Source organism: Psychrobacter proteolyticus, from assembly GCF_039762275.1.
Taxonomy (GTDB): Bacteria; Pseudomonadota; Gammaproteobacteria; order Pseudomonadales; family Moraxellaceae; genus Psychrobacter; species Psychrobacter proteolyticus_C.
Genome location: NZ_JBDLOB010000007.1, coordinates 57,672 through 161,961 on the forward strand (window position 1 = coordinate 57,672; position 104,290 = coordinate 161,961).

The following is a 104,290-nucleotide window of genomic DNA, read 5'->3' on the forward strand; positions in this document are numbered from 1 at the left end:
TCTGGACGGACATTACTCTCTACCGTCGCATCGTTTGTATTTGAATTGGCTATATCTACATTGGCTGTATTTGAACGGTTATCTAAGTGATTATTTGACATGGTTAGTTCCTCATCCTGAGTGTGCTACTTCCTTGACTGATTATCTCAGCCATCCTTTTAAAGGAATCATTATTTAAAAGTAGCACACTCAATATGGAACAACCAATTTGAATTATGTTAAGAATTAAGACCTTACAAGCGGTCTAAATCATTAAGTACAACAGACCTAAAACAAACAAAGCGGCCATGATAAACAGCAGGAAACTTAACACTTTGGTTGTGGTTGACGCAGTGCCCGTGCTCTCTTTTTTGATTTTGTTTTTCTTAGCAACGTATAGCACCATTTTCACATGCTCGATATTGTCCTCGAGATAATGCTCGCCTTCAGGTACAAAACCTAACGACTCATAAAAACTAAGTAAGTAAACCTGTGCCGAGATGATAATCGGACGCTTTTTACCATACTTTTTGCGGCACTGTGCAATAGCCTGATTCATCATTTGCCGTGCTAGACCATCACCTCTATGCTCTGATAGCACAAGCACTCTACCGATGGCTGGCATCGCGGTGTGGTTGGTCTTAATCGCAGGAGTAGCTACTGATAGATTGGATTTTAGCTTATTAAACTCAGGTGGAATGATACGACAATAGCCAACCAATGCTGCATTTTGATGAGCGATTAGGTGCAAGCAATCAAAATCCACTTCATCCATATCTTGATAGGCACAGTTTTGTTCGACGACGAACACTTGCGAGCGCGCCTTTAAAATATGATAAAGATCAACTGAGGTCAGCTCGTCAAAGGTTTTTAAAGAAAATTCACAAGTCATAGTGGGCTAGCTTCTGGCAATAGGCAGTAAAAGATTGGCATTATAACGATTTAGGCAGGCATTAACCATTCCTAACCGTTTAGGGTCTGGCTGATTTTGTCTAAGTTTAGGCTATCAGACATAGCGCTAAAGATTTCAAAGTACTTGCCGCGTTGGGCATAAAGTACCTCATGCGTACCTGTCTCAACCACTTCGCCATTTTCTATCACCACGAGATCGTCGGCATCGATAATTTGGGCAATATTGTGCGAGACCATAATGACGGTACGGTCTTTTTTGATCAAATCTAGGCTTTTTTTGACCTGCTGACTGGCGATAGCGTCTAGACTGGCTGTCGGCTCGTCCAAAAACACAATAGGTGGGTCTTTTAAAAACATCCTTGCCAGCGCAATACGCTGCTGTTGACCGCCTGATAGGGATTTGGCAGTACTCTCGTAGCCATCTGGTAGAGACATGACTTGCTCGTGTATAGAGGCTTTTTTTGCAGCAACGATGACGTCATCTTCGCTGGCATTCATATCCCCATAACGGATGTTTTCACTGATCGTACCCGAAAAAATATGATTGCTCTGTAGTACTAGGCCGATGCGCTGACGCAATTCGTGGGTATCACAGTCGGCCAAATCATGCCCGTCTAGACAAATAGTGCCAGCGTCTGGCGCATAGAACTTGACCAGTAGATTGATGATGGTGCTCTTGCCAGCGCCAGAGAGGCCGACCAGCGCGGTGATACGATTGGGCTTGATGGTAAAGCTGACGTTTTTTAGCGCTTGCGTGCCATTAGGATAGGTAAAATCAACGTTTTTAAGCTCGATATGACCCTTTAGGTTTTCGCTACTGATGCCATCGATGTTTTCGACTTGTTTATCGTCTTCTAAAATATCAAAAAAACCTTCGGCATAGGTCAATGCATTATTTATCTGGTCGTAGATGCGGTGCAATTGACGGATAGGGGCCGCGACGTTCTGAAACAGCATGACATGAAACAAAATCATGCCAATGGTCATCTCACCTTGTAGCACAAAATAAGCGGTGAGAAGGATGATAACCACCACACCAATCTGCTCGATAAAGGTTTTGATGGCATCATAAATAAAGCCAATACTACGAATGCGTAATTGGTTGTCGGTCATCTCTTTTTGAATGACTAGGTGTTTCTCAGCCTCGATGGACTCACGGACAAAAGATTTCACCACGCTGATTGAATTAATCAAAGAGATTACCAAACCGCTTTTGGCTTCTCGAAACCCGCGCATCTGCCGACGAAAACCTTGCAGACGGCGTGCTTGCTTTTGACTAATAAAAAAGTAAATGGGTATGATAATAAGACCGACCATGCCAACCCAAAAACTGGTCGAAAACATGATGATAAGTGCCACAATTGCATTGGCAAACAGCGGTAGCATGTCGATAAAGAAGTTTTGCACCAGGCTGGTTAAACTGCTGACACCGTAATCGATACGGGTTTGCAATTTACCACTGTCATTTTCACTACTGGTATAAAACGCCATCCGGTAAGTAAGGATGCGCTCAATGATTTTTTGAGACAAGTCACGAGATAAGTTGATACGAATCTTTTCACCAAAAAAACGCTGACCAAAAGAGATAAATATCGACAGTATCTCTTTGGTCAACAAGACCGCACTAATAATCCCTAGCATTCGCAGACCTGCCTGCCATGGCTCGGTAAGCGTGGCAATTTCGGTCAACGTATCAACGGTATAACGCAGCACAAACGCATTAACCTGAGCGGTAAAAGAGCCTAAGGCGGTCAGTGCTAAGGTAGCGATAATAAGCAGACGATAAGGTTTAGCAAATACCGCTAGTTTTTTGAGGATGTCCCATAGTAGCGCCCGCCGTTCTTTTTTCTCGACTGGCGGTTTTTTGTCTAATTGCACACGGCGGGGTTGGGGAGATGTTGGCATAAAACTCTATCAAAAATTAAAATAAGCCATGACTACGCTTAAAACGCATCCGCTGGCACAAAAATCTCACCGACCATGATACGCCTTGCTGAGCGGCTCATCGACACTTTTTTGGCTTGCCAGCGCCCATCGACCAGTTCGGTTTTTCCGCCAACGAGCAATGTACCTGATGGATGGCCAAAACGCACCTCTGTCAGCTCACCAGCGCCTGCTGCTTGATTGACGAGCGTGCCTTGTGTGGTTGCCGCAGCGGCAATAGCGACTGCTGCTGTACCCATCATAGCGTGATGCAATTGACCCATACTCATGGCACGTACGACTAAGTCAATCTCTCCTGCATCGACCGACTTACCACTAGAGGCCGTATAGCTCTGTGCTGCGCCAACCCAAGCAACTTTAGGAATATGTTGACTGGTCTGTGCTTCAGAGACATCTTTAAATAAGCCCATCGCCACGCCGCCTGTAGCACGAATTTTCTCAAGCTTGGCAAGTAGCTCACCATCGCTATTGATGTCGCCTTGTAATTCAGTACCGGTAAAGCCCAAATCTTCTGCTTTCATGAAGATAGTCGGGATACCTGCACTAATAAAGGTAGCTTTGATGCTATCAGCCTCTAGACCGCAGCCGGTAACATCGAAGTCATCGACCAAATTACCCGTAGGGAACATATCGCTGGTAGCATCTACAGGATCGATAAACTCAATTTTGACTTCAGCCGCTGGGAAAGTTACACCGTCTAATTCAAAATCGCCCGTCTCTTGAACTTGTACTTTGTCATTTGCGTCTTTATAGACGGGAACATGGGCAATAATCGTTTTACCGATATTTTCTTGCCAAATGCGTACTTCACAAATACCGTTTTTAGCATCTTCATCAATGCTGTTAGTAATCTTGTCAGCATCAACTAGACCCATATTAATGGCACAGGCACCGACGGCGGCGGTTAAGTTGCCACAGTTACCCGCCCAGTCAATCATAGGTTTGGCGATATTGACTTGTCCGAACAGATAATTCACATCGTGATCTGGTCTGTCAGAGGCCGATAAAATAACCGTTTTTGACGTACTAGAGCTGCCATTGCCCAAGCCATCGATTTGCTTGCCGTAAGGATCTGGGCTGCCGATGACACGTAGCAGAAACTTATCACGTGATTCGCCAGCGACTTGACAACGCTCAGGTAAATCAGATAATTTAAAGAACGTACCTTTTGATGTACCACCGCGCATATAGGTAGCAGGAACAGATATTTGCGGAGCGAAGGAAGGTTTTGATTGAGAATTGGTTTGAGCCACTGTATTAAGTCCTTTTTATATTGTTATAAGATTGGATATGGTGCCATCAGCAAGTAAACATACATGACTAAGAACGCTCGTTAATAATGATAGCGACAAGAGATAATCGTCAGATAGTTATCATCGACGGCATATACCAACCGATTGGCGTCATCGATGCGTCTTGACCAAAATCCAGATAGATTTTCTTTTAGGGGTTCAGGTTTGCCAATGCCTTCAAACGGATTACGCTTACATTCGGTGATGAGTTTGTTAATACGTTTGAGTGTTTTTTTATCTTGCGTTTGCCAGTACAGGTAGTCTTTCCACGCAGCATCTGTCCATGCTAGTTGTTCACTCATTATTAGACCCTTTGGATTGATTAAAGCCTTTGAGTTCAAGCACTTTCAATATCGCTATCCGTATGCTCATTATTATCGCTGCTACCATCACCTTTATAACTATCTTCTGCCGTATCTATTAGCTCACGCGTAACCGTTTTGCCAGCTTTATATTGGGCAATAGAGTCCGCTAAGTGCGCTGCATTGGCAGGAGATTTTAGTAGATAGACGGTTTCCATCAGGCTATTGTAATAATCAAGTGACATCACAACTGCATCATCAGCGTCACGGCGGGTCACGATAGTGGCGTTGGCATCATCATTTACCGTATCTAGGACAGACTTTAAATGCTTTCTGGCTTCTGAAAAACTAACGACTCTCATGGCTTACTCCTTTCATGATATTCTGCATAACTTGTACAATATATAGTACATATTACGCCATTAATTAAGTAAACTCAATATTTAGCTATTATCTAGTACTTAGGAGTAAGTGACAAAACTCAGTGTATAGAACGCAAAAGCAAATAAAAGCCGATGTCATATAAGGTTATACAACATCGGCGACTTTTATACTTTGCTACTTATCATACTAAAAACTACAGGATAGCCTTAGACGATATCAAGCGTACCTTCGATAAACTCTTTAGCAAAGCGTTGTAGCATACCGCCTGCATTGTACATTTTTACTTCGTCAGCTGTATCTAAGCGGCAGATAATAGGCGTCTCAGTGGTACTACCATCGGCACGATGAATCATTAGAGTCATCAACCCGCCAGCAGAGACTTCACCTGTGACATCAAAGGTTTCTGTACCATCGATATTTAGCGTATGGCGAGTCGTACCTTCCTTAAACTGTAAAGGCAGCGCGCCCATGCCGACTAAATTTTGACGATGAATACGTTCAAAGTCTTCAGCAACGACAGCTTCTACACCAGCGAGACGGACGCCTTTGGCAGCCCAGTCACGGCTTGAGCCTTGACCATAACCATCACCTGCGATGATGATAAGCGGCTGCTCACGGTTCATGTAGGTCTCAATCGCTTCCCACATACGCATTACTTGACCTTCTGGTTCAACGCGCGCCAGTGATCCTTGGATGACTTCACCGCTGTCGTTGAGTACCATCTCGTTCAATAGTTTAGGATTGGCAAAAGTGGCACGTTGCGCAGTTAGATGGTCGCCGCGATGGGTCGCATAAGAGTTATAGTCTTCAGCAGGCAAGCCCATAGTATCGAGATATTCGCCAGCTGCCGATGCACCAAGAATAGCATTCGACGGTGACATATGGTCAGTGGTGATGTTGTCACCCAATACTGCTAATGGACGCATACCTTTTAGTTTGTTCATCGCTGCCATTTTGCCTTCCCAATACGGTGGGCGGCGAATATAGGTCGTCATTTCACGCCAGTCATATAGTGGGCTTAACGCTTTACCTGTGTCTTTTTTAGCTTCGTCAAACATTGGGATATATACGGCATTGAATTGCTCAGGCTTAACAGCCGCCGCAACAATGGCGTCAACCTCATCATCATCAAACCAAATATCTTTTAGATAGACATCATTGCCGTTCTGATCTTTGCCCAATGAGTCTTTTTCGATATCAAAGCGAATATTACCGGCGATGGCATACGCAATAACAAGCGGCGGTGATGCCAAAAATGCTTGCTTAGCATACGGATGGATACGACCATCAAAGTTACGGTTACCAGACAGCACAGCCGTAGTAAATAAATCGTTATCAATGATTTCTTTTTCGATATCAGGGTCTAGTGCACCACTCATACCATTACACGTCGTACAGGCAAAACCAACCACATCAAACCCGATTTCTTGTAGCTCAGGCATCAGCCCTGCTTCTTCTAAGTACATTTTAACCGTTTTTGAGCCGGGCGCGAGTGAGGATTTTACCCAAGGTTTGCGCAATAAGCCTTTAGCATTAGCATTACGAGCGACAAGGCCTGCAGCCACCATGTTGCGTGGATTTGAAGTATTGGTACAGCTGGTGATAGCAGCGATAATCACTGCGCCATCTGGCATGAGACCATTTTTTGGTTCAGGAAGCTTTTCGTCAGCGCCATGAGCGATACCTTTGGCTACCAAATCCGTAGTTGATACACGGGCATGTGGACGCGACGGACCTGCCATATTACGTACCACTGATGACAAATCAAACTCAAGGACGCGTGTGTATTCGGCTTTTTCCATGCCGTCAGCCCATAAGCCAGTTTGCTTGGCATATTGCTCAACCAATTTAATCTGTTCCTCAGAGCGCCCCGTCAGACGTAGATAGTCAGTGGTTTGCTCATCGATATAGAACATCGCGGCGGTGGCGCCATATTCAGGCGTCATGTTTGAGATAGAGGCGCGGTCACCGACACTGAGCTGGCGTGCACCGTCACCAAAGAATTCGATATAGGTAGAGACCACACCTGCGTCGCGTAAAAACTCAGTCATCGCCAGTACGAGATCCGTACCAGTAATGCCTTTTTGCAATTTGCCAGTGAGCTTAACACCCACATAATCAGGCAGGCGCATATATGATGGGTTACCTAGCATGACGCTTTCGGCTTCTAGACCGCCAACACCGATTGAGATCACACCTAGTGCATCGACCATCGGCGTATGGCTATCAGTACCAACTAGCGTATCGGCAAACGCGACTTCTTCACCCGCTTTATTGTGCACAACCTGTACGACAGGTGACATTTTCTCTAGGTTGATCTGATGCATAATGCCGTTACCAGGCGGCACGACGTTTACATTGTCAAAGGCATACTGACACCAGTTGATAAAGTGAAAGCGGTCATCGTTGCGACGCTCTTCAATCGCACGGTTTTTCTCAAACGCATCGTCTTCAAAGCCTGCGTGCTCAACGGCCAATGAATGGTCAACGATAAGCTGAGTTGGCACGATAGGATTTACCTTAGACGGATCACCGCCTTGCTCAGCGATAGCATCACGCAAGCCTGCCAAATCAACAAAGGCCGTCTGACCCAAGATATCATGACAAACCACACGGGCAGGGTACCACGGAAAATCTAGATCTTGCTTACCCTCGATATGCTGCTTTAGCGCATCGGTTAACTCTTCTGGTGGGCAACGGCGTACTAGGTTTTCACACAATACTTTTGAGCAGAACGGTAGCTTGTCATACGCGCCAGCTTCGATACTCTCGACAGCCTCGCGGGTGTCAAAGTAATAAAGATCAGTACCGGGCAGGGGTTTTTTAAATTCATCGTTCATGGGTTGTACGAGGGCGTTGTCCATAAGTCACCTTTGGCTGTTGGCTAATTATAATAAGTAGTTAAGCGTTGATACTGGGTAAAAATTCATTCCTTTAGCAAAATCATCGTTCGTTATCATAGGCTTTGCTAAAGAAGCGATATTGAAAATTAAAAGGGCGTGGTCTATAAAAAAGATAGCATATGACGATTAAACCTACAGAGATCATAGCAAGACTCAATCATCATAGCTGTATCAGCTAGCACTGCCGCTAGCTGATAGTAAGTACGTAACAATAGCTACTTAAAAAAAGCAACTTAACGAGCACTCATATCTGGTACTGGACGCAGATCTTCACCCGTATATTCTGCACTTGGACGAATGATACGGTTGTTAGCACGTTGCTCAAACACGTGAGCGGCCCAGCCAGTCAGACGTGAACAGACAAAGATAGGGGTGAACAGTTTGGTTGGAATACCCATAAAGTGATAGGCTGATGCATGGAAAAAGTCAGCATTACAGAACAGTTTCTTCTCGCGCCACATCACTTCTTCACAGCGTACCGATACTGGGTATAGCACTTCATCACCCACGTCAGCGGCCAGTTTCTCAGCCCAACCTTTAATCACCACGTTACGTGGATCTGACTCGCTATAGATCGCATGACCAAAGCCCATGATTTTGTCTTTACGAGCCAGCATACCCATCATTTCTTCTTCGGCTTCATCAGGTGAGCTAAAGCCTTCAATCATATCCATCGCCGCTTCATTCGCTCCGCCATGCAATGGACCGCGTAGTGAACCGATTGCACCAGTAATACAAGAATGAATGTCAGATAAGGTAGATGCACACACACGAGCGGTAAAGGTCGACGCGTTAAACTCATGCTCTGCATAAAGGATAAGCGAGACGTTCATTACTTTTTCGTGCAGCTCGTTTGGTTTTTCGCCTTTGAGCAAATGTAAGAAATGTCCGCCAATAGTGGCATCATCTGTATCGGTCTCGATACGTACATTATCGTGGGTAAAACGATACCAATAATTGATAATCGATGGGAAGGCCGCTAGCATACGGTCAGTTTGATCGTTTTGCTGAGCAAAATCAGTTTCGGTCTCAAGGTTACCAAGCATAGAGCAGCCCGTACGTAGCACATCCATTGGATGCGCATCAGCTGGGATACGTTCAAGCACGTCTTTTAACGCTTGTGGTAGGCCGCGCAGGCTTTTGAGTTTGGCTTGATAGGCATCAAGCTCGCTTTGAGTAGGCAAGTTGCCGTATAACAGCAAATAAGCCACTTCTTCAAAAATACATTTATCTGCCAGCTCTGATACATCATAACCGCGATAGGTCAGACCAGAGCCTGATTTGCCAACGGTAGATAGAGAGGTTTTACCAGCGACTTGTCCACGTAGACCTGCGCCTGAAAGTTCTTTCTGTGCTGCCATGTTTACATTCCTTTTGTTGGTAGCTTTTTTGAGTGAAAACGATGTTTCTGATAATAAATTTATTGGTTAATGACTATAGCGCCAGTTTAGCGTTATGCAGGCTGTTCAGGCTGTGGACCGTCTAAATCGACGTTACAACGCTCAAATTCAGCTTCAATAGGGCCATTTAAGACTTCCATTGCGCTGCCTTCGCCTTCTGCATTGTTGATCTTCATATACTTGGCACCCAGTGGTGACTCCATAAATGTCTGAATTTCAGTCATTTCTTCAGGGGTAGGGTCAGCCATTGGCGTTGCTACTTCTTCGCCATTCATGACGCGCAATTGCTCATTGCCAAAAGCAAGCAGTTTTTTACCCACATCCGACGTATAAAAGTCATCCAATTCTTTTAACTCTGCATCGGTAAACTGACTCTTATAAAAACGATCGACTTCGGCTTTGCCCAAATCTTTGTCGCGTGACTCAAGGCAGCTGACTTGCTCTTCACTGAGCGCGCCGCTATTGATGATTGGTGCAAACAATAGGCTGTTGACGGTATCTAGCGTAATCGTCGTCATGATCAAATCATTTTGAGCATCAGTCTCTGATGGCGCAGTTTCGCTTTCGCTAACAACAGTTTCGCTCGTATCACTGGCAGTATCGTCGACGGTTTCTGGTGTTTTATCACAGCCCGTCATGAACAACAGCGCCGCAAGCGTGCTACTAAGTAGTGAGGATTTGACAACCGTATGAGCAGTAAAAAATGGCATAAATAACCTAAAGGTAAATAAAGACGGGTTTTGAAACGATAAAGCACACAGAGGTGGTTTATCGTTTCGGCGTTGCTACTTGGCAATTATTAGTTGTTAACTACTTATTATCAGCAAATAGCTTGTCTAGTGTCTGCTCAAACTCATGATAGTTCAAGAAATCGTAGAGCTCCATACGGGTCTGCATAGTATCGACGACTTTGTCTTGTGTGCCATCATCTAATAAATGCTGATAAACGTTCAATGCCGCTTTGTTCATAGCGCGGAAGGCTGATAGGGGATACAGCACCATCTCGACACCCACACTATACAACTGGTCAGTGGTATATAGATCTGTTTGACCAAACTCTGTCATGTTTGCCAGTACTGGAATATCGAGTACATCAGTGAACTTACGATACATCTCGATATCGGTCAGCGCTTCTGCAAAGATCATATCTGCGCCCGCTTCTTGAAATGCGACGGCACGTTCAACAGCAGCGTCCAAACCTTCTACCGATAGGGCGTCTGTACGAGCCATCACTACAAAGTCAGGGTCAGTCTTTGCATCCAATGCCGCTTTTAGACGATCAACCATCTCTGAGATACTAACGATTTCTTTATTAGGGCGATGACCACAACGTTTTTGTGCCACTTGGTCTTCGATATGTACTGCCGCGACGCCTGCTTTTTCCATCTTTCTGATGGTTTGAGCGATGTTAAACGCGCCACCAAAGCCCGTATCGATATCGACAAGCAGCGGGGTATCGACTGCATCAGTGATACGACGAGCATCTTCTAGTACGTTATCAAGGCTGGTCATACCTAGATCAGGCAAACCAAATGAGGCATTGGCCACGCCAGCACCAGAGAGGTACAACGCTTGATGACCAACTTGGGTCGCCATCATCGCTGTATAGGCATTGATAGCGCCTGCAATCTGTAATGGTTGGTTGTTATCATTTTTTTGAGTGAGGGCACTGCGAAAGCGCGCGCCTGCTGAAGATGAAGTCATATGATTGTCCTTACATGGAGGGAAAATATTCTAATTGTTGTAGCTGATTATACTCAATTATTCATGCCTGAAAAGTTTGGGTTCTTGATTGGTATTTAATTTAAATAATAATTGAATGTAGTATTTTTAATATTATTCATTATTCAAATAGCATTATGCAGTTATTGGTAATTTCTCACAATAAGTATTCATATCGCTTAAAATCACAGCTTTTAGAATCTTCTATTTTTTACATTTAGTTACAATTACTAAAGCTGCCTTGTCTTATTTATATAATTACACTCATTAAAAAGCCCCAACAGCTAGGCTATCAGGGCTTATGTTTTGCTTGAATAAGATTGTTAAGTGGTGAGTCTTATATTAAGCAGAAGCTCAAGAAAATAGACCTGCCATATTGGCCAAGAACAATAACGCGAAACCTGCTAAGAATATCAAGCCTGCGATAGACAAAGCATTCATACCTGCTGACAGTTTCTTATGCTTTTTAACCAATGAGTAGTTTAACCAACCAAAAATAGGCGCAGAGACGAACGCCGATATCATGGCAAACTTAAGCATAGCGCCTAATTGTCCTGTGAAGAAAGTGATAATTACTAGCCCGCCACCGATGGCATAGGTCGTCCAAAAAGCGATTTGCTTTTTATTGATTTCGCTTTCACCTTTTAGCAGGCGCCAGCATTCAGCATTAGCACGTCCATAGCCATCAGCACAGGTGATGGTCGTGCCGAACATACACATAAAGGCGACGAAAGCGACTAGCAATCTCGACCATTCACCAATGGTTGCGGTATACATATTGATCAACTGGTTGATATAAGCACCGCCGACCAACTCAATCTCTTGTCCTGATCCATACTGGACAAACACACCTAACGATAAGAAGAACAATGCCAATATCGCTGAGACGGCATAGCCAACGTTAAAATCTAACAAGCCTTGGCTATGCGTGGTGTGATCTGCTTTGACTTTGGCAGAGGTCCACATAGAGGTAATTGCAGCAAACTCAAGCGGTGCTGGCATCCAGCCCATGAGTGCTACGATAAATCCCAACGTGGCTAAATTCCAAGGAGAGGCCGCTACAAAATCTACTGCCATAACGGTTGGCTTGCCAGCAGCAATGATAACTGCAGCAACAGTAGCCGTGGTAAGCGCAATCATAATCCACTTAGTCACACCATCGAGCAATTTATAATGCCCTGCAATCAAAAAGAACCAAGAGACCGCGACGATAATGAGAGATAACGCCATTGTCGACAGACCAAGTGAGGCTGGCAACATAAAGCCCAAAATTACGGCCGCAATAAGTGAGACCGCACCCGTACTAATAACCGCTGACAAGATAGAAAGAATAAAATATACCCAAAGGTATACCTTTGAGCGTTTGGCATAGCCTGCAATCAAACTCTCGCCAGTATCGTAGACGTAGTCAGTTGCAAAGCGAAAAAACGGATACTTAAACACGTTAGCCAATACAATCATAATAGCCAATTGCCAGCCATAGATAGCACCGGCCTGTGTTGATGAAATCAAATGCGAACCACCAATGGCAGCAGTTGCCATCAAAATTCCTGGGCCAAAGATGCGCCAGCTAAAGCCCTCTTGTTGCGAGGCAACGCTATCGTCAGGGGCACTTGGGTTGTTGAGTTGTTGTGTGGACATGAATACCTCGAAATGGTTAAAACAGCAAATTATCACTTACCTGTGTCAGCTTGCCAATGATCATGAAAGAACGTCCTATAAATCGTCTAAATATAAAACGATTTACATCGTATCGACTTTATCACACCAACACTGTCTAGGAGAATGATTATTCTAGTTATTATTACTATTTGTTTGCATTGCTATTCTTGTTAGTTAGCATACTTATAAAATAATATCAATATTTAAAATGAATTATTTTTGGCGGTTCTTTATAACACAATATTCATCGGATATCTGCCCATTTAGGTCTGTGACACAAAATTTTGCTGCCGATAAGTAATGCCGCGCTGTTCGTAGACGTGATAAATGGCTGTGAGCAAGTCAGGTATTTTTGGGTGTACGAAGTCTTTAAGGGTGTGCAAATAAATAGGGGAGGTGACATTTTCATGAACCAAACGTTGGTAGCTGATCTGTTCCGTACGTACGGTTTGCAAGCTGGCAGGCACCAATGTAATGCCTTCTCCTGCCGCGACCAGTCCCAATGCTACCTGCAAATCACTGACTGTCGTAGTCATAAAAGGTGAGATGCCATACTGGGCAAAAAGATGTAATAAAGGCTCAGTAATAGGCTCGCTAGACGCTGCGTCATGAGTAGCAGCACGGTTGACTCTACTTGTAGATAACTTGTCGTTTGCTTGGGTCGCTGTTTCTGTCGTCACCGTGGATGAGACTGGCAAATGTGTTTGATGGTATAAAATTAAGCGATTGTTCGCTAGGTCTATCAAGCGCTGCTTGCGTACATTGGCAAGCGGATGTGATTTTGGTAATGCCACCACATAGCGTTCATGACGTAGCAGAATCTGCTGAATCCATGGGTCTTGATGGGCAAATCGGCCAAAACCAACATCAATCTCACCAGACTTGAGGGCATCCATTTGTTGATATGAGCTAATGTCTTTTAAATTAACGTCGATATCAGGGCTGAACTGTTTAAGCGTGGCAATGATTTCAGGCAACAGGCCATATAGTACTGAGGGCACAAAACCTATATTTAAAACGCTGCTGGGTGCTGATAGACGTTGAGTCATACTAGTCACCGTATCAATCTCGGTCAGTATGGTGCTTATTTTATCGTAGAAAAAACTGCCCGCTTCTGTCAGATGTAGTGGCCTGTGGTAGCGATCAATAAGCACCACGCCCATGTCAGTCTCTAACTGTTTTAGCAAGCGACTCAGGCTCGGCTGTGACAGTCCTGTCTTGGTGGCGGCAGCGCTAAAGCTGCGCAAGTCGGCAACCGCGATAAACGCATTAAGCTGTTTTAAATCCATACTATTGAGCCTGTCATAGTCTATGCTATCTCTACATAGATTAGTTCTTAAGGTTGATTTATCATATTATTTAGAATAGTTCTTATCAATATTAGCGTTAACCCATAAATTGTGCTTGAAGATAATAGGTCGAGCAACTATATTGTTGGCTAATAACACTGTTACACTATAGTAAGAAAATTCATTCTAGCAATCATTTAACACCAGTAGAAAAACTGGTTTGGTATTATTCTATGAGCGACGAAAAAAAAGACGCTGGCACCGATTTTGATGAGAAATTGGCTAGAATTATTGACCAAAAATCGCGTAAGCGTAATAACAATGACATCTACGAACGCTTTATCAATCGAGTCCATGGCTCCGAAGAGAACGATAAGGCTGAGTTTGAAACACTAGAAAGTGCAAAGAACCTTGCCGCTTTCGAACCCTTGAGCACAGAAGAGTTGCAACTGTTTGAAGATCAAAGCAGTGAGCAAGAATTATTGCTAGAAACAGAAAATGCTACAGCAGCAAACACTACCTCTGAAGCTTCAGATACAAATGTAGTATCTGAAAATTTATCTAAAAATAATGTGCTGAGTATCGCTAATGATAGCGACAGTATTAGTATTGATGTCAATGATGTCAGTTCAGATACAGAAGCCTCAGAATATATAGATCGCAACAATATAGATAGTAGCAATCAAACAGAGTCACCCTCTACGATTGACCATAGTGAATCTACCATAAATGAGGTATCAGATGATGATTCTTTAAACATCCCTTTAAACATTGAGAATGTGTCTGAATCAGTTATCGAAGAGCCAGTCATAGACAATAAAGTGATCAAAAGCAAGAAGTCAATCGTGATGGCTATGGCGATTGGTTTAATCGTATTGATTGCTATTGCATTAATGCTTGTGTTTTCAGGAGTCTTATCTACTTCTGCGGTTGATGATAAAGATAACAATGCTGATGGTAACGTAGAGACAGACAGTACACCAGCTGTTAGTGCTGATCCAGTACTGTCTACTGACAGTCGAACAACTACGGATGGCGTTGACCCTGTAAGTACGCAACCAGCCACTACTCAGAAAGATACTTTGGACAACAATAGACAGGACCTGCCAGCTGCTAATGAATCAGAGTCAACTTCTGAAGATCCTACACCAGAAAATGATGCCACTGTTATAGCTACTGAGGAAGCTGCCATAACTTATGAGGACTTTAGACAAGAGTCGCAGACTACCTTGTACCGCGAAACCAATGATTAAAGAATTTATATTTTATACCATTTTTAACAGTTAGATAACCGTCTATCAATTTATTCGAGACGTTCGTACTAGAAATTGTTGCAATACAATATAAAATTCGTATCATTATGTAAAAGGCACGGTTATGTGCCATTGGTGATATAAATTAGACGGTACGTAACTATGAATGAATCAGAAAACGTGAATAATGATATCGAGCCAAAAAGCATCAGACCACGTAGTCTTGTTTTTGCTATTATCAGTGTCATCTGTATTGTTCTAATATCCGCCTTCTATATGTCTAGCCGTATTTCTTCCACGCTATCTCAAGCATCGACTAATAACGGTTTAGCAGTCAGCAACATTACTAAAGAGGCTAATGCTAATCAGGCTGCACAGCAGCATTCGAATAGCCAAAACCAGCCTAGCAAACCTATAGTTATTGACGGTCATGAAGATGACACCGCTATTAGCTATCATGACTTCAAGCAAGAAGCGCAAAATGTGCTATTTCGTGAGGAAGAAAAGATCATACAAGCTAAATACAGTGCACATGGTATAACGCCTGCTGTCAGCGCTGCAGACTTTAGAATAGAAGCATATAAAACCTTATATCGTGAATCCAGTTATTAGGGCCACTATTAGCACTATAAGATTATGTTGATAGCTATAAGTCAGTAAGTGAATAATATTAAGCCCCATTTCTCTTCTCTCATGTTTAGAGAGGAGATAAATGGGGCTTTTTTTGTGGGCTCAGTGCTCCATGCTTTAGCTAGCTTGTGAGTCGTCTTAAGCCAGTTGCTTTTTAAGCGTTCGTAAACGGCTTTTAAATTCTGAGCGGTCAACATAACAGCCTTTGAGACAACGCTCACCGACGTTTTCATCAAATGCGTTACGCCCATGCAGGACGCGGCGGTTATCAAAAACCACCATTTGACCAGCTGCTAATTTTAATTCAATTTTATAGCGACTGTCTTTTAATCGAGCCATTAGCTCTCGATAAGCAAGGTAGTAGTCGTACATAACGTCGCTTGGTAAATCAAAGATATCTGCAAGATGCGCGTTGTATTTAATTTCGACGATATTGCCAAAGTTGTCTAAATTGATGACAGGGTGGTGCTCACGGATATCATGGGCAGTGTCATGAAAACGAAAAGGGATAGCATATTCGGCTAGCAAGCGAAAATATTCAGGCTGCTCTTCTCGTAACCCTTCTAACACCTTTAACCCATCTACGAAAGTAGATTCGCCACCTATGCTTTCATTACTCAAAAAATGCAAAAATTGATAGCCTGGAGGCAATTCCTGATTTGGCAAGTCGGTATGCAAAGGTAATGAGAGCGAGGTATAAGCTAGATTAATCGGCGACTTTTCTGATATGACATCAAAGGTCATGCCAAAATTGGTCTGCCGTAAATAATCGACTCGCATGGCGGTCTGTACGCCCGAATCAGCGTCGTCTGGCATATTATCAATAATGGTAAGCCCATATTTATCCAGCGCACTCATCCACTCATATAAAGCGCTGTCACTGGTCATGATGCTGTGTTGGTCATACATCGGAATGTGGTCAATAAACGTGCCATCCCAGCTTTTATAAGGACTGCTATGATCCTTGGCCAATGCACTAGAATACCCAAACTCACGTAACCAACTCTGATCAAAGTGGCTGATATGTGCTTGTTCTGACCATTCAATCGTCAGCGTTGTCTCATCAAAAGAGACAGAGAGTGGATGGATATCTTTTGAGACACTCAGTAAATCAAAGCTACGCTCGCCAGTGTGCGGGTGAAAAGCCGATGGGCAATTATCACGCAGCCAGATATAGTGATAGGTGCTGTCGATACCATCATTCCAGCGTATTTGAATGGCGCGATCAATGAGCGCAACGGATTCTATTTGATAGTCAGTTGCTACGGCGATGTCTAGAGATGATGCTGATTGAGGCGTTTCCATTGGAGCAGACCCTACATATACTTGAAGTAAAAATATATTTTACGGTATCTTGTTCGGATCGGTTATTCAAACAATGAATTACGAATCACCTAATAGGCAATATCAATCAACGCAGTACTAAACTGCGATTGATATCTGGCGAGATATTTTTTGAAGGGTTTTGAATAATATTAAGGCTTCGCGAACGAAGCCTTAATATTTGCGATAATTGGTATAAGCTTTTTATTTATCCGAAAGCTACTTATCGAAAAGCTACCCTAACCAGTATTTCGTAACCCTGCAGCCAGCGCATTGATACTACGGATTAATGGATCTTCTACGTTAATGTCGCCAGCATCGGCACTGCTCACAGTATCTTGCTGTCTAGCACGCTTCAACAGCTCAATCTGGATATAGTTAATAGGATCTAGATAAGCGTCTCGCCACTGCAGGGATGAGGCAAGGTTTTGCTGATTGGATAATAAAGAATCTTGTTCAAGCAGAGAGTTTAATCCTGAATTGGTCAGCGTGTGTTCATCGGTGACCGCTGTCATGATTTTTTCGCGTAACGGCTCATCATCACATAGTTGGCTATAGGCCTCGGCAATATTCATATTGGCTTTGGTAAAAGCCATCTCGATATTACTGATAAACACGCTAAAAAACGGCCAGTGCTTATTCATCTCTTTCATCAATGCTTCGTCTTTTTTGACGCTATCTAGCGCACTACCGACGCCATACCAAGCAGGTAAGGTAAAGCGTGCTAACGACCAGCCAAATACCCAAGGAATCGCTCGCAAGGTGGTCTTACTTGGTAGGCCTTTTTTGCGATGGGCAGGACGTGAGCCAATGTTTAATAACGAGATTTCTTGTACTGGGGTGACCTCGGAGTAGAATTTATAAAACCCTTCGGTATGATCGGTCAGCTCGCGATAGCGTTGTTCACCTGCGTCCGCTAAGCGTGCAAACAAGGATTCATACTCTGGCAACTCAGTCGGTTGTACCACAAACCTTGTAGAGCAGGCTTTGAGTGTACCTGTAATAGCCATGGTCAGCTCAAACACAGCGGTATCTGTATTGGCATACTTGGCATAGAGCACTTCGCCTTGCTCAGTTACCTTAATCTGCCCATGTAGCGTGCCTGCTGGCTGTGCCGCAATTGCTTTGTGCGTTGATCCACCACCACGGCTTACCGAACCGCCACGACCATGGAACAAGCGTGTTTTTATGCCATATTGCTCAGCAATGTTATTAATGGTTTGCTGTGCACTATAAAGCTGCCAAGCAGAGGTGATAATGCCGCCGTCTTTTGATGAGTCTGAATAACCCAGCATAATCTCTTGCGTGTTGTCCGTGTTTTGTAGCAGTCCACGATACAGTGGATTGTCTAACACGGCAGGCAAGATTTTATCGATATTTTTGAGATCTTCGATGGTTTCAAACAATGGTGCAACTGGCAAATCAGCAGACAACTGGCCTTCGTCATCAATTCTGCATAAGCCTGCAAACCGCATGAGTAGCAATACTTCTAGTAGCTGGCTAGCATTATTGGTCATCGAGATCACATAGCTACCAAAAGTAGCCTGACCCACCAGTTTGCGTAGAGTGGCGACCGAATTCATCAGTGACAATTGCTCACGCGTTTTGTCTGTCAGGTTATCAGTATAGATAAGCGGCGTGCCTGGTTTTTCTAGCAATCGTGTGAGCCACTCTTGACGTTCGGTTTCGCTTAGCGTCTGATAATCAGGCAGGTTGGAGGCACTAGCAAAGATATCAGCAATCACTTCGCCATGGTATGACGACTCTTGACGGATATCGAGCGCCGCCAAATGAAAGCCGCAAGTTTTGACCAAACGAATGACATCTAGCAGTAACCCATCGCTGTGTGCCGTATCGTGTGTATTGACACTTTGACGGATAATGCGCAGGTCTTCTAGTAATTCTTCTGGATTGGCATAGGCATCTTTTTCAGCTTCGATATCCGTGCCTTTGCTTTGGATGCGGCGATTGGTTGCTTTGACTTTAGTCAGAATGATAGAGAGTAGGCGACGATATGGCTCATTGCCATAGTCATCGAGGTTATAGTCAAACACACGCTGATCGAGCTCATCATAACTTTTGATTTTGGCATATACGTCAGGTGAGACGGTGACAATGGTGTCACTATGAATCAGCTGTCGGCGCAGTTTTTTGAGTAGCACTTGATAGTGACGCAGCACGGTATCAGCATGCATCAATACAGCAAGTTCTGTGGTCTCAAAAGTCACAAAAGGATTGCCATCTCTATCGCCACCAATCCATGAACCAAAGCTCATAAACGCAGGCAGTGGATAGTCTGTAAGCTCTGGATAGATATCGACAATGGCTTTTTTGATATTACGATATACTTTAGGAATGGCATTGAACAAACTGGCATTAAAGTAATGTAAGCCATTGTTAATCTCATCATATACCAGTGGCTTACGGGTACGTACTTCATCAGACGACCATAACAAATCAATCGTTTGCGCCGTTTGTTCTTTGGCTTGCTCGTAGGCGAAGCTGTTTTCAGACACGTTGTTTAGGGCGTCGCTATGCGTGAATAGACTTTGTAAGATATTCATCGTTGTACGGCGACGCGCTTCGGTAGGATGCGCCGTAAATACAGGCGTAAATTTTAGCTGATCAATCAGCTCTTGCATTTGAGCAGGCTCGATATTACGTTCACGACACTCAAGTAAGGTACGACGAAATGATCCTTCCCAGCTTTGCTCAGACTGCATACGCAGCTCATGACGCTGCTCACGCAAATAATTCTCTTCGCTTAGATTGGCTAAGAAAAAATAGATAGAAAAGCCGCGTATGACGTTTTTTAAGGTTTGATTGTCTAAAGAAGCAATAAAATCGATAAGCTGCTGTTTATGTGCCTCATTCGGCTCACGACGCTGTTGAATAAAGCCTTTGCGCAGCGTCTCAATCGTATCTAGCGTCTGCTCACCAGATTGGCGAGAAATAGCATCACCTAATAATGAACCCAACAAGCTGGTGCGTTTACGTAGTACGTTGTTATCTAGTGTCATCTTCAACCTTCCTATCAAATGAATGGATACAATACTATGGTTATCTTATACGTAATATCCTTATGATTTTTTGCAATTTAACATAAATAGGTGAGGCCTGCTTGATATTGATAGCAACTTTTTTACTAGTAGATACTGACAGACCTCTAATGCACTATTATTAGAGCGATTTTTTGTGACCATGCTCATTGCTATATTCTATCCAAAAGTCCGCATTATCCACTCCAGCCTTTCTAGGGTCAAAGACAGGGTTTATACCTAATTTCATCTGCTCGTCGTAGTCTTTTAGAACTTTTAGAGCAACTTTACTTAGCAGTAAAATGGCAATGAAATTCAAGTAGCACATACTGCCAAACCCTATATCACCTAACGCCCACATCATACCGATTGACTGAACACTACCAGTGAAACAAACGATTAAAAAGACCAGTTTGAGTACATGTTTGAGAATGGGGTAGCGCAGTTTATTGTCCAAATAGACCAACGTAGTTTCGGCGATATAGTAATAAGCAACCAAGCATGTGAAAGCGAATAAAAAGATAGCAATCGCAACAAAGCCACTTCCATACTGGTTAAAGACAGTAGATACAGCCGCTTGGGTAAATGCCGTGCCAGCTTCAATACCCGGCATATTATCAACTAGGGTTATACCTTCAGGGGTCACCACGTTATACATGCCAGTTGATAGAATCATTAGCGCTGTTGCAGTACAGACAAGCACCGTATCGATGTAGATAGAGAAGCTTTGCACTAAGCCTTGTTTAGCAGGATGTGATACTTCGGCTGCCGCTGAGCTAAAGGTCGCCTCGCCAGCACCCGCAACGTTTGAGAAAACAGCACGGCGTACGCCCCAAGAGATAGCAGTTCCAACCATACCACCAAACACTGCATCCATGCCAAAAGCGCTCTTAAAGATAAGAGCAAACATTGCAGGGATATTTTGAGCGTTAAATGCCAATACAATTACCATCATGAGGATATAACCAATTGCCATGACAGGTACGACTTTTCCTGCAAAATTAGCAATACGCTTCACACCGCCAAATATAATGATACCTAAGAGTACGACAAGGATAATTCCTGTTACAACAGGCGGTATATTAAATGCTGTATTAAAAGAGTCCGCAATGGTATTGGCCTGAACACCAGGCACTAACACGCCGTAAGATAGACAGGTCACGATAGCGACGATGATAGCAAAAGGTTTTAGCTTCAATCCTCTTTCAATATAGAACGGGGAGCCGCCACGATATTGATCACCGACCTTATGTTTGTATACCTGCGCTAAGGTAGACTCAATAAAAGCGCTAGCACCGCCTAGCACGCCCATGACAATCATCCATAATACCGCTCCAGGGCCGCCTGCTGCAATGGCTGTTGCAACCCCAGCGATATTACCCACACCAATACGTCCTGATAGCGCCATACAGAAAGCTTGGAAGGAGCTAATCCCTGCTGATGAACTTTGTTTGTCGAACAACAGCCTAATCATTTCTTTGAAATAACGGATTTGTACAGCACGAGTCATAATCGTAAAATATATGCCGACACCTAACGCAAGATAGACTAGGGCGTCACTCCAAATATACCCGACGATAGTATTGATGATATTTTCCATAACTTTACTTCCTTGTAGTGTTTTCGGTTATGCTGACTTGGGCGTGGATAGCGGACAATATCAGTTTTTAGTTCACCAACCAGATAGTTTTGGTTTGGGTATACTGGGACAACGCCTCTAAGCCATTGTCACGACCGCCGAAGCCAGATTGTTTATAACCACCAAAAGGTGTCGTAATATCGCCCTCAGAGAAACCATTAATCGAGACGGTACCAGCTTTAATAGCGGATGCCACGCGGAATGCGCGATGGATGTTTTGTGTATAGAAGGAAGCGGCAAGCCCATAATTACTCTGATTGGCGAGCTGAATAGCTTCCTCTTCGGTTTCAAAACTTGTGACAGCTAAAAGTGGACCAAAAACTTCTTCTTTAAACAGCGTCATATCCGGGCTGACATTATCAAAGACGGTAGGCTCGATATACCAGCCACTACCGAGTTCATCGTGGATACGTCCACCTGCGATCAAACGAGCACCCTCCGTTTTTGCAGTATTGAGATGTGATATTACTTTCTCAAAATGCGCTTTTTCGATCATTGGGCCAATAGCGACCTCGGGATCGTAAGGATGACCAACCTTCCAAGACTGAAGACCTTTTTTTAATAGCGTTAACAATGCTTCTTTTTGGCTAGAATGGACAAGTAGACGCGAACCACAGCTACAGTTTTCGCTCATATTCCAAAACGCAGCGGATAAAATATGCCCGATGGTTTGTTCGTTGATAATGGCATCTGCAAAGACGATTTGAGGGCTTTTGCCACCACACTCTAAGACCACTTCCTTGAGGTTGCTTTGTGCAGAGTACTGTAGAAACAGTCGACCGACTTCGGTTGATCCTGTAAAAGAAACCATATCAACATCCATATGCTGACCGAGTGCCGCACCTACTTCTTCACCAAGCCCACAGACTAACTGTAACGCCGCTTTTGGCACGCCAGCCTCGTACGCCAATTGTGTTAATCGATATGCTGAGAGCGAGGTCAATTCAGCAGGTTTAACAATGACTGAGTTGCCAGTTATTAATGCGGGTGCAACTTTCCATGCATACATTTGCGCTGGGAAATTCCATGGTAGTACTGCACCCACTACACCAATAGGCTCTTGTACCACAAGGCCTAGTGCATCTGCGCCAGTAGGAGCAACCTTGCCAAAAACTTTATCAGCTGTTTCGGCGTACCATTCAAAAGTTTCAATCGTAGCGGGCAGGTCAGTGTTGAGGCATTCAGTAATAGGCTTGCCTGCATCGACGCAATCTAAGGCAGCTAACTCATCCATATGCTCATGCATTAACTGACACCAACGCTGCATGATAGCTTTGCGCTCTGCAGGAGACATCCGTCGCCACTCACCATGTTCAAAAGCGTCTCGGGCTGCCGTTACCGCCGCATTAACATCTTGCTGACTCCCATTAGCAATGCTACCTATGCAGGTATTATCAATAGGGCTGTAGTTAGGGAGTGTTGTCTCGGATACTGGTACTGTAGTATCTATTAAATGGCCTGCCCAAAGCTGTTGGTTGCTGGCGAGTTCAAAGACTTGCGCTGTGGTCATACTCATTAGATTGTCCTTTTCTATACAATGGTAGGAACGATAAGAATGGTGCGATGTATCAAGACAGAAGCGCTAAAAATGACTGAGTCTCTTCTTTTGACATATCAGTCAAAGGTAGTCGTACTGACCCAACATTGATGCTCCCGTTAATGCAGCCTGCTTTGGCTTTTTGGTTATAGTTTCCAGACTCCATAGAGTGGATAGCAGGATACATGGCTGTCATCAGCTCTTTAGCACGGTTCCAATCACCTTTTTGTGTGGCTTCAAACAGTGCGACTTGTTCTGCTGGGAATACGTTAGCCGCACCAGCGATCCAGCTCTTAGCACCCCAAAAGAAGAAATCTACTGGTTGGTCGTCACAACCACAAACCACTTCAAAATCTTCAAAATTAGCCTGTAGCATACGTAATGCATGGCTAAAATCGCCGCTGCTTTCTTTGACACCTACAATATTTGGATGTTTGGATAAATGCGCGACGGTTTCAAATTCAATACTCACACCGACGCGTGCTGGAAAGTTATACATAATGATAGGTAGGTCAGTGGCATCAGCGACGGTTTCAAAATGCGCAATAATACCGTCTTGGTCTGGTAGGCTATACGGATTGGCTGATAACATTAAGCCGTCGTAGCCCAAATTTTTGGCTTGATGAGCAAGTTCGATAGAATGATTGGTCGATAAACTGTTGATACCTGCAATCAGAGTGACTTTGCCTTTGGCAGCATCAGCGATAGTGGTCAAAACCAGTTCGCGCTCTGCAGGCGAGAACGTGTAGTATTCACCAGTTGTACCGCAAGCTACGATTCCGGTAACGCCTTTTTCTATGAATACATTGACCAGTTCGGTTAACTTTTGAGTATCGATATCTCCATTAACATCGAAAGGAGTAACGATAGGGACTAAAACGCCATGAATGTTCATATAAATATCCTTATTTGGAAGTAAAAGCCGTTAGTAAGCCATGAGCTGTTAGCGACGTTGTTGGTTCTATGAGTTGTCATAGAGATAAGATGTTCGATTATTATTTAAAAGACTTAAGTTTGAAGCGATTTAGACGATAGGCAGTAGGATCTACCATGGCAGTATCGCCAAAATACAAAGCCGCGATCATCTGTGCGCTTACGACAGCTTGGGTCAGACCTAGATGCTGATGACCAAAGTTTAAAAAGACTGAATTACGTCTATCTATGATGGGTAGTGAGTCTGCTGTAGAAGGTCTAAACCCCATCCATTGCGTATTGCTATCACTATCTAGTGGGGTCTTTAGCATTGCTTGAGCTTGTTTCAACAGCATATTCGCACGGTTCATGTTTGCTGGCGCCTCAAGTCCTGCATACTCAACAGTACCAGCCAAGCGCAGCCCTTTTTCCATTGGTGTCATAATAAAGCGGCGATCCATGCTAGAAATAGGGATGTTGAGACGCTGACTTTCGTTAGGAAGCATCAGGTGATAGCCTCGCTCTGTATCCATTGGTACTGAAACGCCTGTTAGCTGTTTGGCTAAGGCTTTAGAATGCGCGCCTGCTGCGAGCATAACTTTGCTGGCATGAAGCTGCTTTTGTGTCGTCGTCAGACGAATACCATCAGTGATTACTTCCGCGCTCAGAACACGGCAATTCTCATAAATTTGACCACCAAGCGATCTAAAAATAGTGCTTAATTTATGGGTAATGGCTTCTATATTGGTGATATGACCTGTCTCTGGAAAAAACAAAGCACCCAGTTGATTGTCTTTTAATGCAGGCTCAAGATCTGTCAGTGCTGACTGTGAGAGTAGGTTGTTAGAAACCCCTAAACTATTTAAGCGTTGACCGTGTTCAGTCAGAATTTTTAGGCTGTTGGGCGTCTCTGCAGTTAAGACAGAGCCTTGTATTTGTACCCAAGAATGTAACTGCCACTCTTTGGCAAAATTTTGCCAAGCTTGAAGGCTCTGTGCATTTAATGCCAAAAGCGCTTGGTGACTGCGTGCAAATGGTTCGGTACGCATGTTAAGTAATAACTTAAATGCCCATGGTGCTAAGCGTGGAAGGTAGCGCCAATCTATCCGCAGAGGCCCTTCAGGGTTGAGTAGCATGGCAGGAACATGTCGTAAGATACTGGCATCAGCAATAGGGAAAACCTGTTCAGTGGCAATGTGACCTGCGTTGCCATAAGTTGCACCGCGAGCAATTTTATCGGCTTCCAAGATTGCAACTTTTACCCCACGAGACTGTAGGGTAACCGCAGCACATAGTCCGATAATGCCACCACCAATGATATGTATATCAAACACTTGTGTGTCCATGAGAGTCTCGCTTTTCTGACCTTGCTGAGCAGTGATTGGTTACTTCCTAGAAGCCATATAAACTGGTATTTATAAAGAAATACCCCATTTGAACGGATCGCTGTCTTGAACGATGAGAGAGATCTCTGCACATACGTAGGCGTACCCTCGGATCGTGGGGATAATAGTATTGATATGGTGGTTATGAAGAGGGCTATGATTACTAAGCACATCAATAGGCTGATAGCTGGCACTAAAGACACTGCCAATGATGCTTTGCTGATACCAAGTCTCACCAGGTGCGAGTACATTGTCTGCGGCTAAGCAAGCCAATTTGGCACTGGTTCCAGTGCCACAAGGAGAGCGATCGTAGGCAGATCCAGGGCATAATACGAAGTTTTTGCTGTTAGTGCCGGCGAGATCGCTCTTGCCAAACAGTTCTATATGATCAATTTCGCCATTGTTAGCACCCATAATTCCAGACCTATGAAGTGCCTCCTTAATCTGTATGCTAAATTGAGTAAGCGCCTCAACATTATTGGCTTCAATAGCTTGCTTATGATCGTTGACTAAGAAAAACCAATTACCACCCCAAGCGATATCTCCATAGATAGGACCGATATCAGGTACTTGAACTTCTACTTGTTTTTGGTAGCGATAAGAAGGGACATTCTGGACGCTACAACTACCATCATCATGTAAGGTTGCTTTAACTAGGCCTACGCTTGTTTCTAGATAGTGATCACCAGCGGTTATCTTTTGTTGATAAGCTAGAGATGCAATAACGCCGATAGTGCCATGGCCACACATACCTAAATAGCCATGATTATTAAAGAAGATCACGCCAGCCGTGGCACGAGGATCAGAAGGCGGGCACAAAAGCGCTCCGACAAGCACATCATTACCACGAGGTTCTAAAATAATGCTTTGACGCAAATGATCGAAATTCTGTCTGAAGTCTTGAAGTTTTTCTTGAATAGTTTGTCCACTAAGCTCAGGAAATCCTGCATATACCATACGAGTAGGTTCACCGCCAGTATGCGAATCAATAATCTTAAGAGTAAAAAGCGTATCAAACATGACTGCCTACCTGATTCATCCGTGAGTTAATATACTGTTAGCGTTATTCATAAATGAACAAGGCGTAAATATAGAATGACGTTTTTCAGAAAAGCAGTCTTGATGTTTTTATATGAATAAATGCGCATTTCTGCACAGGTTATAAAGGTATTTAGGAGTATAAATATTGTGTAGCACCCTAAAATACCTGAAAAGCTCAACGACAAGCTTGAGATGCTATATGGGAATATACCGATGCGGCCGTTAGTATTAGAAACACCTACAAAACAACTGTCAAAACACCTACAGGCTTATCAACCAGCCAATTTAGATGAGTTTGTTGGCAATATATCATTATTGATGCCTTTGTTTGATACTATGAAAAATGTGGTGTTTTTTGTTAAAGATGACCAAGCATGCTATCGATTAGTCAGTAAAACGCTCATTAAACGTAGCGGGCTCAAAAACAAAAAAGCACTAATAGGACTGACTACAGAGCAAGTGTTTTTGAAGTCTCAAGGCAAGGATTATCTCAATCAGGATCTGAGAGTGTTAAGGGAAGGCAGGGAGATTATTGATAAACTAGAACTTCATAGTTATGCATCAGGACAGCTGGGATGGTGTATCACGCAAAAAATCCCCGTCTATGATGTAGAAAATCATATTGTAGCAATGGTAGGTATATCAGTAGATATTGATGAAGATAACGAGCGGATATTACGCAAACACGCTCGATTGGCAAGCGTAGATCAATACGTACGAGACAATCTTGATCAAAAAATCAATATTGGTCAATTGGCGAAATTGGCAAATCTTAGTCAATCGCAATTGGAGCGTACCTTCAAAGCAGTGCTCAATATGTCACCCATTCAGTTTGTACAAAAAATGCGCCTAGAGCATGCCATTCGACTACTAGCGAATCATAAGCTAACAGTAACTCAGGTCTCTTTAAACTGTGGATACGGTGATCATAGTGCCTTTAGTCGACAGTTCAAACAATTTACTGGGATGTCTCCTGTGAACTTCCGTAAAGTACATTTTAAAGAAGCATAAATAAAAGCAAAAAAATATGGTTTTTGACTCTAAAATAATCTCTAACGACTCCGAAGCTCATCTATATAATCTGCCCAATCTTGCATCATCTGTACCCTAGTATCGATTTCATCGAGTCTGTTGTAAGCCCCGCCATGTGTGTCTTTTATCCTGTGACCTAGCTGTAACTCTGTGACGATGTCAGAATAGCGTAGCTCAGGCTGTTCCATGAGCAAAGTTTTAGCGGATGCTCGAAATCCATGCGCACATTGCACGTATTTGTATCCAAGCCGGTGGAATATCTGCACCAACGTCGCTTTACTAATATAAGCATTGCTTGAACCGCGCATCGACGCAAATATATGTTCCTTATGCCCAGTAATTGATTGGATGTTTCGTAATCGCGCAATTACTTGCGTGGCTAAGGGAACAACTAAGTGCGAGACCATATCGTCACGACCTTCGCCCTTAGTCGGGGAGAATGCCCATATATTATTATCCCAATCGATGTCATCCCAACGCATCGAGCGCAGATCGATACTACGTACAAACACATAAGGCAATAAGTTCATAGCTTCTAGTGTGATTTTGCTTGCGCCTTTAAAATTGGACATATCCTTTAAGAGAGTCGCAAATTGATCTGGTTTGGTGATGGCTGGCAAGTGATGGCCTGAATTGGCAGGGGCAAGCTCACCACGGGTATCGACAGCTACATTTCTATCGCACAACCCTCGAGCAACAGCGAATGAAAAGACTTTTTCAGTGTATAGCCGAGTGCTCGCACCAACGAAAGTCGCTTGATTGCCATTGTTTTGAATCGACTCGCACACACTCAGTATCATCTCACTGGTGATATCGTCCATTCTTAAATCACCAATCTCTTGGCACATATATCCTAGACATAAATCCCAGAACTTGAGGGTTGACTCACTGTATGACGGTTTTTTAGATTTACTTTGATTGCGACCTGCTGTTTTGTGTTCTCGCCATGCTTTTGCAATCTCAGAAAATGGTGCGTTTTTTAGGTGAGTATATTTATTGGTTTGTTCTTTTTGCTGGATAGCTTTAGGGTCAGAGCCTTTTGCGACCATATCAAGAATGGTGTCTGCTTTATACTTAACCTCATGGAGACTGACATCCTCAATCTTACCCAACATCATCCTAGGGCGTTTGCCCTCGATATGCGGATGGGAGTAACGTAAGTAGTATTCCTTTTTGCCATTTGGATAAATACGAAGACTTAAGCCAGCTACACCTGAGACACTGACAGAATAATCTTTGTCTCGGCATTCGAGCTTGTTGATATCGTTTGCTGTGTCGATAGCCATAATGTATATCCGTCATATGATAATTAAGGTTGATGATAGGTTTATGATTGATGACTTATAAAAAGTCTCTTCTGTAGAAAAATATAGAAGTATTGGACACTATCATGGACACTGGTATTCGTTAGTGTTGTTAGTAAAGCCTTTTAGATAATAGTTTTTAAGACGTAATTATCCCCAAGGTTAACTTGGGGATAATTATAGCATATTGGCCAAATAGTGAGTAGGCCATACGCTGAATGGGTTACACGGTATTTCTACCAGCTATTTCGATACATAGTTAAATGCGATTATGGTGTCCATGAGTGATTCGGCAAGGAGTTGAGCATATTCTCTACAAAACACATGCTCCTGTACTCGCACAGAATATAAAAATCAGGGTGATAGTACTGTTCTGTGCAAATTTGGAATGTACCAATTTTGAGGGGTATATAGAAAATATATAACGATAGGCTAAATATATTAAAAAATATCAATAGATAGCTCATTCATCTTAAAAATGGCTTGATAATAATAAATAAAGGACTGCTGTTTATAGGTAGATAAAATTTATCGCTACGTAAAAGAAAACAGAGTCAGTTCTAATGATTTAAGTTTAAAAGGTTATACGTGATGATTTAGGTATAGCGCTTGAAGACTAGATAAGATTAGAAATATTTGAAGGAGTTATATCGTTTGGCTGAGTTTTTGCAATTTAATCTATTTTGGCAATATTAGAAGATATCTAACCATACAAATGATGGTTATCAAAAATAGGCTATTAGCATATCTATATTAAAGACTTAGCCGGTGGACACGGATAATAAATAAGCTATCGCAGACGAATAGCCATGATCATGTCGAAGAAAAAGCTAATGATGCGTTTGGATGAAGCCATTCGTATTATCGCAAATCATAAAATATTAATAACCAGTCATACAGAGCATTCAAACCTTAACGTCTAATAAAACGTTAAATGATTGACGTAATAATATACCTGTCAGAGATGTTTAGAAGTAAAACTGATCAAGCGTAAAATATCACCCAAAAGATTCCGTTGAATTAGATAGGACAGAGTTAGTCGGCGAGAGCTGAACATTTTGGTAGGATGTTTATATCCAGTAGCATTAGAAGTATATGATAATCCTGATTCTATAACCAGTAAGACCTGAGCCTACTACTTAATAGACCTTATTTAACATAATATACATTATGCGAAAACAAACCAACGGTTTTAGTAGTTAAGCGTAAACCATTTACACCATGTCATTCTTATACTTTAGCTCAGATTTGATATTAGCTATAGACTTTTACTAACGACAAGTTTCAAGTAAATGCTGACGCAACGTTTTGCCATCCTGATCTAAAACCACGTCTGCAACTTGGCAATTTTTATCATTATCGTCACATGACAGCTCATAATAAATATCGCTACCTTGTGCCAAGCTAACATGAACCAATCCTTGATCAGTTATTGAAAACTTTTTGTCTTGCGTATAGTCAGGATCTTGCGAACTCCAAAGCACATCGTAATCTATATTGCAGGACGTCTGAGTTTTATCAAAATATTCTTGCTCAAGTTGCATCGCTGCTTGCAAGTCATCATCAGCGTATTGCTGCAGCACGACAGGATTACTCATACCTTGATCATCAATATCTTGTTGGTACATTTTTGTGATGGTCGCAATCTTGATATTAGCCATGGCATTTTGTTTCTGATCTACTTTTGATACATCCGCTATAGCGTGACCGACAGGCATCAGTCCTATGGTCAATAGTAATGTCAGCGATTTATATGTTGGCATCTTATTCTCTGCGAGCTTTTATCCCATAAGTGTTACCGACTATTACATCATACCTATATTCGGACTCTGCTGTATTATCGTATCATTCAGGTTTACTTACCAAAATATCGATTACATAGCGCTTTTATGGTATTTTTTACCGGTTCCCATGACAATTTATAGTGATGTTTCTTTCGCTAATAACTGTGCTAAGGATGATTTTATGATGACATTACCTGCTTTTTTTAAGGAAAAATCTGCGACATTAGCCTCTAGCAGCCTTCTATTATTTACGCTAGCTGCGACGGGTTGTCAGTCTGCTTCTGAGTCCAGCGAAGCCATTGTCTCTCAGCCAACCAGTAGCTCATCAACACCTATTAATGCTGATATCAGCCAACAAACTCTTAGACAGCAAGCGTTACGTATACAGCGCGCACTGGCAAATAAGGACTTTTCTAGAATCACTAATGATATCCATCCAACACGTGGCGTTCGTTTTTCGATGTACGCTTATGTACGGCCTGAGTCAGATAAAGTCTTTAGCCGCGGGCAATTTGCACAGTATTTACAGCAGTCCAACATTCAATTTACTTGGGGCGAAAAAGACGGTACTGGCGATCTGTTGGTCACGCCGTTGCCTACTTATTTGGATACTTGGGTGGATGGCAAAAAGTTCAATAATGCTAGCATCAATGTTAATGAATTTAAAAGTAACGGCAACTCTATCAATAACTTAAAACAGATATACCAAACATCAGATTTTGTAGAATTTTATTATAAAGGCACGGATGAGTATGATGGTATGGACTGGCGTGTTTTGCGCTTAGTATTTGATGAGTATCAAGGTAAACGGTATCTGGTAGCTATCATTAATGATCAATGGACGGTTTAAGGCGTAGAAAAATATTGCCCGACTACTTCTATAAGACTTGTTTAAATGGCAGCCTACTCTATCTGGTTATAAATGCTATATATATTCGAAAATATATATATAACAGCTTGTGCTACATGGTTTTTGTTATCGTTTTTAATGACAAGCTTTGTCAGTTCTAAGCTCGGGGCTTATGCGGTTTTTTTTGATTAATTTTAGCGCTTGTTGTAGCTCGCTTGAGTGTTTATCGAAGCGCTATTGATTGAGCGTATAGCCTTGTACTAAGTATTCACGTAATCGCTGCGTTGCCCAACGCCTGAATTGCATGTCTTGATGAGATTTGATGCGATAACCGACTGTTATAACCACGTCTAAGTCGTAAAAAGTCACCCGACGGTCTGAATTTGTAATATGTATTTTTTAGCGATTTCTTCATCGTTTATGGCATTAGTAATATGACGAGAAATTACTGATTGATCACGACCAAACAACAACGTACATCTACTTGCGCCTTTCCATCAGCACTTTCATAGATCTCTACTTTTGCTACATTATCACTTATAGTGTTGATCACCTAAGCTTTCCCAATTCCAATATGCTGTCTTGAATACAGCTTACTATCACCATCTCTATAAATATCATTTATAACGGCGTCTGACGAAAGAATTTCACCATAATCTCATAAATATCTGGATAAGCATCGATGAGCTTTTGCGGGGTTTCAAAAAACACTTCACTCAGAACCGCAAAAAACTCCGCAGGATTGGTCGAACCATAACGATCAAGCCCTGATTTACGATGGGTTTGAAAATCTTCAAAATCTCGCGACATAATCTGTGTCCACCAAGCAGGATCCATATCAGGTTGCATCGGTGGAAAACCATTGGCGCGGCCGTTCATCATATCGAGCTTATGGACAAATTCATGAATGACAACGTTATGCCCGTCACGTTCGCCTGAGTGCTTGGCATCTTTCCATGAAAGAATAACAGGGCCCCGCAGCCATGCTTCCCCGCTACGGTGTTGACTGCCTTCGTGGACGATACCGAACTCATCTACGGTGGTGCTGTTGCTTTTGTACGAGCCAGGATAAATAATAATCGATGACCAGCCAGCATACCAGTCAAGGCTTAAGTTCAAGATCGGCAAACACGCTTGCAGTGCAATCGATTGTCTGACAGTATTGGTAATCTCAAAACCTTGTGCACCCGTGATAGATTTATCAGCTAAAAATAATGTTGCGAGCTCAAACAGATGTGATAGCTCATCGGTACTTAATCGATCCAATATGACAATACGTTCGGCTGCCTGCATCCAATCAGCATGGGTAAACTCGCTATTATCTAGTATGCGCTGCTCACGCCAGTCTTTTATGATGCCAAACATATACGCCATCCCTATTATTTTAATATTTTGCACATATTGGTATTACTGAATCTGGTTACTGTAGCGGCAATCAGTAATACGCCCTTATAAGTAATATATTGACATGCATAAGCAAAAAACGCTGCTCATAAATTAATTGTTGAGCAGCGCAGTCTGACATTCATACATTAAGATTTAAAATTGATATTGCAAGCCTAGTTGTACTGAGCTGTCTTTATCGTCACGTGCAAAGGTGGTATCGCCATTCAGATACGCGTAGACATTGTTGTGAACCTTGTTGCTCACACTCAGCTCGAAACGTCCATAGTCATCATCTTTATCTGTTTGGGTAATACTAACGTTTCTCGTTTGTCCATCAGCTAAAGACGTTATCGATAAACTATCTGTTAAACCATCGTCGATCACATGTACATAAGCGATTTTACCTTGAAGTTTGGCAGGTGTACCCATCAAATTAAAGCCATACTGTAACTGATAACCAAGCTCTGAATCCCATGCCTCGCTAGAGGTGCTATCAACCTTTAACGCAGTGCGAGAGTTTGCATTGCCGCTAGTATAGCCATCTATATCTGTATCACTGTAATTCAGACCCAAAAAGGCGCCATGCGCGACGTTTTTCTTGATAAGAAAATTATAGCCAAGCTCATTGTATGCGCTAAACACATCGGCATCCGCATCACCACGTTCGCTATTGTTGATAATATTGATGCCGTCATTACCATCCAGTTTTACAGTTCTATTAACGTCCAAGTCATGTTTAAATAAGCTCAGAGATGTGGTGTTCCACCAAGCCGTGTCTTTTCCGCCCAGTAACGAATAGGCTTGAATACCATAGCTTGTATCTTTTTTAATACCGCTTTCTACGCTTTTATTGTTTTGATTGGCAGCTTGTACACCTGCGCCAACACGCCAGCTCGGCTGTACCATATATTCGCCATATAGACCAATATTGGCGCGAATGCCTTCTTGTGCGTCCTCAGTATCCACGTAGCTTTGGGAGCCATCTACCCAAACCTGAGTACGCGACTCGGTATCAAAAGGCTGCGCATCATCGAGAGTATGTAATGTCAAAGCATTGGCGCGCTCAAGCACCGCTGAGTGCGAGTCAGTAGCATTGTCCTGCAAAGCTAAGCCCATCGTATTTTGAAGATTGAGCGCACTTTTGGTTGATACGATGATATCAGCATTGGTTTGCTCCACAATCAATCTGCTAATGATACGTGAGTAGTCGCGCATTCTTTGCGCTATGCGCTCTTCACCAAAGGCCGCAGTAAGTACTTCCTCATTGTCTAATGCAGGGTTATGCCACGTATAGCCACCTGGAATATCTGGGTTTTCAGTTTGTGTGTAACCATCATAATCAGGCCCAAGGCCCCAGTTAGTAGCCTCAAACCCTACGACCTGCATGATACTATCAAAAGACTCCTGATCGCTACAGCAGCCAACGCCATAAGGCTCGTATGGCTCTGTCTCACCTGGTGCAATAATGGCTGGATTAACTTCTAGTGTAATACCAAGCGCTTTAGCAATGCGCAGCGCGTTTTCACGCAAGCTTACATTGGCTGTTACTTCATTGCCATCATTGTCATAAGCGTTTCGCCCTGCATTGGCGTACATTTTATCGCCTGTAATCAGACTGTCTAGGTTAATCATGCCTAGTGCTGTTGATTTTTCTGCGTCCGTGAGCTGATTAACAAATGCTTTTGAGCCATTGAGACCGCCCTCCTCTGCACCAAATGCCACAAACTGAATGTCATGCTCTGTCTCAATGCCAGTCAAGTTTCTGGTCAACTCAGTTAAGACGCCGGATCCAGAAGCATTATCGTCCAGTGCCTCTAGATTTGCATAGTTTGGATAGGCGACGGCAGAATCATAATGTGCGCCGACAAATAACGTTCTGTTGGTGTCAGCACTGCCCTTTTGGGTCACGACAACGTTATTACTCGTTAACGTTTGACCTCTAAATAAACCACGAGGCGCTACAAAATCAAAAGTTTGACGATTGACTTGGTTGTTACTGCCATCGATGGTCATGCGCTGCTGCATATAATCAGCAGCTTGAACTTCTTTATCGGAACCTGTATAACGACCAGCATAGTCACGGGCAAGCGTCAGCGCCGTTTCTGTCCCATAATCACCGTACTTGGCCTCTGCAAATACTTGCGAGCCTGTAAGCAGTGTCAGCGCCGCAACCACTGAAATCTTAAGCGGTGATAAGTTAGTATCCAAACTGCTTCTCCTTGGTTAAAGAACGGTAAACGATACTGAAAAATAACCTAAAATAATGCGGTTTACAAGATAAAAGACATATGTTTGCTTATTTGATTTTTAAGTATAGCGATGGATTATTTAAACGCTATGTACATGTCTATAATCAATACTTACAAATCGCTGTTCGATATTCATTGCCACCTTCATACTGCTGATTTACTGGGTTGTTCGGGAAGGCTTTGTTAAGGCTTAGCTTTGGTTAGGTCAATGGCATCCAACTGAACTTCAACCACACGAAGTGCCATCGTCTTCCAGTCTAGCTCCAGTCCATCGGCGAACACCACATGGTGACTGATACTTACGTACCCATGTACAATTGCCCAGATATCTAACGCTATTTGCCGACGTTCCGTCACGCTAGCCTCTTCTGATAAATAAGAACCCGCCACCCGAACCAACTTTGAAAATGCGCTATCTCTGGCTGCAATGGCCTCGATTGAGGGCTGATATCCTGCGTCAGATTCCCCAAAAATCAGCCGATAATGCGCTTCATATTTCTCGCCTACATTGAGATACCCTAGACACGCCTCTAGCACTTGCTCTTTGTTTGCTCTACCCTCTGGAATGACATCCATGGCTTCACGGACGAGATTAAACCCTTCTACGTACAGCGCATCTAGTATACCTTGCTTACCTTGGAAGTGACTGTATATACCGATGGTGGACAGTCCTGCCCGCTTGGATATAGCGCGTACACTCAAGGCGTCCCCACCCCCTTCTAAGAAAAGCTCAGACGCGGCGTTTAGTATTTTGGTTCTGGCATCCATTAGATTCTCACTATGTCTTGACAATTATAACAGTGTTATTCTAGTATATAACACTGTTATGCACAAACAATTATGAATTGATTGTGTTGATAGAAACTCAACTTAAGAGTAAGGACGCTATGAGTATTCAACAGCTAGAAACGGATTATTTAATCATTGGTAGTGGCGCGGTGGGCATGGCTTTTGCCGATGTGCTGCTCACAGAAACTGATGCTAATATTATTATCGTCGATAAACATCATAAGCCAGGTGGTCATTGGAACGATGCCTATTCATTTGTCACCTTACATCAGCCGTCGTCTTTTTATGGCGTTAGCTCACGTGAGCTTTGCGGTGGTATGGTTGATAAAATTGGTTTAAATAAAGGCTTGTCCGAGCTGGCGTCAGGCGCAGAAGTCATGGCGTACTTTGATAAAGTCATGAAGCACACGTTTTTACCAAGTGGCCGCGTAAAGTACTTCCCGATGTGTGAGTACAAAGGCGACGGCAAGTTTTCATCGTTGCTGTCTGATACCAGCTATGAGGTTAAGGTCAATAAGAAAATCATTGATGGTACTTATTTTAAAACTTCAGTACCAGCGACCCATACCCCAAACTTTGAGATTGCTGAGGGAGTTAAGTTTGGCCCGTTAAATGACTTGCCGAGTTTAACCAAACCCCGTGATGGTTACGTTATCATTGGTGGCGGAAAAACAGGTATAGATGCGGTTTTATGGCTATTAGAGAATCAAATTGACCCAGACAATATTACGTGGATTATGCCAAGAGATGCTTGGCTGATCGATCGTAAAAACACCCAACCCTCTCGTGATTTTTTCACCCATACTATTGGAGCACAGGCTACTCAAGCAGAAGCGATTGCTGAAGCTAAAAACATCGAAGACCTTTTTGACCGTTTAGAAAAAGGCGGGGTATTAATGCGTATTGATCCAAATGTACGCCCGCAAATGTTCCATGGCGCTACCATTAGCAGTGAAGAGCTTAATCAGTTACGCCGTGTTAAAAACATTGTGCGTAAAGGGCGCGTGACTCGCTTAGATACTGACAAGATTTATTTTGATGGGGATAGCATCTCTACCACTCCCAACACCATGCATATCGACTGCTCTGCACGGGCAGTACCAGTGACAGAGACGTACGATGTATTCAAAGGTGATACTGTGGTGGTGCAAACCGTACGTACCTATCAGCCTGTGTTCAGTGCGGCATTTATCGCCCACATTGAAGCCAATTATGATGATGAAACCATCAAAAATGAGTTATGCCAAGTGGTGCCAATCCCAAATCATGATACGGACTTTTTGGTTGGGCTTGTTAAACAAATGCAGAATCAAATGCGTTGGTCAAAAGAGCCTGCGCTACGTGAATGGATGATTAACAATCGCTTAGATGGCTTTACCAAATTGGTACGAGCCAGCGAAGACACCCCGCCTGAAGAGCTTGCCATCCTTAAGCGTTTAAAAGAAGCAGGACCAAAAGCCGCTGCAAATATGCCCAAGCTCATGGGTGAAATTATGCAAATTACGGCAGCACGTCAAGCCAAAACTGCTAATGCTTAATCCGACAACTATAAAATAAAAGAGGAAATAACCATGCAAGAATTTCAGACCAATAAAGCAAACCTAACCCAAGCTCGCCTGCAAGAGACGCCTATCCATACCCTAGGTGATGGCGAAGTACGTGTCAAAGTTGACCGCTTTGCTTTTACTGCGAATAATATTACTTATGCAGTCATGGGTGACCAATTACGCTATTGGCAGTTTTTTCCGCCAAATGGTGACGAGCCTGAGAAATGGGGTATTATTCCAGTCTGGGGTTTTGGTGATGTTGTAGAGTCCAATAGTGATGCGCTACCTGTCGGTGAGCGCTTATTTGGTTACTTCCCGCCCGCCAATGAATTAATCATAACACCCAAGCGAGTCACCCAAACCAGCTTACTAGATGGTAGTGCCCATCGTGCCGAACTGCCGCATGGCTATAATTTATACCAGCGCGTCAGTCATGAACGAGACTATGACCGCGCCAACGACGATCAGCGGATGCTATTGTTTGTCTTGCATCTGACCTCATTTTGCTTATATGACCTATTGAAGAGTAATGATTGGTTTGGTGCAGAGCAAGTGGTGATTATCAGTGCCTCTAGTAAAACCAGTATTGGCCTAGCCTATGGCCTCACTGATGATAAAGATGCACCGCACGTTATCGGTCTCACCTCAAACCGTCATATAGATTTTGTTCAGTCAATTGACGCTTATAACAGTGTGCTTAGCTATGACACGCTTGAGCAAATTGATGCCACTAAGCCTACGGTCATTGTCGATATGTCGGCCAATACTGACGTGCTCAGTCGTATACATAGACACTTAGGCGATAACATGCGCTATACCAGTAATGTCGGTATCACGCATTGGGACGAACCGCGCCATGTAGACGGTATCATTCAAGAACGTAGCCAGCAGTTTTTTGCGCCCAGTCATGTACAGCAACGTATGAAAGAATGGGGCCCTGAAGAATTTAATAAACGCTCTATGCACTACATCATGAATAGCACTACAAAAACTAGTGCGTGGTTAAAGATTCAAGAGCTTGATGGAGTCAATGGCTTACTAGAGGTTTATAAAGATATCTGCGAAGGTAAGATAGCTGCTGATGAAGGTTTGGTAGTCGTCATGGGTGACAATGAAAAAGACTAGACTATAAAACTGGCTATAAAATTTATCGACTATTTGTCATTAGCAAAATGAAAATTAAAAAGCAGAGAGCCTAATTAACAAGCTCTCTGCTTTTTTTTGTGCGTTATCTACTGACTACAGACATGCGCCCTACTCACAGTTTTTAAGTTTAAAAGTTTTTAAACTTAAAAATTATGGTTTACATTGCGGTTTAATGCACCCACCCTTCGTCTTTTAGATAGTCATGCAACCCTTCAGCGAACTGTCTGTAGCCCGCAGCATTGGCATGAATTTTATCAGACTTTAGAGCCTCGTCTGACAGTACAGTTGACCAGCCATCAGAATACAGAGGTATGCCTTCAGCTTCCGCAATATCTTCATACAGTGGATTATCACTTGCCTTACCAAACAAAGCACTAGTACTGAGATGCGGCTCAGCGATTAGGACAACATCAATATTTTTGGATTGTAAGGTGTCTAGAGTTGCGATGATATTAGCCCGTGTCGTATCAGGCGCAATGCGCTGCAATACATCATTACCACCCACACCCAGTAAAACCAAATCTGGGTTTTGCTCAGTGATCTCATTCACTCGAGTAAGCACATCTGCAGAAGTGTCACCATTGACCCCTGCATTAACGACGTTCCATTTGCTTAGCTCTGCTAGCACCGTAGGATACGCTGTTTCATCATTTGCGCCATAACCATAGGTCAATGAGTCGCCAAGTGCGACCACTGTGCTACCAGCGGGCAAGGCCGTCTGTGTCGGTTCGCTACCACAGCCAGTCACACTGATAGTCGCTGACAACCCTATACCTGCCAGCATTAAGAACCTACCACGTAGCTTCATCTCTTCTTTCCTCCTGTTTTTATTGAGTTAAACTTATTGGAATTAGGTTCAAGTTTTTAAAAATCTATTATTTAACTCTTGTTGTATATTGCTCATTAACCGTTGTATAGTCAATACAGGAGATAGACTACCTGTTGGGCGCAGTACAAGTGCTACTCTACTTAGCATAGACAGTGTATTCATCATAAAGTATAACTTTACCAAGGATACGTGAGGTATTTATGAATAAAACAGCATCTCAAAGTCAGTCTAAAGATGGAAACCCAGACAAAGAAAAATCTGCAAATCAAAGCCAGAGTCAGAGTCAATCCATCAAAGTGCCCAATGACAATACTAAAAGTCCCGCGTCAACACCAACCGAAGATACCTTAAGAAAAGACACTTCAGAAAAACCTGAGCAAAAAGCACAAAGTTTCGATGAATTGCAGATAAGTAAGGGTAAGTATCGCCCAGTGGCACAAGCTGTTGGTCATTGGCTTGATAACATCAACATGGATGCCCTCAATTATCTAAACGAACAAGCAGAAAATATTTTTTACCGTAAAGGCGTCACCTTTACTGTCTATAGCGATGCCAAAAACATCGAGCGTATGATTCCGTTTGATATCATTCCACGCATTATTGCCGCGAGCGAATGGAAACAAATAGAAGCAGGTTGTAAACAGCGTATCACTGCTCTCAATGCATTCTTACATGATATCTACCATGACCAAGCCATCATGAAGGCAGATATTGTACCTGCCAGCTACGTCTATGCCAGTGGCTGCTATGAGCCGTGGATGATGGGCATTGAGCTCGACAAACCTATCTATTCGCATATTAGCGGTATTGATTTGATTCGAGACGAGACAGGTAAGTTTTGTGTGTTAGAGGATAACCTGCGCACCCCCTCAGGCGTCTCATATATGCTTGAGAGCCGCAACATATCAGAGACCCTCTTAGCTGATATCTTTGCTGACACCCCTATTATGGGCATCAGTGATTATCCCAACCGTCTCAAAGCCTGTCTTGCCAGCTCAACATCCAAATATGATCCACAAGTCGTCATTTTAACGCCAGGCCGTTTTAATAGTGCCTATTATGAGCATGCCTTTTTAGCGCATGAGATGAATGTGCCACTCGTTCATGGTTATGATTTGGTCGTTGAGGACAGCAAAGTCTATATGCAAGGCATTCGCGGCAAGGTACAAGTCGATGTGATCTACCGCCGCATTGATGACCCTTATATCGATCCTTTAGCATTCCGCTCAGATTCTATCTTGGGTGTATCGGGGCTCATGAGTGCATATCGTGCTGGCAACGTGGTGATTGTTAACGCCCCAGGTACGGGCGTGGCCGATGATAAGAGTTTATATCCTTTTGTACCAGATATGATTAAATTCTATTTAAATGAAGAGCCTATCCTACCTAATATCGAGACATACCAGTGCCGTAAGCCTGACGATCTCAAATATGTACTCGACAATCTAGACAAGCTGGTGGTAAAAGAAACGCAGGGCTCAGGCGGCTACGGGATGCTTATTGGTCCAACATCAACCAAAAAAGAAATCGAAGAATATCGCCTGCGTCTGCTTGAAAACCCAGCCGGGTTTATTGCTCAACCGACTATCTCACTATCTACCAACCCTACTGCTGTAAGCGACGGTATCGCACCGCGTCATATTGACTTGCGTCCCTTTATCCTCAGTCATGGTGATGGCACAGTAGATATTGTACCCGGTGGTCTGACACGAGTGGCCATGGTTGAAGGCTCTTTGGTCGTCAATTCATCACAAGGCGGCGGTATCAAAGACACTTGGATTATTGATGACAGTGATTTAGACAGCCAGCAAACCGACAAGTGCTCGCCTTTATCATCAGTGGGTGTCAATGCTTCAGGGCACGCGAATTACTATGATCGCGTCCAGCCTTTAGAAACAGGTTACGAGAGTTTAGATGATGCGCCCATGATACTGCTATTATCTACCGCCAGTCACTTGATATGGCTAGGCCGATATAGTGAGCGCCTGTATTACTACGACGATGTTATGAAACAACTTATCAAAGGCGATCTCAAAAAATCACAGATCAGACATCTAATTAGTCACTTAGGGTTTGCCGTTGATGGTGAAGTGTCACTGACCACCATGAAAGCACAAATGATGGCTGATTTGGAACAAAACATCATACCCAATATCGTGCAATCGATTGAGGATAATGTCCAAGAGGCCAAAGGTGTCATTGGTAAAGATACTGCTGAGTTATATAACTTGATCAAGCGTTTATCGAGTGCTGGCACGTATCGAGCAGCGACTTTGCAGCTACACGCGTGTAACGCTGCGATGAAACAAGAAAATCCGACAGTGACTTGTTTTTGGCAATTAGGGCGTCACTTTGAGCAGCTTGAGCGCGCCGTCTTGTTGGGAGAGGATTCAACAGAGATCAGTTTTGAATTCAGACACTGGATTAATGAATTGCCGGAGAATACGCGCTGGCGTGAACTTATCCGTTTGACCAACCAGATGATCAGGTCAAAGAAATTTAGTGATTTTGCGCTGATTAGCAAAGAGTTCAATCTCATATTGCGTCAAGGTGTATAGAAGGTGTCTAGCCAAAAACCAATAACAATGGCTCATGAGACATATGGAATAAACAGAAAATAGAAAGATGCTATAAGGAAAATGCCATGAAACTTCAAATCAGTCACCAAACCAACTATTATTACGATGAGCTGGCGCAGCGCAGTGTACAGTATATACGCATGACCCCCATGCAAATGCCGCATCAGACCATCCATAAATGGGATGTGATGCTCCCTAAAGTGGCGACCAATCAAAAGGACGGCTTTGGTAATGCATGGCTCACGCTCAGTCGTAACGAAGCACATAACAACTTACAAATGCAGGCGTCGGGTATTGTTGAGATCAATACCGAAACCGAACGACTAGAAGATATGGATCATGTCCCCTACCTGCTATTTACCGTACAAACCCCATTGACCAAATGCTCACAAGAGATGCGAGAATTTGCAGCGCCATATCTAAAAACCCCTACTCATGACAGCTTAAAAGCAATGGCGAATGCCCTTATTATGAAAATGCCTTTTGTTAAAGACGTCACGCATGTGGGTACGACCGCTGCTGAGGCGTTTGCGACAAGTGCCGGTGTGTGCCAAGACCATACGCATGTATTTTTAGGTATCTTGCGCGATCAACAGATTCCAGCGCGTTATGTGTCCGGTTATCTGTATGACGATACCGAAAATCACATGGCCAGTCACGCATGGGCTGAGGTTTGGCTGGATGGTTACTGGTATACTTTTGATATCTCAAATCAAGCATTTACCCCAAGCTCACATGTGTATGTGGCTATTGGGCGAGATTATCTAGATACGGCGCCTGTCCGCGGCGTGCGTATGGGCGGCGGTTACGAAAATCTTTACAGTTTGGTATTAGTCAAAAAGCTATCATAGCGTTTGCTATTTTCTATTACTTTTTTCATCAAGGGTATCTTATGACCTATTGTGCTGCCATTCGTCTAAAAGACGGTATGGTCTTTGCCAGTGACACACGCACTAATGCCGGTGTTGATCACATATCAACATTCAGAAAGTTGTATCAATACGGCGTTGAGGGCGAGCGCTTTATGGTATTACAGACAGCTGGTAGCTTAGCGACATCGCAAGCAGTGTTCAATAAACTACAAAGCGACATTGACCAGCGTGCTGAGAGTAACCTCAATACGGTAGCGACGTTGTTTGATGCTGCGCAAATGGTTGGTGAATGTATGCGTGAAAAGATGAACCATGCAAAAGCAGTCGCTAACTCTAGTCGCGATGGCGCCTTTACCAGCTCATTTATGCTTGGTGGTCAAATCAAAGGACAGCCACCTGAGCTATACCTAATCTATCCTGAAGGCAATTGCATCAAAGCCACTGAAGATACGCCCTTCTTTCAGTTAGGCGAAAGCAAATATGGAAAACCTATTTTGGATCGTTCTGTCAGCTATAACACGGATGTAAGGCACGCGGCACGTGCGTTGATGCTGTCATTTGATTCTACGATTCACTCAAATCTATCAGTCGGTATGCCGATAGATTTTGTACTTTATGACAATGACAGCCTAGCTCTGCCCAACGGCCGACGTATTGATGAGCGTGATGAGTACTTTAATACCATCCGTCATCAATGGTCAGATGCGTTACGTCGCACTTTGGTTGAATTGCCTAAATGTCCTGATGGTTATTGGGGATAAATAGTTCCGTATAAAATCATACTTTCTGTACTAAAAAGCCCTTTGTAATAGACAAAGGGCTTTTTTATTATCAACTAATAATCAGGCAATAAAAAACCGGATTAGCGCTGAATAAACAGCCCTACTCCGGTTTTGCTTTAAAGACCTTGAATATCATCATAATGATGTCACACTCAATTGTTGTGTAATCTACCTCATGACCTGGTACATGGAAGACTCACTGGACTGCACCTAGATAAAGGCCCTAGTGCATTAGCTCAATCACGATTGCGTGATTGCGCCAGCGAGCTAATGACACTAGGGCCTTTATCTAGGTATTAGCAGGACTGAAACAGTCTTCCTTGGGTAAAATGTAATGGCTTGACTCGTGGACGACGCAACGTCGCCCCTCACCGTAAACGGTGAAACGCTAAATCTCACAACTCGTTAAGTTTGCCTCATAACAGTTATTATTGTCAATATATAATTGCAAATAAAATTATGCGCGACGCTATATGTCGCAGCCCATATATTTCCTTACAAAAGTCCTTGATATTTTCTGTGAAACGCGCTTTTATGGTGCTACAAAATTACGCGCACTGACAAAATAAAAATTAAGGCAAATTTCTATGAGTCTGTCATTTTCACAAATTCAGCAAGCTTGGCAAGCCCAAGATCCAAGTTTGGTCGACAAATTATGTACATTGGCAACTCAAGCTGATGCGATTCCCGAGACGCCCATCCCTGAGCATGAGCTTACTTTTGATCGGTTTTTAGATAAGATATTTAGTCATCAATTTCGGGAGCAACATCCCGAAGTACAGTTTGCAGAGCGCGTGGCAATGATTGCCAAATTGGAAGCAGACGAAGGCGTTTACCCTCTCCCAGATCGCTACAAAATCCACATAATACTGACCGCACTATGGGAAGATGGCAGCGCGTATTCTAGAACTATTCTAAAACAAGCCATTACGACTTTGCCAATCAGCTATGGTGTGTGGAAGGGTTTAAAGCGTATTTATAAGCAAGCTGAATTTTCTCAAGATTATGAGATATTTGGACAAATAGCTGCCAAGATTGATTTGCAGCGTTTCAATCAAACCGCCAACTCTGCGGTCAGCCTAGCTACAAAAACCTATATGAGCCTTAGAGCATGGCGTTATTTGCGTCAACTGGGACAGCAAATGCCAATTGGCTATATTGATGCTGCCGTCTCTGTACTCGCCAGCTATGACGCAGCCATGACGGCAGGCAGCCTTGAACAAACAAACAGCTGGGTACTTAATCATATCTGCTTCCATAACAGCCTTGATTATGGCGTCAATCGATTTAGCCGCCGCTCACCTCGCAAGCTTTTTGATGCTAAAGGTCGCGCGTTCTCTGAGGCGTGGCAACGAGACCCAGAACCACTTATCCAGCTATTGGCTATCGCCAAAAACGAGGCTGTCAGACAGTTCGCAACCGATAGCCTAAAACACGACTTTAAGACCCAATTACGTGATGTGAGTGGTGAGACGCTACAATATTTATCTGCCGGACAAGCGCACAGCAAAGCGCGTGATGAGATGATAGTTTGGCTATTGGAAAACTCACCGCATTTTGAAAAGTCTAAATTTCAAACATTGGGCTTGCATCAAGTGGTACTGCAGCTACTCCATTCACACTATCCTGCCGCCTATCAATATGCGATTGGCTATGCCAAAAGCTACGCTCAAGACTTATCGCTCACTGAACTGATGCTACTGGCAATGTCAGATTATGAGCCTGTTAGAGCATTTGCCATCAATAGTATCCTGAGTCGTGATCCTGTTGCTTATATCGGTGTCAACGGTTGGGGTCAGCTATTAGACACAGAGCATCACTATCAAACCGCGAGCAAACAACTTAGCAAACACTTTACAAGGCGCGATTTGACCCCTGAGTGGTTTTTTGAACGATTGACCAGCGGTAGAACACACAGCGTAAAGTTTGCGATAAAAAAACTGCCTGAGCTTTATAGTGCCAAAGAGCTAGGGACTGAATACTTTATTCGCGTTGCCCAGCAGTTAGATATACCAGAGCAACAGGAATTCGCTGCTAATAACGACAGCTACTGCATGGACTTTGCGTTGGACCAGCTCAGACGGTTGGATTTGAGCCAAGTAAATGCGGCAGTATGGCAAACACTGCTATTACATCCACTATCACAATCGACTATTACCGATTGGTTTGATGAAGATATACTGTCAGCCGCGACGCTTGATATGAGCTATTGGCATGCACTTGCCTATGAGCCTGACTGGCAAGTGAGTGAATATATTGAACAGTTAAAATCTGCTGATACTCCTACTAAAAACTGGCAAAAGTACTTGGCCTTTGATGAATATTTAGCAGAAACCGTGCGAAATTGGCTGTCTGATGTGCGTCGGTTTGCGCCGATAGATTTAGGTTTCGACTGGCTTATGAATCTTGCGCATAGCGATCAGGCACTCTATCGCGAATTTGCTATTGAGCGCATTAACAAAGGGTTCTTGCCTGCCGACTTTATCGCATATCTCGACAGCAATGAAGGCGACTCTACTGACAATGCTTCCAGTAACAGCACTGACAATCAAGACTCGAGTAGCGACGCTGCTACTGAAGTAGATTTAACCGGCCAACGCTATTTATTCACGGGCAAGATGCAAAGCATGACTCGTGGCGAGGCCGAAAAAGTTGTGAAAGCAGCTAATGGTGCCATCAGTGGTGCTGTTAATGGCAAGTTGGATTATCTAGTCATCGGTGATGATGGTTCACCGTTATATGGCAATGGCCGTAAAGGTAGCAAGCAAGTGAAAGCCGAAAGCTTAATCGCCGATGGTGCGCCGCTAAAGATTATTTCCGAAACTGCATTTTTACAGATGCTGAGTGGTCAATCGAGAGAGGTGTCTGAAGACGATACTTTTGCAGGCACCAACGCACTGTGGAATATGGCAACAGATGACGCTACTGCACCTATTAGCGAGCTTGCGATCAGCTACCTCAGTCATCATCATGAGCAGATTTGCATGGCACTGACAGACAGACCTGTCGATCCCGATGCGATCATTCCTTCTTCATTCTTTGATGCAGAGCGTGTCATTCCTTTACTGCAACACCGTAACAGCCAGCTGCGAGAATTTGGCTTATTACTGAGTGAGTATGAAATGGCGACGTGGCAACCAACGCCAGCCCTATGGCTGATGATGGCAGAATCTCCCTATACTGAGGTCACGCAACTGCTGAAGCGTGCGCTATTGGATAGTCCATCCGTTACCAATCGACGTTACCACGTTCAGTCAGCACAATTGAATGCTGGCATGTTGAATGCTTTGATTGAAAGCAAAGCGCGAGTCGCTCGCCAAATCGGCATCACCTTGCTGCAGCGTCACGCCAAGTTCCAAGATGTGCAATCTCTATATCGATTGACCCAAAGCACAGACCGCGAAGTACGCTATGCCGCCGTGACCATGCTATGGAAACACTATAAGGCGCGTCACGTGTCGCCAAACTGGCAACCAACCAGTAGCGATAGTAAAGATAAAGATGCTGCACCAGATAAAGACAACAGCGCTCAACCAGTCATAACAGAACAGTCAGATAGACGTTTGGCAAGCTTGCCTGCAGAAGTCGACCAATTATTGATGCTGCTACGTCGTGGTCTTTTTGAGCTACCACCTGGTCGTCTAGGCGGTTCGCAAGAGCCCAATGCTAGTGACAGCAATAAGCATAAGCAACAACGTTACTCAGATAAGCGCTCAGCATCACCACAGTCATCAGAGCACGCTGAGTCAGATAGCAATATCACGCTAAAACCCATATCTGCGAGTCGTGCCAAACTGGCGTTGATTGAGACCTTTCGTGATGTAGCATTAGCTGACAGTACCTTTGCGGCGCTCATTATGTCTACATTATTCACCTTTACGCACTCGGCAGGCAAGATGGAGCGTCATGCGTGTTTGGTTGCCGTCACACGGTTATTGCATCGCTATCCTGAGCTATCTAAAAATCTGCAGCCAGTGGCATCTGCTTAACGGCTTTGGCAAACAGATATAGATAAAAGATACTTAAAAAATATGACGTCACCTCAACTGAGATAACACCATGAAAACAATAACACTCCCCTATTGGGGTCAAATTATTGGCTTAGTCAGTAAGGCCAACAGTACTCAAGCGGCAACTCAAAAGACAACCAAGCAAGATGGGCGCAGTCTTTTTATTACTCGCCAGCAGCAAGCAGCTGCCACGGTCTTATACGTCCTCGATCAACAAGGTGAGCAATTTAGCTTATCGACAACTGCGCTGCCTTGTGCGATGCAAGCCATCACCAAAATAGATGACAGCACTATTGTGATGATTGGTGATGATGGTCATCTTTACCAAACGGATTGGCAAGCAAAGAAAGTTAAGAAAACCAGTGCTAAATCCTTGTTCGATGCACCTAAAAATAACAACAATGCTATAGGCCGTGCCGTAGCAATGGCACCACTACAAGATGCACTGGCTATTCTATATCCAAAACATATCGTAGTATGGCCTTATCAGGACAGTCAAGCCAGCAGTACTGTCATCATTGAGCCTTACTCATCTTCTATAGCAGCATCAAGTAAGGAGTCTGCATTAACAGCGCTAGCAACGTCAAGTGATGGCTCGTGGCTCGTGGTGGCAGATAAAACGGGAGATGTTAGTAGCTATCAATGGGCATCAGATGAAGCAAAGCTCAATCTAAGTAGTCGCAAACAGCTCCACCAAGGTAAAGTAAACGCGCTTTGTTTTGAGCCAGTCGGTCAGTACTTCTTCTCAGCAGGCGCAGATAAGTGTTTATACCGTACACATGTCCAAGGCGATCTGCATCCTGTTGATAGAGCCAAGTCCAGCCAACACAGTGAAATGATCACGGCGCTTTGTGTCTCAGACACACGGTTGTTCACTGCCGCCGATGACAAGAGCGTCAAATCATGGGCATTCGATAAAGGTCAACCAAATAGCTGTAAAGAGGATCTAACCAAGGCTCGACAGATCGTCTTATCTTCTTACGCTGAGCAACCAACGCTCATCGTCGTCAGTGCCGATCAGAGCCTACGTTTAATACCTATTGACCATACTCAAAGTACGTCACAAAATAGTACGGCACAAAACAGTAAGCTATTGCCGGTCACTTATATCATTAAAGATGGCTATCAGAGAATCGGCCAGTTACTGACAGATACCTCAAACAATAATGATGTGTCGTTTAAAGAAGGCTTGGCGCTGCTACAGGCGCAAGCAGATAACCAAACGTTAGAGCTGGTTAAAAAATTACTTGCTGATAGCGACACGCTCACGGCCAATCAAGCATTGCAATTGGTACAATGGGTTGCGACTACTAATCTTGATAAAACTGCACACGTTTTAGAGCAGCAATTAAGCTCGGCGCACAGTGCAAAAGTACGTCTTGCTGCTTTTCATGTCTTGGCCGACCGCGCAGACACGGCGAAGCGCCCGCTGCATTATCTAGAAGAAGCCTTTAAAAACCGTTACTACGAAGAAGTGGTGGCTTCTGCGTTACAAGGTTACCTAAAGGTCGCGATGAAGGATGCCACCAGCCAGCGCAGAATTTTACCTATTTTAAGAGATGCGTTGTCACACAGTTTTGCGAATATTCGCAAGCAAGCATTGGCCTCACTTGAGACGCTCTTGCCTGACAACAGCCCGCAAGCAGACTTAATGGCATTAGACTGCAATCAGTCAGACATTGTCCAATCAGGGCTTATTCGTCTGTATCAGCGCGGTATGCTAAACCATCTTGAAGTCTCACGTCAGCTGATGCTGCTACAGAATCATCGTAATACAGAGATTAGGCAAACGGCGTTTTACGTCTCATTGCTGTCTCAACCCAAGTTGATAGAGGCGTTAAAACAGCAAGGCGACACGCAAACATTACGTACCCTGTCTGATTTTGATGACTTTCGCTTACTACGCGGCACGCTACTAGATAACGCTAGTAGCACAGCGGTTAATGATAATAATGTTAAACAATCCGATGAGGCGATCCGTTTAACCTTATCTACGCAAGATTTTATCTCGCAAGCAGATAGTACCCAAGCATCTAAGTCTAAAAGTAAGGCTAAACCAGCAAAATCCAAGAATCCCACTGCTGAATCCATAAAACTAAGCAATGACACGTTAGAGCCCTTATTACAAAGCTTAAGCAATAGTTACGAAGATATCAGTTTCCGAGCGGCTTATGCGCTGGCTTGCCTACAAGACAAACGTGCGTTTGGCACCCTGATTAGTCTGATGAGCCATGATGACAGTGCTATCATCCGTGCTGGTGTCGCCACCGCGCTTGGTCATTTAAATATAGAAGACGCCAAAGCAGTCCTACCGACATTACTAGATGATAAGGACGCTGGCGTGCGCCAAGTGGCTATGCAAGCCTATGGCAAATTGGCAGACAATGCATTGTCTTGGGCAGCGACGGGTTTTGCTTCTAAACATCAAGACATTCACGAGCAGTCTTTAGCACTGTTTTTAAAGCATGTTGCAGCAGATAGCTCAAATAGTGGTGTTAGCAGTGATAAAAGCGCTCATATGTCGTCAGAGATGACAGACATATTGCTACAGGCATTGAACAACCCTTTTACCAGTATTCGATTAGAAGTGGTTAAAGTTCTATTAAACCGCCAATTTAAGCAGTCATCTGACACTATTTCTAAAAACGTTTCTGACGACGTTTCTGATAGCGCTATCGTTGACATCATTGAGCTATTGCAGCAGAGCCTCTTTGAAGATGTGCATCAAGTGGCGATAGAAGAATGGCAACGACTGCTGCTAGCGATGAACTCGAAGCATAAAACAAATAAAGCCAATAACACTGAAGAAACGAATCACCAAAAGATCAATCAAGCTGTCCTGACCCTGTTCTTTGCGGATACGTTTGCCGCTATCCGCAAACAAGCCTTTGATATTGCACTTAAGCAAAGTAAACATTTAGGGTTTGCTGAGATAATGCTAAACGCGCTTGCCAGCCCTTATGCGGACACTAAGCAACTGGCCCTTACGACAGTGCAAGCCAGAGCCAATACGACTCAGCTGACACAACTGATGCCAGCTCTCGTGGCCTTGTTCGCTGATGACAGTATTGAGCTACGTAAACAAGCTTTGACGGTCGCTTTGGCGCTGACAGACTTACAGTCTACTATTTTAGCGGATCACAGTAGCCTAGATGATAGTAGCGCCGATGATCAACCGAATCATCACGAAGCATTAATTACCGCAGCCTTAAACAGCCCTTATCCTGATATTCAGCTAACAGTCGCTAAACTACTGGCCAGTCAATCACGCCTATATGCTGACGAAGAACAGGCACAGCGGAGTGATGAGCAAGCGTATCAAGTCTTTAAACACTATCTAGAGTTGCCTATGCTCTCTCAAGGCAAGAAAAGTGACAGCTATACCCAGTGGCACAATCATGTAAGCCAAGCACTGTCTGGCTTGTCTAAACTGGCATATCCATCAAAGCATGATGCACTAGGTTGGTATGCTAAATATCTACACCACCCTGACGCCGATTTTAAATCACTTGCGCCAAAGATTACGCAGATAGTCTCGCTTGAGGACATTGATCTACTGGTGAAATGGCAAAAAGATGAGCGCGCCATTATCAGTCAATCAGCCAGTTTGTGTTTGGCTATTTTGGGTGATGCTCGCGGGCAGTACTTCCTTACTCATGACATAAGAGACGAAACAGACAACCTTAGTACGCTTGTCGCACCGATGACGCCTACGCATTGGCTACAAGCGCAGCACGGTTTAGGTATTACACATGCACGGCAATTACAGCCTTTGTTTGAGTCAGAGTCCTATGCCGTAGCAGCCAGACTGTTATTGATATTTAATGATTTAAAAGATGACTGGAAAAATAGCCTGCAAGCTCCTGAAACGACCGCTACTAGCACTGTCAGGCCCAATCGACTGATAGAAGCATTAAGCTTTGCTGATAATGACACGGCAGTAGTCTACGCCAACATACTCGCTCGTTACCCGAATGACGTACAACAACGCAATAACCAGCAAGCACTATCATCAACGTGGCAGTACCTAAGTGATTACTTGTCACGTCAATTAGGCGGTATTTTATCCGCTCACTCTGAAGTCATTACAATGATGATGGATGCCATGCCAAACACGGCAGATAAAGGTGGTATTAAAGGACAGTCGCATAATACGGTCTCTATCCGAGCAAGTATTCTGACAACCGTCAGTACCGAAAACTTACAACAGCTCGCCAACCTCAGTCGCCATCATCAGCCATTGGTACGCGCGCAAACCATTAATGTCATTTGTAACTTATCTGAATTACTCGCTCATGACTACTATGACGATGAAGACGATGTTTTTGAGACATTACAAAAATGGCAACGCAGTTTGCAGGCATTGTTAAGTGCTCACCCTGTATCAGCCTCTATTCAGGATGTTTCAAACGACGATGCGCAAACAGTCGATAGCTCTCCTACTGAACAACAAGACAATTTTGAAGTGCATTATCCATACCAGTCTCTTGCCTTTAGTGCTTGGATTGGCGTCATACGCGCAGGCGATGATTATTATGCGAATAGCAGCACCACAGACCAGGCAATTCGAGGGCTAATGTGGCTTGCTACTCAATCATCGCAGCTTAACACCAATAACAACACTAATAACAATGAGGACTGGCGAGACAGTACCAGTCGTGTGTTGTTGCCACTACTCAACCACAGTAGTTTTGACACTCGTGAGTTGGCTTGGGCATGCTTGTATAAGCTGAACATACCTGCCAAAAAGCTGGCTGACTATGCCATGAGCACGCCCTACCGTGATATGGTCAAACGCGGCTTGGATTTATTGTTAGATACCGTAAAGAACGATGCCGTACAGCAGCAAAGTAAACCATTGGATACAGCGACTGTCAGTAGTAGCGCTGATCAACAACTCATTGATTTGTTAAAAACCAATAATCACACCTTAGCAGAAGAGACCTATCAGCTGTTAAAAGGCCGACTAGGCCATCTGCCTGCTAGCTTACTTGGGCTACAGACTTATTGTCAGTCGTTACTGCCTCAGATCGTTGCTGAATGGAAACAAGTCATTGTCACGCCCCTTGCAAACAGTCAATCGCCGTCATTGCAGCGTCAAGACAAACTGACGTTTTTGCTGCATGCTGTGAAGAGTGATGATTGGAATGCAAAATATCAAGCACTGAGTCAACTGGTTGAGTTTTATGACGTACTCTTTGCAGACAACACACTATTTGATAGCTTGTTTGATTTTGCTGAAGATGCTCAGGCTAGTAATGAGAAATATCGTAGCTGGCAGTTGCTTGTCGATGCACTCACGTCGTACCAATTCATCAATAAGAACACTTTAGAGGGTCGCTTTGAAAGTGGTTTAGAGAGCAGCTTTGATATTGCTACTGCTGAACAGGTCGCCAATGAAGCGCACTTACGATTATTAGCCTTACTTGACGATCCACATATCAACAAACCTAAGCAGTTTATTTATAGTGATATCGCTGACCTGCGTAATACGCATCTGGTCGCACCATTACTACAGCGTTTAGAGAATCTGTTTGACCACACGCCACAAAAGCATAAAGAAGAGCATAAATACTTATTTGATACCTTAGTAAAAATCAGCGGATACGATCAGCACATCGATGACTACCTAGATGAGCATGAAGACACCCGCTGGTTACAACGTCAGCACCCTAGAGACTCGCAAGTCTTGCTATCACTGTTTACTATGCTTATGAGTCATAGTGATTATGCACTTGCCGCGCTGCTATTGCCGTCACTTGCATGGGTGCAATCGGATGACAGTGATTTATCCTCGCGCATTGATAGCGCTTTAGCGCTCGCCTACGAGCAGATGCCAGCTAAATATACTTTTAAATTGGTCGAGACACTGGCATATCGAGCCAAAAGACGACACGGCAGCATTGCTTCATTACAAAATGCCCTGCGTAATAAAGACGCTGATGTGCAGTTTGCCGCGGCTGAAGGACTCGCTAAGTGTGGTCATGCTGATGGGGTCAATATCTTGATGGCCACTATCGATTATAACCCTGATGCTGAGTTCCGTAGCTGCAGTGTGTTAGCCATTGGCGAGCTACTAGGCAGCAGTGACCATCAAAACCGAAATCAAAATGCTGACTCGCCTAATGCTAGCTCGCCTGTGGACAACGCTGATAAAAACTTACAGGTTCATACCTTATACAAAGCCTATGATAAGTTAATCAAACTGGCCGAGGACGACGAGCACTACTTACAAGACGTGGCTAGTGAAGCTTTAGGTCGTCTTGCACAAGGTGGTGACTTTGAGCATAGTCCGCATATTTTTGAGCTATTAAAATCGCACTTGTCAGACCCCGCAGTCCATTTCACCAATCCCGCCATTGTTCATTGGTTAAATGGACTGCGCTGGCTCAACACAACGCCTGCTTGGGAACAAATCCGTAGCTATATTCGCACTCATATCGATAAAGCCATATTCTTCCGTCCGCAAAGGCATGCGGTATGGCTACTGCAGATGAATGATAACGATGCCAATAAAGCATTAATTTTAGATATCTTAAAGCAAAACAACCTAGATCGTGCTGTGCTCATGGTGGCTTATACTGCGGCACAGAAAACCTGGGGCAGTCTCGCATCGCAGATTTATCCTTATGATTGGGCAGCCATCCAAAGCCATAATGATGACTTTGTAGAAGAGACGGAGCGTTTAAGCCTAAAGCGTATCATTGATAATAGCAGCATCGATGAGCTGGCAGCATTTATCACCCAACATGGCGCGCACTTACCATCCGACATCTTGATGGCACTGCAAAATGCCATTATGGCCAAGCAAGACATGCCAACATCGCAGCTTACCGCGTTGATTACCAGTAGTAACACACTGACACAGCATATTGGACTGTGCTATCTGACCCAATACCCGACCAACTATCTTGATAAAGAGATGGTTACGACGTTGCAGCAGCGTTTTGACACTGCAAGCGAGCAATGGCACACGCTTATCGATACCATCAACCGCAGTCCGACGACCATCAATAATAGTCAGTGGATTAGCATGGTTGAGCAAGTACGCACCACCATCTCGCAACTGGTGTGGTTAATCATGCGTCATGTTTCTATCACAACTGCTAAAGGTGCTGTCGATAAAGTAGCAGCCAAGCAGATCGCGGCAATGCTTGAGTGGCTCAATGATTCTCGTCAACCATTGACCATCACCTCTATTCCACTGCTCTCTACGACTGTTAGCGGTTGGTGGCAGCAAGCGCTGTTAGGACTACTGGCCAGATCAGTCGCTGACGATAAGGTGTTATCAAGCATCGTGCCAACATTGAGCACTGTATCAGCTACAGCTCAACCGCAGCTCGCTTATGATAATCAAACCTTGCTAGGAACTGTGATTGCTCGTATTGAACAAAGCGCTACATCTACCCAAAAATCCATAATAACTGTAGTAAGAAATGCGTTGAAAAACAATGCGCTCAAACATAAGGGCTCGTCTACCGAGATACCAATCAATCAACAGCTGCTACAGTGGATCAGAGCAAAAGACGCTAATGCACTCTATCATTGTGCAAATAATGACAACATGGAGCTGACGGTTCGTATCCGTGCTATCGAAGCGCTTGGGCAGCTACATGATCCAAATATTGAACAGTGGCTGACGACGCTTATGGCACATGAAAACTCAGACATTCAGAAGCTTGCTTATAAAGTACTACGCCGCTGGCAACGTGCCATGATACGAGCACAGCAAAAGCGTCCGTTGGTATATAGTCAGGACAGCAGTCAAAAAAGCAATCAGGGTGAAGGAGACAGTCAATGACTATAGACAATCAATTAGACCAAGCATCAGAAATAGAGTCAGAAGTAGTAGCCAACACTGATGGCCTGATGATGCAGTTGGACTACGCCGCCCCTAGCCAAATCAGTCAAGTTAACAAATCGTCAGACTCATTATCTGATGTGCAAACGACCGAACACACTCAGCATGTGGCTCTATTTGCTCAGCTGAATCGATCGGATGTTAACTTCCACAGTAAGGTCAAGTCTCCCCTTGTCTTTCGTGACAGTTTGCTAGCACTATTTGATGTAGTCAGTAGTGATTATCGCTATGTGCCAAAAGACCGCTCAGCGTACACGGTATTTATGCAGATGCGCCGTGCCAGCAGCAATAAAAACCTATTTACTGCGCAGCGTGATTATTTCACGTGGTTGTTCGACAATGACCCACTGGCCTTTTGTATTTTGGATCCGATTATTCAGGTGCATGAGCAAGGTGTCAGCTTTGAGGTATTTAGCCGTGATGAAGGCTGCTATGCTCAATTAACCTTGACCAATGAGATTTTTGAGCAAAGCACCGAAGCTACACTTGGTACTACGAGTATTGATTACAGTGCGGCGTTGTTTAACGGTATTGAAAAAATACGAGACCATCAACAAACTATGTTAGACATTGGTCATGAAGCGGTCGGCTTACAGTTACTCGAGACCATGCCAGAGACGGCTGAAGCAGATACTGATAGTTCATTAACGACGCCCACCATAAAAAAACAGATCATAGAAAAGCGCATCAATGTGCCCAAAAGCTGGATCAGAGCACTGCTACAAGTACAGTCTGCAGGTCAATTGCCACAAGACACCATCCATCTTGATCCAATCGCATTGTACAACGTGCTATTTGAGCTGCGTATGCATGCTGACATTAAAGGTAAACGCCGCGGATTGTTGATTGAGCTTAGACCCCAGCAGCTGCCGGTGATTATATTAGAACCTTTTGATATTACTGTCACCAGCCAAGTTAGCCAACAGCAAAAGCCTTATCAAGGTCAACAAGCAAAGCTCATTCGCTTATGGGGTCGCCGTCGTCTCAGCCTATTAAAACGTCTGTTGCCGCATACTGACAGCGTTTCGGTATCGCTATTAGGTCAAGGCATGCCAAGCTATTGGACACTAAAAAGCAAAGGCTTTCATTTCACCTTTGCTATGACAGGCTTTAGCCAAGCCAATTGGTCACAGTCATTAAACTTTGACTTGTTACTGCCCAAGCGCCCACTGCATAATACATTAGCTGCTATTGAAGGGTTATCAGGCAGTAATAGTAACGACGACGATAATGGCTTGTCCGTATTGATTAAAACACTGGCAAATACTCCTAGTACAATAGAAGATTTGGTAAAGTCGCTATCAGCAGATGCTTCATTAACGTCTGTGCCTGTTTCTCGCCAACAAATCCAGCAATGGTTACTGTCAGGTACTCAGCAAGGCTTAATTCGCTATGAGATGGCGAGGCAGCTGTATCACTACAGACCTTTGGCGCAGACACCGCTTGATATGGCGCAGTTTGCTTACCACAATGAAGCAGAAAAACATGCCTTTGATTTGATTGGCCGTACGGATGCCGTGCAGAAATTCTCTGTTGAGACTGTTGCCGTCAAAGGTATTACCATTCGTGCAGATATTCATGTCGAAGAAGACAGACGTACTTATCACAGCCAGCTACAATTAGGCGATGAAGGGCTAGTCACCAAGGCGGAATGCAGCTGTCCGCAGTACTTGCAGCACCGGCTCACACAAGGCGTGTGCGCGCATCTTATCGCGCTACGACTTAGATATAACCAATACGACCCGAATAATACGGGTAATGACAGCTGGCATGACACTCGTGTCTTGAGTAAACGTGTACCGAGTAAGCGCTTTAATCAACTCAAGAATAAACAAGAAAGCATACAAGTAAAAACAGCCAATAGCTCGTTGATGACATTACCTGTTGCACCAACGCTTGATTTGACAGCCTTAGCACAACCAGCCGCCCAGTCACATGCAACTGCAAGCGATAAGACACAAGAGACCGCTATTGCTTATGTTTACATCACCATTGCCCATAAGAAGATCACCATTGAACAAACAATAGGTGACAAGGATACGCGCCAGCAGCTGGTGTTCAATCAGCCTGCCCAAGCCAAAGCCGCATTTTTACAACATATTGCCAGATTTGAAGCCAAAGGCTTTATCGAAAACCAAGGGATGTAATGTATGACCACACAAACAGCCAACCATAACGATTACATCAGCCCTGAGCCAGCACCCACTCCTTTTGAGCGTCAGTGGCAGCAACTATGGCAAGATATTGAGCTGGCAGGCGGACGTTACCAATATGTTCAGCAGCAGCTAGTCGGTCAAGGCTTTATGGTCGAGCGTCAACCTGTCGACAATATGAGCCCAAAAGAACGGGAGCGCTATAAAAAAGCTTTGAAAAAAGAGGCGGCTGAAGAAAAAAGTCTCAAAAAAGCTGCTTGGCAAGCATACAAAGCGCATCACATGGTTTATCTTGGCCGCCATGTATATTGGACGGACGATACCAGTACCGATAAATGGGATGTAAAAGACGCGGCCAATCGGCTGATTGAAAACAAACTGCCACTGCTGCATAAACATAATGAGCTAGCAGAAGCGGTTAACCTTACCATTCCGCAGTTAAAAGGATTGTGCTATCAAAGAGAGGTCGCCACCAATCTGTCTTATTCGCATTTCACTATTGCCAAACGCAATGGCACAGCGCGGCAAATATGGTCGCCGATACCACGTTTGAAGTTTGTACAACGCTGGATTTTGCACAATATTTTGAATAACTTAACGACGCATGGTGCCGCCCATGGCTTTGTACGCGGCAAATCTATCGTGACCAACGCAGCCGTACATAGCAATAGTGAGTTACTTATTAAGCTTGATGTCAAAGATTTCTTTCCTAGCGTGAGCTGGCGCCGTGTCAAAGGGGTCTTTCGTCATGCTGGCTACCCAGAGCAAATTGCCACATTATTGGCATTACTCTGTACAGAGTCGCCCAGACAAGTGGTACAGCAAGATGGCATCACCTATTATGTGGCATTAGGCGATAGAGCCTTGCCGCAAGGTGCGCCTACCAGTCCAGCATTAACGAACATCGTTTGCTTAAATCTGGATCGCCGCTTGACAGGATTGGCAGAAAAGTTGGGCCTACGTTATAGCCGTTATGCCGATGACTTGACCTTTAGTGTGCCCGCTATTGAAGTCACTACACCCAAACCGAAGGCTAAAACAACGATTAAAGCCACGACCAGCATCGCAAAGAAACAAGCCGATACGCAGCACAATAAGCTAATCGGGCAACTGCTCGGCTCAGTCCATAAGATATTACGCGAAGAAGGTTTTGCGTTGAATAATGATAAAACGCGCGTGATTCGTAAAGGCAATCAGCAACAAGTGACAGGCATGGTGGTCAATGGACAAGGTGTACCAAGGGTATCTCGTCAGATTAAGCGCATGTTACGAGCAGCCGTTCATAAACTAGAGTCAGGTGGCAAATTACGCGCGGATGAGACTTTAAATACGCTGGCAGGATATGCCGCTTGGATAGCCTCGGCAGAGCCAGAGCTAGGACACAGTTATCTAGATAGGATTGAGCGTTTGCAAGTGCAGCAAGAGACACTTGCATAGATGTTTATTTATATTTATAAAAAATGAGTATTAGAAAATTTCCATTTCTAATACTCATACTTATCTCAATAATATGTACTGATATAAATATACTGCTATCACACCAATAAAAACGGTGCAGTACGACTGTCTTTTGACTGAGAAACGTCATATGGTGTACCTTGAGCAACAATCAGTCCACCTTCTTCGCCAGCCCCCGGCCCAATATCTATAATCCAGTCACTATTGCTCGCCACTTGCATGTCATGTTCAACCATGATGACAGTATTGCCCGCATCGACGAGACCATTTAACTGCGTCATGAGCATAGAAACGTCAGCAGGATGTAGGCCGGTGGTTGGCTCATCTAATATGTATAACGTGTCGCCTCGCTGCGTGCGTTGCAGCTCAGTGGCAAGTTTAATGCGCTGTGCTTCGCCGCCCGATAATTCGGTGGCAGGCTGACCCAGACGTAAGTAACCAAGTCCAACTTGTAGCAATGCCTCTAATGCACGCAAAATAGGTGCTTCATCAACAAAAAACTCATGAGCCGCTTCAACCGTTAAGTTCAATACTTCAGCGATGTTTTTGTCTCGATAAATGATTGCTAGTGTTTCCTCATCATAACGTTGACCATGACAAACCTGACAAGGTGCATAGACGCTTGGTAAGAATAATAATTCAACACTGACAAACCCTAAACCTTCGCAATTTGGGCAGCGGCCTTTAGTCGTATTAAATGAGAACCTGCCAGCATCATAGCCTTGCGCTTTTGCTTGCTTGGTCGCTGCAAACAGCTTGCGTACATCGTCAAACAAGCCCGTATAGGTTGCCAAGTTAGATCGCGGTGTACGACCAATTGCTTTTTGATTGATATTAATAAGCCGACGGACGTGCTCCATGCCAGCGACGATCTCACCGCCAGTTACTGACTCAAGCTCCTGCTCAAGTAAATCTGCTTCACCAACAGGCGCTTCTGTAACTGTCTTCTGCCCCAACGCTTCACTGACAAGCTCTACCAATGCTTGGCTGACGAGACTTGATTTGCCTGAGCCTGAGACCCCTGTGACGCTGGTCATCACCCCAAGCGGAAACTCAACATCTAATCCTGTAATATTATTTCGCTCAATGTTGGCAAGTTTGAGCCAGGCTGCCGGCTGCCTTGTGTTAGATTTTGACTGTGCGTTAGACGTAGCATTGGCAAATAGATATTGACCAGTATGCGACTGCGTAACTTTACGAAGTCCATCTACAGGGCCACTATAGACAATCTCGCCACCATGCGTGCCTGCCTTTGGCCCGACATCGACTACCCAGTCGGCATGTCTGATGACACTCACATCATGCTCAACGACAAACACCGAATTACCAGTGGCAATCAGCTCATCCAACGCACCTAGCAATGCTTGAGTATCAGCAGGATGCAGACCTGCTGATGGCTCATCAAGGACATATACCACGCCAAACAACTGCGAGCGAATTTGAGTTGCCAAACGCAACCGTTGTAGCTCACCAGGAGAGAGAGTCGGTGTGGTACGCTCAAGCGAGAGATAGCCTAACCCTAACCTTGTCAGCGCTTCAACACGAGAGAGAATATCACTGGCGATACGCTGGGCGACGATGGCTTTTTCGCGGTTTGGTGTGTTATCGCCTACCTTAGTACGAGCGGTTGTTTCTAATTTTTCCGCCATTTCGGTCAATGTTAACTGTGATAGCTCACCGATATCGAGTCCTGCAAACTTAACCGATAGCGATTCTTTCTTTAGTTTTTTACCATGACATTCTGGGCACTCAGATATCTGCATAAACTGCGAGACGCGTTTTTTGGTACGCGGGCTCTGAGTGGTAGCAAAAGAGTGCAAAATGAAGTTTTTTGCACTGGTAAAAGTACCCATATAGTTTGGCTTTTCGCCACTTTTTATCGCATCGCGCGTTTGTTCGATGTTGTATTCAGGATAGACAGGCACCGTCGGCGTATCATCTGTAAACAAAATCCAATCACGTGTTTTTTTCGGCAGTGTGTGCCATGGTTTATCGATATCATAGCCTAATGTGGTCAATATACGACTGAGGTTTTGTCCTTGCCACGCTGGTGGCCAAGCCGCAATTGCCCGCTCGCGTATACTCTTAGTGTTATCTGGCACCAACAGCTCTTCAGTGACCTCGAATACACGGCCGATACCTGAACAAGTCGGGCAAGCACCATCTGGCGTATTGGGAGAGAAAGCATCTGCGTATAGAATCTCTAGATCGGCAGGATACTCTCCTGCGCGTGAGTAGAGCATACGCAGGCCATTGGATATCGTCGTCACGCTACCCACAGATGAGCGCACTGAAGGCGTACCCCGCTTCTGCTGCAAAGCAACGGCTGGTGGCAACCCCTCTATAGAATCAACATCTGGCTCATCGACCTGATCAATGAGCCGTCTTGCATAAGGGGATACCGAATCAAGATAGCGGCGTTGTGACTCGGCAAACAACGTACCAAATGCTAATGACGACTTTCCTGAGCCTGAGATACCGGTAAAGACCACCAAAGCATTGCGAGGTAAATCAACATCAACGTTCTTCAAATTGTGTACACGCGCGCCTCTGACCTGAATATTGTCTTGATCAGGGTTATAAAGGGCATTTTTTACTGTGTTTGTTTTACTTGTTTTTTCTTCTAATTTTTTTGGGTTCGCCATAGCGTTATTGTTCCTATGAATCGTTGTTTATTCCTAATTAGCAGAAAGGTTAACACGTACTTATGCAAGGCTGTGGCTAGGCTTACGTATCAATAGCATAGATAGACAAAACGATAACTCAAGTCATCCAATCATTAATAATAAAAAACCCGCATCAAGGCGGGTTTTGTTTAGCAAGAAATGCTATTAAGTTGCTAAGAGGCTGGCAATTTAGGTATTAAGATACAACCAAGCGCATTAACTGCGTGCTGATATAACCACCAAATGTCCCTACTGCGTAACCTAAAATACCCAAAAACACTCCTACTGGTGCTAGCGATGGATGAAATGCCGTAGCGACAATCGGTGCTGACGATGCACCGCCAGTATTGGCATTAGAACCAACCGCCAAAAAGAAAAACGGTGCTCGAATGAGTCGAGCGACAGCAAAGATAATCACGACGTGAATACTCATCCATAACAGACCGATTAGTAATAGTCGCCACTGTGAGACGATACCTGCCAGATTGATTTGCATACCGATCGCGGCGATTAATACAAAGATAAATACCGTGCCGATTTTTGACGCGCCAACATGATCTAACCTGCGAATCTTAGTGAATGAAAATATAACGCCTATTAGGGTAATAATTACAACCATCCAAAAGAACGAACTGGCAAAGCTATACTGAACGGCCCAGCTATAAGGCGCAAAGAACTCTGCAATCTGGCCACCGACAAAGTGCGCGACCCCGACCATGGCAAAGCATAAGCCAAACATTACCATCAAGTCATTGATGGTTGCTGGGCGGGCATGATCACGCTCATAGCTCTCGACTGCTTTGACCACTTTATCAATACTACTGGTATCAGCGCGCAAAAAACGGTCTATCTTGTCGCTATGTTTTGCCATTACTAAGATAGCTAGCAGCCACAGTGAGGCATTGGTGGTATCGACCAAAATCATCATACCAAACAGATCATCACTGACCCCAAACAGCTCCTTCATCGCTGCTTGGTTAGCCGCGCCGCCTATCCAGCTGCCCGCTACAGCAGAGAACCCACGCCATAATGTGTCATCGGTGAACATCGCAGGCGATATCCACTTAGCGACTCCCAAACTGATTGGACCACTGATGACGATAGCGATACTCGCAGCAAAAAACATCGCGATTGCTTTCCAGCCTAAGCCCAATATTTTAGGCACGTCCATGGACAAGGTCATTAACAGCAAACTTGCTGGCAGTAAGTAAGTGGCAGTAAAACCATAAATCTGCGAACCAACACCATCGGCAAACACGCCTAAGCTATTTAGAGTGGCTGGTATAAAGCAGCAAAGCACAATACCAGGCAATACGGCATAAAACCGACGCCAAAACTTACCCGGCAAGCCTTGGGTATAAAAAACCAGACCAATAATGGCCATGATAATGCCAAAGGCTAATGGCAAATTATCAATTGCTAAGTTTGAGGTGGCAGGCATCAAGGCGCTCCAAGAGTTACAACGGGCAAAAGTAAATCAGTATAGACAAGGCAAAAAACTCCTGCAAGCAGCCATCGACTATTAGCTAGGATTTGCCGAGTAGTATTTGACAGGATGAATAGCAAGGTAACGGCTAGACACGTAACGTCATACGCCCGTTATTTAGCAATATAAAACAGGTAAACACAAAAAAGCCAGATAACAAGTATCTGGCTTTTTTAGTGCTATCTTTAGACGATTAATAAATCAATGATTTTAATCGTCAAATATAGCTGTATTACGAGTTGTTACCACGGTTGCCGCCGTTTGGACGACCTTGGCCACGGCTGTCAGAACGACCAGCTGGACGACCTTGGCTACCGCTTGGACGACCGCGACCAGTTGCAGCACGCTCACCACGTGGAACGCCATTGCTATCACCGCGGCTTGGGCCACCAGTGCGCTTGCCTTGATATGGCTTGCCACCTGAACGCTCATTTGGTTTGCCTGACGTGTCACGTGGCTTACCTTGATAACCGCTGTCGTTGCTAGCGCGTTGACCAGTTGGAGCGCTGTCGCTTGAACGACCACGACCTTGACCACCACCGCTAGATTTACCAGCATAGCCACCGCCTGAACGACCACGGCCTTGACCGCCACCGCCGTTAGAACGACCACGGCCACGGCCACGCCCATTACCTTTGTTTTCGCTAGGTACGTAAGTTTTCTTAGGCTCCATACCTTCGATAACACATACTTCCATTTTGCGATCTAAATAACGGTTGATAGCGTTAAGCTGTGGACGATCATCCATGCTACATAGGCTGATAGCAACACCAGTACGACCAGCACGACCACAACGACCGATACGATGGACGTAATCTTCAGTCTGGCGTGGCAAGTCATAGTTGATAACGTGCGAGATAGCTGGGATATCTAGACCACGAGCAGCAACGTCAGTCGCTACTAGGATTTTTACTTTACCATTACGCAAGTCTTGAACGATACGGTTACGCTTGCTCTGTGGCAAGTCACCATGTAGGAAGCTTGCTTTATGGCCCGCTTCTTGTAGTTGTTTAGCCAGTTTTTCAGTACTACGTTTGGTAGCAGCAAAGATAATGATCTGTTCCATATCTTGCTGACAAACAATTTTATCAAGTAAACGGTTTTTATGATCAAAATCATCACAGTAGTACACTTTTTCTTCGATGTGTGCAGATTCTACTTTGATTGATACGCGCTCAGGGTTCTTAGTGAAACTGGCAGCGATTTTACCTACTGGGCCATCCCAAGTTGCTGAACACATGATCGTTTGACGATCGATTGGCGCTGCACGAAGGATGTCACTGATGTCATCAGCAAAACCCATGTCTAGCATACGGTCAGCTTCGTCAAGTACTAATACTTCTAGGTTTGACAAATCAACGCGACCCGCATTGATATGGTCAAGTAGACGACCAGGAGTTGCAACGATTACTTGAACGCCCTTTTTCAAAGCAGTGATCTGACCGTTGTATGGTGCGCCGCCAACTAATGGTACACAAAATAGACCGCGCATGTCTTTAGAATAAGTACGAACGCTGTCATGTACTTGCTGAGCAAGTTCACGCGTTGGCGTTAGGATAAGTGCTTTGGTTAGTTTGTCAAAGCTAGTGGCACGGCTCAAACGATCAAGTACAGGGATAACGAAAGCCGCTGTTTTACCACTACCCGTTTGCGCTGACAATAAAAGGTCACGACCGGCTAGAGCAAAAGGAATGGCTTGTTCTTGAATAGGTGTTGGATTGGTGTAGCCACTGCGATCAAGCGCAGTAAGAATTGGTTTAGCAATGCCAAGATCAGTAAAGGTGATTTTGTTTTCTTCAGTGGCGTCAGTAGCAGCCTCTTGAGTATTATTATCAGTATTTGGAGTGTCAGTGCTTTCGATGATGCCGTTTTCAGCGGCGATTGCAGATAAGATGTCAGTCATAAGAATCCTTGGTAAGTATAAGTTGCTGTAAATTCAGCAAACTTGATGCATACCACTGATAACCGTTCACCACGCTGCTCTTATTAGCATTACCGAGCAATATAAAATTGTCGATAATTAGAAACCAAGCCAATAGAGCTTAGCGTCTTTATAATAAATGCGTTCGTGCTGTCTGACGTATTTTGGTGGTAGTGCCGAGTGTCTTATCCTTGCTTGATATACGCTCATTATCAATGCTTTGTCCAAAGCAGATAAAGGCAAACAGCAACCAATCTAGACCCTAGTTATAGGCCAGTAGATAAGATATGAGTCAAAAATAACTGATATTTTTAAAGGTTATTTAAGTACACAAAATCATCGGCAACAATTACTTATGGTCATCCTAGACCCAAAATCGCAGGCGATGTTATCAATCTCATAATTCACGAAAGCCTAAGCTAACGTGGCGACGCAGTATAGCACAATAAAAAATTATATGTACCTATTTCTTCAACTACTGAGTAAATAAGCACTAACAGTGTTGATAATAAACAATTTTAGGTGATTTATTTAATACTTAAAGCAAAATTGAATAACTAAAGTAAATGAACTACTCGCTATTTATCTATCGTACTACTTTGACTTCTGTGACATAAGTAGGTAGCTGCCATGCCCCGCCTGCCTCGATTAAGCGGCAAAGTCCTGTGGTGCTTTCATGACTTTTTTCAAAGGCACTGCCTGTCCATAACCAATCGGTTTTGCTCATGCAATCACCGATGCCGCGTCCTTTTTGTACAGAGGTAAGCTTGCCTTTATCGTAGCCAGTAGCATTGGTCGTTACCAACGTTGGCTTATAAGGTTTACTGTCATTGATTACCCAAACCCCTGCTCCAGCGTTATAAGCGCCTGTCCAGCACTCATGCTGTGCCAACAGCTGCGAGCCATTTAGACGACTGATACGCCAAGGTGATTTGTCTGAAAGATTGGGACAAACGCTGTCTGCATCTTTCATTGTGCCTTTTACCAACGCTGCCAACTGAGAGGACCTCATCACAAATTTTTTGTCATTACCATCGTCCGATTTGGCACTTGGCACGACAAACCGCAGTACTGGCGCGGCTTTAGGAGGCAATATACCGCCACTAGATTTAACAGCATCTTCATTTTTGACAAAAGCACTGGATGTACCAACGCGACCTTGGAACTCATCGGCTTTTAGCATAGCAGCACTGGCACCTTTGTCAGAGAGCTGCCAACGTGAATTGCGCAAGGCCAACGTAATCTTGCTAGATTTGGTCAACGCCTCTAACAATGCAGTTACCTGCGCTTGAGTAAGCTCAGCATTACCTGCAGCGGCTGAATATGGCTTCGTCTCGCCATAGTCTTTGTCATTAATAAACAACGAGATGCGATGACGGTTGCCGAGCTGCATTAGGGCTTTAGACGAGCTGTCCTTTGCCCCGCCAAGCTTTACTTTACCATCCACGCCAGCATTCGCACCTGCGCGGCGTACGAGCAATATAGAAACCGGAAACTCACTGTTATTCTCTGCTTGATAGCCTGCCAGCCGGCACGTACGCGTATTATCACAAGCGACTTGCCAGTCTTGACTGGTAAACTCAGTCGATGTACTGGCCATACTAGTGGTACTAAATAAAGCTGTGCTAAGCGCTGCAAGTACAGGCAGTAATATTTTATTTTTTATCATATAGGTGGATTGTTCTTTTATTTTTTTAGGTATGTTTTCTGAATAAAGCTCTACAGTGATGTTTTTGGGATTTTTATTAGACTGGGCACTATCTTTATAGCTATTTTTATCATAATTATTATCGTCATAGGTAATTCCTGACCTACTAACACCAGTTAAATCAGCGCCTTTTGATAGCGGCATATTGTTTATATAATTATTGTCTTTCATAATCATCACCTTTCAGTAGAAGAAGTATAAACACCTGTCTATTGTAATGGTGCTCGGCTATCTTAACGCACTAGTGTTTCTATCTGTTGTACTAATGTATCATTGTGTAAAGACAAAAGGAAGACTTAACGTAGTTTATATTCATTTTTATGAATATAAATAAAAAGGCTGATAAGCTATTTGCTTATCAGCCTTGCTGCTGTGTTTAAGATTTATTTATATTTAAACTGTACTACTAGATCTAAACGTTATTGAGTGCTTGGTTTAGTCGATTGGTTTTAGCTCTAACGCTACTGCACGTTTAACCGCAGGACGTTCAGCGATTTTCTTAGCCCAACGCTGCAAGTGTTTATAGTCTTCTACTTGTAAAAACTCTGCTGCGTCATAGAGCTTACCTAGTGCCAACTGGCCATACCAAGACCAGACAATCATATCCGCAATGTTGTAATCAGATTCATCATTGCCGCATAGGTACTCATTATCTTTTAGATGCGTGTCTAATACATCGAGCTGACGCTTGGTTTCCATCGTATAGCGATTAATTGGATACTCTAGAGGTTCAGGCGCATACGCATAAAAGTGTCCAAAGCCGCCACCTAAGAAAGGTGCGCTACCCATTTGCCACATAATCCAAGATAGACAATCTGCTCGCGCTTTACCAGTAGTCAGCGGCAGGAACTTATCAAACTTTTCTGCTAGATACATTAAGATTGCGCCCGACTCGAACAGCGCTATCGGCTCGCCTGCTATATCAGTAGAATGATCGACCAAAGCTGGAATCTTTGAATTAGGGTTTATCTCTACGAACCCTGAGCCAAACTGCTCACCTTTAGAAATATCAATTTTGTAGGCATCATATGCTGCCCCATCAATACCAAGTTCGGCCAGCTCTTCTAATAGTATGTTTACTTTGACACCATTTGGCGTATTTAACGAGTACAGCTGTAACGGAGCATTACCAACAGGCAGCTCTTTATCATAGCGAGCTCCAGACGTTGGACTATTAATACTAGCAAACTTGCCGCCGTTGTCTTTATCTTGCGTCCAAACTTTTGGTAGTACATATTTATTATTATCTTGACTCATAATTTATCCTCGGTTTGTATTTATGACTGCCGCGAAGGTTTACTATAACGAGAACTCATGACGATATTAAAGTCCTCTCTTGTAATCAATGTTGTGTTTCTACTGCTAGAGTAAAGAAAGATGCGCTATTAGCACTGAGTAACTTCTTTGTCTTGTTTCGCCTCTTTGCCTTTTTATTAGCTACCTTTCGCATCGTTGCTCTTATATAAGTTATCTTATATCAGTTACTTTGAGTCACTTTTATTATGAGCCAGGCTTTTTTATACTACTCAGCTTGCATAGTGATCTGCTCGCAAATCCGCTATTTTCTTACTTCATAACGAGACGTTCAATGGGACTCACATGGTAACGCTCACCCCGACTCAAGATAAATACTTACCCTATGTGCTAGCAGTCGCGCTGTTCATGCAGATTTTGGACGCCACTATTTTAAACACCTCATTGCCACAAATGGCGCAGGCACTGGGTGAGTCACCACTAAAGATGCAGTGGGCCGTCATCAGCTATGCATTGACCCTAGCGATTTTTATCCCTATCAGTGGTTTTTTAGCGGATAAATATGGCACACGCCGCGTATTTTTATCAGCGGTCATCATTTTTTGTGTTGGCTCATTACTATGTGCTGCATCGCAAACGCTAGATTTTTTGGTTGCCTCACGTGTGGTACAGGGTATCGGCGGTGCCATGATGACGCCTGTCGCTCGTTTGATATTGGTCAAGTCTTATCCGCGCAATAAGCTACTCACTGTGATGAATTTCGCTGTGATACCAGCGTTGGTTGCGCCGCTAGTCGGTCCAGTATTGGGCGGCTATATCGTGCAATACGCCAGCTGGCATTGGATATTTTTGATCAATATACCGATGGGTGTGGCAGGTTTTATCATGGGCAAAAAACTGGTTCCAGCGCTATATGAAGATACCAAGCGTCTTGATTGGACAGGGTTTGTATTGTTTGCCGCCGCTGCCTGCGGATTCACACTGGCTGTCGAGTTTGGTTCACAGACTGGTCGCGGGATTTATGGGCTATTACTCGGGTTAGGCGCAAGTCTATTGATCGGCGCGTACATCTGGCATGCCAAACGGCGAGCAGCTCCCCTGTTTCCACTCAGCTTGTTTGATATTCGCACCTTTCGAATCGGTATTACAGGCAACTTGTTTACGCGACTTGGTATCAGTGCCGTGCCCTTTTTGCTGCCTTTATTACTACAAGTGGTTTTTGAATACTCGCCTTCGCAGGCAGGTTGGCTGCTTGCTCCGATTGCGGTTGGTGCTATAGGTATCAAACCTTGGGTTAGCAAGATTATTCAGCGGTTTAGCTACCGTAAGGTACTGGTCTACAACACCTTGTTTATGGGTTCACTTATCATTGTACTAGCGCAGTTTAACGATGCGTCGCAGTGGCTATGGTTTATACCTATCCTGACCGTCATGGGTGCCTGCAACTCTATGCAGTTCAGTGCGATGAATACGATTACGATTGGCGATTTACAGGGCACACAAACCAGTAGTGGGAATAGCTTAATGGCGGTCAATCAGCAGTTAGCGATTAGCTTTGGTATTGCGTTCGGTGCTGCTGTGTTGAATCTACTACGTGAGCGTCTACAGATGGATACACTAGTGGCGTTCCAAACAACTTATTGGATATTGGGCATTTTGACCATTCTCTCGGGGCTGTATTTCTTACGCCTGAAACCTGAGGATGGGCGCGGTTTATACTAGGGTGTGTCTTCAATCGAGATAAGCTTTCTATTGAGTGAGACTTTACGTACGACAAGTCTCTATTCTGTATATCCGAAACGTTTAAGATAGCTTATCTATAGACAGAAAAAAGCCAGTATACGATTGTGTTATCAATCTTATACTGGCTTTTTTATTACGACTTACCTCAATAATAAGTACTATTATGCGTCATCATCATTCATCTGTGATTGGATGTAGCGCTCTACACCAATACTTTCAATCAAGTCCTGCTGCGTCTCTAACCAATCTTCATACTCTTCATTACCATCTTTTAGCGTGACTAATAGCTGGCGAGAGACATAGTCAGACTTTGTCTCACATAAAGTGACGGCATCAGTAATAATATCGAATTTTTGTCTTTCAAGACGTAGGTTGCACTCAATGATTTCTGGTACATCTTCGCCAACCAATACCTTGCCCAGTTCCTGCAAGTTTGGCAAACCGCCTAACAGTAAAATACGAGCGATTAGGTCGTCTGACCATTTCATCTCAGCGATAGATTGCTTATATAATGAGTCATTAAGCGCCTCTAGCCCCCAATGACGTGCAATACGTGCATGCAAAAAATACTGGTTGATGGCAATCAATGACTGCCCAAGTACTCTATTTAACGCGCGAATAACTTCTTTATCCCCTGTCATTACCTTTCTCCCTTAATCTCTGTTATTTATGCTAAATACTGTGAATGCTATTCATACGTAGGATGATATCAGACAATATTAGGAGTGACTTCAGCCATTTGGCTTTGTAGGTAATTCGGTAGACCAATCATGTCGATGAGACGGAGCTGCTGCTCAAGCCAATGCGCATGATCTTCTTCGGTGTCTTTCAGTTGCTCAACCAGCATCTCACGCGTGACATAGTCATGCTCTGCTTCGCAAAGTGCGATACCTTCTTTTAGATGCTTTTGTACTTGATACTCTAAATCTAGGTCAAACTGCAACATCTCAGGGACAGTCGCACCGATATGGATAGCGTCGACCGACATCTTTGGCGTGCCACTCAACATCAAGATACGGCGAATGATACTCTGTGCGTGTAGCGTTTCGTCTTCCATTTCATGATGGATACGGTCGTATAACTTGCCATAGTGCCACTCAGCATACATCTCTGAATGGATAAAATATTGGTCACGAGCGGCAAGCTCACCACCTAGTAAGAAATTCAAATAATCAATAACTTTCTGACTACCTATCATAACGCGTACTCCCCTATTTATTTTTACCGATCACCATACATCCATAATTTATTATATAAGGATAGCATAATTGGCGAACTGATCAGTAAAAATCAAAATCAATAAAATGGCTTCTAATCTCAGGTAAATATAGTAGCATACAGGCGCAGTATAGGGTGTAACGTTATGAACTAAGAATAAGATGCTAATTGAGAATCATAATTAGCTACAACCAGTATTGATACGTTTTATGTAACATGCTGGCGTTTGAGTGAGATTATATGGACGCTTGCATCCGACCCTTTATGTATAATAAAGTTAGATGCAGAATATTGAATATATTTTATCGTATTATATTACAAGGTATATGATTGATAATATTTAAACGGCGTATGCTAGATTATCGAGTTTTGCATGGTGTTCGTCTAGGTAGTCATTGACCATCGGCTCACAGCAGCCACAGCACGTTGCCACATCGAGCGTATCTTTTAGACCATCGAGCGTATCAACACCTGCAGCAATAGCTGCTTTGATTTGCTTTTCTTTTACGTTGTTGCAGATACATACGTACATGGATTGGCTCCTCGGAATACCACTATTCGATAATGACGGCATACGACACTTGTATAAAAACCTTTGTAATAAGTGTCATTGATAAACGGATAATTTACTGTTTTCTAGTAATGAAAACTTAGTCGTTGAAATCACGTTTATCGCTTGCAGTATAATAACGATAATTATTATCATTTTCAATCACATTCGATATATTTATTCGTTGAGACAGTATCCTTGTATTACAGGCAGTTCATTTATGTAAGTGGATATAAGTGTGCGTGTAACCGAATATTGTCAAAGGTAGTAAATTAACGATGAACTGTAAATTTGCTTATTTTTTAATCGATTTTGTAGATAACTGCTGTTATATTGAACCCCTATTAACGAAGCCCATTGGAATTCTCCTATGTCTGATAATAATTTTACGATACGACCTATCGATTTATTCAAAGTCCTATCTGATCCGACACGTCTAAAAATATTTCAAATTCTTTTTAAGAAAGAAGCACGTTGCGTGGGTGATTTGGTAGATATGCTTGACCAGCCACAACCAACGATATCACGCCACCTAAACCATTTGAAAAAATTGGGTATCTTGAGCTGTGTGCGTGACGGTACTTGGATGTGGTATGAGGTCGCTGATGATTTACCAGATTGGTGTCAAGATATCTTAGACATCACCTACGAGCAAATCACTCCTAGAGGCACTAGTAGAGATGTATCGGATCTTGCGTAGATACTATTGTCCGCTTAGATTTTTGGTTCTTTGACTGTGCTTTATAAAAAGCGCTTGAGACAATATATCTACGGCAATGCGCCAAACAAAAAAGACCTACTTTCGTAGGTCTTTTTTTTGGCTTAAATATTGATAATTGGACCTACATTGCGCTAGATCAAATAATTATACAAGATCTAAGAAATCGCTGATAAAGGCGTTGGCTGGCTGGTGTATCAGCTCCTCTGACGTGCCCACCTGCTCTACTCGGCCCTGATTCATCACGACGATCTCATCTGATACCGCACGTGCTTCTTCTTGATCATGCGTTACCATGATACTGGTGATACCAAGCTCGTGGTGGATGTTCTTTAGCCATGTGCGCAACTCTTTACGAACTTTGGCATCTAGTGCACCAAACGGCTCATCTAACAGCAACAGCTTCGGTTTAACAGCAAGTGCACGTGCTAGCGCAATGCGTTGGCGCTGACCACCTGATAGCTGATGCGGATAAGCATTGGCAACCTGTGGTAGCTGTACGAGGTCTAAGAGCTCTGCCACACGCTTATTGATATCAGCTTTGCTCGGACGCTCGTTTTTTGGCAACAAGGTCAGACCAAACGCCACATTATCCGCGATGTTCTTATGGCGAAACAGTGCATAATGCTGAAACATAAAGCCAATATGGCGTTTTTGGACTGGGGTATTGGTCACATCCAGCTCATCGAACAATACCTGCCCAGAGTCAGCATACTCTAGACCTGCGATAATACGTAGCAAAGTGGTCTTACCGCAGCCTGACGGACCTAGTAACGTCGTTAGTTTGCCAGTCGGCACCGTGATATTGATATTATCTAAAGCGGTAAAATTGCCGAATTTTTTATTAACGTTGCGAATTTCAATGCTCATAATCGTATCTCTTATTATATCTTTTGTCGTATCGTGGCAAGTAGCTGAGTAGCGACTGCATCCGTAGTATTAACATCATTTATCAGATAATGGCAGTTATACCTTGCCAGTACTGTCCGCACTCGTCGATTCAGTGGCGACAGTGGCGTTAGCACTTACTGGCAGCTCAGGTGCACTGGCGAGCCGCTCAGACTTGGCAAATTTACGTTCTTGTATCTTGGTCATGACTTGCTGAATCAGTAGCGTCACCAAGGCCAATGCAGCCAATATGCTCGATAAGGCAAACGCAGCGGTAAAGTTATAATCGTTATAGGCAATCTCAACCAATAGCGGCATGGTGTTGGTCTCGCCGCGAATGTGACCAGATACCACGCTGACCGCACCAAACTCACCCATCGCACGGGCATTGGTCAGAATCAAACCGTATAGCAGCGCCCATTTGATATTAGGCAATGTCACATGCCAAAATGTCTGCCAGCCAGTCGCACCCAAGGTCAATGCAGCTTGCTCTTCAGAGTCGCCTTGAGTCTGCATCAATGGGATCAGCTCACGTGCAACAAACGGAAAGGTCACAAACAACGTTGCCAAAATAATACCAGGCACTGCATATATGACCTGAAAACCCATGCTCTCAAGCCAGCCACCGATAGTAGAGTTCAGTCCAAACAGCAGCACAAACATCAAACCTGCAACCACTGGCGATACCGAAAATGGTAAATCTAGCAAAGTAGTGACCAGCTGCTTACCTTTAAACTGGTAACGCGTGACAAGCCATGCAATTGCGATGCCCATTACCATATTAATTGGTAAGACAATTCCTGCCGTGATGAGCGTCAGCTTGATGGCTTGCAAAGCTTCAGGGTCTACTAATGAAGCAATATATAACTGCCAACCATTTTTAAAGGCTTCGTAAAACACAGCCAGTAATGGAATGACTAACATAACAATCATGAATAACACCGCAATGGCAATAAAGGTACGGCGTATCCATGGCGTATCTTTGGTCGCAGCATTGCTTTGGTAGTCGTAGCTATTAGATATTTGCATATTAGCGAGCTCCTACACGGCGCGACAGTTTCCACTGCATGATATTAATGGTCAATAAGATGACAAATGATATGAGTAGCATAAATAATGCCACCGCAGAAGCACCTTGAATATCAAACTGCTCAAGTTTACTGATAATAATGAGCGGTAAAATCTCAGACTGCATAGGAATGTTACCTGCGATAAAGATAACCGAGCCATACTCGCCAGTGGCACGAGCAAACATCATACCTGCACCCATCAGCAAGGCTGGCAATAACTCTGGCAAAATTACTTTACGAAAAGTCGTTAATCGATTGGCACCCAGTACTGCAGCGGCTTCTTCAAACTCTACTGACAGCTCAGCAAGTACTGGCTGCACTGCACGGACGATAAAGGGAAAGCTCACCACAACCAGTGCTAGCCAAATACCTATCGGCGTAAAGGCAACCTGAATATCGAACTTGGCAAACCATTGACCAATCAAGCCATTAGGCGCATATAAAGTGGCAAGCGAGATACCTGTAACGGCCGTTGGTAGTGCAAATGGCAAATCAACCAAGGCATTAATCAGTGACTTACCCCAAAACTCATAGCGGACAAGCACCCATGCGACTAATGTGCCAAATACCATATTGGTCAGCATCGCCAAAAACGACATCCATAAGCTTAGCTTGATAGCGGCAGTGACTTGTGGCTGGGTAATGGTTTCCCAAAAGCCCGTCCAACCCATCTGCGTCGTGGTATAGGCCATCATGGCAAACGGTAGTACCACCAATAACGACAAGCTAAAGACAGTAATACCCATGCTCAGACCGAACCCGGGTAGCACATTGCGCTGACGCAAACGGGTCAGCCAACCTTTTTTATTGCCGGGCTTACTGGCAGAAGAAGATGTTGCACTCATAGTGATGTCCTATTGCCTAACTGATGGTACTTAGCGAGGGTGCTCACTGTAAGACCATTATTACCATTGTTATCAAAATTATTATTGGTCGGCTTATGATATAAAGGACATAGTGCGTACGACCATGTCCTTTATGGGGTGCTTCATGACTGACTGTACAATTAACTGAGCTAATCCGTTTCAGTGTTTAGCGTAGTAGCTGCTCTAAGTAATTGGCTAGCAATTACTGAGGTGCATTAATTGCCAATTGGTCAAATACACCGCCATCACTGAAGTAAGTGCTCATGATCTCATCCCATGTGCCAAAGGCATCGTTCGGGCGGAACGTCTCAACAGGCGGTAATTTGTCACCGTTTTTGTCAAGCACGCTCTTAACACTAGGACGTAGATATAGATTGGCCGCTAGCTGCTGAGCAGGCTCACTCCATAAGTAATCAAGATACGCTTTGGCAGCGTCTGTAGTGCCTTTCTTATCTGTTACCGTCTTTACAACAGCCACAGGGCTTTCTGATTTGATTGAGTATTTTGGATACACGATGTCTACTTGACCTGCGCCAAAATCAGTCGCTGCAAGGTTGGCTTCGTTTTCAAAAGTGACCAATACATCACCAATACCGCGCTGTACGAAAGTCGTTGTCGCGGCACGTCCGCCGTTTTCATAGACTTTGACATTTTTTAGCATGTCTTTTACGTAGCCTTTAGCTTTTGTTTCATCTTTATTAAAAGCATGTAGACCATAACCGTATGCACCCAAGAATGCATAACGACCGTTACCCGTCACTTTTGGATTGGCCATGACAATCTCAACACCGTCTTTTGTCAAATCTTCCCAGTCTTTGATGTTTTTTGGATTGTCTTTACGTACCAAAAATACGATCGTACTGGTAAACGGCACCGCATTGTCTGGGAATTTGCTTTCCCAATCTGACTCAACCAAGCCTTTTTTCTCAAGCAGCTCAATATCAGAGCCTTGGTTCATGGTGGCAACATCGGCTTGTAGACCGTTGGCAACAGACAGTGCTTGCTTACTTGAGCCGCCATGTGACTGTTTGATTAAGATATTACTGTCTGGGTTTTCAGCTTTGTAGTGCTCAACAAACAACGGGTTGTAGTCTTTATAGAAGTCACGTGCCACATCGTATGAGACATTAAGTAGCTCGATATTTTGCCCTTCTGTCGTCGCTGAACCATCAGCTGCGGCCTCAGTAGTCTCACTGTTGCTACAGCCAGCTAGACCAAGGGTCAAAGCAACGCCAGCAATACTCAAGGCACTAAGAGTTTTACTTTTCTGTTGATAACGAGCTACGTCTGTCATAAATACCTCAAAGATGTCTGTTGTGTAATGCAAGTATGCTAACAGCGCCATCTTATTATGTTTAATGATGAATATGCGTATGTTATTGCCAAAAGGGAATAACCAGTAAACAAAGCCAGATATATCAATAAGTTGTTAAAAAAATCTATATGTATAACTGACTGTTTGCTTGCTAATAGTTCTAATACTGGTATACACCCTATCCATCTTGTCTGCGTTCCATTGAAAGTAGCTAGGATAGATAGCTTTATAAATCAAAAACCAACGACTACTTTGTGGTTGCCAGCTGATCAAAACGGCCACCATCGACAAAGAAAGCATCCATAATCTCTGCCCATGAGCCAAACACAGCCACAGGTTCAAACGTCTCAATATCAGGCAAAGTATCTTTGTGAGCAGCTAGGATTTGCTCATCACTTGGACGCATATACATTTTTGCCATGAGCTCTTGGGCAGGCTTATCCCATAAACCTTTCAGATAAGCACTTGCCGCTTCCGTCTTACCAGACTTTTCAGTCACTGCCGTTACGACCGCTACTGGGTTGGCAATCGTAATCGAATAGCTCGGGTATACAATATCAACGTTACCCTTTGCAAATTGCTGGGCAGTCAAATGTGCTTCATTTTCGGTCGTGATCAACACATCACCTAAACCACGTTGAGTAAAGCTAGTCGTCGCAGCGCGTGCGCCATTGTCATAAGTAACCACGTTTGCCAGCAGCTTTTTGATAAAATCATTGGTTTTTACAGGGTTTTCATTATTGCTTTCTTTGAATTGGTGCAAGCCATAACCGTAGGCACCTAAGAAGGCATAACGTGCTGTACCACTAGTTTTTGGGTTCGGGATGACCACATCGATATCATTACGTGCCAAATCTGACCAGTCTTTGATATTTTTTGGATTACCAGCGCGAACCAGTAATACCATGGTACTGGTGTACGGCACGGCATTGTTAGGTAGTGCTTGCTGCCAATCAGCAGCGACCAAACCTTTTTCCACCAATAGATTCATATCGCTCTCTTGGTTAAAGGTCACCACATCCGCTTGCAAACCATTGGCGACAGAGAGCGCTTGCTTACTAGAGCCGCCATGTGACTGATTGATATTTACTTTGCTGTTTGGGTGAGTCTTTTGATAGTCGGTACTGAATAAAGTGTTGTAGTCTTTGTAAAAGTCGCGAGACACATCATAGGAGACGTTGAGTAGTTCGACATCTTGCGTCCTGCCACTGGCACTATTTGCCGCGTCATCTTGCGTCGCTTCTGTTGGACTGCAGCCTGTCATCATTATCGCTGCTGCGAGCATGCCGCTAGTGGCAAGTACACGTGCTTTTACAGGCTTATTATTAGTTGATTGAATGCTAGCAATGCTGATTTGTTGGAATTTTTTTTGCATGATGCTCTCGATAAAAGTATTAGAAGCGTTTTGTCAAAATCTTGACCATCATCACAGGGCCTACAATCTTTTGAGTTCGGTTGTCGGGATGATGCAGGCTATGCTAGCAGCATAAATAGCAAACGCTTAGTGATGAATTAGCTTATCGACTAGTGAAGTTGGCATAAGTGATAGGAGTAATCGTTTTGCATCATTAAGAATAAAATGGGTTGAGTAGTTGCTGGCAGGTTTATCAAGTAGACTATGATTTGGGTAGGCTGTACCATTATTTGTACGTTATAAAGTTTGCTGTATCAATGATACTTTCATTATCCCGATACTATGCAAACCTTACTTTTCTACTTGACCAAAGGCCCTTATATGAATACCTCATACCGTCAATTTCATTCTATTGTAGGGCTAATAATAATGACCTCTACCCTAGCGGCTTTAACAGGCTGTAATAGTATGTCGCCCACTATGAATAGCGATAGCCACAGCAAGGTCAAATCAGTTGCCAGTACAACATCTAATTTGCCAACTATTGAAAGTAATATCTTAGGTGACAATGTCTCAGCAGACAGATTTTCAACAAACAAGGTTTCAACAGACAAGGTTTCGGCGGATTACGCTACTGCCGACTACGACAAACGAGCACAAGGCTATGATTGGGTTGGCGTGATGGTACGAGCAGAGAGTGATCGACAGATTGACATTAAAGTTCGCTCACGCAGCGATATCAAAAAACCTACTTGTCACTTCGATGGTAAGGCGACATTAATGGGCCAAGATACTGCTCATGGTATGATTTTTCAGTCAAAGGTAAATGATAGCACTACCTTTTTTCAATTTAAGGACGATACCCTCATCATCGACAGCCCAGACAAATATGCACTGAACTATTTCTGCTCAGGTGGTGGCTCGCTTGCTGGAGAATATAAAAAGCTGGCAGAAGATTTAGAGATTTAATAGTCATCACTAGCATGTGTTAGGACGTGCTTTTCATTTTAAAATAGTGATAAAAATAAAAAGGTGCCAGACAATAAGTCTGACACCTTTTTTATGACTGGCTTAGTACGAGTTTCTTATACTAATGATCAGTCTTTATACAGCAGATGCACCCGTTAATTTAACTTCAGCACGCTCTTCTTTTGCGATACCAGCATAGTAGTCACGCAAAATCTGTAGTACTTCTGGACGGCTAAAGTTTTCTGGTACATCTTCATCTTCTGATAGTGCTTTACGCAGCTTAGTACCTGACACTTTAACATGCTCAGAGGCGTCATGCGGGCAAGTCTTGTCAGAGGCCATAGCATTACAAGCATTACACCAGAACGTCCAGCCAATTTTGAGTGGCTGAGTAACAAGGTCATCTTTGCCAACGTGCTCAAAAATCGTTTGCGCATCAAATGCACCGTAGTAATCTCCGACACCCGCATGATCACGACCAACAATCAGATGGCTACAGCCATAGTTTTGACGGAATAGCGCATGTAATAATGCTTCACGTGGGCCAGCATAGCGCATATCCAACGGATAGCCCGCTTGGATAACAGTATCTTGTCTAAAGTAGTTATCAATTAGCGTTTTGATGGCTTCTTGACGAACTTCTGCTGGGATGTCGCCAGGTTTCAATGCGCCTAATAATGAATGAATCAATACACCATCACAGATTTCAATCGCAATTTTAGCCAGATATTCATGTGAACGGTGCATTGGATTACGCGTTTGGAATGCCGCTACTGTTTTCCAGCCTTTAGCATCCAAAATTGCGCGCGTTTCTGCTGGCGTTTTGTAGATTTCTGGATATAACGTTGGGAACTCACCTTCGCTAAGCACTTCAACACTACCGGCAATATTGACGGCTTCTTGGTTCAATACTTGCTGTACGCCTGGGTGCTCTGAATCCGTGGTCGTAAATACTTGCTGACACTCGTGCTCTTTATCGATAGTGTAGGTTTCTTCTACCGTCAAGATACCCATGACTTCACCATCTTGAGCGACCAATGCTACTTTGTCACCTTGGCTCAAACTATCCGCAGTCTCTTTTGGCGCAGACAAGGTGATAGGAATTGGCCAAAACAAACCTGCGTTTTCGCCGCTTTGCAAGCGCATGTTGTCTACCACACCCTGCCAGTCCGCTTGGTTCATAAAACCATTTAACGGAGTAAAACCGCCGATACCGAACATGATTAAATCACCGCGCTCACGTGAGCTTAGAGTGATGGTCGGCAATGTGCTGGCAAGCTCTAATGCTTGATCGCGTGCTGCACCGTTTAATAATAGTGGCTTAAGCTCTGCACTACCGTGTGGAGGAACCAGCTTTGATTTGAATTGTGATTGGGTTGGGCTTTGAGTTTGAGACATATAGTTATTAAAACCTCTTATAAAAAGAATGGTTGGAAGAGATGAGCAAAAATGCAAAAGCGATTAAATGTACAAAAATGAGAAGAAAGCCGTCGCTAGGTAATAAATAGCTAGATAATAAATAGTGTGCTAACGATTGGGCATTAAATTTGTTACGCATAGGCTACCTAACTTTCGTTATGAAAATTTATGCTGTGTTTGGATATGGATATGTCTGAAAGGAATTTATGTTTCTGGGTACAAGCTTATATGATGTATAGCTGAATTATTTACATTGCGAACGGCAATAAAACCTATTACACACGCAAATCATTTTCGTCGCTGATTTTAAGATTAAAAACAAAACTGAGATTACGTCATGTATCAATATAATTACGCTGACCAGACTTTGGTAGAGGAACGAGTTGCCCAATTTCGCGACCAAACCGAGCGGTTTTTGGCAGGTGAGCTGCCAGAAGAGCAGTTTTTGCCACTGCGGTTGCAAAACGGCCTATACATCCAGCGTTATGCTCCAATGTTGCGTATCGCCATTCCTTACGGTTTGCTTGCCAGCTACCAGTTGCGCAAACTGGCCGAAATTACTCGCAAGTATGATAAAGGCTATGGCCACTTCACGACGCGTACCAATATCCAGCTGAACTGGCCAAAGCTAGAAGATGTGCCAGATATCCTAGCTGAATTAGCCTCAGTACAAATGCATGCCATCCAAACCTCAGGCAACTGTATTCGTAATACCACCACCGATCCATATGCTGGTATCCATAAAGAAGAAATCGCTGACCCACGTCCTTATTGTGAAATTATTCGTCAGTGGTCAACCTTCCATCCTGAGTTTGCTTTTTTGCCGCGTAAATTTAAGATTGCTGTGATCGGTACCAATGATGACCGCGCGGCAACCCAAGTACATGATGTCGGTCTACACGTAAAAACCAATGATGAAGGTGAGATCGGTTTTGAAGTACTGGTTGGTGGCGGTCTTGGACGTATTCCTGTCCTCGGTAAAGTTATCAATAAATTCTTGCCGCGTCAGCATCTGCTTAGTTATTTAGACGCCATCTTGCGTGTCTATAACTTGCACGGTCGCCGTGACAAAGGCAGCAAATACAGATCACGTATCAAAATTTTGGTCGAAAGCATGGGCGGTCCAGCGTTTGCCAAATTGGTCAATGCTGAGTGGGAAGCTCATACCAAAGATGGTCCGCTTACCTTGACTGATGAGAACTTTGCAACCGCGACTGGCTTCTTTAGTGAGCCTGATTATGTCTCATTCGATGCGCTACAAGTACAGTCTGAGCTACAACAGCAACTAAACGCTGATAAAGACTTTGCCAATTGGTATAACCAAAACACCGTAGCGCACAAAATAGCTGGCTATCGTGCCGTGGTTATTTCTCTTAAGGCAGGTTTGGTCGATGGCAAATATGTACCATCCGGTGATGTCAGTGAATCACAAATGGATGCTCTGGCTGACCTGTCCGACAAATATAGCTTTGGTGAGCTGCGTGGTACTTATCAGCAGAATCTAGTATTTGCTGATGTGCAGACCAATAAACTTTATGAGTTATGGCAGCAGCTATCAGAGTTGCATTTAGCGCGCGCAAACATCAATACCCTAACGGATATGATTGTCTGCCCAGGTTGGGATTACTGCTCGCTTGCCAATGCAACGACGCACAACATCGCTGAACAAATCGAAAAACAGTTCGATGACCTAGACTATCTATATGACTTGGGTGAGATTCGCCTGAACATGTCTGGCTGTATCAATGCTTGTGCGCACCATCATACAGGCGATATTGGTATCTTGGGTGTCGATAAAAAAGGCGAACATTGGTACCAGATTAGCCTTGGCGGCAACTCTAGCGACGATGCCAAACTTGGCAAAATCTTAGGCAAATCTGTGCCTGCTCTTGAGGTTGCTAATACCATACAGCAGATTGTTGATGTCTATGTTGACCTGCGTGCCAGCACTGATAACGATGTAGAAAGCTTTGGGCAATTGGTTGAGCGCGTTGGTATTGATCCATTTAAGGAGAAGGTCTATGGCTAATCACCATATTTTGGACAGTCATGGCGTCGATATTGGCAGTCAAGATACATGGCATGTACTTACTACTAATGCACTGCCAGAGAGCATCGTATCGACTAACATTACGTTGCTTGAGCTACTACAAAAACAAGAAAAACCTGACGTCATTGTGCCACTTATTGATCTGTTAGATACTACGGGCGCACAGGCTGGCGGTCTGATTAAAGAAGTCTATGAGCTGATCGTACAGCACAGTAGCCGACTTGGATTGTGGGTTACTGCCGATACTGACGCTGATGCACTAGAAGGACTTAGTGAGTTCTTATCAACGCACGCGCTTATCGTGATTGATGTGCCGAAGTTCGCTGATGGTCGTCACTTTAGCTTTGCACGTACGCTGCGCCAAATCGGTTATACAGGCGAGATTCGAGTGGCTGGCGCGTTTGGCCGCGATCAAATTGCTTATATGCTACGTGTGGGCGTTGATAGCTTTGTATTGAGCGAGCATGACCTAGAAGCCGATTCTAAGTTTGGTATTGAGCAAGCCTTTACTGCCCTTGCTAGTAGCTATGACGGTCGAAGCGCTTCAGATTTACCGATGTTTGCACAACCGTCAGAGCCTTCAGTCGCATAGTTTTAGCACTGACTATTAATTTCATAGTAATACCCAATATTTTTAATCAACACTTTTATATTAACAACAATTAAGGAACGTATTATGAGCCAATTACACCCAAATCTAGATCTTGACCAAGCCAACCAAGACCTGCAAGGTAAGTCACCTGAGCAAATCGTTGAGTGGGCACTGACTCAAGCAAAAAACCCAATCATCACGACCAACTTCCGTCCATATGAATCAGCAATTTTGCATTTGGTTGCCAAACAGCGTCCTGATATCACTGTATTGTGGGTAGACTCAGGTTACAACACTGATGCTACTTATCAGTTTGCCAACAAGCTTATTCATGACCTGAACCTAAACGTTGTTACCTACATTCCTAAGCAAACGGCTGCACACCGTGACGCGACCATGAATGGTATTCCAGGTATCGATAACCCACAGCATGATGAGTTCACTGAGCAAGTAAAGCTTGAGCCATTCCGCCGTGCACTAGATGAGCTAAAGCCAGATGTATGGTTCAATGCCATTCGTAAAGACCAAACTGAATTCCGTCAAGGTCTTGATGTGCTTAGCTTGTCAAAAGATGGCGTATTGAAAGTAGCGCCATTGTTTGAAAAAACAGATGCTGATTTAGATGTGTACTTAGAAGACAATAACCTACCGAACGAGCATGACTACTTTGATCCAACCAAAGTAGAAGAAAGCCGTGAGTGTGGCTTACATACTCAGCTATAGTAAGGCGCTGACTATAGCTATTGTTTGTTGAACAATGGCTATATCAATAAAAAATCCCGCTAGGCTCTTAATAGAGTCGTTAAGCGGGATTTTTTTGTGCCTGTTCTATCTATAAGTCAAAAAAATCTAAAATGGGTACAAGGCAATCGACTGCAGATTGTACAAATAGTACCTCTAGGGAGAGTAACGCCGTAGCCTTTTACTAGTTCTCTGACTATATATCGAAAACTTACCGCTATTCCTATTACTAGCTAAAATATGAATTAATATCTCAAAAACGAATATACTAATGCCAATTCACTAGGTGAGAGTGTGCCTGTGATACCTCATAATGGCGGCATTCCTGATATCTTTTCTACCTTTTATAATAAACAATTAAATATATGGTGACATTATGAACACCTTCCCGCTATTTTTTAAATTAGAAGACCGTAAAGTGCTCATCGTGGGCGGCGGCGAAGTGGCACTGCGTAAAGCGGATTTGCTCAGCCGTGCAGGTGCCTGTATCACTATACTTGCACCTGATATCAGCCATGAGCTACAAGCTTTGCTCACTGACAGCAAACATGAATTTATCTATGAGAATTATAATAAAACCTATATGTCAGGCGCACGGGTAATCATTGCCGCGACTGACGATGAAACACTTAACCACCAGATTCATGCAGATGCGACTGAGCTAAACATTCCAGTCAATGTGGTTGACACGCCGCACTTATGTGACTTTATCTTTCCAGCCATTATCGATCGCAATCCTATCGTGATTGGTATCTCATCAAATGGTAAAGCGCCAGTATTGGCACGTCTATTACGGGCACGTCTTGAGACGTTAATCCCGCAAGGCTATGGTAAATTGGCTAAGCTGGCAGGTGACTTCCGCAGCGAAGTAAAAGCCAAAATACCCACACTCACTGGGCGTCGTCAGTTTTGGGAACGTGCATTTGAAGGTCAGGTCAGCCAGCTCATGTTCGCCGGTAATGAAACGGAAGCTACCGCCCAGTTGCAAGCCGATTTAGACAGTACTGCCGCTGCTATTCATGATGAAACTCACTCTGATACCCCAGTAAATACAACGCCTACGCTATCAGATGATTCAGATAACAAAGCACCTCCTGTCGGTGAAGTCTATATCGTTGGTGCAGGCCCGGGTGATCCAGAGCTGTTGACCTTTAAAGCCTTGCGTTTGATGCAACAAGCAGATGTGGTGTTTTATGATGCTTTAGTCTCACCGCAAGTTTTAGACTTATGCCGCCGTGACGCTGATAAAGTATTTGTCGGTAAAAAACGCAGCAATCATACAGTTGCGCAATTAGGCATCAATGAGCTACTTGTCAATCATGCCAAACAAGGTCGCCGTGTGGTGCGTTTAAAAGGTGGTGATCCGTTTATCTTTGGACGTGGCGGCGAAGAGATCGAAAGCCTGCGGGCACAGAATGTGCCATATCAAGTCGTTCCAGGTATCACCGCTGCCAATGCCGCTGCTAGCTATGCAGGCATTCCTTTAACTCATCGTGATCATTCACAGTCAGTGCGTTTTGTGACGGGATTTTTGAAAGCTGGTGCACCCAACAGTAACTTTAAAAGCTTCTTAAATACTGATGAGACGGTCGTATTTTACATGGGTCTACACTCGCTGGCACGTTTGACTGAAGGCTTGGTTGACGCTGGACGCAGTAGCGAGACGCCGATTGCTATCGTCTCTAATGCGAGTATGCCCAATCAGCAAGTATTGACAGGTACGCTTGCAACGATTGTTGCTAAACAAGAACAAGCACAATTACCAACGCCTGCCCTTCTCATTATGGGCGACGTGGTCAGCTTGCATCATGATTTAGCTTGGTATAATTTGCAAAATCAGCAGCACAGTCAAAATAGCGATGACATCGCTAAAAATTGGTTGCGTGAAGGGTCAAGAGGTGAAGCAGTAAAACAACCAATAGACCAACAAGCTCATGCCCTATCGATGGTCGCAAATCTTGCGACGCAGCAAGGAGACGGTCTGGAGCAACTGATTATTGACTAGCGCTTACTGCTAACCTGTAAAAAGATGAGTTTTAAATAAAAAGAAAACCCTACCAGTATATTATTGGTAGGGTTTTCTTTTGGCAACAGCGCAAAACGCAACGATTCTTGCTAGAATGAAGACTTTCTACTGCTCATACTTATAGTCTACTTATGCCCATACCTGATGCTAGCTTGCCTTTCTCTTTAACCACGCAAATGAAACCTTTGACCATATTGCATACTTCAGACTGGCACTTGGGGCGACGTCTATATGGGCGTCTTCGCTATGAAGAATTTGAGTCATTCCTGCATTGGCTACAAGATACCATCAGCGCGCAAAAAGTAGATATATTGATCGTCGCTGGTGATATTTTCGATACCATGACCCCAAGCAATAAAGCCCAAGCGCTATATTATGAGTTTTTGGGTAAGGTCTCACGATCGTGCTGTCAGCATGTGGTTATTGTCGCAGGCAATCACGATTCACCGACATTTTTAGACGCACCAAGCAATGTGCTTAAGTTTTTGAACGTACATGTGATTGGCACTGCTTGTGATCACTTGGACGACGAAGTATTGGTCTTGGGTGATGACGACAACAACCCCCATTGTATTATTGCCGCTGTGCCCTATCTGCGCGATCGGGATGTGCGTAGCAGTAGCGCTGGCGAATCTGCAGATAGCAAAGACGCCAATGTTATCGCTGGTATTTGCGAGCATTATGACAATGTTGCAGACATTGCAAAGGCTAAGCAAGCCGACTTAAACAAAACGCATCAGCGATATATTCCTATCATCGCGACAGGACATCTATTCGCGTCTGGCGGCAAAACAACTGAGGATGATGGTGTACGCGAGCTTTATGTCGGCTCACTAGGTAAAATATCTGCCGATATGTTCAATGATGGCTTCGATTATGTGGCACTTGGGCATTTGCACGTGCCGCAGCGCGTTGGCGGTCGTGAGAGTATTCGCTACTCAGGCTCACCCATCGCTATGGGTTTTGGAGAGGCCAAACAGCAAAAGCAAGTATTGCTGGTACAGTTTGGTGCCGCAGAACATTTTAATAATGACATCTCAGAGCTGAATGTCGTACCTGATAGTATTATTCCTCATGCCATCAATATAGCCGCTACTATTGAAGTCGCCCAAGTTAAAAAATCAGTAGATAAATTAGCAGAAAAAACTGCTAAAACAGTGGTGAGTCAGGCACTGCCTTTCATGGACGACTTGTTCGGCTTTGATGAGCCATTAGAAGATGAGGAAGTTAAAAAATCCACTGTCATAGAAAATACTCCTATTCAGCCTGAGCAATATAAAAGCATTCGAGAAACTTCTACTGACGCCGTGACTAGCAATAAAATACTGCATCGCGATGACGCTAATCAAATGCAAGTAATGTCCCTGCCCATTCCAAAGTTTCAACAACTGGCGCAAATATCTGGTGACCTAATTACGATTGAGCAAACCATTAGAGCGCTTACGCAATCGGACTCTATTTGGCTAGAGGTTGTCTATACAGGGGATGAGATTGTCAGTGATTTGCGTGAGCAAGTGCAAGCAATGGTGGAAGGGGTGCCATATGAAGTGCTTAAGATAAAAAACACTCGTACTTATAACAAAGTCCTCAATCAGCAGCAAACCTCTGAGAACTTGCAGGACTTAAATGAGATGGAAGTGTTTGAGCGCTGCTTGACGATAAATGATGTGGCTGATTCTCAAAAAGACTCATTGCGCGATGCCTATGGTCAGATACTTTATAACTTACGTCATGAAGACAAACAGGCGGAATGATATAAGCGACATATCATAACAACACTTCCTAAATTTTTCGCAGTTGCGGCTATTACTACTAATATTAAGAATTATCCATGCGCCTAATCGAACTCAGACTAAAAAACCTCAACTCCCTAAAAGGCGAATGGCATATTGATTTTGCTGATACTGCCTTTACCAATGAAGGCATCTTTGCTATCACTGGGCAAACAGGCGCTGGCAAGACCACCATATTGGATGCTATTTGCTTAGCGCTATATGGCGAGACGCCAAGGATTAATAGCATCAGTAAGAGCAGCAATGAAGTGATGACTAGGCAGACGGCAGAGTGTTTCGCTGAAGTAGTGATTGACTTAAATGGCGAGCAGTATCGCTGCCGCTGGGGACAGCGCCGTGCTTACAACAAAGCAGACGGTAATCTACAAGATGCGACTCATGAAATCGCTAAGATAAACGTTGATGACTCGTCAAAAGAGGATGAGCTGTTAGAGAGCACCTTAAAGCATACCAAAAACAAGATTATTGAACTGACTCGGATGGATTTTCAGCAATTTACTCGCTCTATATTACTGGCTCAGGGCAGTTTTTCAGCATTTCTGAAGGCAAAGGCTGATGAACGCGCAGATATTTTAGAAAAAATTACGGGCACTGATATTTACGCGACTATCTCAACACAGGTTCATGATAAAAAACGTACCGAAGAAGAAATTCTCAGCAAACTGCAATACGGTTTAGATGGCTTGATGTTTTTAGATACCGATAAAGAAAATCAGTTAAAAGCCGATTTACAGTCATATCAAAGTACCCAAAGTGAACAGCAACAGACCATTCAAGACTTGGCTGAAAAGATAAAGTGGCTAGATAGCGTGACAGAGTCAAAAGAGAAACTGAATACTTATGAAAATGATCTAGATCAGGCTCAGCAGGCTCAGCAAGACTTTATCCCTAATGCCAAACGCTTAACCGCTGCTAATAAAGCACTAGAAATCGATAGTCAGTTCAGCCAACTTGTCCATAGTCGCGATAACCTAAAACGCTTGCAAGAAGAACAGCAGCAGATCAGTAGCATCTTACCGCAAAAACAAAATGATTTAGAACAAGCAACCACACATCTAGAGACAGCGAAAACTCATACACAAGCTACTCACGAAGCTTTGCAAACGGCTCTACCCAATATTGCGCAGGCGCGTAAACTCGATGTGGAGATTGCGCAGAACACGCATATCTTAAAAGATATTGAGCAAAGACAGCAAACTCTAACGGGCAGCACTCAACATCTAAATAAAGAGATAGACAACCATAAACAACAGGCTGCACAAAATAAAACCCAGCTCGCAAGTGTCGAAAGCTATCTTAATGACGCCCATGAATTAAGCAATATTGATAGTGACATAGCAAATTTTAAAAGCCATTGCGGCCGACTAAAAGTAGTATTGCAAGAGAATACCGCCCTATCAGATGATAAAACAAGCCAGCAGCAGCAGATCCACCAGTATCGCGCCAATCTTGACGGCTTAAATCAACAGAAAAAGACAAAAGACACCACCATATTGTCTATACAGGATAAATTGGCCGCTTTACAACAAGAGCAAGCAGCATTAACCCAAGTGCAGTCATTGGCTGATATGCGAGATGAGCAAGAGCAGATTGATGATATCAACCGTCAACTTGACCAAGTGAGCGTTAAGACAAAACAGCTTGATGAGCTTAGTGTACAAGTAAAGAAAATAGTTGCTACCTTGCCAGTAATGAGTAACGACCTCAAGAAGCTGGCAGGCTTAATCGCTGATAATGAATCGGCGCTCGGCGCTGCCAAAGAAAAGCGTCAAGACAAACAAACCCAGCTGCATTTACTACAAAAAGTCGCTAAATTAGAAGACTATATCGCTGACCTAAAAGAGGGTCATCCTTGCCCGCTTTGCGGTGCGTTAGAGCATCCTTATAGTGAAGACCATCCGCACTTAGCGCAAGAAACGGAAGCAACGCAAACTCAGCGGAAAATAGCAGAGCTGGATACGACTATATCCAATTTAGAAGATACTTTATCTAAACATCGTATTACTCAGGCAACTGTACGACAGCAGTTTGCGCAGCAGGAAGAGCAACAAGGCTTGCTAAATCACCAAATACAAAAGTTGAAGATAGATATCGACCAGCTGGTCAGTTTATTAATCAATAAAGGTTATTCTCAAGTTATTGCTGAAACATTAAAACTGCTGGCGCATATAGATACGCATATAGATACACTATCGTTATTAGACAGTAGCAAAATCGAGCTAGGTAAGCGTAAAGAATCTCTTAAAAATACGTTAACTCAATATGAAACGCTTAGCGAGTCGCTCTCTACGATGCGTAACGACATCGAAGCGTTAGACAAGGAGCAGCGTGAGCTAACCAGCACTATTAACGAGATTGAGAGCAATAGTGAAAAAATAGCATGGGCTATAGAAAACTTAGACAAAAAATATCTTGATAACTTTTCTGAATTGACCGTGCTCAAAACCGATATATTAGCCCTGTTAAATAAATATTCCGCTGACAAAAATCAGTCAGGCACAAAAACGGCGATACGTTTTTCACTGCAATCATTACAACCGCTGATAACCAGCATTGAAAATCAAACCGTACTAAGCAATGTGGACGCTCAGGCGCAAATCAATACTCTGCGCCAATGTCACAGTTCCCTTTTAGAAATCAAGAAACAGTTCAATGACTATAGAGAGGATCAACAAACCCTAAAGACATCACTCGGTCGACTAGAAACACAAATTGAGACCAAGCAGTCTCAACTCGATAAAGAAGAAAATGAGCTTGTTAAACTAGTTCAACTCGCGGCTGAAAAATCGGACTCGCTTAAGAAATTAAAAACAAACAGAGATGACGTCTTAGCTGATAAAGATCCTGAAGCAGAAGAAAAGCGTTTGCGTGATGCGTTAGATCAGGCTAAAACCACGCAGACCTCTACGCAAAGACAGCTAGACAATGCTGAACACATACTTAGTCAATTGCTTGATAAGCAGCGTCACGTGACTGAGCAAGTGACCATAGTACAGGGAACACTCAATACTCAAGAGGATAGCTTTAAGTTAATACTTGCTACTTCTGATTTCGCTGATGAAATAGATTTTACTAATGCACGCCTGCCAATTGATGAACGCAACACACTCAGACAGCAGCAACAGCATATCGATTATGCGCTAAAACAAGCGCAGTCTTTATTAGAAGAAACACAAAAAACACTTGCAGATAAACAAGCCAATCCACTGACAACAGATGATAAAGAAACGCTTACCCAACAGCAATCACAAGCCCAAGATGAATTTAATAAACGAATTGAGTCAATCGGTGCAATCAGTCAGCGTCTAAAGGACAATGAAGATAAGAAAAACACTCAACAGGCGCAGCTTGATGCCATCACTATACAAAAGGATAAACTGCAAGTTTGGCAACAACTGCACAAATTGATTGGCTCATCTGATGGCAAAAAGTTCCGTACCTTTGCCCAAGGGCTAACCTTTGACATTATGATTAGCCATGCTAATACGCAGCTGCAAAAGATGAGCAATCGCTACCTATTGGTTCGTGATGACAGTAACCCACTTGAGTTAAATGTAATGGATGACTATCAAGGTGGTGAAATTCGCAGTACTAAAAATCTTTCAGGCGGCGAAGGTTTTATCATTAGCCTAGCATTAGCATTGGGACTGTCGCAAATGGCCAGTCAAAATATACGTGTAGATTCGCTATTTTTGGATGAAGGGTTTGGAACCTTGGATGAGGAATCTTTAGACATTGCGCTTGATACGCTGACCAATCTACAGCAAGAAAGTAAATTAATCGGGGTGATATCCCATGTTCAGGCGCTAAAAGATCGCATTTTAACCCAAATCAAGGTCGAAAAGCTCTCGGGCGGATTTAGCCGAATTAGTGGTCAAGGGTGTCATAAAGTCGTCAGTGAAAAAGTATCATAAGTTAGGCTAATCACTTTACTACTTAATACTTTCACTTAAACCATTTCGTTTAGACAATAAAAAACCACCGAACCTGAAGAACGGTGGTCTTTTGTGCGACAGTTTAGAATTGATACTACTTAGTAACTAAACCACTAAGCTCACTCATCAATACTGACAACGTTGAAAGACCGATTTGACCTTCTTCATCGTTGCTATGTAGCTCATCCAACTTATTCATCTCTGTGGTGACTGCTGCAAGCTGATCGACGTGTCTTGCTCTCCATTCACTAAATGCTTGCTTAGCATCTGGTTTTGAGAGTACCGCATCCATCAATAAGCGCAAGCTGCGTGACAGCTCGTTCACTAACGCATGACGTGCACGGCGATCCCAGTAGTCTTGCTGTGGTAGGTTCGCAATATTTTCCATCATCCAGTCTAACTGCAATACTTGATAAGCTTCAAAGTATAATGTTGCAATCTCATCAACAGGACGCTCGTATTGCTCAGCAAGCAACGCAGCATCAAGCGCATCGACATGGTACGGTAGCATCGCAAATAGCGTAGCGTCATTATCAGACAGCTCTTTTTGCATCAAGCGCTTGGTATCTTCTTGCAAATATTGTGCAAACTGCTGCTCGATAAAGCCACTTGGCTTCGTCAGTTTTTCCACACTTTCACTAAAGCGGCTAATCATATCAGCGACTTGCAGATTTTGACCGAAGGCATTGATAAACCAAACCACACCGCGCTCAAGTGAGTCACGTAGACGTAGCTCAAGGTTCAGCAGTAACGTCGCCTCAACTTGATTGTCTAGAGCTTCCAGTGCTTTCCAAGCGCGCGATACGTTGAATACATCACGGCTAATCGCATAACCACGTACGATAGTGGCTAGTGATTGATCGGTTTCCTCAAAGAGACGGAATAGCGCTTCAATACCTAAGCGATTGACCACACTGTTGGTCAAGTAAGTACTGATGATCTCGCGATGCAAACGGTGCTCAGTCATCTCATCAAAGAAGCGTGACGCAAGCTCATCTGGGAAGTACTTACGTAGCTCATTGATAAAGTACGGATCATCTGGTAAGTCAGATAGTAGTAGATTGTCATAAACCCACATTTTGCCATAGGCCAAGACCACTGCCAGCTCAGGATTGGTCAGACCAGTATCCACTTTTTGACGCTTCGTAATCTCTTCATCTGATGGTAGATACTCAATCGCACGATCCAGACGCCCTTCACTCTCTAGCATCTGAATAAAGCGCTGATGATCACTCAGATTAGCTGCTGCGCGGATATGGCTCAGCTCGATCGCTTGTGGTTGCAAGTAGTTTTGACGTAGTACCAATTCTGCTACGGTGTCAGTCATACTCTCAAGCAGCTCATTACGTTGCTTCAGCGTCATATCGCCTTGCTCGACCACTTTGCCAAGTAGGATTTTGATATTGACTTCATGATCCGAACAGTTAACACCGCCTGAGTTATCGATTGCATCTGTATAGATACGTCCACCCGTTTGAGCGTACTCGATACGACCTTGCTGAGTTAGACCTAAGTTACCACCTTCACCAACGACGGCTGCGCGTAGCTCATTACCATCGATACGCAGCGAGTCATTCGCACGGTCGCCCACGTCAGCGTGCGTTTCGTTTGCACTTTTGACATAAGTCCCGATACCACCATTCCAGATCAGATCGACAGGTGCTCGTAGTAACGCACTGATCAAATCATTCGGTGCAAGGCTGTCTTCACTGATATCAAAGAGCGACTTCATCTCAGGGCTGATAGCGATGGTCTTGTCTTGGCGTGAGAATATACCACCACCTTGGCTGATTAATGATGCTTCATAATCTGCCCATGATGAGCGTGGTAATTCAAACAAGCGTGCGCGCTCAGCGTATGAAGCCGCTGTATCTGGATTAGGATCAATAAAGATATGTAAATGGTTAAAGGCAGCCACTAGCTTGGTATGCGTTGATAGCAGCATACCATTACCGAATACATCCCCACTCATGTCACCAATACCGACAACGGTAAAGTCGTCACGGTTTTGGATGTCCATACCGCGCATACGGAAGTGACGTTTGACTGACTCCCAACCACCGCGCGCTGTGATACCCATTGCTTTATGGTCATAGCCTACTGAGCCACCTGATGCAAAGGCATCATCTAGCCAGAAGTTGTACTCTGCTGCTAACGCATTGGCTATATCAGAGAAGGTAGCTGTACCTTTGTCTGCCGCAACAACCAAGTACGGGTCGTCTTCATCATGACGTACCGTGTTGGCTGGCGGGACGATGTTGCCATCTACGATATTGTCTGTGACATCAAGCATGCCGCGTAAGAATGTCTGATAGCAGGCGATACCTTCTGCTTGGAACGCCTCACGACCATCAGCCATACTCTTGGTTTTGACAATAAATCCGCCTTTAGAGCCTACAGGGACGATTACTGCGTTTTTGACCATCTGTGCTTTGACAAGGCCGAGTACTTCAGTACGGAAATCTTCCATACGATCTGACCAGCGCAGACCACCGCGAGCGACTTTGCCGCCACGTAAGTGTACAGCTTCGACGCGTGGTGAATACACAAATATTTCAAACATTGGCTTTGGTTTAGGCAAGTTTGGAATGTCTGCTGCCAAGAATTTAAATGACAGACGATCTTTGCGTTGACCATCACTATCCACTTGATAGAAGTTGGTACGTACCATCGCATTGATCAAATCTAAGTACCAGCGCAAGATACGATCTTCATCCAAGCTATCTACATCTGCTAGCGCAGCAGTGATTTGCTCTTGAATTTTCGTTGTTTTTTCTTGGCGCGTCTCATCACTATATTCAGGATTCATGCGCGCATCAAATAAACTACCTAACGCGACGCTGATATCACTGTTTTTGACCACGGTTTGCTGAATATAAGCACTAGAGAATGGGGCACGTGCTTGCAGCATATAGCGAGACAATGCACGCAATACGACGACATCATAAGTATCGAGCTTGGTCGTTAGTACTAATTCATTAAATGAATCGCTTTCAACGCGACCTGCCCAGATTTGTTTTAGGCTGTCTTCGAACTGACCACGCACGACTTGCATATTGACCGTATCGACATGCTCTAGGGTCAACTCATACTCTTGCATCCAGATAGGTTGCTCTGGCAAGTCAAACTCATAAGTCTGTGCTGAGATAACTGACACACCAAAGTTTTCAAGTATTGGTAATACTTTTGACAAGATAACCGGCTGCTCGCGACCATATAGCTTTAGGTGGAGCTGGTTACGTGCATCGCCTGTCGACTGGTATAAATGCCAAAGCATTGGTTGCTCTGCGGTCAGTCCTGCCAAACGTTTCGTATCTTCGACTGCGGTACGAGCATCAAAACGCTCTTGGTAGGCAGCAGGGATATAGTTTAAGAAGCGACGATTTAAAGCATTGGCTTGTTGCTCACCCACATTGTCGAGTAGCATCTTTTGATAATTATCATCCCATGATTGCATGAGTGCTGATAATTTGGCTTCAAGTGTGGCGATATTGACGTCATTTACTTGACCAGGCACGGTACGTACGTGGACGTGCACACGAGCATGCGCAGATTCATTAAATTCAGTGGTAAACCCTGAAGACATACCGTTATAGGCGTCTTTTAGGACATTTTGTACTTTAATGCGTAGCTCGGTGTTGAACTTATCACGTGGGATATAAACCAAGCACGAGACAAAACGCTGATAATGGTCAATACGGCTAAATAGACGTAAGCTCTTCTTGTCTTGTAGTTGAGTAATGCCCGAAACAATTGGATATAGCTCTTCGACGCTGGCTTGGAACAAATCATCACGTGGCAAGGTATTAATCACATGCATCATCTTGTGATGAGCATGACCGTCACGTGGCAAGTCTGCCATCGCCATAATTTTATTGGCTTTTTCGCGCAATAGCGGTATTTGCTGTACAGTCAGCTGATAGGCTTGTGACGTAAGCAAACCGATAAAGCGGTATTCACCAATTAGGTTACCGTTATCATCGAACTTATGAATGCCCAAAAAGTCCATATATACTGAACGATGCACAGGTGATACACGGCTTGATTTAGACAGCATCAACACGCGTGGCTCAGTCAACAATTGCTTTAACCCTTTAGGTAGTTGGCTAAAGCTTTCTGATAGCTTGTCTTTCTCAGAACCACGTAGTAGACCAAGTCCACTGTTACCAATCGCAAATAAATCTAAATCGGTCGGCTCAGAAGTCACTTCGATAGACTGACCGCCTTCTAAGCGGTATTCACGATACCCTAAGAATATGAAGTGATCGTCTAAGATCCAATCTAAAAATGCTTGGATTTCTTGTTGTGAATAGAATACTTCTGGTAGTGGCTTAGTTGAAAGCTCAGTTTTGATGTCATTTAACTGCGCACGCATCTGTTTCCAGTCGCCAACGACCGTATCAAGCGTGTCAATTTTTGACATCAGCATTCTTTGCAGCGCTTCCAAGTCTTCGTTGTCTTGGTAAGCAATTTCACAATGAATCAATGACATATGTGAAGTGGCACTTTCATGTGCGCCTTCGATATGGGTAATATCACCATTGTCATCACGCTCAACACTGATAATAATGTTGTAAGTACGATGAACATCGATACCTTCAGCTTCTAGGCTCATCAAAATCGTATCAACTAAGAATGGTCTATCATAAGCTGCGATTTGAATGACAGTGTGCGAGCTGTGAAAGTGCTGCTCTTCTGCTGCTGGGTTTAGTACTGTCAGCTGCGGCTTGCTGCCGTCGTAAGCTTTGAGTAGTGTAAAGTGATGTAGCGCCATGCCCGCCAAGTCAGCATTACTAATCGCCTCTGCAGTTTCTTGATGCAGCGGCTGATAATAGCTATGAATAAAATGATCAAATAGCGATTTGTCTTTTTGTACATAACTGGTAGCAATATCGCTTATCTGGCTAATGCGCTCTTTTGCGATACTGAGGGAGTTTGGCATTTCCTGCGTCCTTTTTTTATAGATTTGGTTTAACATTTATTTATTTAAGTTTATCGATTTAGATTGACTACTGTTACTGCATATTCATCATTGGTGCAACGGTGCAGTATTTCCATTCACGCGACTTATTTTATTTTTATAACAGTTAGAAATTTTCTCCTTTTTTGCTCTTATTTTTTATTAATATGTAGCCATCAGAATTTAATACTACCAATATAGTGAAGTGTAACGCACATAAGGCGCGAGCTAAAGTGTACAACATCATTTCATGAATCAGCGATGTGTCGATAACCTTTACTAATGAGACAATGCATTTTTAGACATCGATATGGATGATTCAGTGCTGGCAGGCGGATACTCATGGTAATTGAAGGCGTTTTTTTGTTAGAATATGCCAACATATTTAAGAGCGTACGACTCGCTCACTATTAACTTTAATGCTAAGGGCAAAAGGTATGATGAATATTTTGGTGGTTGGCTCAGGTGGTCGCGAACACGCATTGGCATGGCAATGTGCAAAAGATGACAATGTAAAAAATGTCTACATCGCTCCTGGTAATGCTGGCACCGCCCTTGAGCCTAAATGCCAAAACGTTACGCTAGAGTCTACCGACGCTGACGCAGGCGAGCATAGTGCTGTTATCGTCTTTTGTCAAAATAATGATATCGACATGGTAATTGTTGGTCCAGAAGCGCCTTTGGTCACAGGCATTGTTGATGCTTGTCGTGATGCAGGTATCAAAGCATGGGGCCCAACAGCGTACTGTGCACAGTTAGAAGGCTCAAAAACTTTTGCTAAAGAGTTCATGGAGCAAAACAATATCCCAACCGCTGCTTATCAAGGTTTTACTGACGCAGTCGCTGCAAAAGCCTATGTCGATGAGCAAGGCGCACCTATCGTTATCAAAGCAGATGGTCTTGCTGCAGGTAAAGGCGTGATCGTTGCTGAAACGATCGAACAAGCACATGAAGCTATCGACGATATGTTAGCGGACAACAAGTTCGGTGATGCTGGCAGCCGCGTGGTTATCGAGCAGTTCTTACAGGGTGAAGAAGCCAGCTTTATCTGTATGATTGATGGTGATAATATCTTGCCAATGGCAACCAGCCAAGATCACAAACGTGCTTTTGAAGGTGATACTGGTCCAAACACTGGCGGTATGGGTGCCTACTCCCCTGCTCCAGTTGTTACGAGCGATGTTCATAACAAAGTCATGCAGCAAGTGATTCAACCAGTAGTCGATGCCATGAAAAACGCAGGCCACCCTTATACTGGATTCTTATACGCTGGTCTTATGATTGATAAGGCAGGCGACCCGTATGTCATCGAATTTAACTGCCGTTTTGGTGATCCAGAAACGCAACCTATCTTAATGCGCTTGCAGTCATCAATGGTCGATTTGGTCGCACAAGGTTTGGCAGGTCAGTTACCTAGTGAAGCAAAATGGGATGCGCGCCCTGCTCTAGGTATCGTTGTCGCATCAAAAGGCTACCCTGAAACTTCATCTAAAGGTGATGTGATTGCTGGTTTGCCAGAACTAGATCCTAACAACGACAATGCTGTGAAAGTTTTCCATGCTGGCACAGCATTTTCTAACGATAATGATAAAGAAGTCGTTACAAACGGCGGGCGTGTATTATGTGTGACTGCGCTAGCAGATAGCATTTCTGATGCTCAGCAAGCCGCATTAGCAGTCACCGCTGCTATCAGTTTCGATGGTGCTCAGTACCGTCGTGATATTGGTCACCATGCCATCACTCGCGAAAATGCTTAGCAGATAAGGCATACTAAAAAAATATTGAGTAATGTCTTGGGCAGTGTGTTTTAGATAGTGCGAAGGTTTCGCTCAATATGTTTGATTAATAGTATTTCTATATTTTATAGCTCTACATCATTATTTGACCTAGCATCATGCTAGGTCTTATTTTTTATTATCTTTTTGATACTGACCTATTGGCTATAAATAGATTTCACTAAATTTTAATAGTCAGTGAACTTGCTAAAAAAATCTAGCTATTTATTAATCATACTCAAGTTGGTAAGCACCTATTTCTCAATAGTTATCATTAGATATTAGCTTACAAAGTAACCATCAATGGCCAGCTCAGGCTCATAAAACTAACGCGCTTTATATGATACAATTTTGTACCTGTGCATCACGTCTCCCTTGTATTGTAGGTTTCGAACCCGCAAATCAATACCAATTGGATGAATGATTATACTTATGGCAAATGATACGTCTAAACCTTTTAGCAACAAGCAATCAATCGATAGCCTAAAAACCTCAGGGTTTGATCGTCGTATGTCGATTGCAAAAACTTCTTTGAATATTGGTCGTCGTTGGGCGGGTAATAGCGTGTCTGGTATGTTCTTAAATAAAGAAGCACGTACTGCACGTAATCAGGCGTTTATGGAAACTCAGGCAAATTATCTGGCATCAGAGCTGGGTAAATTGAAAGGTTCGGTCGTCAAGATTGGTCAAATGCTAGCGATTTATGGTGAGCATATACTGCCGCCAGAGATCACGCGCGCTTTGCAAACCCTTAATGATGATACGGCAACATTGACTTGGCCAACGATTGAGCAAACATTACGCCAGCTACTGGGCAACAAACTAAACGAGCTAGACATTGATCCTGTCCCCATCGGAACTGCTTCTCTTGCTCAAGTTCATCGTGCGACCGTACTCGCCACTGGCGAACAAGTCGTCTTAAAAATTCAATATCCAGGTGTGGCAGACGCTATCAACTCTGACCTTGCCTTGTTTAAACGATTGTTAAAAGTAAGTAATATCGTTCCCCAAACTCGCGCACTCGATGCTTGGTTTGAGGAAATACGTGACTTACTTCATCACGAAGTCGATTATGAAGCGGAAGCGGCTACGACAGAGCGTTTTTACGAGCGTTTAATCGATGATCCGCGCTATATCGTGCCTAAGATCAATCGCACTTATTCTAAAAAGCGTCTGCTATGTATGTCATATGAGCCAGGTATCACTGTGGTCTCGGAAGCATTGCAGCTATTACCTCATGAACGCCGAAATGCCATTGGTCAAGCGGCCATTGAAATCATGATGCAAGAGATTTTTGTATGGGGTGAGATGCAGACAGATCCCAACTTTGGTAATTATCTGGTGCGTGTGAGCGAAAACGGAGAAGATATCGATAGATTGGTTTTGCTAGATTTTGGAGCAATTCGTCAGTTTGATGGCAACTTATTAACGATTGCTCGTGGTCTACTACGCGCGGGATATCGCCATGATCAGCAAGCAATGAGCCTTGCTATGAAAGGATATGACTTTTTCGATAGCATGAGTAATAAAGTACGTTCAGATATTGCCTCGTTATTTTTATTGGCTACAGAGCCTTTTAGTGACCCTGAGAAAAACGCTAATATCCCTAGTGAATGTTTGGATGAGCAGAATCGCTATATTTGGGCCAACAGTAAATTACATTCACGCCTATCCACTACGGCCACACGTGCAATGCAGTCCTTTGAATTTAACTTACCACCAAAAGAATTTATGTTTATCAGCCGCAAGTTTATCGGTGCATATACCTTTTTGACTGTTTTAGATGCGCATACCAACTCTAATAGCCTTGTAAAACCTTATCTATAAATCGGGCAAGTTTTTGGCCGTCCTTTAGTGACGGCTTTTCAATGTTTTGATTTTATTTGCTTAGGCTATTTTATATTTAATATTACTAACTTTACTGTGTATAACTGATATAAGTCCTATATTTACTTAGGCTATTATTTTTCGCTTATAGCACTTACCTGCCAATCATCAAATCTTGTTTTATACCACTTCGGCTTACGAATACTTAGCTCCCAACACACTTCTTGTCGTGCAAGATATTTTACTTCGAAATGAGTGCGCTGACTGGTCGCTGGTACTCGAGAACGTGTTGATGGTAGACACCATACTTTGGTGGCTTGGTGTTCTGCATTGTCCATATAGGATTCGATATTAGTGACTAATATCACTTCTCCGCCCACCTGCAAGCGTGATAGTAGAAACTCAAAAAAAGGCATGTTCAGCCATTGCTGATTTGGATTGTGCTGTTCAGGATTGGGATAAAGAATGAAGATTTTAGCCAAGCTATTTGGTTTGATTGCATGCACTGTCCATGCAATCGCATCCGCATGAATCGCGTCTAAATTTGATAGATTTTGTAAAGTGGCTAATTTTGAAAATGCTTCAAATTTATTACGTGTGCGTTCAATGGCTATCAGATGCTTATCAGTATTTTGCGCTGAAAAGCTAAGTGCATGCTTACCCTTCCCTGCTCCAATTTCTAGCATTAACGGTTTTTCATCTTTATTGTCATTGATGATATTTGGAATAATAAAGTCACGCGGTGCTGACAGTTTTTGTGGTTGAAAGGCACGCTCTTGCTGATGCGTGAGATCAATATTGTCGGTCATCTACTATCCTTAAAGCATTTGTCTTTTGTCATTATTCGGGCCCATGCTATTATATAGTCAATCCAATTGAATAGTAATACAGCGATAGCAAGTACGCCTCGTTTCGTCGTAATTTAAATGACGGATGCGTTTTATGCTTGTGCCATATGCAACCAATACTAATAACATTTAGGACATTGCTCTTTTCTTATGACTGACTCTACTGCAAACACGCCCCCAAAGACCTACCCTTGCCCACGTTGCGGTACTCAGACGGCCTGGCAAGACAATAAATACAAGCCGTTTTGTAGCAGTCGCTGCAAGCTGATCGACTTAGGTGCTTGGGCAAACGAAGATTACACCTTACCTGCAGAAACCACGCCTTTTTCTGACGAGCTATAATCCACACTTTTACTCAATTATTATACCAAGGATGCTTTACATGTCTGCTACTTACCTGATGCCCACTTATAATCGTCAACCAATCAGCTTTACACGCGGTGCAGGCAGTTGGCTCTATACCAAAGATGACACGCCTTACTTAGATGCCTTGACTGGTATCGCGGTATGCGGCTTAGGACACTGTCATCCACAAGTCACTGACGCGATTCAGCAGCAAGCAGGTACGTTAATTCATACAAGCAACTTGTTCGGCATTGACTGGCAAGAGCGTGCTGGAGAGATACTATGTACCGCCGCCCAAATGGACAGTGTGTTTTTTGCCAATAGCGGCGCCGAAGCCAATGAAGCTGCATTGAAACTGGCACGTTTATACGCGTACAAGCAAGGTTTTAAACGTCCAAAAGTTATCGTAATGGAGCAGTCGTTCCATGGTCGTACGTTATTATCTTTGTCAGCTACTGCAAATCCAAAAGCACGTGAAGGGTTTTATACGCTAGATGAGGACTTTATTCGTGTGCCATTTGGCGATATCGACGCTATCAAACAAGCTGCCCAAGAACATGATGATATCTGCGCTATCTTTGTAGAGCCAATCCAAGGCGAAGGTGGCTTGAATACTGCAGCCAATGGCTTCACTTATCTTGAAGAGTTACAAGCGGAATGTGACGCTCATAACTGGTTATTTATGCTGGATGAAGTGCAAACAGGTAATGGCCGTACGGGTAAATACTTTGCTTATCAACACAGCAATGCTCGTCCTGATGTGTTGACGACAGCCAAAGGTCTAGGTAATGGCTTCCCAGTCGGTGCGTGCATGGTACGCGGCCGTGCCAATGGTCTGTTTGGTGCTGGTAGCCATGGGTCTACTTATGGTGGTACGCCATTGGCCAGCCGTGTGGTACATAGCGTATACGACGTGCTAGAAAATAGTAATATCATGGAAAACGCAGTGACTGAGGGTTTATTCATTAGAGAAAGTATCGTTGATACATTTGGCCAACATGGCGTTAGTAGTCGCGGTGCAGGTATGATGATTGGTATCGCGCTACCTGAAGATATGGATTGTAGCCAACTGGTGGATCGTGCCCGTGATGAGCAAAAGCTGATCATTAATGTGACGGGTGGTCATGTTGTACGTTTGCTACCACCACTTAACATGAGCCGTGATGAAAGCACACAGGTCGCTGAACGTTTAATCAATCTGTTGAAGCCATCATTTTAAAGCATGCTTCAATGTTAATAACAGACAACAAAAAAGCCTATAGATGATTCATTATCTATAGGCTTTTTGCTAACTACTTACTGCTAACTAAAAACGTTTTGTGCGTAGTGAGAACAACACTTAATTTGCATGGAAGTATTTTTTCAGTACTTCTAGGCAACGAGTTATTTTGGCTGGCTGTTGGTCACGGTTCAAAGTGACCGCATATAGCACAAAGCTCGGTAATTGATAGCCAGTCAACACTTCTACCAACTCTCCACTCTCAAGCTCTTTTTTGACGTCCATTTCTAACATTCTAACCAAACCATGACCTTCTTTAGCCAACGTCGTTGCCATGAATACGTTATTGGTATAGATACGTGAGTTCATTTTGACACGCGTCTTCTTACCAGTTTCAGTCTGAATCATATCGATCTGATTGGCGTCTTTCATGATTTCAATACAGATTAATTGATGCTCAGCCAAATCTTTAGGCGTATTTAGCTTACTGTGCTGACGCAAATACTGAGGTGAGGCAACCAGTAATTGGCGCACATCGGTCAATGGATGACTGCTCAAACTAGAATCATTAATCGATGGGCTCATGCGAATGGCAATATCAATACGCTCGTCAATCATATCAATATAATGATTGTCAGCTAGATAAGTGACACTTAAATCATCATGTGCCGCCATCCAAGTAGAGAGTGCTGGCAGTATGTGATTAACACCAAGCTCAGGAGTCGTCGATACACGCAAGCTACCTGCTAGCTCATCACGCAATTGATTAACTTTGATACGCCCTTGCTCCGCTGCACTGACGACATCTTTTGCCGCTTCATAAAAGCTCTCACCAGCTTCTGTTAAGCTTAGCTTACGAGTTGAGCGATGTAGCAATACCACACCAAGCTCGTTCTCTAATGAACGAATTTGCTGACTGACTGCACTGGTTGTAATACCTAGCTCACGTGCTGAGCCACTAAAAGAGCCATGTCCGACCACACTGGCGAACACAGCCATACCGCGTAAATTATCCAACATATTCTCACCTAAACGTCATTTCAGTTTTTAATATAACTTAACCATTATAACGACTTTGCATTCATCTTATCGTTATCAAATGGTTCTCTCTTGTTTGATAAATATATTTTGACCCGTAATAAAAACAAAAATATCAAGGTGATATATTGCTATCACCTTGATATTTAATATAAAACTACGTTCAATATATAAATATACTTTTAGATACTTTGAGCAAACACTGCTCTAAAATCTCAATACAGCTGTACTTTACCCATTTTCCCCTCACCGCGTTCAGTTAAATACTGCATTACTGGTGTTTTTAGTAATTTCGTTTCAGCAACGGTTTTCGCTTGCTCTAAACGTTTCTTCTGTCGGCGCTCTGGGGTTTTATCTTCGGTCTGCATGATACTACTATCAATTTTCAAGTCAATGTCAGCTTGCGTAAATTGCTGTTGTAGCTTAGCTGCCAATTGCTGAAAAGTGACCTGCAAATGCTTACTATCAACACTGGTCAAAAACGTGGCTTTACCATTACATTGACCAGTCATTGTACCTTGTCGTGCTAGTGCTAGCTCATCTTGTGCCAATACCTCGCTTTCACGAGCAGTTTGCAGCCAGTAGTCCCACTTTTCTGGGTTCCACTCGCCTGTCAGTTCCTGAGGTGGACAACGCAGCAATGTGCGTGGATCTTCATCAGAGTGTGCTGTTAACTGAGAATCATTTGCGCCAGGCTCAACAACTGGTTCAGGCTCAACAACTGGTTCAGGCTCAACAACTGGTTCAGGCTCAACAACTGGTTCAGGCTCAACAACTGGTTCAGGCTCAACAACTGGTTCAGGCTCAACAACTGGTTC

Annotated in this window: 68 protein-coding genes and 2 pseudogenes (1 of these 70 running past the window's edge); 26 read left to right on the plus strand and 44 right to left on the minus strand. The window is 43.7% G+C overall.

Features of this window, described 5'->3' with window-relative positions:
* From ABFV72_RS10900 to ABFV72_RS10955, 12 genes and pseudogenes are all read right to left on the minus strand, one after another.
* Nucleotides 1-101, minus strand: the 5' end (the start) of a protein-coding gene (locus ABFV72_RS10900) for a bifunctional 2-methylcitrate dehydratase/aconitate hydratase (RefSeq protein ID WP_347163671.1). 1,468 nt of this gene lie to the left of the window's left edge; only the first 101 of its 1,569 coding nucleotides appear in the window; its start codon is at nt 99-101; its stop codon lies off the left edge, out of view.
* A gap of 143 nt (nt 102-244) precedes the next feature.
* Complete coding sequence (locus ABFV72_RS10905) at nt 245-871, minus strand: GNAT family N-acetyltransferase (RefSeq protein ID WP_347163673.1); 627 nt, start codon at nt 869-871, stop codon at nt 245-247.
* 71 nt (nt 872-942) lie between these two features.
* The gene (locus ABFV72_RS10910) at nt 943-2,796 is read right to left on the minus strand and encodes an ABC transporter ATP-binding protein (protein WP_347163674.1); all 1,854 of its coding nucleotides are present in this window, start codon (nt 2,794-2,796) and stop codon (nt 943-945) included.
* Nucleotides 2,797-2,834: 38 nt separating this feature from the next.
* On the minus strand, nt 2,835-4,088 hold the full coding sequence (gene prpF / locus ABFV72_RS10915) for a 2-methylaconitate cis-trans isomerase PrpF (protein ID WP_347163676.1): 1,254 nt from the start codon (nt 4,086-4,088) through the stop codon (nt 2,835-2,837).
* Nucleotides 4,089-4,168: 80 nt separating this feature from the next.
* A complete protein-coding gene (locus tag ABFV72_RS10920) occupies nt 4,169-4,429 on the minus strand; it encodes a Txe/YoeB family addiction module toxin (protein ID WP_037025847.1) in 261 nt (86 codons plus the stop codon).
* 101 nt (nt 4,430-4,530) lie between these two features.
* Nucleotides 4,531-4,791, minus strand: a pseudogene (locus ABFV72_RS10925) (type II toxin-antitoxin system Phd/YefM family antitoxin); the annotation flags it as partial.
* A 228-nt stretch (nt 4,792-5,019) separates the two neighbouring features.
* Nucleotides 5,020-7,653, minus strand: a complete 2,634-nt coding sequence (gene acnD / locus ABFV72_RS10930; protein ID WP_347163748.1) for a Fe/S-dependent 2-methylisocitrate dehydratase AcnD — start codon at nt 7,651-7,653, stop codon at nt 5,020-5,022.
* A gap of 296 nt (nt 7,654-7,949) precedes the next feature.
* Nucleotides 7,950-9,077 (minus strand): bifunctional 2-methylcitrate synthase/citrate synthase, encoded by a 1,128-nt coding sequence (prpC, locus tag ABFV72_RS10935; protein WP_298809825.1) that lies wholly within the window; start codon nt 9,075-9,077, stop codon nt 7,950-7,952.
* Nucleotides 9,078-9,169: 92 nt separating this feature from the next.
* Entirely contained in the window at nt 9,170-9,826 is a 657-nt protein-coding gene (locus ABFV72_RS10940) for a DUF2059 domain-containing protein (protein ID WP_347163678.1), read from the minus strand.
* 100 nt (nt 9,827-9,926) lie between these two features.
* The gene (prpB, locus tag ABFV72_RS10945) at nt 9,927-10,820 is read right to left on the minus strand and encodes a methylisocitrate lyase (protein ID WP_114700000.1); all 894 of its coding nucleotides are present in this window, start codon (nt 10,818-10,820) and stop codon (nt 9,927-9,929) included.
* A gap of 372 nt (nt 10,821-11,192) precedes the next feature.
* Complete coding sequence (locus ABFV72_RS10950; RefSeq protein ID WP_102090711.1) at nt 11,193-12,479, minus strand: NRAMP family divalent metal transporter; 1,287 nt, start codon at nt 12,477-12,479, stop codon at nt 11,193-11,195.
* 284 nt (nt 12,480-12,763) lie between these two features.
* Nucleotides 12,764-13,789 carry a LysR family transcriptional regulator gene (locus ABFV72_RS10955; RefSeq protein ID WP_347163680.1) on the minus strand — a complete coding sequence of 342 codons (1,026 nt, stop codon included), beginning with the start codon at nt 13,787-13,789 and terminating at the stop codon, nt 12,764-12,766.
* 233 nt (nt 13,790-14,022) lie between these two features.
* Here ABFV72_RS10955 and ABFV72_RS10960 point away from each other — a divergent pair, with 233 nt between their 5' ends.
* Together ABFV72_RS10960 and ABFV72_RS10965 are read left to right on the plus strand one after the other, a co-directional pair.
* Entirely contained in the window at nt 14,023-15,042 is a 1,020-nt protein-coding gene (locus tag ABFV72_RS10960) for a hypothetical protein (protein ID WP_347163682.1), read from the plus strand.
* A 162-nt stretch (nt 15,043-15,204) separates the two neighbouring features.
* Nucleotides 15,205-15,654 carry a hypothetical protein gene (locus tag ABFV72_RS10965; RefSeq protein ID WP_347163683.1) on the plus strand — a complete coding sequence of 150 codons (450 nt, stop codon included), beginning with the start codon at nt 15,205-15,207 and terminating at the stop codon, nt 15,652-15,654.
* 156 nt (nt 15,655-15,810) lie between these two features.
* Here the strand turns inward: ABFV72_RS10965 and ABFV72_RS10970 are convergent, their stop codons facing one another.
* The 7 genes from ABFV72_RS10970 to ABFV72_RS11000 form a co-directional block, all read right to left on the minus strand.
* On the minus strand, nt 15,811-16,977 hold the full coding sequence (locus ABFV72_RS10970) for a TauD/TfdA family dioxygenase (protein WP_347163685.1): 1,167 nt from the start codon (nt 16,975-16,977) through the stop codon (nt 15,811-15,813).
* A gap of 257 nt (nt 16,978-17,234) precedes the next feature.
* Entirely contained in the window at nt 17,235-20,015 is a 2,781-nt protein-coding gene (ppc, locus tag ABFV72_RS10975) for a phosphoenolpyruvate carboxylase (RefSeq protein ID WP_347163687.1), read from the minus strand.
* Nucleotides 20,016-20,175: 160 nt separating this feature from the next.
* Nucleotides 20,176-21,633 (minus strand): alanine/glycine:cation symporter family protein, encoded by a 1,458-nt coding sequence (locus ABFV72_RS10980; RefSeq protein ID WP_347163688.1) that lies wholly within the window; start codon nt 21,631-21,633, stop codon nt 20,176-20,178.
* A 67-nt stretch (nt 21,634-21,700) separates the two neighbouring features.
* Nucleotides 21,701-23,188, minus strand: a complete 1,488-nt coding sequence (locus tag ABFV72_RS10985; protein ID WP_347163689.1) for an aldehyde dehydrogenase — start codon at nt 23,186-23,188, stop codon at nt 21,701-21,703.
* 52 nt (nt 23,189-23,240) lie between these two features.
* A complete protein-coding gene (gene dapA, locus ABFV72_RS10990; RefSeq protein ID WP_347163690.1) occupies nt 23,241-24,104 on the minus strand; it encodes a 4-hydroxy-tetrahydrodipicolinate synthase in 864 nt (287 codons plus the stop codon).
* A gap of 100 nt (nt 24,105-24,204) precedes the next feature.
* A complete protein-coding gene (locus tag ABFV72_RS10995; RefSeq protein ID WP_347163692.1) occupies nt 24,205-25,467 on the minus strand; it encodes an NAD(P)/FAD-dependent oxidoreductase in 1,263 nt (420 codons plus the stop codon).
* 69 nt (nt 25,468-25,536) lie between these two features.
* The gene (locus tag ABFV72_RS11000) at nt 25,537-26,526 is read right to left on the minus strand and encodes a proline racemase family protein (RefSeq protein ID WP_347163693.1); all 990 of its coding nucleotides are present in this window, start codon (nt 26,524-26,526) and stop codon (nt 25,537-25,539) included.
* Between the two features lie 234 nt (nt 26,527-26,760).
* Here ABFV72_RS11000 and ABFV72_RS11005 point away from each other — a divergent pair, with 234 nt between their 5' ends.
* Nucleotides 26,761-27,558 (plus strand): helix-turn-helix domain-containing protein, encoded by a 798-nt coding sequence (locus ABFV72_RS11005; protein WP_347163694.1) that lies wholly within the window; start codon nt 26,761-26,763, stop codon nt 27,556-27,558.
* Between the two features lie 41 nt (nt 27,559-27,599).
* Here the strand turns inward: ABFV72_RS11005 and ABFV72_RS11010 are convergent, their stop codons facing one another.
* Both ABFV72_RS11010 and ABFV72_RS11015 read right to left on the minus strand, forming a co-directional pair.
* Nucleotides 27,600-28,865 carry a tyrosine-type recombinase/integrase gene (locus tag ABFV72_RS11010; protein WP_347163695.1) on the minus strand — a complete coding sequence of 422 codons (1,266 nt, stop codon included), beginning with the start codon at nt 28,863-28,865 and terminating at the stop codon, nt 27,600-27,602.
* 1,289 nt (nt 28,866-30,154) lie between these two features.
* The gene (locus tag ABFV72_RS11015; RefSeq protein ID WP_347163697.1) at nt 30,155-30,646 is read right to left on the minus strand and encodes a hypothetical protein; all 492 of its coding nucleotides are present in this window, start codon (nt 30,644-30,646) and stop codon (nt 30,155-30,157) included.
* A gap of 202 nt (nt 30,647-30,848) precedes the next feature.
* Between ABFV72_RS11015 and ABFV72_RS11020 the strand changes: the two genes are divergently transcribed.
* On the plus strand, nt 30,849-31,517 hold the full coding sequence (locus ABFV72_RS11020) for a hypothetical protein (protein ID WP_347163699.1): 669 nt from the start codon (nt 30,849-30,851) through the stop codon (nt 31,515-31,517).
* A gap of 234 nt (nt 31,518-31,751) precedes the next feature.
* Here ABFV72_RS11020 and rhuM read toward each other — a convergent pair whose 3' ends face one another.
* From rhuM to ABFV72_RS11040, 4 genes are all read right to left on the minus strand, one after another.
* Nucleotides 31,752-31,886, minus strand: coding sequence for a RhuM family protein (gene rhuM, locus ABFV72_RS11025; RefSeq protein ID WP_347163700.1), 135 nt, complete (start codon nt 31,884-31,886; stop codon nt 31,752-31,754).
* Between the two features lie 252 nt (nt 31,887-32,138).
* Entirely contained in the window at nt 32,139-32,882 is a 744-nt protein-coding gene (locus ABFV72_RS11030; protein WP_347163701.1) for a zinc-dependent peptidase, read from the minus strand.
* 174 nt (nt 32,883-33,056) lie between these two features.
* Entirely contained in the window at nt 33,057-35,111 is a 2,055-nt protein-coding gene (locus tag ABFV72_RS11035; RefSeq protein WP_347163703.1) for an autotransporter domain-containing protein, read from the minus strand.
* Nucleotides 35,112-35,335: 224 nt separating this feature from the next.
* Complete coding sequence (locus ABFV72_RS11040) at nt 35,336-35,920, minus strand: TetR/AcrR family transcriptional regulator (RefSeq protein WP_347163705.1); 585 nt, start codon at nt 35,918-35,920, stop codon at nt 35,336-35,338.
* Between the two features lie 119 nt (nt 35,921-36,039).
* On the opposite strand from ABFV72_RS11040, the gene ABFV72_RS11045 reads away from it, so the two are divergent.
* Together ABFV72_RS11045 and ABFV72_RS11050 are read left to right on the plus strand one after the other, a co-directional pair.
* On the plus strand, nt 36,040-37,479 hold the full coding sequence (locus ABFV72_RS11045) for an NAD(P)-binding protein (protein ID WP_347163706.1): 1,440 nt from the start codon (nt 36,040-36,042) through the stop codon (nt 37,477-37,479).
* A gap of 33 nt (nt 37,480-37,512) precedes the next feature.
* Nucleotides 37,513-38,613 (plus strand): DUF2855 family protein, encoded by a 1,101-nt coding sequence (locus ABFV72_RS11050; protein WP_347163707.1) that lies wholly within the window; start codon nt 37,513-37,515, stop codon nt 38,611-38,613.
* 190 nt (nt 38,614-38,803) lie between these two features.
* Here ABFV72_RS11050 and ABFV72_RS11055 read toward each other — a convergent pair whose 3' ends face one another.
* Entirely contained in the window at nt 38,804-39,442 is a 639-nt protein-coding gene (locus ABFV72_RS11055; protein ID WP_347163709.1) for a GDSL-type esterase/lipase family protein, read from the minus strand.
* A 221-nt stretch (nt 39,443-39,663) separates the two neighbouring features.
* On the opposite strand from ABFV72_RS11055, the gene ABFV72_RS13120 reads away from it, so the two are divergent.
* The 7 genes from ABFV72_RS13120 to ABFV72_RS11090 all read left to right on the plus strand — a co-directional run bounded on the left by ABFV72_RS13120 (nt 39,664) and on the right by ABFV72_RS11090 (nt 59,157).
* Nucleotides 39,664-42,021 carry a circularly permuted type 2 ATP-grasp protein gene (locus ABFV72_RS13120; RefSeq protein WP_431192102.1) on the plus strand — a complete coding sequence of 786 codons (2,358 nt, stop codon included), beginning with the start codon at nt 39,664-39,666 and terminating at the stop codon, nt 42,019-42,021.
* A gap of 86 nt (nt 42,022-42,107) precedes the next feature.
* Nucleotides 42,108-42,893 (plus strand): transglutaminase family protein, encoded by a 786-nt coding sequence (locus ABFV72_RS11065; RefSeq protein WP_201568944.1) that lies wholly within the window; start codon nt 42,108-42,110, stop codon nt 42,891-42,893.
* A 41-nt stretch (nt 42,894-42,934) separates the two neighbouring features.
* Entirely contained in the window at nt 42,935-43,675 is a 741-nt protein-coding gene (locus tag ABFV72_RS11070) for a peptidase (protein ID WP_057760236.1), read from the plus strand.
* Between the two features lie 608 nt (nt 43,676-44,283).
* A complete protein-coding gene (locus tag ABFV72_RS11075) occupies nt 44,284-47,685 on the plus strand; it encodes a hypothetical protein (protein ID WP_347163711.1) in 3,402 nt (1,133 codons plus the stop codon).
* 70 nt (nt 47,686-47,755) lie between these two features.
* Entirely contained in the window at nt 47,756-55,507 is a 7,752-nt protein-coding gene (locus ABFV72_RS11080; protein WP_347163713.1) for a HEAT repeat domain-containing protein, read from the plus strand.
* Nucleotides 55,504-57,714, plus strand: coding sequence for a hypothetical protein (locus ABFV72_RS11085; RefSeq protein ID WP_347163715.1), 2,211 nt, complete (start codon nt 55,504-55,506; stop codon nt 57,712-57,714). Before ABFV72_RS11080 ends, ABFV72_RS11085 begins: the two co-directional genes overlap by 4 nt.
* Nucleotides 57,715-57,717: 3 nt before the next feature.
* The gene (locus ABFV72_RS11090) at nt 57,718-59,157 is read left to right on the plus strand and encodes a reverse transcriptase family protein (RefSeq protein ID WP_347163716.1); all 1,440 of its coding nucleotides are present in this window, start codon (nt 57,718-57,720) and stop codon (nt 59,155-59,157) included.
* Nucleotides 59,158-59,255: 98 nt separating this feature from the next.
* Here ABFV72_RS11090 and uvrA read toward each other — a convergent pair whose 3' ends face one another.
* From uvrA to yghU, 5 genes are all read right to left on the minus strand, one after another.
* On the minus strand, nt 59,256-61,823 hold the full coding sequence (uvrA, locus tag ABFV72_RS11095; RefSeq protein ID WP_347163717.1) for an excinuclease ABC subunit UvrA: 2,568 nt from the start codon (nt 61,821-61,823) through the stop codon (nt 59,256-59,258).
* A 217-nt stretch (nt 61,824-62,040) separates the two neighbouring features.
* The gene (locus ABFV72_RS11100; RefSeq protein ID WP_347163718.1) at nt 62,041-63,285 is read right to left on the minus strand and encodes a DUF819 domain-containing protein; all 1,245 of its coding nucleotides are present in this window, start codon (nt 63,283-63,285) and stop codon (nt 62,041-62,043) included.
* 277 nt (nt 63,286-63,562) lie between these two features.
* Nucleotides 63,563-65,233 (minus strand): DEAD/DEAH box helicase, encoded by a 1,671-nt coding sequence (locus ABFV72_RS11105; protein ID WP_347163720.1) that lies wholly within the window; start codon nt 65,231-65,233, stop codon nt 63,563-63,565.
* A 604-nt stretch (nt 65,234-65,837) separates the two neighbouring features.
* The gene (locus tag ABFV72_RS11110; RefSeq protein WP_347163721.1) at nt 65,838-67,130 is read right to left on the minus strand and encodes a DUF1176 domain-containing protein; all 1,293 of its coding nucleotides are present in this window, start codon (nt 67,128-67,130) and stop codon (nt 65,838-65,840) included.
* Nucleotides 67,131-67,394: 264 nt separating this feature from the next.
* Nucleotides 67,395-68,216, minus strand: a complete 822-nt coding sequence (gene yghU / locus ABFV72_RS11115) for a glutathione-dependent disulfide-bond oxidoreductase (protein WP_347163723.1) — start codon at nt 68,214-68,216, stop codon at nt 67,395-67,397.
* Nucleotides 68,217-68,558: 342 nt separating this feature from the next.
* On the opposite strand from yghU, the gene ABFV72_RS11120 reads away from it, so the two are divergent.
* Nucleotides 68,559-69,935, plus strand: coding sequence for a DHA2 family efflux MFS transporter permease subunit (locus tag ABFV72_RS11120; protein WP_347163725.1), 1,377 nt, complete (start codon nt 68,559-68,561; stop codon nt 69,933-69,935).
* A 182-nt stretch (nt 69,936-70,117) separates the two neighbouring features.
* Here ABFV72_RS11120 and bfr (ABFV72_RS11125) read toward each other — a convergent pair whose 3' ends face one another.
* From bfr (ABFV72_RS11125) to ABFV72_RS11135, 3 genes are all read right to left on the minus strand, one after another.
* A complete protein-coding gene (gene bfr, locus ABFV72_RS11125; protein ID WP_347163727.1) occupies nt 70,118-70,597 on the minus strand; it encodes a bacterioferritin in 480 nt (159 codons plus the stop codon).
* A gap of 68 nt (nt 70,598-70,665) precedes the next feature.
* Entirely contained in the window at nt 70,666-71,154 is a 489-nt protein-coding gene (gene bfr, locus ABFV72_RS11130; protein ID WP_201548238.1) for a bacterioferritin, read from the minus strand.
* Nucleotides 71,155-71,514: 360 nt separating this feature from the next.
* Complete coding sequence (locus ABFV72_RS11135) at nt 71,515-71,706, minus strand: (2Fe-2S)-binding protein (protein WP_101205900.1); 192 nt, start codon at nt 71,704-71,706, stop codon at nt 71,515-71,517.
* Between the two features lie 388 nt (nt 71,707-72,094).
* Here ABFV72_RS11135 and ABFV72_RS11140 point away from each other — a divergent pair, with 388 nt between their 5' ends.
* Complete coding sequence (locus ABFV72_RS11140; protein WP_057760261.1) at nt 72,095-72,424, plus strand: ArsR/SmtB family transcription factor; 330 nt, start codon at nt 72,095-72,097, stop codon at nt 72,422-72,424.
* A 165-nt stretch (nt 72,425-72,589) separates the two neighbouring features.
* Here the strand turns inward: ABFV72_RS11140 and ABFV72_RS11145 are convergent, their stop codons facing one another.
* The 5 genes from ABFV72_RS11145 to ABFV72_RS11165 form a co-directional block, all read right to left on the minus strand.
* Nucleotides 72,590-73,312 carry a sulfate/molybdate ABC transporter ATP-binding protein gene (locus tag ABFV72_RS11145; RefSeq protein WP_082624600.1) on the minus strand — a complete coding sequence of 241 codons (723 nt, stop codon included), beginning with the start codon at nt 73,310-73,312 and terminating at the stop codon, nt 72,590-72,592.
* Between the two features lie 96 nt (nt 73,313-73,408).
* Nucleotides 73,409-74,359, minus strand: a complete 951-nt coding sequence (cysW, locus tag ABFV72_RS11150) for a sulfate ABC transporter permease subunit CysW (protein ID WP_160021719.1) — start codon at nt 74,357-74,359, stop codon at nt 73,409-73,411.
* Between the two features lies 1 nt (nt 74,360).
* The gene (gene cysT, locus ABFV72_RS11155; protein ID WP_057760265.1) at nt 74,361-75,245 is read right to left on the minus strand and encodes a sulfate ABC transporter permease subunit CysT; all 885 of its coding nucleotides are present in this window, start codon (nt 75,243-75,245) and stop codon (nt 74,361-74,363) included.
* 223 nt (nt 75,246-75,468) lie between these two features.
* Nucleotides 75,469-76,560 carry a sulfate ABC transporter substrate-binding protein gene (locus ABFV72_RS11160; RefSeq protein ID WP_102093604.1) on the minus strand — a complete coding sequence of 364 codons (1,092 nt, stop codon included), beginning with the start codon at nt 76,558-76,560 and terminating at the stop codon, nt 75,469-75,471.
* Nucleotides 76,561-76,828: 268 nt separating this feature from the next.
* Nucleotides 76,829-77,956 carry a sulfate ABC transporter substrate-binding protein gene (locus tag ABFV72_RS11165; protein ID WP_347163730.1) on the minus strand — a complete coding sequence of 376 codons (1,128 nt, stop codon included), beginning with the start codon at nt 77,954-77,956 and terminating at the stop codon, nt 76,829-76,831.
* A 408-nt stretch (nt 77,957-78,364) separates the two neighbouring features.
* Between ABFV72_RS11165 and ABFV72_RS11170 the strand changes: the two genes are divergently transcribed.
* Nucleotides 78,365-78,904 (plus strand): hypothetical protein, encoded by a 540-nt coding sequence (locus ABFV72_RS11170; RefSeq protein WP_347163732.1) that lies wholly within the window; start codon nt 78,365-78,367, stop codon nt 78,902-78,904.
* Between the two features lie 135 nt (nt 78,905-79,039).
* Here ABFV72_RS11170 and sat read toward each other — a convergent pair whose 3' ends face one another.
* Nucleotides 79,040-80,302: a sulfate adenylyltransferase gene (gene sat / locus ABFV72_RS11175; RefSeq protein ID WP_347163733.1), complete on the minus strand. Its 1,263-nt coding sequence runs from the start codon at nt 80,300-80,302 to the stop codon at nt 79,040-79,042.
* A gap of 358 nt (nt 80,303-80,660) precedes the next feature.
* On the opposite strand from sat, the gene ABFV72_RS11180 reads away from it, so the two are divergent.
* From ABFV72_RS11180 to ABFV72_RS11205, 6 genes are all read left to right on the plus strand, one after another.
* Nucleotides 80,661-82,352, plus strand: a complete 1,692-nt coding sequence (locus ABFV72_RS11180) for a nitrite/sulfite reductase (protein WP_347163734.1) — start codon at nt 80,661-80,663, stop codon at nt 82,350-82,352.
* A complete protein-coding gene (locus tag ABFV72_RS11185; RefSeq protein ID WP_347163735.1) occupies nt 82,345-82,965 on the plus strand; it encodes a DUF934 domain-containing protein in 621 nt (206 codons plus the stop codon). The genes ABFV72_RS11180 and ABFV72_RS11185 overlap by 8 nt, the downstream gene beginning before the upstream one ends.
* 84 nt (nt 82,966-83,049) lie before the next feature.
* Complete coding sequence (locus ABFV72_RS11190) at nt 83,050-83,688, plus strand: phosphoadenosine phosphosulfate reductase family protein (protein ID WP_347163736.1); 639 nt, start codon at nt 83,050-83,052, stop codon at nt 83,686-83,688.
* Between the two features lie 394 nt (nt 83,689-84,082).
* Complete coding sequence (cysG, locus tag ABFV72_RS11195) at nt 84,083-85,711, plus strand: siroheme synthase CysG (RefSeq protein WP_347163737.1); 1,629 nt, start codon at nt 84,083-84,085, stop codon at nt 85,709-85,711.
* A 152-nt stretch (nt 85,712-85,863) separates the two neighbouring features.
* A complete protein-coding gene (locus ABFV72_RS11200) occupies nt 85,864-87,486 on the plus strand; it encodes an exonuclease SbcCD subunit D C-terminal domain-containing protein (protein ID WP_347163739.1) in 1,623 nt (540 codons plus the stop codon).
* A 77-nt stretch (nt 87,487-87,563) separates the two neighbouring features.
* Nucleotides 87,564-91,439, plus strand: coding sequence for an AAA family ATPase (locus ABFV72_RS11205; protein WP_347163740.1), 3,876 nt, complete (start codon nt 87,564-87,566; stop codon nt 91,437-91,439).
* 115 nt (nt 91,440-91,554) lie between these two features.
* On the opposite strand, the gene ABFV72_RS11210 is transcribed toward ABFV72_RS11205, so the two are convergent.
* A complete protein-coding gene (locus ABFV72_RS11210; protein WP_347163741.1) occupies nt 91,555-96,402 on the minus strand; it encodes an NAD-glutamate dehydrogenase in 4,848 nt (1,615 codons plus the stop codon).
* 458 nt (nt 96,403-96,860) lie between these two features.
* Here ABFV72_RS11210 and purD point away from each other — a divergent pair, with 458 nt between their 5' ends.
* The gene (gene purD, locus ABFV72_RS11215) at nt 96,861-98,177 is read left to right on the plus strand and encodes a phosphoribosylamine--glycine ligase (RefSeq protein ID WP_347163750.1); all 1,317 of its coding nucleotides are present in this window, start codon (nt 96,861-96,863) and stop codon (nt 98,175-98,177) included.
* Between the two features lie 450 nt (nt 98,178-98,627).
* Nucleotides 98,628-100,022 (plus strand): ABC1 kinase family protein, encoded by a 1,395-nt coding sequence (locus ABFV72_RS11220; protein WP_347163743.1) that lies wholly within the window; start codon nt 98,628-98,630, stop codon nt 100,020-100,022.
* 134 nt (nt 100,023-100,156) lie between these two features.
* Here ABFV72_RS11220 and ABFV72_RS11225 read toward each other — a convergent pair whose 3' ends face one another.
* Nucleotides 100,157-100,831 carry an SAM-dependent methyltransferase gene (locus ABFV72_RS11225; RefSeq protein WP_347163744.1) on the minus strand — a complete coding sequence of 225 codons (675 nt, stop codon included), beginning with the start codon at nt 100,829-100,831 and terminating at the stop codon, nt 100,157-100,159.
* Nucleotides 100,832-101,020: 189 nt separating this feature from the next.
* On the opposite strand from ABFV72_RS11225, the gene ABFV72_RS11230 reads away from it, so the two are divergent.
* Complete coding sequence (locus ABFV72_RS11230; protein WP_057760289.1) at nt 101,021-101,212, plus strand: DNA gyrase inhibitor YacG; 192 nt, start codon at nt 101,021-101,023, stop codon at nt 101,210-101,212.
* Nucleotides 101,213-101,252: 40 nt separating this feature from the next.
* A complete protein-coding gene (locus tag ABFV72_RS11235; RefSeq protein WP_347163746.1) occupies nt 101,253-102,434 on the plus strand; it encodes an aspartate aminotransferase family protein in 1,182 nt (393 codons plus the stop codon).
* A gap of 120 nt (nt 102,435-102,554) precedes the next feature.
* On the opposite strand, the gene ABFV72_RS11240 is transcribed toward ABFV72_RS11235, so the two are convergent.
* Nucleotides 102,555-103,454, minus strand: a complete 900-nt coding sequence (locus ABFV72_RS11240) for a LysR family transcriptional regulator (RefSeq protein WP_057760292.1) — start codon at nt 103,452-103,454, stop codon at nt 102,555-102,557.
* Between the two features lie 233 nt (nt 103,455-103,687).
* Nucleotides 103,688-104,290: pseudogene (locus tag ABFV72_RS11245) on the minus strand (DNA polymerase III subunit gamma/tau); the annotation flags it as partial.

Coding starts and splice junctions, on each gene's coding strand:
- ABFV72_RS11140 (WP_057760261.1), top strand. CDS start 72,095: ATGTCTGATAATAATTTTACGATACGACCTATCGATTTATTCAAAGTC.
- cysG (WP_347163737.1), top strand. CDS start 84,083: ATGAACACCTTCCCGCTATTTTTTAAATTAGAAGACCGTAAAGTGCTC.
- prpC (WP_298809825.1), bottom strand. CDS start 9,077: ATGGCAGCACAGAAAGAACTTTCAGGCGCAGGTCTACGTGGACAAGTC.
- ABFV72_RS11160 (WP_102093604.1), bottom strand. CDS start 76,560: ATGACAGACGTAGCTCGTTATCAACAGAAAAGTAAAACTCTTAGTGCC.
- cysW (WP_160021719.1), bottom strand. CDS start 74,359: ATGCAAATATCTAATAGCTACGACTACCAAAGCAATGCTGCGACCAAA.
- sat (WP_347163733.1), bottom strand. CDS start 80,302: ATGTCTCAAACTCAAAGCCCAACCCAATCACAATTCAAATCAAAGCTG.
- ABFV72_RS11000 (WP_347163693.1), bottom strand. CDS start 26,526: ATGTTTGATACGCTTTTTACTCTTAAGATTATTGATTCGCATACTGGC.
- ABFV72_RS11180 (WP_347163734.1), top strand. CDS start 80,661: ATGTATCAATATAATTACGCTGACCAGACTTTGGTAGAGGAACGAGTT.
- ABFV72_RS10955 (WP_347163680.1), bottom strand. CDS start 13,789: ATGGATTTAAAACAGCTTAATGCGTTTATCGCGGTTGCCGACTTGCGC.
- ABFV72_RS11190 (WP_347163736.1), top strand. CDS start 83,050: ATGAGCCAATTACACCCAAATCTAGATCTTGACCAAGCCAACCAAGAC.
- ABFV72_RS10980 (WP_347163688.1), bottom strand. CDS start 21,633: ATGGAAAATATCATCAATACTATCGTCGGGTATATTTGGAGTGACGCC.
- ABFV72_RS11230 (WP_057760289.1), top strand. CDS start 101,021: ATGACTGACTCTACTGCAAACACGCCCCCAAAGACCTACCCTTGCCCA.
- ABFV72_RS11120 (WP_347163725.1), top strand. CDS start 68,559: ATGGTAACGCTCACCCCGACTCAAGATAAATACTTACCCTATGTGCTA.
- ABFV72_RS11205 (WP_347163740.1), top strand. CDS start 87,564: ATGCGCCTAATCGAACTCAGACTAAAAAACCTCAACTCCCTAAAAGGC.
- ABFV72_RS11005 (WP_347163694.1), top strand. CDS start 26,761: ATGCGGCCGTTAGTATTAGAAACACCTACAAAACAACTGTCAAAACAC.
- ppc (WP_347163687.1), bottom strand. CDS start 20,015: ATGACACTAGATAACAACGTACTACGTAAACGCACCAGCTTGTTGGGT.
- ABFV72_RS11065 (WP_201568944.1), top strand. CDS start 42,108: ATGAAACTTCAAATCAGTCACCAAACCAACTATTATTACGATGAGCTG.
- ABFV72_RS11010 (WP_347163695.1), bottom strand. CDS start 28,865: ATGGCTATCGACACAGCAAACGATATCAACAAGCTCGAATGCCGAGAC.
- prpB (WP_114700000.1), bottom strand. CDS start 10,820: ATGACTTCATCTTCAGCAGGCGCGCGCTTTCGCAGTGCCCTCACTCAA.
- cysT (WP_057760265.1), bottom strand. CDS start 75,245: ATGAGTGCAACATCTTCTTCTGCCAGTAAGCCCGGCAATAAAAAAGGT.
- ABFV72_RS11135 (WP_101205900.1), bottom strand. CDS start 71,706: ATGTACGTATGTATCTGCAACAACGTAAAAGAAAAGCAAATCAAAGCA.
- ABFV72_RS11015 (WP_347163697.1), bottom strand. CDS start 30,646: ATGCCAACATATAAATCGCTGACATTACTATTGACCATAGGACTGATG.
- ABFV72_RS10965 (WP_347163683.1), top strand. CDS start 15,205: ATGAATGAATCAGAAAACGTGAATAATGATATCGAGCCAAAAAGCATC.
- acnD (WP_347163748.1), bottom strand. CDS start 7,653: ATGAACGATGAATTTAAAAAACCCCTGCCCGGTACTGATCTTTATTAC.
- ABFV72_RS11220 (WP_347163743.1), top strand. CDS start 98,628: ATGGCAAATGATACGTCTAAACCTTTTAGCAACAAGCAATCAATCGAT.
- ABFV72_RS11105 (WP_347163720.1), bottom strand. CDS start 65,233: ATGACTGACATCTTATCTGCAATCGCCGCTGAAAACGGCATCATCGAA.
- ABFV72_RS11050 (WP_347163707.1), top strand. CDS start 37,513: ATGCAAGAATTTCAGACCAATAAAGCAAACCTAACCCAAGCTCGCCTG.
- ABFV72_RS11040 (WP_347163705.1), bottom strand. CDS start 35,920: ATGGATGCCAGAACCAAAATACTAAACGCCGCGTCTGAGCTTTTCTTA.
- ABFV72_RS11030 (WP_347163701.1), bottom strand. CDS start 32,882: ATGTTTGGCATCATAAAAGACTGGCGTGAGCAGCGCATACTAGATAAT.
- ABFV72_RS11075 (WP_347163711.1), top strand. CDS start 44,284: ATGAGTCTGTCATTTTCACAAATTCAGCAAGCTTGGCAAGCCCAAGAT.
- ABFV72_RS10940 (WP_347163678.1), bottom strand. CDS start 9,826: ATGCCATTTTTTACTGCTCATACGGTTGTCAAATCCTCACTACTTAGT.
- ABFV72_RS11225 (WP_347163744.1), bottom strand. CDS start 100,831: ATGACCGACAATATTGATCTCACGCATCAGCAAGAGCGTGCCTTTCAA.
- ABFV72_RS11080 (WP_347163713.1), top strand. CDS start 47,756: ATGAAAACAATAACACTCCCCTATTGGGGTCAAATTATTGGCTTAGTC.
- ABFV72_RS10960 (WP_347163682.1), top strand. CDS start 14,023: ATGAGCGACGAAAAAAAAGACGCTGGCACCGATTTTGATGAGAAATTG.
- ABFV72_RS13120 (WP_431192102.1), top strand. CDS start 39,664: ATGAATAAAACAGCATCTCAAAGTCAGTCTAAAGATGGAAACCCAGAC.
- purD (WP_347163750.1), top strand. CDS start 96,861: ATGAATATTTTGGTGGTTGGCTCAGGTGGTCGCGAACACGCATTGGCA.
- uvrA (WP_347163717.1), bottom strand. CDS start 61,823: ATGGCGAACCCAAAAAAATTAGAAGAAAAAACAAGTAAAACAAACACA.
- ABFV72_RS11100 (WP_347163718.1), bottom strand. CDS start 63,285: ATGCCTGCCACCTCAAACTTAGCAATTGATAATTTGCCATTAGCCTTT.
- ABFV72_RS11090 (WP_347163716.1), top strand. CDS start 57,718: ATGACCACACAAACAGCCAACCATAACGATTACATCAGCCCTGAGCCA.
- ABFV72_RS11210 (WP_347163741.1), bottom strand. CDS start 96,402: ATGCCAAACTCCCTCAGTATCGCAAAAGAGCGCATTAGCCAGATAAGC.
- dapA (WP_347163690.1), bottom strand. CDS start 24,104: ATGAACATTCATGGCGTTTTAGTCCCTATCGTTACTCCTTTCGATGTT.
- ABFV72_RS10910 (WP_347163674.1), bottom strand. CDS start 2,796: ATGCCAACATCTCCCCAACCCCGCCGTGTGCAATTAGACAAAAAACCG.
- bfr (WP_201548238.1), bottom strand. CDS start 71,154: ATGATAGGTAGTCAGAAAGTTATTGATTATTTGAATTTCTTACTAGGT.
- bfr (WP_347163727.1), bottom strand. CDS start 70,597: ATGACAGGGGATAAAGAAGTTATTCGCGCGTTAAATAGAGTACTTGGG.
- ABFV72_RS11110 (WP_347163721.1), bottom strand. CDS start 67,130: ATGAAAGACAATAATTATATAAACAATATGCCGCTATCAAAAGGCGCT.
- ABFV72_RS10985 (WP_347163689.1), bottom strand. CDS start 23,188: ATGAGTATGACCACAGCGCAAGTCTTTGAACTCGCCAGCAACCAACAG.
- ABFV72_RS11085 (WP_347163715.1), top strand. CDS start 55,504: ATGACTATAGACAATCAATTAGACCAAGCATCAGAAATAGAGTCAGAA.
- ABFV72_RS11045 (WP_347163706.1), top strand. CDS start 36,040: ATGAGTATTCAACAGCTAGAAACGGATTATTTAATCATTGGTAGTGGC.
- ABFV72_RS10920 (WP_037025847.1), bottom strand. CDS start 4,429: ATGAGTGAACAACTAGCATGGACAGATGCTGCGTGGAAAGACTACCTG.
- ABFV72_RS11020 (WP_347163699.1), top strand. CDS start 30,849: ATGATGACATTACCTGCTTTTTTTAAGGAAAAATCTGCGACATTAGCC.
- ABFV72_RS11070 (WP_057760236.1), top strand. CDS start 42,935: ATGACCTATTGTGCTGCCATTCGTCTAAAAGACGGTATGGTCTTTGCC.
- ABFV72_RS11185 (WP_347163735.1), top strand. CDS start 82,345: ATGGCTAATCACCATATTTTGGACAGTCATGGCGTCGATATTGGCAGT.
- ABFV72_RS11240 (WP_057760292.1), bottom strand. CDS start 103,454: ATGTTGGATAATTTACGCGGTATGGCTGTGTTCGCCAGTGTGGTCGGA.
- ABFV72_RS10995 (WP_347163692.1), bottom strand. CDS start 25,467: ATGGACACACAAGTGTTTGATATACATATCATTGGTGGTGGCATTATC.
- ABFV72_RS11235 (WP_347163746.1), top strand. CDS start 101,253: ATGTCTGCTACTTACCTGATGCCCACTTATAATCGTCAACCAATCAGC.
- ABFV72_RS10970 (WP_347163685.1), bottom strand. CDS start 16,977: ATGGAAACGCCTCAATCAGCATCATCTCTAGACATCGCCGTAGCAACT.
- ABFV72_RS11165 (WP_347163730.1), bottom strand. CDS start 77,956: ATGCAAAAAAAATTCCAACAAATCAGCATTGCTAGCATTCAATCAACT.
- ABFV72_RS11055 (WP_347163709.1), bottom strand. CDS start 39,442: ATGAAGCTACGTGGTAGGTTCTTAATGCTGGCAGGTATAGGGTTGTCA.
- ABFV72_RS10905 (WP_347163673.1), bottom strand. CDS start 871: ATGACTTGTGAATTTTCTTTAAAAACCTTTGACGAGCTGACCTCAGTT.
- ABFV72_RS11145 (WP_082624600.1), bottom strand. CDS start 73,312: ATGAGCATTGAAATTCGCAACGTTAATAAAAAATTCGGCAATTTTACC.
- ABFV72_RS10950 (WP_102090711.1), bottom strand. CDS start 12,479: ATGTCCACACAACAACTCAACAACCCAAGTGCCCCTGACGATAGCGTT.
- ABFV72_RS11170 (WP_347163732.1), top strand. CDS start 78,365: ATGACCTCTACCCTAGCGGCTTTAACAGGCTGTAATAGTATGTCGCCC.
- ABFV72_RS11200 (WP_347163739.1), top strand. CDS start 85,864: ATGCCCATACCTGATGCTAGCTTGCCTTTCTCTTTAACCACGCAAATG.
- yghU (WP_347163723.1), bottom strand. CDS start 68,216: ATGAGTCAAGATAATAATAAATATGTACTACCAAAAGTTTGGACGCAA.